The sequence below is a fragment of the Streptococcus parasanguinis genome, assembly GCF_000963275.1.
Taxonomy (GTDB): domain Bacteria; phylum Bacillota; class Bacilli; order Lactobacillales; family Streptococcaceae; genus Streptococcus; species Streptococcus parasanguinis_B.
In genome coordinates this window covers 979,582-1,094,924 of sequence record NZ_JYOW01000001.1, presented here as the reverse complement: position 1 = coordinate 1,094,924, position 115,343 = coordinate 979,582, and the positions used below count along the sequence as shown (strand labels likewise).

At 43.3% G+C, this 115,343-nt stretch carries 100 protein-coding genes, 5 pseudogenes and 1 other annotated feature; of the genes and pseudogenes, 89 read left to right on the top strand and 16 right to left on the bottom strand.

Going from position 1 to position 115,343, the window contains the following annotated elements; genetic code table 11:
- Positions 1 to 117 precede the first annotated feature (117 nt).
- Positions 118 to 1,422: a surface-displayed alpha-enolase gene (gene eno / locus TZ97_RS05405; RefSeq protein WP_021153554.1), complete on the top strand. Its 1,305-nt coding sequence runs from the start codon at positions 118 to 120 to the stop codon at positions 1,420 to 1,422.
- Positions 1,423 to 1,524: 102 nt separating this feature from the next.
- On the opposite strand, the gene TZ97_RS05400 is transcribed toward eno, so the two are convergent.
- Together TZ97_RS05400 and TZ97_RS05395 are read right to left on the bottom strand one after the other, a co-directional pair.
- A complete protein-coding gene (locus tag TZ97_RS05400; RefSeq protein WP_045759658.1) occupies positions 1,525 to 1,710 on the bottom strand; it encodes a hypothetical protein in 186 nt (61 codons plus the stop codon).
- Between the two features lie 95 nt (positions 1,711 to 1,805).
- A complete protein-coding gene (locus TZ97_RS05395) occupies positions 1,806 to 2,816 on the bottom strand; it encodes a lactonase family protein (RefSeq protein ID WP_045759657.1) in 1,011 nt (336 codons plus the stop codon).
- 168 nt (positions 2,817 to 2,984) lie between these two features.
- On the opposite strand from TZ97_RS05395, the gene TZ97_RS05390 reads away from it, so the two are divergent.
- The 3 genes from TZ97_RS05390 (at position 2,985) to budA (ending at position 6,168) form a co-directional block, all read left to right on the top strand.
- Positions 2,985 to 4,160 (top strand): AI-2E family transporter, encoded by a 1,176-nt coding sequence (locus tag TZ97_RS05390; protein ID WP_045759656.1) that lies wholly within the window; start codon positions 2,985 to 2,987, stop codon positions 4,158 to 4,160.
- Positions 4,150 to 5,379 carry a tetratricopeptide repeat protein gene (locus tag TZ97_RS05385; protein ID WP_045759655.1) on the top strand — a complete coding sequence of 410 codons (1,230 nt, stop codon included), beginning with the start codon at positions 4,150 to 4,152 and terminating at the stop codon, positions 5,377 to 5,379. The genes TZ97_RS05390 and TZ97_RS05385 overlap by 11 nt, the downstream gene beginning before the upstream one ends.
- A gap of 72 nt (positions 5,380 to 5,451) precedes the next feature.
- Positions 5,452 to 6,168, top strand: a complete 717-nt coding sequence (budA, locus tag TZ97_RS05380; RefSeq protein WP_003007973.1) for an acetolactate decarboxylase — start codon at positions 5,452 to 5,454, stop codon at positions 6,166 to 6,168.
- Between the two features lie 192 nt (positions 6,169 to 6,360).
- Here the strand turns inward: budA and TZ97_RS05375 are convergent, their stop codons facing one another.
- Positions 6,361 to 8,022 carry an Rqc2 family fibronectin-binding protein gene (locus TZ97_RS05375; RefSeq protein WP_045759654.1) on the bottom strand — a complete coding sequence of 554 codons (1,662 nt, stop codon included), beginning with the start codon at positions 8,020 to 8,022 and terminating at the stop codon, positions 6,361 to 6,363.
- A gap of 150 nt (positions 8,023 to 8,172) precedes the next feature.
- Positions 8,173 to 8,406 (top strand) — a binding site (T-box leader).
- A gap of 131 nt (positions 8,407 to 8,537) precedes the next feature.
- Here TZ97_RS05375 and trpX point away from each other — a divergent pair.
- From trpX to TZ97_RS05295, 16 genes are all read left to right on the top strand, one after another.
- Complete coding sequence (gene trpX / locus TZ97_RS05370; protein WP_031574527.1) at positions 8,538 to 9,539, top strand: tryptophan ABC transporter substrate-binding protein; 1,002 nt, start codon at positions 8,538 to 8,540, stop codon at positions 9,537 to 9,539.
- A gap of 78 nt (positions 9,540 to 9,617) precedes the next feature.
- Entirely contained in the window at positions 9,618 to 10,037 is a 420-nt protein-coding gene (locus tag TZ97_RS05365; RefSeq protein ID WP_045759653.1) for a ParB N-terminal domain-containing protein, read from the top strand.
- A 315-nt stretch (positions 10,038 to 10,352) separates the two neighbouring features.
- The gene (gene pheS / locus TZ97_RS05360) at positions 10,353 to 11,399 is read left to right on the top strand and encodes a phenylalanine--tRNA ligase subunit alpha (RefSeq protein WP_045759652.1); all 1,047 of its coding nucleotides are present in this window, start codon (positions 10,353 to 10,355) and stop codon (positions 11,397 to 11,399) included.
- A 2-nt stretch (positions 11,400 to 11,401) separates the two neighbouring features.
- A complete protein-coding gene (locus tag TZ97_RS05355; protein WP_024055668.1) occupies positions 11,402 to 11,932 on the top strand; it encodes a GNAT family N-acetyltransferase in 531 nt (176 codons plus the stop codon).
- A 67-nt stretch (positions 11,933 to 11,999) separates the two neighbouring features.
- A complete protein-coding gene (gene pheT, locus TZ97_RS05350) occupies positions 12,000 to 14,405 on the top strand; it encodes a phenylalanine--tRNA ligase subunit beta (protein WP_045759651.1) in 2,406 nt (801 codons plus the stop codon).
- A gap of 234 nt (positions 14,406 to 14,639) precedes the next feature.
- Positions 14,640 to 14,948, top strand: coding sequence for a PH domain-containing protein (locus tag TZ97_RS05345; RefSeq protein WP_024056335.1), 309 nt, complete (start codon positions 14,640 to 14,642; stop codon positions 14,946 to 14,948).
- Positions 14,949 to 14,961: 13 nt separating this feature from the next.
- A complete protein-coding gene (locus TZ97_RS05340; RefSeq protein ID WP_024056334.1) occupies positions 14,962 to 15,171 on the top strand; it encodes a helix-turn-helix transcriptional regulator in 210 nt (69 codons plus the stop codon).
- A 1-nt stretch (position 15,172) separates the two neighbouring features.
- Positions 15,173 to 15,970: a DUF3169 family protein gene (locus TZ97_RS05335; RefSeq protein ID WP_045759650.1), complete on the top strand. Its 798-nt coding sequence runs from the start codon at positions 15,173 to 15,175 to the stop codon at positions 15,968 to 15,970.
- An 11-nt stretch (positions 15,971 to 15,981) separates the two neighbouring features.
- Positions 15,982 to 16,875 (top strand): ABC transporter ATP-binding protein, encoded by an 894-nt coding sequence (locus tag TZ97_RS05330; RefSeq protein ID WP_045759649.1) that lies wholly within the window; start codon positions 15,982 to 15,984, stop codon positions 16,873 to 16,875.
- Entirely contained in the window at positions 16,872 to 18,086 is a 1,215-nt protein-coding gene (locus TZ97_RS05325; protein WP_045759648.1) for an ABC transporter permease, read from the top strand. The genes TZ97_RS05330 and TZ97_RS05325 overlap by 4 nt, the downstream gene beginning before the upstream one ends.
- A 103-nt stretch (positions 18,087 to 18,189) precedes the next feature.
- Positions 18,190 to 19,113, top strand: coding sequence for an aldo/keto reductase (locus TZ97_RS05320; protein ID WP_045759647.1), 924 nt, complete (start codon positions 18,190 to 18,192; stop codon positions 19,111 to 19,113).
- Positions 19,114 to 19,261: 148 nt separating this feature from the next.
- The gene (locus TZ97_RS05315; protein WP_045759646.1) at positions 19,262 to 19,837 is read left to right on the top strand and encodes a TetR/AcrR family transcriptional regulator; all 576 of its coding nucleotides are present in this window, start codon (positions 19,262 to 19,264) and stop codon (positions 19,835 to 19,837) included.
- Entirely contained in the window at positions 19,834 to 20,514 is a 681-nt protein-coding gene (locus TZ97_RS05310) for an ABC transporter ATP-binding protein (protein ID WP_045759645.1), read from the top strand. The genes TZ97_RS05315 and TZ97_RS05310 overlap by 4 nt, the downstream gene beginning before the upstream one ends.
- Before the next feature lie 3 nt (positions 20,515 to 20,517).
- The gene (locus tag TZ97_RS05305; protein WP_045759644.1) at positions 20,518 to 21,663 is read left to right on the top strand and encodes an FtsX-like permease family protein; all 1,146 of its coding nucleotides are present in this window, start codon (positions 20,518 to 20,520) and stop codon (positions 21,661 to 21,663) included.
- A 385-nt stretch (positions 21,664 to 22,048) separates the two neighbouring features.
- Complete coding sequence (locus TZ97_RS05300) at positions 22,049 to 23,794, top strand: ABC transporter ATP-binding protein (RefSeq protein WP_045759643.1); 1,746 nt, start codon at positions 22,049 to 22,051, stop codon at positions 23,792 to 23,794.
- Positions 23,784 to 25,652 (top strand): ABC transporter ATP-binding protein, encoded by a 1,869-nt coding sequence (locus TZ97_RS05295; RefSeq protein ID WP_045759642.1) that lies wholly within the window; start codon positions 23,784 to 23,786, stop codon positions 25,650 to 25,652. Before TZ97_RS05300 ends, TZ97_RS05295 begins: the two co-directional genes overlap by 11 nt.
- Before the next feature lie 325 nt (positions 25,653 to 25,977).
- Here TZ97_RS05295 and TZ97_RS05290 read toward each other — a convergent pair whose 3' ends face one another.
- A complete protein-coding gene (locus TZ97_RS05290; protein WP_045760200.1) occupies positions 25,978 to 26,460 on the bottom strand; it encodes a glutathione peroxidase in 483 nt (160 codons plus the stop codon).
- A gap of 159 nt (positions 26,461 to 26,619) precedes the next feature.
- Between TZ97_RS05290 and rexB the strand changes: the two genes are divergently transcribed.
- Genes rexB through TZ97_RS05275 form a run of 3 tightly spaced genes read left to right on the top strand, consistent with a single transcriptional unit; the run spans position 26,620 to position 33,869 of the window.
- Complete coding sequence (rexB, locus tag TZ97_RS05285; protein WP_045759641.1) at positions 26,620 to 29,886, top strand: ATP-dependent nuclease subunit B; 3,267 nt, start codon at positions 26,620 to 26,622, stop codon at positions 29,884 to 29,886.
- Entirely contained in the window at positions 29,883 to 33,548 is a 3,666-nt protein-coding gene (gene addA / locus TZ97_RS05280; RefSeq protein ID WP_045759640.1) for a helicase-exonuclease AddAB subunit AddA, read from the top strand. The genes rexB and addA overlap by 4 nt, the downstream gene beginning before the upstream one ends.
- 3 nt (positions 33,549 to 33,551) lie before the next feature.
- Complete coding sequence (locus tag TZ97_RS05275; RefSeq protein ID WP_045759639.1) at positions 33,552 to 33,869, top strand: DUF4298 domain-containing protein; 318 nt, start codon at positions 33,552 to 33,554, stop codon at positions 33,867 to 33,869.
- 287 nt (positions 33,870 to 34,156) lie between these two features.
- Here the strand turns inward: TZ97_RS05275 and TZ97_RS10215 are convergent, their stop codons facing one another.
- Positions 34,157 to 34,327, bottom strand: a complete 171-nt coding sequence (locus TZ97_RS10215) for a DUF3042 family protein (protein ID WP_003002781.1) — start codon at positions 34,325 to 34,327, stop codon at positions 34,157 to 34,159.
- Between the two features lie 83 nt (positions 34,328 to 34,410).
- On the opposite strand from TZ97_RS10215, the gene miaA reads away from it, so the two are divergent.
- From miaA to TZ97_RS10055, 11 genes are all read left to right on the top strand, one after another.
- On the top strand, positions 34,411 to 35,298 hold the full coding sequence (gene miaA / locus TZ97_RS05270) for a tRNA (adenosine(37)-N6)-dimethylallyltransferase MiaA (RefSeq protein ID WP_045759638.1): 888 nt from the start codon (positions 34,411 to 34,413) through the stop codon (positions 35,296 to 35,298).
- Positions 35,291 to 36,538, top strand: a complete 1,248-nt coding sequence (hflX, locus tag TZ97_RS05265; protein ID WP_045759637.1) for a GTPase HflX — start codon at positions 35,291 to 35,293, stop codon at positions 36,536 to 36,538. Before miaA ends, hflX begins: the two co-directional genes overlap by 8 nt.
- Complete coding sequence (locus TZ97_RS05260) at positions 36,522 to 37,151, top strand: cystathionine beta-lyase (RefSeq protein ID WP_045759636.1); 630 nt, start codon at positions 36,522 to 36,524, stop codon at positions 37,149 to 37,151. The genes hflX and TZ97_RS05260 overlap by 17 nt, the downstream gene beginning before the upstream one ends.
- A 3-nt stretch (positions 37,152 to 37,154) precedes the next feature.
- Entirely contained in the window at positions 37,155 to 38,084 is a 930-nt protein-coding gene (rnz, locus tag TZ97_RS05255) for a ribonuclease Z (protein ID WP_045759635.1), read from the top strand.
- A gap of 1 nt (position 38,085) precedes the next feature.
- Positions 38,086 to 38,841 (top strand): SDR family NAD(P)-dependent oxidoreductase, encoded by a 756-nt coding sequence (locus tag TZ97_RS05250; RefSeq protein ID WP_045759634.1) that lies wholly within the window; start codon positions 38,086 to 38,088, stop codon positions 38,839 to 38,841.
- A 10-nt stretch (positions 38,842 to 38,851) separates the two neighbouring features.
- On the top strand, positions 38,852 to 39,562 hold the full coding sequence (locus TZ97_RS05245; RefSeq protein WP_045759633.1) for a class I SAM-dependent methyltransferase: 711 nt from the start codon (positions 38,852 to 38,854) through the stop codon (positions 39,560 to 39,562).
- A 1-nt stretch (position 39,563) separates the two neighbouring features.
- Positions 39,564 to 39,968 carry a GNAT family N-acetyltransferase gene (locus TZ97_RS05240; protein WP_045759632.1) on the top strand — a complete coding sequence of 135 codons (405 nt, stop codon included), beginning with the start codon at positions 39,564 to 39,566 and terminating at the stop codon, positions 39,966 to 39,968.
- A 337-nt stretch (positions 39,969 to 40,305) separates the two neighbouring features.
- Complete coding sequence (locus tag TZ97_RS10910; RefSeq protein ID WP_235287899.1) at positions 40,306 to 41,082, top strand: hypothetical protein; 777 nt, start codon at positions 40,306 to 40,308, stop codon at positions 41,080 to 41,082.
- A 305-nt stretch (positions 41,083 to 41,387) separates the two neighbouring features.
- Entirely contained in the window at positions 41,388 to 42,866 is a 1,479-nt protein-coding gene (locus TZ97_RS05225; protein ID WP_235287897.1) for a hypothetical protein, read from the top strand.
- A 188-nt stretch (positions 42,867 to 43,054) separates the two neighbouring features.
- On the top strand, positions 43,055 to 44,446 hold the full coding sequence (locus TZ97_RS05220; protein ID WP_152620214.1) for a hypothetical protein: 1,392 nt from the start codon (positions 43,055 to 43,057) through the stop codon (positions 44,444 to 44,446).
- A gap of 34 nt (positions 44,447 to 44,480) precedes the next feature.
- Positions 44,481 to 45,245 (top strand): hypothetical protein, encoded by a 765-nt coding sequence (locus TZ97_RS10055; protein WP_052690144.1) that lies wholly within the window; start codon positions 44,481 to 44,483, stop codon positions 45,243 to 45,245.
- A gap of 191 nt (positions 45,246 to 45,436) precedes the next feature.
- Here TZ97_RS10055 and TZ97_RS05205 read toward each other — a convergent pair whose 3' ends face one another.
- Positions 45,437 to 47,578, bottom strand: a complete 2,142-nt coding sequence (locus TZ97_RS05205) for a Cna B-type domain-containing protein (protein WP_045759629.1) — start codon at positions 47,576 to 47,578, stop codon at positions 45,437 to 45,439.
- Between the two features lie 479 nt (positions 47,579 to 48,057).
- On the opposite strand from TZ97_RS05205, the gene recJ reads away from it, so the two are divergent.
- The 6 genes from recJ (at position 48,058) to TZ97_RS05180 (ending at position 53,283) form a co-directional block, all read left to right on the top strand.
- Positions 48,058 to 50,283 carry a single-stranded-DNA-specific exonuclease RecJ gene (gene recJ / locus TZ97_RS05200; RefSeq protein ID WP_045759628.1) on the top strand — a complete coding sequence of 742 codons (2,226 nt, stop codon included), beginning with the start codon at positions 48,058 to 48,060 and terminating at the stop codon, positions 50,281 to 50,283.
- Positions 50,280 to 50,645, top strand: a complete 366-nt coding sequence (locus TZ97_RS11025; protein WP_268747587.1) for a TipC family immunity protein — start codon at positions 50,280 to 50,282, stop codon at positions 50,643 to 50,645. The genes recJ and TZ97_RS11025 overlap by 4 nt, the downstream gene beginning before the upstream one ends.
- The gene (locus TZ97_RS11020; protein ID WP_268747586.1) at positions 50,642 to 50,872 is read left to right on the top strand and encodes a TipC family immunity protein; all 231 of its coding nucleotides are present in this window, start codon (positions 50,642 to 50,644) and stop codon (positions 50,870 to 50,872) included. Before TZ97_RS11025 ends, TZ97_RS11020 begins: the two co-directional genes overlap by 4 nt.
- Before the next feature lie 159 nt (positions 50,873 to 51,031).
- Positions 51,032 to 51,544: an adenine phosphoribosyltransferase gene (locus TZ97_RS05190; protein WP_045759627.1), complete on the top strand. Its 513-nt coding sequence runs from the start codon at positions 51,032 to 51,034 to the stop codon at positions 51,542 to 51,544.
- A 101-nt stretch (positions 51,545 to 51,645) separates the two neighbouring features.
- A complete protein-coding gene (gene metA, locus TZ97_RS05185) occupies positions 51,646 to 52,590 on the top strand; it encodes a homoserine O-acetyltransferase MetA (protein ID WP_024055870.1) in 945 nt (314 codons plus the stop codon).
- Between the two features lie 9 nt (positions 52,591 to 52,599).
- Positions 52,600 to 53,283, top strand: coding sequence for a DnaD domain-containing protein (locus TZ97_RS05180; RefSeq protein WP_045759626.1), 684 nt, complete (start codon positions 52,600 to 52,602; stop codon positions 53,281 to 53,283).
- A 317-nt stretch (positions 53,284 to 53,600) separates the two neighbouring features.
- On the opposite strand, the gene add is transcribed toward TZ97_RS05180, so the two are convergent.
- Complete coding sequence (add, locus tag TZ97_RS05175) at positions 53,601 to 54,620, bottom strand: adenosine deaminase (protein ID WP_045759625.1); 1,020 nt, start codon at positions 54,618 to 54,620, stop codon at positions 53,601 to 53,603.
- Positions 54,621 to 54,758: 138 nt separating this feature from the next.
- On the opposite strand from add, the gene yghU reads away from it, so the two are divergent.
- From yghU to TZ97_RS05105, 14 genes and pseudogenes are all read left to right on the top strand, one after another.
- On the top strand, positions 54,759 to 55,547 hold the full coding sequence (gene yghU / locus TZ97_RS05170; protein WP_045759624.1) for a glutathione-dependent disulfide-bond oxidoreductase: 789 nt from the start codon (positions 54,759 to 54,761) through the stop codon (positions 55,545 to 55,547).
- A gap of 270 nt (positions 55,548 to 55,817) precedes the next feature.
- A complete protein-coding gene (locus TZ97_RS05165; protein WP_045759623.1) occupies positions 55,818 to 56,507 on the top strand; it encodes a tRNA (adenine(22)-N(1))-methyltransferase in 690 nt (229 codons plus the stop codon).
- Complete coding sequence (locus TZ97_RS05160; RefSeq protein ID WP_045759622.1) at positions 56,494 to 57,291, top strand: Nif3-like dinuclear metal center hexameric protein; 798 nt, start codon at positions 56,494 to 56,496, stop codon at positions 57,289 to 57,291. Before TZ97_RS05165 ends, TZ97_RS05160 begins: the two co-directional genes overlap by 14 nt.
- A gap of 6 nt (positions 57,292 to 57,297) precedes the next feature.
- The gene (locus TZ97_RS05155) at positions 57,298 to 58,389 is read left to right on the top strand and encodes an NAD(P)/FAD-dependent oxidoreductase (RefSeq protein WP_045759621.1); all 1,092 of its coding nucleotides are present in this window, start codon (positions 57,298 to 57,300) and stop codon (positions 58,387 to 58,389) included.
- Positions 58,390 to 58,641: 252 nt separating this feature from the next.
- Positions 58,642 to 59,468, top strand: a pseudogene (locus TZ97_RS05150) (ZIP family metal transporter).
- A 92-nt stretch (positions 59,469 to 59,560) separates the two neighbouring features.
- Positions 59,561 to 60,430, top strand: coding sequence for a glucose-1-phosphate thymidylyltransferase RfbA (rfbA, locus tag TZ97_RS05145; RefSeq protein WP_003011246.1), 870 nt, complete (start codon positions 59,561 to 59,563; stop codon positions 60,428 to 60,430).
- Positions 60,430 to 61,023: a dTDP-4-dehydrorhamnose 3,5-epimerase family protein gene (locus TZ97_RS05140; protein WP_045759620.1), complete on the top strand. Its 594-nt coding sequence runs from the start codon at positions 60,430 to 60,432 to the stop codon at positions 61,021 to 61,023. The genes rfbA and TZ97_RS05140 overlap by 1 nt, the downstream gene beginning before the upstream one ends.
- A gap of 270 nt (positions 61,024 to 61,293) precedes the next feature.
- On the top strand, positions 61,294 to 62,340 hold the full coding sequence (gene rfbB, locus TZ97_RS05135; protein WP_045759619.1) for a dTDP-glucose 4,6-dehydratase: 1,047 nt from the start codon (positions 61,294 to 61,296) through the stop codon (positions 62,338 to 62,340).
- 124 nt (positions 62,341 to 62,464) lie between these two features.
- Positions 62,465 to 63,565 (top strand): hypothetical protein, encoded by a 1,101-nt coding sequence (locus TZ97_RS05130; protein WP_045759618.1) that lies wholly within the window; start codon positions 62,465 to 62,467, stop codon positions 63,563 to 63,565.
- A gap of 141 nt (positions 63,566 to 63,706) precedes the next feature.
- Positions 63,707 to 64,345 (top strand): uridine kinase, encoded by a 639-nt coding sequence (gene udk / locus TZ97_RS05125; protein WP_003002524.1) that lies wholly within the window; start codon positions 63,707 to 63,709, stop codon positions 64,343 to 64,345.
- A gap of 183 nt (positions 64,346 to 64,528) precedes the next feature.
- Positions 64,529 to 65,209, top strand: a complete 681-nt coding sequence (locus TZ97_RS05120; RefSeq protein ID WP_031576960.1) for a YoaK family protein — start codon at positions 64,529 to 64,531, stop codon at positions 65,207 to 65,209.
- 380 nt (positions 65,210 to 65,589) lie between these two features.
- The gene (locus TZ97_RS05115) at positions 65,590 to 66,087 is read left to right on the top strand and encodes a GAF domain-containing protein (protein WP_037608380.1); all 498 of its coding nucleotides are present in this window, start codon (positions 65,590 to 65,592) and stop codon (positions 66,085 to 66,087) included.
- Positions 66,087 to 67,763 (top strand): DNA polymerase III subunit gamma/tau, encoded by a 1,677-nt coding sequence (gene dnaX / locus TZ97_RS05110; protein WP_045759617.1) that lies wholly within the window; start codon positions 66,087 to 66,089, stop codon positions 67,761 to 67,763. Before TZ97_RS05115 ends, dnaX begins: the two co-directional genes overlap by 1 nt.
- A gap of 38 nt (positions 67,764 to 67,801) precedes the next feature.
- A complete protein-coding gene (locus tag TZ97_RS05105; protein ID WP_045759616.1) occupies positions 67,802 to 67,999 on the top strand; it encodes a DUF3272 family protein in 198 nt (65 codons plus the stop codon).
- Between the two features lie 43 nt (positions 68,000 to 68,042).
- Here the strand turns inward: TZ97_RS05105 and TZ97_RS05100 are convergent, their stop codons facing one another.
- Both TZ97_RS05100 and TZ97_RS05095 read right to left on the bottom strand, forming a co-directional pair.
- A complete protein-coding gene (locus TZ97_RS05100; protein ID WP_045759615.1) occupies positions 68,043 to 69,587 on the bottom strand; it encodes a helix-turn-helix domain-containing protein in 1,545 nt (514 codons plus the stop codon).
- Positions 69,568 to 71,235: a sensor histidine kinase gene (locus TZ97_RS05095; protein WP_045759614.1), complete on the bottom strand. Its 1,668-nt coding sequence runs from the start codon at positions 71,233 to 71,235 to the stop codon at positions 69,568 to 69,570. The genes TZ97_RS05100 and TZ97_RS05095 overlap by 20 nt, the downstream gene beginning before the upstream one ends.
- A gap of 195 nt (positions 71,236 to 71,430) precedes the next feature.
- Between TZ97_RS05095 and TZ97_RS05090 the strand changes: the two genes are divergently transcribed.
- The 9 genes from TZ97_RS05090 to TZ97_RS05050 all read left to right on the top strand — a co-directional run bounded on the left by TZ97_RS05090 (position 71,431) and on the right by TZ97_RS05050 (position 81,098).
- Positions 71,431 to 72,348 carry an ABC transporter permease gene (locus TZ97_RS05090; RefSeq protein ID WP_021153492.1) on the top strand — a complete coding sequence of 306 codons (918 nt, stop codon included), beginning with the start codon at positions 71,431 to 71,433 and terminating at the stop codon, positions 72,346 to 72,348.
- 15 nt (positions 72,349 to 72,363) lie between these two features.
- A complete protein-coding gene (locus TZ97_RS05085) occupies positions 72,364 to 73,260 on the top strand; it encodes a carbohydrate ABC transporter permease (RefSeq protein WP_023918477.1) in 897 nt (298 codons plus the stop codon).
- A 9-nt stretch (positions 73,261 to 73,269) separates the two neighbouring features.
- On the top strand, positions 73,270 to 74,832 hold the full coding sequence (locus tag TZ97_RS05080) for a type 2 periplasmic-binding domain-containing protein (RefSeq protein WP_023918475.1): 1,563 nt from the start codon (positions 73,270 to 73,272) through the stop codon (positions 74,830 to 74,832).
- A gap of 104 nt (positions 74,833 to 74,936) precedes the next feature.
- Complete coding sequence (locus TZ97_RS05075) at positions 74,937 to 75,575, top strand: YesL family protein (protein WP_045759613.1); 639 nt, start codon at positions 74,937 to 74,939, stop codon at positions 75,573 to 75,575.
- A gap of 181 nt (positions 75,576 to 75,756) precedes the next feature.
- Positions 75,757 to 77,019 carry an ABC transporter permease gene (locus tag TZ97_RS05070; protein WP_045759612.1) on the top strand — a complete coding sequence of 421 codons (1,263 nt, stop codon included), beginning with the start codon at positions 75,757 to 75,759 and terminating at the stop codon, positions 77,017 to 77,019.
- Between the two features lie 6 nt (positions 77,020 to 77,025).
- Positions 77,026 to 77,667: an ABC transporter ATP-binding protein gene (locus TZ97_RS05065; RefSeq protein ID WP_045759611.1), complete on the top strand. Its 642-nt coding sequence runs from the start codon at positions 77,026 to 77,028 to the stop codon at positions 77,665 to 77,667.
- A gap of 12 nt (positions 77,668 to 77,679) precedes the next feature.
- Positions 77,680 to 79,056 carry an ABC transporter permease gene (locus tag TZ97_RS05060; RefSeq protein ID WP_045759610.1) on the top strand — a complete coding sequence of 459 codons (1,377 nt, stop codon included), beginning with the start codon at positions 77,680 to 77,682 and terminating at the stop codon, positions 79,054 to 79,056.
- Positions 79,057 to 79,128: 72 nt separating this feature from the next.
- Positions 79,129 to 79,782, top strand: coding sequence for a response regulator transcription factor (locus tag TZ97_RS05055; protein ID WP_045759609.1), 654 nt, complete (start codon positions 79,129 to 79,131; stop codon positions 79,780 to 79,782).
- The gene (locus tag TZ97_RS05050) at positions 79,779 to 81,098 is read left to right on the top strand and encodes a sensor histidine kinase (protein ID WP_045759608.1); all 1,320 of its coding nucleotides are present in this window, start codon (positions 79,779 to 79,781) and stop codon (positions 81,096 to 81,098) included. The genes TZ97_RS05055 and TZ97_RS05050 overlap by 4 nt, the downstream gene beginning before the upstream one ends.
- Before the next feature lie 48 nt (positions 81,099 to 81,146).
- On the opposite strand, the gene TZ97_RS05045 is transcribed toward TZ97_RS05050, so the two are convergent.
- On the bottom strand, positions 81,147 to 81,836 hold the full coding sequence (locus TZ97_RS05045; protein ID WP_045759607.1) for an ABC transporter ATP-binding protein: 690 nt from the start codon (positions 81,834 to 81,836) through the stop codon (positions 81,147 to 81,149).
- Between the two features lies 1 nt (position 81,837).
- Complete coding sequence (locus tag TZ97_RS05040; RefSeq protein ID WP_045759606.1) at positions 81,838 to 82,941, bottom strand: ABC transporter permease; 1,104 nt, start codon at positions 82,939 to 82,941, stop codon at positions 81,838 to 81,840.
- A 514-nt stretch (positions 82,942 to 83,455) separates the two neighbouring features.
- Between TZ97_RS05040 and TZ97_RS05035 the strand changes: the two genes are divergently transcribed.
- The 3 genes from TZ97_RS05035 to TZ97_RS05025 all read left to right on the top strand — a co-directional run bounded on the left by TZ97_RS05035 (position 83,456) and on the right by TZ97_RS05025 (position 86,379).
- Positions 83,456 to 84,397, top strand: a complete 942-nt coding sequence (locus tag TZ97_RS05035; protein ID WP_045759605.1) for an N-acetylmuramoyl-L-alanine amidase family protein — start codon at positions 83,456 to 83,458, stop codon at positions 84,395 to 84,397.
- A 385-nt stretch (positions 84,398 to 84,782) separates the two neighbouring features.
- Positions 84,783 to 85,727, top strand: coding sequence for an N-acetylmuramoyl-L-alanine amidase family protein (locus tag TZ97_RS05030; RefSeq protein WP_045759604.1), 945 nt, complete (start codon positions 84,783 to 84,785; stop codon positions 85,725 to 85,727).
- A 181-nt stretch (positions 85,728 to 85,908) separates the two neighbouring features.
- Entirely contained in the window at positions 85,909 to 86,379 is a 471-nt protein-coding gene (locus TZ97_RS05025) for a hypothetical protein (RefSeq protein WP_045760195.1), read from the top strand.
- Between the two features lie 109 nt (positions 86,380 to 86,488).
- On the opposite strand, the gene birA is transcribed toward TZ97_RS05025, so the two are convergent.
- The 3 genes from birA to TZ97_RS05010 form a co-directional block, all read right to left on the bottom strand.
- The gene (gene birA / locus TZ97_RS05020; RefSeq protein WP_045759603.1) at positions 86,489 to 87,424 is read right to left on the bottom strand and encodes a bifunctional biotin--[acetyl-CoA-carboxylase] ligase/biotin operon repressor BirA; all 936 of its coding nucleotides are present in this window, start codon (positions 87,422 to 87,424) and stop codon (positions 86,489 to 86,491) included.
- Positions 87,425 to 87,432: 8 nt separating this feature from the next.
- Complete coding sequence (locus tag TZ97_RS05015) at positions 87,433 to 88,440, bottom strand: LacI family DNA-binding transcriptional regulator (RefSeq protein ID WP_045759602.1); 1,008 nt, start codon at positions 88,438 to 88,440, stop codon at positions 87,433 to 87,435.
- A gap of 67 nt (positions 88,441 to 88,507) precedes the next feature.
- Positions 88,508 to 89,341, bottom strand: coding sequence for an AraC family transcriptional regulator (locus TZ97_RS05010; protein WP_045759601.1), 834 nt, complete (start codon positions 89,339 to 89,341; stop codon positions 88,508 to 88,510).
- Between the two features lie 161 nt (positions 89,342 to 89,502).
- On the opposite strand from TZ97_RS05010, the gene TZ97_RS05005 reads away from it, so the two are divergent.
- The 13 genes and pseudogenes from TZ97_RS05005 to TZ97_RS04945 all read left to right on the top strand — a co-directional run bounded on the left by TZ97_RS05005 (position 89,503) and on the right by TZ97_RS04945 (position 105,210).
- The gene (locus tag TZ97_RS05005) at positions 89,503 to 91,665 is read left to right on the top strand and encodes an alpha-galactosidase (protein ID WP_045759600.1); all 2,163 of its coding nucleotides are present in this window, start codon (positions 89,503 to 89,505) and stop codon (positions 91,663 to 91,665) included.
- A gap of 14 nt (positions 91,666 to 91,679) precedes the next feature.
- Positions 91,680 to 92,939 (top strand): extracellular solute-binding protein, encoded by a 1,260-nt coding sequence (locus TZ97_RS05000; protein WP_003007827.1) that lies wholly within the window; start codon positions 91,680 to 91,682, stop codon positions 92,937 to 92,939.
- A gap of 13 nt (positions 92,940 to 92,952) precedes the next feature.
- Positions 92,953 to 93,819 (top strand): carbohydrate ABC transporter permease, encoded by an 867-nt coding sequence (locus tag TZ97_RS04995; RefSeq protein ID WP_045759599.1) that lies wholly within the window; start codon positions 92,953 to 92,955, stop codon positions 93,817 to 93,819.
- A gap of 13 nt (positions 93,820 to 93,832) precedes the next feature.
- Positions 93,833 to 94,666: a carbohydrate ABC transporter permease gene (locus tag TZ97_RS04990; RefSeq protein WP_021153463.1), complete on the top strand. Its 834-nt coding sequence runs from the start codon at positions 93,833 to 93,835 to the stop codon at positions 94,664 to 94,666.
- A 290-nt stretch (positions 94,667 to 94,956) separates the two neighbouring features.
- A pseudogene (gtfA, locus tag TZ97_RS04985) lies at positions 94,957 to 96,398 on the top strand (sucrose phosphorylase).
- A gap of 125 nt (positions 96,399 to 96,523) precedes the next feature.
- A complete protein-coding gene (locus TZ97_RS04980) occupies positions 96,524 to 98,956 on the top strand; it encodes a glycoside hydrolase family 3 N-terminal domain-containing protein (protein WP_045759598.1) in 2,433 nt (810 codons plus the stop codon).
- 240 nt (positions 98,957 to 99,196) lie between these two features.
- Positions 99,197 to 100,375 carry a galactokinase gene (locus TZ97_RS04975; RefSeq protein ID WP_412179243.1) on the top strand — a complete coding sequence of 393 codons (1,179 nt, stop codon included), beginning with the start codon at positions 99,197 to 99,199 and terminating at the stop codon, positions 100,373 to 100,375.
- Positions 100,376 to 100,387: 12 nt separating this feature from the next.
- A complete protein-coding gene (galT, locus tag TZ97_RS04970) occupies positions 100,388 to 101,860 on the top strand; it encodes a UDP-glucose--hexose-1-phosphate uridylyltransferase (RefSeq protein WP_045759597.1) in 1,473 nt (490 codons plus the stop codon).
- Positions 101,861 to 101,923: 63 nt separating this feature from the next.
- Positions 101,924 to 102,922 carry a UDP-glucose 4-epimerase GalE gene (gene galE / locus TZ97_RS04965; RefSeq protein ID WP_045759596.1) on the top strand — a complete coding sequence of 333 codons (999 nt, stop codon included), beginning with the start codon at positions 101,924 to 101,926 and terminating at the stop codon, positions 102,920 to 102,922.
- A 128-nt stretch (positions 102,923 to 103,050) separates the two neighbouring features.
- Positions 103,051 to 103,635 carry a DUF1307 domain-containing protein gene (locus tag TZ97_RS04960; protein WP_045759595.1) on the top strand — a complete coding sequence of 195 codons (585 nt, stop codon included), beginning with the start codon at positions 103,051 to 103,053 and terminating at the stop codon, positions 103,633 to 103,635.
- A gap of 389 nt (positions 103,636 to 104,024) precedes the next feature.
- Entirely contained in the window at positions 104,025 to 104,372 is a 348-nt protein-coding gene (locus TZ97_RS04955; RefSeq protein ID WP_045759594.1) for a TIGR04197 family type VII secretion effector, read from the top strand.
- A 2-nt stretch (positions 104,373 to 104,374) separates the two neighbouring features.
- A complete protein-coding gene (locus TZ97_RS04950) occupies positions 104,375 to 104,728 on the top strand; it encodes a DUF3958 family protein (RefSeq protein WP_045759593.1) in 354 nt (117 codons plus the stop codon).
- Positions 104,725 to 105,210, top strand: a complete 486-nt coding sequence (locus tag TZ97_RS04945) for a hypothetical protein (protein WP_045759592.1) — start codon at positions 104,725 to 104,727, stop codon at positions 105,208 to 105,210. Before TZ97_RS04950 ends, TZ97_RS04945 begins: the two co-directional genes overlap by 4 nt.
- Positions 105,211 to 105,233: 23 nt before the next feature.
- On the opposite strand, the gene TZ97_RS10195 is transcribed toward TZ97_RS04945, so the two are convergent.
- A protein-coding gene (locus TZ97_RS10195) for an IS3 family transposase (protein WP_152620226.1) occupies positions 105,234 to 106,582 on the bottom strand; the annotation gives its coding sequence in 2 pieces (ribosomal slippage) (positions 105,234 to 106,132 and positions 106,132 to 106,582; 1,350 coding nt in all).
- A 56-nt stretch (positions 106,583 to 106,638) separates the two neighbouring features.
- Here TZ97_RS10195 and TZ97_RS10050 point away from each other — a divergent pair.
- From TZ97_RS10050 to TZ97_RS04900, 8 genes and pseudogenes are all read left to right on the top strand, one after another.
- A pseudogene (locus tag TZ97_RS10050) lies at positions 106,639 to 107,973 on the top strand (hypothetical protein); the annotation flags it as partial.
- 2 nt (positions 107,974 to 107,975) lie between these two features.
- Positions 107,976 to 108,209, top strand: a complete 234-nt coding sequence (locus tag TZ97_RS04925) for an Imm74 family immunity protein (protein ID WP_003007814.1) — start codon at positions 107,976 to 107,978, stop codon at positions 108,207 to 108,209.
- Positions 108,210 to 108,511: 302 nt separating this feature from the next.
- Positions 108,512 to 108,859, top strand: a complete 348-nt coding sequence (locus tag TZ97_RS04920) for a barstar family protein (protein ID WP_003007812.1) — start codon at positions 108,512 to 108,514, stop codon at positions 108,857 to 108,859.
- Positions 108,860 to 109,243: 384 nt separating this feature from the next.
- Positions 109,244 to 109,681, top strand: coding sequence for a hypothetical protein (locus tag TZ97_RS04915; protein WP_070449111.1), 438 nt, complete (start codon positions 109,244 to 109,246; stop codon positions 109,679 to 109,681).
- Between the two features lie 11 nt (positions 109,682 to 109,692).
- A complete protein-coding gene (locus TZ97_RS04910; protein WP_003007809.1) occupies positions 109,693 to 109,998 on the top strand; it encodes a hypothetical protein in 306 nt (101 codons plus the stop codon).
- Positions 109,999 to 110,001: 3 nt separating this feature from the next.
- Positions 110,002 to 110,175, top strand: coding sequence for a hypothetical protein (locus TZ97_RS10780; RefSeq protein ID WP_158000719.1), 174 nt, complete (start codon positions 110,002 to 110,004; stop codon positions 110,173 to 110,175).
- Positions 110,172 to 110,381, top strand: a complete 210-nt coding sequence (locus TZ97_RS04905; protein WP_031573799.1) for a hypothetical protein — start codon at positions 110,172 to 110,174, stop codon at positions 110,379 to 110,381. The genes TZ97_RS10780 and TZ97_RS04905 overlap by 4 nt, the downstream gene beginning before the upstream one ends.
- 6 nt (positions 110,382 to 110,387) lie before the next feature.
- Positions 110,388 to 110,771 (top strand): annotated as a pseudogene (locus tag TZ97_RS04900) (ISL3 family transposase); the annotation flags it as partial.
- Positions 110,772 to 110,891: 120 nt separating this feature from the next.
- On the opposite strand, the gene gshAB reads toward TZ97_RS04900, so the two are convergent.
- On the bottom strand, positions 110,892 to 113,156 hold the full coding sequence (gene gshAB, locus TZ97_RS04895) for a bifunctional glutamate--cysteine ligase GshA/glutathione synthetase GshB (protein ID WP_045759590.1): 2,265 nt from the start codon (positions 113,154 to 113,156) through the stop codon (positions 110,892 to 110,894).
- 334 nt (positions 113,157 to 113,490) lie between these two features.
- Between gshAB and TZ97_RS10820 the strand changes: the two are divergent.
- Both TZ97_RS10820 and TZ97_RS04885 read left to right on the top strand, forming a co-directional pair.
- Positions 113,491 to 113,745 (top strand): annotated as a pseudogene (locus tag TZ97_RS10820) (hypothetical protein); the annotation flags it as partial.
- Positions 113,746 to 114,286: 541 nt separating this feature from the next.
- The gene (locus TZ97_RS04885; RefSeq protein ID WP_045759589.1) at positions 114,287 to 115,324 is read left to right on the top strand and encodes a M42 family metallopeptidase; all 1,038 of its coding nucleotides are present in this window, start codon (positions 114,287 to 114,289) and stop codon (positions 115,322 to 115,324) included.
- Positions 115,325 to 115,343: the final 19 nt, after the last annotated feature.

Below are 115,343 nucleotides of genomic sequence, written 5' to 3'. Positions count from 1 at the left end.
GTTTTCTTGTTAAAAACTTCTCAATTTTCGTATATTTCCTTGTTTTTTCTTGAAAAAATAGCCTAATTACGATATGATAGAGGAGTAAAAAATATAACTCAATAAGGAGAGTAAGAAATGTCAATTATTACTGATGTTTACGCTCGCGAAGTCCTAGACTCACGCGGTAACCCAACACTTGAAGTAGAAGTTTATACTGAATCAGGTGCTCATGGACGTGGTATGGTTCCATCAGGAGCTTCTACTGGTGAACACGAAGCAGTTGAACTTCGTGACGGTGACAAATCTCGTTACGGTGGTCTTGGTACTCAAAAAGCTGTTGACAATGTAAACAACATTATTGCTGAAGCTATCATCGGCTATGATGTACGTGATCAACAAGCTATCGACCGTGCTATGATCGCTCTTGACGGTACTCCTAACAAAGGTAAATTGGGAGCAAACGCAATCCTTGGTGTGTCTATCGCTGTAGCTCGTGCTGCTGCTGACTACCTTGAAATCCCACTTTACAGCTACCTTGGTGGTTTCAACACTAAAGTTCTTCCAACTCCAATGATGAACATCATCAACGGTGGTTCTCACTCAGATGCTCCAATCGCTTTCCAAGAATTCATGATCGTACCTGCTGGTGCACCAACATTCAAAGAAGCTCTTCGTTGGGGTGCTGAAATCTTCCACGCACTTAAGAAAATCCTTAAAGGTCGTGGTCTTGAAACAGCCGTTGGTGACGAAGGTGGATTCGCTCCTCGTTTCGACGGAACTGAAGATGGTGTAGAAACTATCATCGCTGCTATCGAAGCTGCTGGTTATGTTCCAGGTAAAGACGTATTTATCGGATTTGACTGTGCATCATCAGAATTCTACGATAAAGAACGCAAAGTTTACGATTACACTAAATTCGAAGGTGAAGGAGCTGCTGTCCGCACTGCTGCTGAACAAATCGACTACCTTGAAGAATTGGTAAACAAATACCCAATCATTACTATCGAAGATGGTATGGATGAAAACGACTGGGACGGTTGGAAAGCTCTTACTGAACGTCTTGGTGGTAAAGTTCAATTGGTTGGTGACGACTTCTTCGTAACAAACACTGACTACCTTTCACGTGGTATCGAAGAAAAATGTGCTAACTCTATCCTTATCAAAGTTAACCAAATCGGTACTCTTACTGAAACATTCGATGCTATCGAAATGGCGAAAGAAGCTGGTTACACTGCCGTTGTATCACACCGTTCAGGTGAAACTGAAGATTCAACAATCGCTGACATCGCAGTTGCAACAAACGCAGGACAAATCAAGACTGGTTCACTTTCACGTACAGACCGTATCGCTAAATACAACCAATTGCTTCGTATCGAAGATCAACTTGGTGAAGTAGCTGAATACCGTGGATTGAAATCATTCTACAACCTTAAAAAATAATCTAGTTTACTAGACTAAAAAGATCCTTGAGTTTTCTCAAGGATTTTTTTTTGCTTGTGGTAAACAAAAATTCCTCAACTAGATAGTTGAGGAATCGTCTTATTAGAACAAGCCTTTGATTTTGTCCAAGGCACCGCTGACCATTTCATTTCCAGATACAAGCCCTTTGGCTTGTTCAAGGTAGTCACCGAGGTTGTCTTTATTGTCATAAACAAATTTTTTGGCAGCGTCGAAATCTTTCTTTTCGATCATTTCTTTCACTTGGTTAAATAAGTCCATTGGATTCATGCTTGGATCTCCTAAAATATAAGTTATGAAATCAGGCTCGTGCCTTTTTCTCATTTATTTAATCATTTTTTTAGAGGTTTGACAACTAAAACGACTTAATGAAAAACGGTACAAACGGCTTCTGGAACATAGAAGTCGTCAGATAGAAGGGTCAATTTTCCACTAGCTAGATCTCGCTTGAAGACGCTTGCGTTAGGTGAATCTTGATGGGCTGCGATCAAATAGTTTTGATCAGGACTAAGCGTGAAATCACGTGGATTGAGCCCTTGACTTGGAACAATTTCAATGAGTTCTAGGCTACCATCAGCCACGACTTTGAAGACAGCGATGGAATTGTGAGCACGGTTAGATGCATAGAGGAATTTTCCATCAGCAGAGTGCTTGATCGCAGAAGCCCATTTTTGACCATCGTAGTCTGATGGAAGTGTGGAAACAGTTTGGAAGTGTTCGAATTCACCCATACCGTCATAAAAAAGCACATCGATCGTAGCATTTAATTCATTGATGAGATAAGCAGTCTTATAGTGAGGATGAAAGACCAGGTGACGAGGTCCTGCCCCTGGAGCTGTTTGATATTGATTGATCAGGGTTAGATTTCCTTCCTCACTGACATCATAAACATGCAAACTATCTGTTCCTAGGTCACACGTGATCAGGTACTGATCTGGTGTAAGGTCTGCATAGTGGGTATGTGGACTTGCTTGATTGGCATGAGGACCACTTCCTTGGTGGGTGTCTTGATCGACAAAGGACAAACGTCCATCTGCCTCTAGCTTATATACGAGAACTTGGCCTTTGTGATAGTTGGCTCCATAGACCAGTTGACGCTTGTCATCGACAGAGACATAGCAAAGTGGAGCCCCCTCTTCAACAACGTGATTGAGCGGCTGAAAATCAGCTGTAAAACTTGCGATTCCTCCTTTTCCCTCTTCAGCTCCGACGCTATAGAGGTTGCCTTTTTCAGAAAAGGCGATATAGGTTGGATTGGGCTCAGCTGCCACTAGTTCCAGATGGTTCAATGTCCCTGTTTCAGGGTCAAATTGTGCCTTGTAAATTCCTTTGGATTCTTTTTTGGTATAGGTACCGAAATAAATGGTTTGAGACATAGGTCACCTCGTATGATTTGTTAGGTTTATTATATCAAAGGTCCTATTGGAAGGCAATTGCTAGTTGAAAAGGGGAGGGTCTTTCTTTCTTATTTTGCTAGTTTTTTCGTAACTTCAAGCTCAAAAAATGCTAAAATAGAAACAGATTGAAATGAAAAGGAGTTCTCTGTGGATAATAAAGAAAAACAGTTTAGTTTGTCCTGGTTTTTTAGATGGTTTTTAGACAACAAGGCCATTACCGTATTTTTAGTTACCTTGCTGTTGGGCTTGAACCTTTTGGTTTTGAGTAAAATCACCTTTATTTTTATTCCTATTTTTGAGTTTGCAGGAGCCGTCATGCTGCCTGTCATTATTTCTGGTTTGCTCTATTACCTGCTTAACCCTATTGTTGACTTTCTTGAAAGAAAAGGACTCAAGCGGATTTTTGCGATTTCCTTAGTCTTTTTCTTGATTGCAGTGCTTTTAATTTGGGGTCTAGCTGTAGTGATTCCATCCGTCCAACGACAAGTGGTGAGTTTCTTTCATAACCTGCCAACTTATTTGGAAAAGGCCAATGCAACCATCGATGATTTTCTAGATAATCGCGTCTCCTCAGATATCAAACCCCAATTAGATGAGATCACTAAGGAATTGTCTGCAAACATTACTTCTTGGGCGAGTTCGATCTCTGGGCGGGCTGTCAATTGGGTCAGCAACTTGATCGGAGTGGCTTCGCAAGTCATTGTTGCCTTGATCATCATGCCTTTTATTGTCTTTTATCTTCTTCGAGATGGAAAAAATTTAAAGGGCCACATTGTTCGCTTCTTACCGACTAAGATTCGTAAATCGGCTGAACAAGTTCTCTCAGATGTCAATACCCAGCTCTCCAATTATGTTCGAGGGCAAATTACGGTAGCCATTGTCGTCGCCATTATGTTTATCCTCTTCTTTAAGATCATTGGCTTACGTTATGCGGTGACACTGGGGATCTCTGCGGGGATCTTGAATTTGATCCCTTACTTGGGTAGTTTCTTAGCCATGTTACCTGCTTTAGTCTTAGGCTTGGTAGCAGGACCAGAGATGTTTATCAAGGTCTTAATCGTATTTGCAGTGGAGCAAACCATTGAAGGACGTTTTGTATCACCGTTGGTTTTGGGAAGCCAGTTAAATATCCATCCGATTACCATTTTATTTGTGCTCTTGACGTCAGGATCTATGTTTGGAATCTGGGGAGTTTTCCTTGGAATTCCAGTCTATGCATCTGCTAAGGTGGTGATCGGAGCTATCTTTGAATGGTATAAGGTCGTCAGTGGCTTGTATGAAGAACACAATGAAATAGAAGAGGAAACACACAGTGAGTCATAGTCAACAAATGGTAGAGGCTCTCGATCGGCAAGAGCTAGAAGAGGCAGAAGTTCAATTTCAACAGGCTTTGTTAGAAGATAGTGAAGCGCAATTATTGGATTTGGGTCAATATCTTGAAAGTATTGGTTTTTACCCTCAGGCAAAAGAGGTTTATGAACAGATTGCAGAAACCTATCCAGAAGTATATCTGAGTTTGGCAACCATCCTTGCAGAGGAAGGGCAAACGGAAGAGGCCTTTGCATATTTAGAAGAAATTGGCCCTGAGTCTAACTGGCATGTAGCCAGTCTCTTGGTCAAGGCAGATCTCTATCAGCTGGAAGGTCTTGCAGATGTGGCGCGTGAAAAATTAGTTGAAGCAGCCAGTCTGTCTGATGATCCGATCATTCAATTAGGGTTAGCTGAAATTGATCTGGAATTAGAACGCTACCAAGAGGCTATCCAAGAGTATGCCCAGTTGGACAATCGGGAGATTTTGGAAGCGACTGGGATTTCTACCTATCAACGGATTGGTTTTGCCTATGCCAATCTTGGTAAGTTTGAAGCGGCTGTGCCCTTCTTAGAGAAAGCCCTGGAGATTGAGTTTGATGACCAGATTGCCTACGAATTGGCGACCTTATTGTCTGATCAAGAAGAATACCAAAAAGCCCTGATCTACTACAAACAACTTGACACCTTGTCGCCTGATTTTGAGGGCTATGAGTACGGTTATGCCTTGGCTTTACAGGCTGAAAATGACCGTGAAAAAGCGCTTGAGATTGCTAAACAAGGGATCCAGAAGAATCCATTTGATGCCCAATTGAAGCTCCTTGCTTCTCAGCTTTCCTATGAACTCCACCAGCCTGAGCAAGCAGAAGCTTATCTATTAGAGGCTAAAGAAGTGGCAGATGATCTCGAAGAGATTGCTCTTCGCCTGACCACTCTTTATTTGGAACAGGAACGCTTTGACCAAGTCTTGACTTGGCAAAATGAAGAAGTCGAAACAGTTGTCACTCGGTGGAACATTGCCCGTGCCTTGGCTGCCTTGGAGAAAACAGAAGAGGCCGTCTCAGCCTACCAAGAGCTCTATGAGGATTTAAAGGACAACCCAGAATTCCTCGAAGCCTATGTTTATTTGTTGCGTGAGGCTGGAGATGTGACGAAGGCGCGTGAAGTGGCTAACCAGTATTTGGCCATCGTACCAGACGATGTGCAGATGCAAACCCTCTATGATAGCCTCTAATCAAAACCATATCGTGAAGATTCGGAATAGTTTGTGGTATACTGGTAGAAGATAGAATGAGGAGAGAAAAACATGGAACCAGTGAAACTTTTTCAATACAATACCTTAGGTGCCCTAATGGCGGGTCTGTACGGGGGTTCATTTACGATTGGAGAACTCTTGGAACACGGAGATCTCGGAGTTGGGACGCTTGATTCTATTGATGGAGAGTTGATCGTTTTAGATGGTAAGGCATATCAGGCCAAGGGATCAGGGGACCATCCTGAAATAGTCGAAGTTTCTCCGGATGCAAAGGTTCCTTATGCAGCAGTCGTCCCTCACCAAGCAGAAGTGATTTTCCGCCAACGTTTTGAAATGACAGACGAGGAATTGGAAGCCCGTATTGAGTCTTATTATGATGGGGAAAATCTTTTCCGCTCCATTAAGATTCATGGTGACTTTGCCAAGATGCATGTCCGTATGATTCCAAAATCAACACCTGAGATGAAGTTTGCAGAGGTTGCCACCCATCAGCCAGAGTATACACGAGAAAATGTTACTGGAACCATCGTCGGTTTTTGGACACCAGAAATTTTCCATGGCGTGAGCGTGGCTGGTTATCATTTGCACTTTATTTCAGATGACCACACCTTTGGTGGCCATGTCATGGATTTTGTCATCACAGAAGGGATTGTAGAGGTGGGGGCCATCGATCAGCTGGATCAACGTTTCCCAGTTCAAGACCGTCAGTACCTCTTTGCCAAATTCAATGTTGATGAGGTCAAAGAAGACATTAATAAAGCAGAATAAAAAGAGGCTGGGACAAAAGTCCTAGCCTCTCAATTATTTTTGGATTGTCGAGCAAGACGCAGTGGTTGAGTGGGCTCTACTACGCTGATTTCATCAGCTTTTACAGCCCTACTCAACTGTGCGGAGGTGGGACGACGAAATCGAATTCTAACGAATTACCGATTTCTGTCCCACTCTCTTTTATTTTTGAAATCAGTCTGTTAGTTTCATGGCCTTGATTTTTTCTTCTTCTGGGGTAACCCGCAGGGTCTTTTGACCAGTATAGGTCACAAAGCCTGGTTTTCCGCCGGTTGGTTTATTGAGTTTCTTGGCTTCGATCATATCGACTTGGACCAGATTTGAGAGACGGGCCTTGGAATAGTAGGCGGCCAACTCTGCGGCATCGGTCTTCACTTCATCCGATGGATTTAGATTTCCGGTAATGACGACATGGCTGCCTGGGATATCTTTGGCATGGAACCAGAGTTCGTCTTTTTTAGCGATCTTAAAGGTCAGTTCATCGTTTTGCAGATTATTGCGACCCACTAAAATGATGGTTTTGCCATCACTAGCCAGGTATTTTTCTGGTTTTTTCCGTTTATGGATTTTTTCTCGGTTGCGCCGTTTGATAAAGCCGGTCTGGATTAACTCTTCACGAATCTCTGCCACCTCAGCCAGGCTCGCTTGAGAAAGGGCCGTTTCAACCGTTTCAAGATAAGAAATGGTTTCCTTGGTTTCTTGAATGAGGATGGTCAAATGTTTAACGGCTTCTTTTAACTTCTGGTAGCGTTTGAAGTAGCGTTGCGCATTTTGGTTGGGGGTCAGAGCCTTATTGAGTTGGATGGTGATGGGTTCGTTGGTATAGTAATTGTCCAGGACAACCTGGTCTTGGTCGTTTGGTACCTGATGGAGGAAGGTGGTCAGTAATTCTCCTTTTTGGCGGAATTCTTCCGCATTGTCGGTCGCCGCTAACTCCGCTTCTTGTTTGGCTAATTTTTTTCGGTTCTTTTCAAGATCGTTTTCGACCTTGCGGATCAATTCACTAGCCTGTTGTTGCACCCGATCGCGCTCAGCCTTGTCTCGGTAATAGTCATCTAGCAGATCGGAAAGTGTCTCAAAGGTTTGACTAGTGGCATCTTCAAAGGGAATAGCCGAGAAGGATTTGGTCGTTAGGCGTGGCTCAGTTGGAGCTTGGAAAAAGGCACGGAAGGTTTTTAATTTTTCATCCGTCTCAAGTCGCTTGGCCAATTCTTGAGACGTATCTCGCCCCAAACCTTGGAAACATTTTTGAAGGTTCTTTGGGCTTAACTCTTCTTTGTGAAGAAGGGCAAAAAGGGCTTCATCTCCAATTGTAAAAGGATTAACCGCGTCTGTTTTCGGAGGGGCTACATAGATTGATCCAGGAAGAATGGTCCGGTAGCTATTTTGTGAGAAGCCGACATGTTTGATGGCCTCGATGATTTTATTGCTGGTCCGGTCTAGGAGAATAATATTACTGTGCTTGCCCATGATTTCGATCATTAAGCTGACAGAAATGGCATCTCCAATTTCGTTTTTATTGGAGACACGGATTTCGAGAATCCGGTCGTTCTCCAATTGCTCAATCCCTTCGATGACAGCGCCTTGAAGATATTTACGCATGACCATAATAAAGGTATTAGGAAAGGCAGGATTTTCAAAGTTGGTTTGGGTCCGTTGGATCCGTCCGAAAACAGAATGGGCAGAGAGTAAGAGTTTTTGGTTTTTCCGATTGCCTCGGATTTGGAGTACCAATTCTTGCTCGAAAGGTTGATTAATTTTTTGAATGCGACCACTTAAGAGTTCGGCCTTCAATTCTTGCACCATATGGTGTAAAAAAAATCCATCAAAAGACATGGGATTCCTCATCATTCTAGCTGTTATTCTAGTAAATTATATCAAAAATAGAGCGGAAATCCCAGAAAGAAGCAAGGGGATGTAATATAGAAAATGCGAACGTTTCCAAAAAAATACTGAAAAAGTATTGACTTTTTTGAAAGAAAACTTTAAAATGTAAGAAATTAGAAAAGTAGTAAATGAAAGTTTCAAGAGAGCCCACGGTTGCTGAGAGTGGGTAGCGGCAGTTTATGAAATTGGACTAATGATGAGATGAATTTGAAACAATAAAAATTCGGTTGGCACACCTTATCGTGCAACTTGTTGCTAGACAAGACAGAGATATGGGGGGGAGACTATCCTTTTCCCATAAGTGAGGTGGCACCGCGATGACACGTCCTCACATAGCTTTTGCTATGTGTGGGCGTGTTTTTTGTTTTAGATGAGAAGGGAGAAAAGATATGAAGAAACGATGGCGTCGCATTCTTTAGAGGATGAAAAATAGAAGAAAATGAAAAAATAGAAGAGGTAGTAAAATGAAAAATAAACGGTTAATGGGAATTATTGGTTTGATTGCAGCAGCAGTCATTGGGACAGCGATCTATTCAGCTACAGCTGGTAAGGACAACAAGGCAGCAACTAGCAATGAAAAGGCAAAAGTTGGGGTCTTGCAGTTGGTCAGCCACCCTTCGCTTGATTTGATCTACAAGGGGATTCAAGATGGTCTAGCTGAAGAAGGCTATGACAAGGACAAAGTGGACATTGATTTCCTCAATGCAGAAGGGGACCAAAACAAGGTTGCAACTATGAGTAAGCAATTGGCAGAAAAAGATAATCAAGTCTTGATTGGGATTGCAACCCCATCTGCTCAAGGTTTGGCTAGTGCAACCAAAGACAAACCAATTGTCATGGGTGCTGTAACCGATCCAGTCGGTGCAAACTTGGTCAAAGATTTGAAAAAACCAGGTGGCAATATCACTGGGGTATCTGACCACAATCCTACTGAGCAACAGTTGAAATTGATCAAAGAGTTGACTCCAAACGTAAAAACAATCGGGGTTCTTTACTCAACCAGTGAAGACAATTCTAAATCTCAAGTAGAAGAATTTACAAAATTGGCTGAAAAAGCAGGCTACAAGGTGGTTCCGTATTCAGTTCCTTCTACAAACGAAATTGCTTCAACAGTATCGGTTATGTCAGGTAAAGTGGATGCTATCTGGGTTCCAATCGACAATACCATCGCATCAGCATTCTCAACTGTTGTTGAAGCCAATAAAGATGCTAAAAAACCAATCTTCCCAAGTGCGACAGCCATGGTAGAAGCTGGTGGCCTTGGTTCAGTCGTTGTCGACCAACATGATCTTGGGGTAGCAACTGGTAAAATGGCTGCGAAGATCTTGAAAGGTCAAAAACCTGCAGACACACCTGTTGAAATCTTTAGCCAAGGAAAATCTGTCATCAATAAAAAAGTCGCAGATGAATTGGGCATTACTATTCCAGAATCTGTCTTGAAAGATGCTGGACAAGTCATTAAATAAAAACGAAACGAATCACAAGAGTAGCAGGAGAATTTGGCTTTGATAGGTCTTTTAATCGGGACCTTTGAGGAGAAAGAAATGAAAGTCAAGCTAACGGACCTTCATCCGACCCAACTATACTTATCAGAAAAGAAGTTACATGATATCCAGATGCTTGATCAGTCGGCAGAAATCATCAATATGGATCCAATTAGTATTCTTACATTTGGAAATCGCTTCTTGATTACAGACGGGCATCACAGGGCTTATCAGGCTTTGTTGGCGGGTCAAGATACGATTTCTGCTGAGTTTGATAGAGATGGTGGCGATGACTTGTATGCTCTCTATGCGCAAGCTTGCGAGGAAAGAAAGATAGACTCTGTCTTGGATTTAAAAAATCGTATCTTACCTCAAGATGAGTATGAAGCAAAATGGTATAACTGGTGTGATGGTTTTAACCAAGCAGCAACTCTTCTATTGAAAAGGAATGCAGATGAAACCGACCAGGCAAATAGATAATGCATTACGTCCAGTTCCTTCTTCTATTGAAATTAGTCTCATCTAACTTGTTTTTTAACAAAAAATCTGCTAAACTAGATAGTAATCGAATAGAAATCTGCAAGACTAGTATCTCAAGGGAAGTGCGACAGGGAGAAGAGCCGTGACTGAAAGCTCTTTGCATGAAAGCTGAGTGAATTCACTTGCGTAAAGGATTTAGAAATTAAGGTCTGGTTTACGGATAAAAAACGGATGGTACCGCGTGTCAACGCTCCGAATGAGGGTGTTGGCGCGTGGTTTTTTCTATGTCTGTAGAGGGACCATGATGGAGGAAATATGTCAACGATTGAAGAACAATTAAAAGCGCTTCGTGAAGAAACGCTGGCAGCTTTGAAGCAGATTTCTGCTGAAAATGAAAAAGAGATGCAAGAACTACGGGTCTCTGTTCTTGGAAAAAAAGGATCTCTGACGGAAATTCTTAAAGGGATGAAGGATGTCTCTGCTGAGATGCGTCCGGTTATCGGGAAACACGTCAATGAAGCGCGTGATGTCTTGACGGCTGCCTTTGAAGAAACGGCCAAACTTTTGGAAGAAAAGAAAGTCCAAGCCAAATTGGCTAGTGAAAGTATCGACGTGACCCTACCAGGTCGTCCAGTTGCTAGTGGTTACCGTCATATTTTGACCCAAACCAGTGAAGAAATCGAAGATATCTTTATCGGGATGGGCTATCAAGTCGTAGACGGCTTTGAAGTGGAGCAAGACTATTATAACTTTGAACGGATGAATCTGCCTAAAGATCACCCAGCGCGGGATATGCAGGATACCTTCTATATCACAGAAGAAATCTTGCTTCGGACCCATACCTCACCAGTACAGGCACGGGCGATGGATGCGCATGACTTTAGCAAGGGACCATTGAAGATGATCTCTCCAGGGCGTGTTTTCCGTCGGGATACAGATGATGCGACCCACAGCCACCAATTCCATCAGATCGAAGGCTTGGTCGTTGGGAAGAACATCTCAATGGCAGACCTTCAAGGAACGCTTCAATTGATCGTGCAAAAGATGTTTGGGGCAGAACGTCAAATCCGTCTGCGTCCTTCTTACTTCCCATTTACCGAGCCATCGGTTGAGGTGGACGTTTCTTGCTTCAAATGTGGTGGAGCTGGATGTAACGTATGTAAGAAAACTGGTTGGATTGAAATCATGGGAGCTGGTATGGTTCACCCACGCGTCCTTGAGATGAGCGGTATTGACCCAACAGTTTATTCAGGATTTGCCTTTGGACTTGGTCAAGAGCGTGTGGCTATGCTTCGTTACGGAATCAATGATATCCGTGGCTTCTATCAAGGGGATATCCGTTTTTCAGAACAATTTAAATAATCATGTTAGTTAAAGTTAAGGCGAAAGATTTTCATATTTTAAGGGAATTAGAGGTGGAAACCTATGGGGATACCTTTGGTCCCTACAACTCTGATGCCGATATGGAAGATTACTACCAGATGGTTTTATCGCTAGAGCAAATCCAAAAGGACCTAGCAGACCCGGAATCAGAGACCTATTTTGTCCTTGATCACCATCAGGAAATTTGTGGTTTCCTCAAGTTTAACTGGGGCAAGGCACAAACGGAGCCAGTAGAGATGGACAATGCTTTTGAAATTCAGCGCATCTATGTCAAAAAAGAACATCATGGCAAGGGCTATGGCAAGGAAATGTTTACCTTTGCCTTAAAAGAGGCTCAAAAACGTGGATTTGACTGGGTCTGGCTGGGTGTCTGGGAACGGAATTTTAAGGCCCAAAACTTTTACAAACAATTCGGATTTGAACGATTTAGCGAGCACCACTTTATCACAGGGGAAGCTGTGGATATCGACTGGTTGCTGCGCAAGCATTTGAAGGAGAATCCGCAAGCTTAATTGTGGGTCCAAATTGAGAGAAAGGAATTGAGAAGATCTCACCAAGTGGGATCTTACGATCAGAATAATGTTAGTATCATATAAATGGTTAAAACAATTGGTGGACGTGGATGTGCCATCAGAAGAGTTGGCTGAAAAAATGTCAACTACAGGGATCGAAGTAGAAGGTGTGGAATCGCCTGCTACTGGTCTCTCAAAAATTGTCGTCGGAGAAGTCTTGTCTTGTGAAGATGTGCCAGAGACACACCTTCATGTCTGCCAAGTTAATGTGGGGGAAGAAGAAGCGCGTCAAATCGTCTGTGGAGCACCAAATGTGCGAGCAGGCATCAAGGTGATGGTGGCTCTTCCAGGTGCTCGCATCGCAGATAACTACAAGATTAAAAAAGGGAAAATCCGTGGTTTGGAATCCCTTGGGATGATCTGTTCACTTGGTGAGTTAGGCATTTCTGACTCAGTTGTACCGAAAGAATTTGCGGATGGCATCCAAATCTTGCCAGAGGATGCTGTTCCAGGAGAAGAAGTCTTCTCTTACCTAGACTTGGATGATGAAATCATCGAGCTTTCTATCACTCCAAACCGTGCAGATGCTCTTTCGATGCGTGGGGTAGCACATGAAGTAGCAGCCATCTATGACAAGGCAGTCAACTTCAAAGAATTTACTTTAACAGAAACAGACCAAGTTGCAGCGGATGCTCTTTCTGTCAGCATCGACACAGATAAGGCTCCTTATTATGCAGCTCGTATCTTGGACAATGTAACCATCGCACCAAGTCCACAATGGTTGCAAAACCTCCTCATGAATGAAGGCATCCGTCCCATAAATAATGTGGTTGACGTGACCAACTATATCTTGCTTTACTTTGGTCAGCCCATGCATGCCTTTGACTTGGATACCTTTGAAGGAAATGACATCCGTGTACGTGAAGCGCGTGCAGGTGAGAAATTAGTGACCTTGGATGGGGAAGAGCGTGAGTTGGAAACAAGTGACCTCGTGATTACGGTTGCTGACAAACCTGTTGCCCTTGCAGGTGTCATGGGGGGAGAGGCTACAGAAATCTCTGAAAAGTCTACTCGTGTAGTTCTTGAAGCGGCTGTTTTCAATGGCAAATCGATCCGTAAGACTAGTGGTCGCCTCAACCTACGCTCTGAATCATCTTCTCGCTTTGAAAAAGGCATCAATGTGGCAACTGTTAATGAAGCCCTTGATGCCGCAGCAAGTATGATTGCTGAATTGGCTGGTGCAACCGTACGTAAGGGCATCGTTTCAGCAGGCCAGTTAGACACTTCTGATGTAGAAGTTTCTTCTACTCTTGCAGACGTTAACCGTGTCCTTGGAACAGAACTTTCCTACGCGGATGTCGAAGATGTCTTCCGTCGTCTTGGTTTTGGCCTTTCTGGAAATGCAGAAAGCTTCACAGTCAGCGTTCCTCGTCGCCGTTGGGACATCACTATCGAAGCGGACCTCTTTGAAGAAATTGCTCGAATTTATGGTTATGACAAATTACCAGCAACCCTTCCAAAAGATGACGGGACAGCAGGTGAATTGACAGCGACTCAAAAATTGCGTCGCCAAGTTCGGACTATCGCTGAAGGGGCTGGATTGACTGAAATCATTACTTATGCACTGACAACTCCTGAAAAAGCAGTGGAGTTCACGACTGCACCAAGCAACTTAACGGAGCTCATGTGGCCAATGACTGTGGATCGTTCGGTCCTCCGTCAAAATATGATCTCAGGAATCTTGGATACTGTAGCTTATAATGTCGCTCGTAAGAACAAAGATTTGGCCCTCTATGAGATCGGAAAAGTCTTTGAACAGACAGGTAATCCAAAAGAAGACTTGCCAAACGAAATCAATAGCTTTGCCTTTGCTTTGACTGGCTTAGTTGCTGAAAAAGACTTCCAAACTCCAGCTGTTCCAGTTGACTTCTTCTATGCCAAGGGAATCTTGGAAGTCCTCTTTACTCGCTTGGGTCTTGAAGTGACTTATACAGCAACACAGGAAATCAAGAGTCTCCACCCAGGACGTACAGCCTTGCTCTCACTTGGTGACCAGGTGATTGGGGTCTTGGGACAAGTCCACCCTGTAACAGCTAAGGCTTATGACATTCCAGAAACCTATGTGGCAGAATTGAACTTATCTGCTATTGAAGCAGCTCTTCAACCAGCCGCAGCCTTTGTGGAAATCACCAAATTCCCAGCTGTGAGCCGTGATATCGCCCTTCTCCTCAAAGCAGAAGTGACCCACCAAGAAGTGGTTGATGCGATTCAAGCTGCTGGCGTGAAACGCTTAACAGATATCAAACTCTTTGACGTTTTCTCAGGTGAAAAACTAGGACTTGGCATGAAGTCTATGGCCTACAGCTTGACCTTCCAAAATCCAGAAGATAGCTTGACAGATGAAGAAGTCGCACGCTACATGGAAAAAATCCAAGCTTCACTTGAAGAAAAAGTCAATGCAGAAGTGCGTTAAGATGTAAAAAGATGAAACAGTTGAGAATTTCTCAACTGTTTTTTTCTTCCAGGATTTGCAAGTTATAGGCCTTAAAACCCTATAAAAATAAAGAAATTCCTTTAAGTACTCAAAATATCCATGTCAACCATCCTGCTATTATTGACAAATATTTTTATTTTTTTGACAAATATGCTTGTCAAAAAGAAAAAGAAGTGTTACAATGTTTTTAGTTGAAAGAAGGGGAGGTTTCTTATGGGAGCCATATGGATTCTATTTATCCCTTTTCTGGTTATCGTTTATGCAAGCTCAGAAAAGAAGATAAAAGGATTGAACAGACGCATCAGACGATTAGAAAAACAAGTGAAAGGAAATCAAGACATGTCTAGACTTTTAGAAGAATTGAAAGGCCAAACGGCCACTGTTACAGTAGATGGTGTTGGATTTGAGTATGAAATTATAGATATCGATGAAGATTGGGTCAAACTGACCCGTGTGATTCATAAACAACAGAGGGAAACCAAGTTAGTCCGTATCGAAGATATTCAAGGTATTCAACTATAAGGGGGCTGATGCCATGATTTTAAAAAATCGATTGAAAGAGCTGAGGGCGCGTGATGGACTCAACCAATCCGAGCTAGCCAAGCTAGCAGGGGTCTCGCGCCAGTCCATCAGTCTCTTGGAACGTGGTGAGTATACACCTTCTGTCATTATCGCCATGACCATTGCCCAGATCTTCAATGAACCAGTGGAGAATGTCTTTAGTCTAGTAGAGGGAGAAGAATAATATGAAAAAGCAACAACAAGAACGATCCGCTCGTTACCGGTTTTGGAGAAATGTCGGAATCATTACAGTTTCCGGCTTGATTGGAGGAGTCATTGGTTTTTTGACAGGCATGTTCGGATCCGAAAAACCCCTTGAAATCCAATCCTTCTTTAGTAAAGAAGGACTCCTTTGGGGTTCAATACTTTTGTTTCTTATCGTGTTTATGGTCACGATAGCCTTACTAATAAGCGCGAGAAAAGTCCATCAAAAAATGCTCCAGATAGAAGACGAAGAGGAAGCCTATCACTATGACATCCAGAAGGAAAAACTGTTTGGGTTAGCGACCATTTTTAAAGGAGTCATGATCTTGCCATACTTTTTAGTCATCATCTTTTATAGTCAATGGGTGTATATGGATAGACCTTCCACAGGGCACTTGGCTTTTATCTTTGGAGACTTTACCATGCTCTATCTCTTTCTTGTCTTGATTGCCCTATTTTTCCTATCGGATATCTTCTTTCGCAAGACCTTCCATCTGATTTATGGAAAACCGATTCCCCGCAATGCCAATGCCAAGGAAGTGCGTGAATTTATGATGAGTATGATGGATGAAGCAGAAAAGCAGATTAGCTACGAGGAAAACTATGAAATTATCATTAAGTTAAGCAATTATATCTTGCCGATTTCCTTAATTGCGATATTCTTAGTTGGCATTGCTTTCCATACAGATATCTTGTTAGCATTAGTAGTGGTATCACTGATTTATGTCTATATCTTGGTCTCTCAGTACAAGATTACCAAACGTTATTATAAAGAGTAGAGGAGTCATCCATGTTAGAAATTAGAAATTTAGAAAAAAGCTTTGGGAATAAGCAGGTTCTCTTCGGAGTAGATCTGACAGCTCAACAAGGGCATATCCTTGGTTTGGTTGGGAAAAATGGGGCTGGGAAAACCACCATTTTCCACAGCATCCTGCGCTTTTTGGACTACAGCGGTGAGATCCGCCTAGATGGCAAAGCGATTACGCAAGAAACTTACAAAGAAATTGGTTATTTGCCAGAAGAGCGAAGCCTTATGCCTAAGTTAACCATCTATGAGCAAGTCCGTTACCTTGCTAATCTCAAAGGAATGTCAACTGCTGAGGTCAAGGAGAAACTTCCAATCTGGATGGAAAAGCTCCAAGTAAAAGGAAAATTAACCGATAAGATCAAGAGCCTCTCAAAAGGGAATCAGCAAAAGGTTCAATTGATCATTACCATGATCCATGAGCCAAAATTGATCATCCTGGATGAGCCTTTTAGCGGACTGGATCCTGTCAATACAGAAGTGCTTAAGCAGGTCATTTTTGAAGAAAAAGAACGCGGTGCCACCATTATCTTCTCTGACCACGTCATGACCAATGTGGAAGAACTCTGTGATGAGTTGGTTATGATTCGTGATGGATCTGTGATTCTTTCAGGTCCCGTACAAGAAGTTCGCAATAGCTTCGGGAAGACTCGTCTCTTCGTATCCAATGACTTCAGTAAAGAGGAGTTGGAAGTGCTGCCTCACGTGACCAAGGTGACCATGACCAAGCAAGGCCTGTGGAAGTTGGTATTGGATGATGAAACAGCAGGTCCGGACCTCTTTGATCAGTTGACCAAGGGTCGCTATCTAGCAACCTTTGACCAACAAGCCCCAACCATTGATGAAATCTTTAAACTAGAATCAGGAGTAGAAGTATGAAACAGATGCTGATTGTTATCAAAGAAACTTATTTACGCCAAGTGAAATCATGGAGCTTTTTACTGATGGTGCTTACTCCCTTTCTCTTCTTCGGATTGACGATTGGAGTGAACTATTTCGTCGGATCTTCTACATCTGCGAAAAGCAACATCGCCTTGATTACAGATCAAGCTCCTGTCAAGGAAGTCTTGAAAGGGACCGATGGCTTGTCCTTTGACTATAAGGATGAAGCAGTAGCTAAGAAGGCCATGAAAGAGGAAGAAATCAAGGGAATCCTCACAGTTGAAGAAAAGGATGGCCAGCTAGAGGCTCGCTACCAGAGTGAGGATGCCATGAAGCCAGGTTTCAAAGCAATCCTTATGGCTAAATTGAGTCAGGTCCAACAAATGCTCAATGTTTCTAAAGCGGATTTAAGCCAAGAGCAGTTAGCAGCCCTTTCGCAACAGGTCTCATTGATTGAAAAAATTGATGAGAAGAAAGAAGGGCTGAAAATGGTGCAGACCGTGGTAGCTGGAGGAATCGGTTTTCTTATCTACATGATTCTGATGTTTTATTCAGGTATCACTGCTCAAGAGGTAGCCAGTGAAAAAGGGACCAAGATTATGGAAGTGGTCTTCTCAAGCATTCGCGCAACTCACTATTTCTATGCTCGCATGATTGGTCTTTTCGGAGTCATTTGTACTCATATTGGTATCTATGCAGTCGGATTGGGAGGCGTTTGGATTTTTAGAGACTCCATTCCTCTTGTGAAAGATATCTTATCTCCAGACTCTCCTATCACCCAACATATTGGACAATCCATTTCCTTGAATACCTTATTCTTGATCATTCTTGGAATCTTCATGTACGTGGTTCTTTCAGCTTTCCTAGGTTCAACAGTTGCTCGTCCAGAAGATACAGGAAAAGCGATTTCGCCACTGATGATGTTAGTGTTCTTTAGCTTCTTTGGAGTAACCACCTTGGGTAGTGCAGGAGATGTCCTTCTGTTGAAGATTGGATCATACATTCCATTCATTTCAACCTTCTTCATGCCATTCCGTACCATCAATGGCTATGCAAGTGGACTTGAATCATGGGGATCATTCGGAATTGCCTTGGCCTTCACGCTCCTCGGCACCATGATCATTGGAAAAATCTATTCAAGCCTTATCTTACAAACAGATGACCTAGGTTTAGTCAAGACTGTTAAAAAAGCTCTTAGCTATCGTTAAAAGAGACACCTTCAGTGAATGCTGGAGGTGTTTTGCTTTGTGAAATCATTGCTGTTTGGTCTTCTTTCCTTTATAATGAAGGAAGAATGAAAAGGAGGCGGACATGAACTATATTGAGTTTGCTGAAAATGAGCGTCTGTCCACGATTGTCCTTGGGATGATGCGGATTAGTGAGATGAGTGAAGATGAGGTGGAGGCCTTGGTGGAGGCGGCCTTGTCGATTGGGATCAACACCTTTGACCTGGCGGATATCTATGGCGATGGCCAGTGTGAGGTCCTGCTGGGGAAGGTTCTCAAGCGCCGTCCGGATCTTCGGGACCAGATGTGGATCCAGTCCAAGTGTGGGATTCGCAAAGATGGCTTTACCTATTTTGATTTTTCGAAGGACTATATTTTGGATTCCGTCGATGGCATCCTCGAGCGTCTGCAGATCGAGTGCTTAGATAGTCTCCTCCTTCACCGACCGGATGCCCTCATGGAGCCGGAAGAAGTGGCGGCAGCTTTTGATCACTTGGAGCAAGCTGGCAAGGTCCATCATTTTGGGGTGTCCAATCAAAATCCCATGATGATAGAATTGCTAAAAACGGCTGTCAAACAACCACTCAAGGTCAACCAGTTGCAGTTGAGTGCCGCCTTTACGCCTAGCTTTGAAGCCGGTTTTCATGTCAACATGGAAGGGCCAAAAGCAGCTGTGCGAGATGGCAGTATCTTTGAGTATTGTCGCTTAACCGATACGGTGATTCAAGCTTGGTCTGTCCTCCAGCATGGCTATTTCAAGGGGAATTTTGTGGGCAAAGAAGAGTTTGCGGCTCTCAATCACGTCCTCAATGACTTGGCGAAGAAATACCAGGTCACTCCGACAGCTATCGCCCTTGCTTGGGTCCTCCGCTATCCAGGTAAGATGCAGGCTGTCATCGGAACGACCAAACCCCAACATGTCCTTGAAGCAGGGAAAGCAGCAGCAGTGACCCTAACGCGCAAGGAATGGTACCAAATCTACTTGGCGGCGGGAAATGATTTGCCTTAGAATCTTGTTAGTAGACCAGACTTCACTTGTATCAGTGGGCTGGTCTTTTATTTTATACTTTACGAATTTTTCTTGACAAGTCTTACTTTGTTATGGTATTCTTTATGCAACATATGTTGCGCAACAATCGTTGCGCGAAAGGAGTCTTATGCCACCAAAGGTTAAATTTAGTAAAGAAGCTATGATTGGGACAGCTTTACAATTGGTGAGAGAAGAGGGAATGGCTAGTTTGACAGCTCGAGCATTAGCGGAGAAACTGGGAGCCACACCGAGAGTCATTTTTGGGCAATTTGCCAATATGGCTGAGTTACAGACAGAGGTTATTGGTGCTGCGGAGATGGTCGTGGTGGAGTATATTCGTAAGGCCTTAGAAGATGAGAAGCCTTTTCGATCCGTCGGGGTTGCTTATATCCTTTTCGCCTCAAAAGAGCCCCAACTCTTTCAATTGCTTTTCCAAAATCCTAGCAAAGATCCGATTCGTCGCTTTCAAGATTTTCTTCCCATGAAGGATCATAGTTACCAATTGGTTCTGGAATCGATTGTCGCAGACTATCCATTGACGTTAGGGGAGGCTAGTCGCTTGTACCAGCATCTATTCATCTACTCACACGGGATGGCCTCTATGGTTGCTTCTGGTATTTATCAGTTCAGCATGGAAGAAGTGATTGGTTTATTGACAGAAGTTTGTCAATCTCTCATCAAAGAAATGGTAGGAAAGAAATGATTCAACTAGAAAATGTTCACAAAAGTTATGGCCAAACAAAGGTTTTAAAAGGGATTGATTTGCAGATTCAAGACCAGGATGATGTGGTTGTCCTAGGTCCTTCTGGATCAGGAAAGTCCACTCTCTTAAACGTATTATCTGGATTAGAAAAGGTAGACGAGGGGCATATCCTCATTCAAGGGCAAGATTTGTCTCAACTCACGGATGCTCAATTGACAGCCTTTAGACGTGAGAAGATTGCCTTTATTTTTCAGCAGTATTATTTATTACCGAATCTCACGGTCAGACAGAATGTTAAGATGGGAGCTGATCTGGCAAGCAATCATGATTTTTTGCAGATCATCGAGGATTTGGGTCTTGGTGATAAGCTGGACAAGTATCCAAGTGAATTGTCTGGTGGGGAACAGCAGAGAGTCTCCATTGCCCGTGCCCTGGCCAAAAAGCCAGATATCCTCTTTTTAGATGAGCCGACGGGGGCCCTGGATGAAGAAACAGGGCGCAAGATTCTCGACTATATCTGGAAGTTGAAGGAAAAGCTGGGCTTTACCTTAATTATGGTGACGCACAACCAAAATATTGCGGATATGGCCAGAACCATCATTCTCGTCAATAGTGGCAAGATTACCCAAGTTGTGACCAACGATCAGCCTCAGACTGCCTATGAGATTGGATGGTAAGCCATGTTTTCAGTAAAAGATATTCGAAAATTAGTTGTCGTCAGTATCATTGGGGCTTGTGCGGTCTTTGTGGCCAATCTCTTCTTGAATTTTTACCTTGATATCGAGCAGTTGGAGATTTCTAAAACCAATCCGATGATTCAGACCTACTATGATGCCCAGGTTTCGCTATCTTGGATGGTGGCCATGGTCAGTGGGGTTGTCTTGTCCTTGACGTCGATCCTTCTCATGTGTTTTTATATCAAACAATTTGTCGATGACCACAAGGAACAATTAGGAATTTTAAAGGCTTTGGGTTATAGCAATGGCCAGTTGGCGAAACGATTTTGGGCTTTTGGACTCAGTTTTGGAGTTGGAGCACTTCTTGGCTATTTCGCTTCTTTTCTAATGATGGGACATTTTTATGACTTTCGCAATGAGAAGGGGATTCTGCCAGACATTACCATTCATTTTCATTGGCAACTCTTAGTTGCTTTTGTGATGCTGCCAACGACTTTCTTTATGGTCCTTGCGATTGGCTATGCTAGAAGACAACTACAAACGCCGGCACTTCGCTTATTGAAAAAATCTCCAGGTCCAATCAAGGTCAAAAGGAGAAAGAGGGCTCCTAAGAAAGGGAAATCCTTCCTAAAAGAGTTGTCTTCGTCGCTGATTTGGGGGAGAAAATCGATCTTGTTTTTTGTTGTCTTTGGCTCCATGTGTTTCGCGGCCATGGTTCAATTGTCTTTTGGCCTAAGGGACTACACTGATGACATCATCCAAACGATGATGATTATGATTGGTTTGATCCTTTCTTTCTCGATCCTCTTTTTGTCATTGGGAATTGTGGTCTCAGAAAGTCGCGAAACCTTGGCTCTTATGAAGGCATTTGGCTACACCGATCGTGAATGCCAAAGTCATATTCTCGCTCCCTATCGTTTCTGGGCCTATCTAGGATTTGCCCTTGGGACGGCTTATCAATATGGCATCATGGAAATTTTGATTGGCGTAATCAAAGATACAGTTCCTGGTAAAATTGAGCATCACTTTGATGGGAATGTGTGCTTTTGGACTTTGATCAGTTTTGCTGTGGTTTATGAAAGCCTCTTTTATCTATCTAACAGAAAACTCCAAAAACAAACCATCAAAGAAGTGCTTTTAGCAGAATAAATAGAAAAGAGAGTGGGACAGAAATCGGTCATTCGTTAGAATTCGATTTCGTCGTCCCACCTCCGCACAGTTGAGTAGGGCTGTAAAAGCTGATAAAATCAGCGTAGTATAGCCCACTCAGCCACTGCGTCTTGCTCGACAATCCAAAAACAATTGAGAGGCTAGGACTTTTGTCCCAGCCTCTTTTGTACTGGATAAACAGAAAAACGGATGCTGTCTAAAAATCTTGCATTTTTTTGCAATTTAGGTTACAATGAAGACTATAAAAAATGCGTAATCCCTAGGGTCTTTCCCTCAGGGAATTTTGTGTGTTTTGACCTATTTTCGATGGAAAGAAGCTTTGCTTCTACCGCAGGAAAAAGTATGAATAACATTGGAGGTAATAATGATTCGATCCTTAATTTCCGAGATCAAAGAATTTAAGAAGCCCTCGATTTTGGCTTCCTTGTTCATGGTCTTTGAAGTCATGTTTGAGATTTCGATTCCCTTTGTCATGGCGAGTCTTTTGGACCAGGGTGTTCAACAAAGAAACATGAACAATATTTTGTTTTACGGTGGGCTCATGCTGGTCTGTGCCTTTTGCTCCCTCTTTTGTGGGATGCAGTCTGCCCGTTATGGCGCCTATGCATCGGCTGGTTTTGCTAAAAACCTTCGTCGGGCCATTTTCAAAAAGGTTCAAACCTTCTCATTTGAGAATATTGATCAGTTCTCATCAGGTGGGTTAGTCACTCGGATGATGACGGACGTGACCAATGTGCAAAATGCCTATCAAATGGTGATCCGGATCTGTGTACGGGCACCGCTCAATTTGATCTTTGCCATTGTGGCTTGTTTCTTGATCAATCCGGAAATGGCCATGATCTTTGTCTATGTGACCATCTTTTTGGCAGCTGTCTTAAGCATCATCATGAAGATTGTGTATCCGCTCTTCACAGAAGTATTTGAAGCTTATGACAATCTCAACAACAGCATTCAAGAAAACATCACCAATATGCGAGTGGTGAAGTCCTACGTTAAGGAAGCAGATGAAACCGTTAAATTCAAAAAAGCTTCACGCCGGATTTATAACATGTTTATGAAGGCTATCCGTGTCGTTGTCTTGAGTAGCCCAGCTATGATGCTTTCCATGTATGCTTCTTTCCTTTTGATCTCTTGGATTGGGGCTCATCTGATCGTTGGTGGCCAACTCTCCACTGGGAATCTGACTTCTATGTTTAGCTACACCATGACCATTCTCATGTCGCTCATGATGTTTATGATGATCTTTGTCATGTTGTCGATTTCCATGGCCTCTGTCGAGCGGATCAATGAAGTCTTGACGACCAAAACGACGATTGACTCTCCAGAAAATGGGATCAAAGAAGTTGCTGATGGCTCCATCAACTTTGAGGATGTGACCTTTGCTTATACCGATGAAAATGGCGACAAGACCCATGTCTTACAAGGGATTAATCTTTCTATTCGTTCAGGGGAAGTGATTGGTATCTTGGGAGGAACAGGATCAGGAAAATCAAGCTTGGTGCAGTTGATTCCTCGTCTCTATGATGTCGAGTCTGGTCGGGTGACAGTAGCAGGCCACGATGTCAAAGAATACGATCTTGATTCCCTTCGTAAGCAAGTGGCCATGGTTCTTCAGACCAATGTCCTTTTCTCTGGTACGATTAAAGAAAATATGCGCTGGGGAAATAAGGATGCGACAGATGAAGAGATCATCGCAGCTTGTAAGATTGCCCAAGCCGATGAATTTATTCAAGATTTCAAAGAGGGTTATGACACCATGATTGAGCGTGGGGGATCCAATGTCTCTGGTGGTCAACGCCAGCGTCTTTGTATCGCGCGTGCCCTTCTTATGAATCCGAAGATCTTGATCTTGGATGATTCGACTTCAGCGGTCGATACCAAGACGGATAGTTTGATCCGTCAAGGATTGGCAACCAGCTTGAAAGAGACCACCAAAATCATCATTGGTCAACGGATTTCCTCTATTCAAGATGCAGATCGCATCATCGTGATGAATGATGGTCAAATCGATGCGATCGGTCGTCACGAGGAATTGCTTGCGACCAATGCCATCTACCAAGAAGTATATGAAATGCAAACACAAGGGAAAGGAGAAGCAGATGAAAACTAAGAAAAAAGCAAATCTAGGCTCTATCCTTCGCCTGCTCGACTTCCTTTGGAAAAACTACAAGGTATCCTTGATTGTTTCCTTTATCTTAATCATTCTATCATCTCTTGCGACGGTCAATGTAACAGCTTCGATTCAGTCCCTGGTCGATGTCTATGTAGAGCCTATGCTAACGTCAAACAGCCATGATTTCGGACCGCTCTTGTCCTTCTTAACACGGGTCGGTTTGATTTGTTTGATCGGGGTCCTTGCTAACTATGGCTTTACCTTGATTATGGCGACCGTTTCACAAGACTCACTTAGAAGTCTTCGAAATCAGTTGTTTGCCCGCATGCAAAAACTGCCCGTTCGTTACTTTGATACCCACCAACACGGGGACATCATGTCTATCTATACCAATGATATTGATGCTCTTCGCCAAGCGATTGAACAATCCATTCCTCAACTCTTATCCTCAGCGATTACCATCCTTGGGGTAACGTTTACCATGCTGACGGTTAGTCCACTCTTGTTCTTAATTGTTCTTTTCATGGTCATCGTCATGGTCTTTATCATCAAGGATGTCTCTGGCAAGTCAGGTCGTTACTTCGGGGCCCAACAAAAGAACTTGGGGATTGAGAACGGCTTTATTGAAGAAATGATGTCTGGTCAAAAAGTGGTCAAGGCCTTTGTACATGAAAGAGAAAGCATTGAGGATTTTGATCGGATCAATGACCAACTCTTTGAGTCTTCGTACCAGGCCAACCGCTATGCCAATGTCCTCATGCCAATTCTTGGGAACTTGGGAAATGTTTCCTTTGTTCTAACAGCCTTGATCGGTGGACTCTTTGCGCTAAACGGCGTCGGTGGTTTAACCATTGGTGGTCTCATGGCTTTCTTACAATTGAACCGTTCCTTCACAGGTCCGATTGCCCAGGTCTCTCAACAATTGAACTTTGTCCTTATGGCCTTGGCTGGTGGAGATCGTGTCTTTGATCTCTTGGATGAAGAAGAAGAAGTCGACCAAGGAAAAGTGACGTTGGTCAATTATGAACTGGTCGATGGAGAAATGGTCGAAACCGATCAGAAAACCAACAAATGGGCTTGGAAACACCCACGTCCAAATGGGGATTACGAGCTTGTCAAGATGGTCGGAAATGTGGTCTTTGATGATGTTGATTTCTCTTATGATGGGAAGAAACAAATCCTTCATGGCATCAACTTGTACGCGGATAAGGGGCAAAAAGTGGCCTTTGTCGGAGCGACTGGTGCAGGAAAGACAACCATCACCAACTTGATCAACCGCTTCTATGATATCCAATCCGGAATGATCACTTATGATGGGATCGATATTAAATTGATTGAGAAAGATTCTCTGCGTCGTTCCCTCGGAATCGTTCTTCAAGATACCCACTTATTCACTGGTACGATTGCGGAAAACATTGCTTATGGCCGTGCTGATGCAACACGGGAAGAAATCCTTGAAGCAGCTCGGATTGCCAATGTGGATTCCTTTGTTAAGCACTTGGATCAGGGCTATGAGACAGTCTTGACGGATGATGGGGCTGGCCTATCAAATGGTCAACGACAATTGATCGCCATTGCCCGTGCAGCCCTTGCCAATGCGCCTGTCTTGATTCTGGACGAAGCGACGTCTTCCATCGACTCGAGGACAGAGAAGATGGTGCAAGAAGGGATGGATCGCCTGATGGAAGGTCGGACAGTCTTTGTCATCGCCCACCGTCTATCGACGATTGTCAATTCCGATGTCATCATGGTCATGGACCACGGACGCATTATCGAACGAGGCAACCATGCTTCCTTGATGGCAGAACGTGGCACCTATTACCGCTTGTACACCGGTGGACTTGAAATTGATTAATAATAAAAAAAGCTTGAGCGTTAGCTCAGGCTTTTTTGGCTTATGGATAATGACTTCTTAGAAACTTTCCTTAGGTGAGTACGGACGTCAGGTGAAATTATCCAGTGGATGATTTCAGCAATCCAGGAAGTTCCATGACTAATTATTGAGCCCCTTCGCTCTTTAATTTCTGGGCTCAGGCTAAAACAGTTTCCCAAACTGTTTTACTCTCAAAATTCCTGAGTGCCTGAAACGTTATTGTTTCAGGCACTTTTCTCACAGCGGAAAGTCTCGAAAATAAATAGCCATTCATCAAAAATCCTGACTACACTTTCAGGCTTTTTGCTTATTTCTCAAGTAAGTCTTGGATCAAGTCTTCCATGGCAGCTGGCTCTGTCTTGGAGGAGAAGCGTTGGGCAACTTGGCCTTGTCGGTCGATGACAAATTTTGAGAAGTTCCATTCGATGCGTTTGCCCAGTGGTCCAGCTGCTTGACTTTTGAGCCAGTCATAGAGAGGAAGGGCTTCTTTACCATTGACCTTGGCTTTAGCGAATCGTGGGAAGGTGGTCTGGTAGTTGAGGCTGCAGAAACTATTGATTTCTTCTGCAGTTCCTGGTGCCTGCCCCATGAATTGGTTACAGGGAATGTCTAGGATTTCCAGCCCCTTTTCCTGGTAGCGCAGGTAGAGATCTTGCAGTCCTTGGTATTGCGGGGTCAAGCCACAGCCTGTTGCTGTATTGACCACGATGAGGACCTTACCTTGGTAGTGAGAAAGGGGAATCTCCTCCCCATTCTGGTTTTCTAAAGAAAAATCATAAATGCTGGTCATCGGGATCATCCTTTCTGTTTCTTTAACTTCTATTGTAGCACAAATGTCCTAAAATTGGGGCAAGAGGAGCATGACTTCTTGCTTTAGTCCCTCCTGTGAAAATGATATAATAAGAAGATAACAAGCTCTCAAGAAAATGCCAAAAGGAGAACGGATCGGATGAAATTACTCTATACGGATGTTCGGACCCCCTTGACCCAGGTCCTGACACAAGAAGCCGTAGGGTTAGTAGAACAGGGCAAGCGTGTGTTTTACATTGCGCCCAACTCTCTTTCCTTTGAAAAAGAAGCCAAGGTCTTGTCCTATTTAGAAGGTCAGGCTTCTTTTGCCATTACCGTCACGCGCTTTGCCCAAATGGCCCGTTATTTCATCCTGAATCAGGTTTTTGAGGAGCAACCCTTGGATGACATCGGTCTAGGTATGCTATTTTTTAAAGCTCTGTCCCAGATGAAGGAGCAGGATCTCAAAGCTTACGGGGCCCTGCGCAAGGATCCTCAGTTTATCCAGCAACTGGTCCAGCTCTATCATGAATTGCAGACAGCCCAGATGGATTTTACCGATTTGGAGTTGCTCGAGGAAGCTGAAAAAAGAGAGGACCTCTTGGCGATTTTTGAAGCGGTCTCTGAGATGCTGGTCAAGCATCAGTATGAATCCCAGTCCAAGATGGCCTTTTTCCTCAATCAGGTCGAAGAAGGGCAGCTGGAAGAGCAATTACAGGATGTGGCGATCGTCGTCGATGGCTTCACGCGTTTTTCTGCAGAAGAAGAGGCTTTGATTGGTCTCCTTCACCGAAAAGGAGTGGAGATTGTCATCGGAGTCTATGCCAGTGAAAAAGCCTACCGGGCAAGCTTTAGAGAGGGAAATCTTTACCAAGCCAGTGTTGACTTTCTCCTCCAGCTGGCAAAGACATTTGAGGTACAGCCCCAGTATTGTGGGCAAGCGATCGAAGACTCCTTTAGTCGCATTACCCGCATGTTAGAAGCGCGCTACGATTTTTCACAAGTGGAAAATGAGCTGGAGGACCAAGATCGAACAGCAGTCCAACTCTGGCAAACCAATACGCAAAAAGAAGAGTTGGAATTTGTTGCCAAATCCATCCGTCAGCGTCTTCATGATGGGGCCCGCTATCGGGATATTCGGGTCTTGTTAGGCGATGTGGAAGCTTATCAACTGCAACTCAAGACCATTTTTGACCAGTATCAGATTCCCTTTTACTTGGGACGAAGTGAGGCCATGGTCCACCATCCCTTGATTCAGGTCATTGAATCGCTAGGGCGGATCAAGCAGTTCAATTATCAGACAGAAGACGTCATCAATCTGTTGAAAACGGGTCTGTATAGTGATCTGACGCAAGCAGAAGTTGATGCTTTTGAGCAATACCTTCGCTTTGCGGAAGTAAAGGGTGCTACAAAATTTCACAAGCCTTTTACTAGCAATCGTCAGGGCAAGTTTAATTTGGAAGAGCTCAATACTCTCCGGGAACGCGTCGTAGAATCTCTAGCTCCCTTCTTTTCACAGCGCAAACAAAAGGTGACCCAACTCTTAACCGCCTTTACAGAGTTTCTGCAAGAGGCCCAGCTTTCTCAGAATCTACAAGCTTTGATCAAGGATCTAGCCTTGGAGGAGCAGGAGCGCTATGAGCAGGTCTGGAAGGCCTTCCTCCACGTCTTAGAAGAGTTGAACGTGGTCTTTGAGAACCAAGAGTTGACAGTGGATGACTTTCTAGCTCTCCTTTTATCGGGGATGCAATTGTCTCAATACCGGACAGTTCCTGCTACGGTCGATGTGGTGACGGTTCAGTCCTATGACTTGATTGAACCCTTGACAGCGCCTTATGTCTACGCGATCGGGCTGACCCAGGAGCGTTTTCCAAAGATTGCTCAGAACACCTCTCTACTCAGTGAAGAAGAGCGCCAGCAGTTGAATGAGGCTACCCAAGAAGGAGCAGAGCTCCAGGTGGTGACTAGTGAAAATCTCAAGAAAAATCGCTTTGTGGCAGTTTCGCTCCTCAATGCGGCGACCAACCAACTGGTCCTATCGGCTCCTAGCTTGGTCAATGAAATGGAAGACAGTGTCTCTCCTTACCTTGTCGAATTGACCAAGGAACCTATTGCCATCGAGTGGACGACCAAACAAGCCCAAGCTTCGAGTGATGATATCGGGACCTACCGAGCCCTTTTAGCGCGGGTGATTGAACTCCATCAAGAAGAGATTACGAGTGAGTTGTCTCCTGAAGAAGCCAGCTTTTGGGGTGTGGCGGTACGGGTCTTGCGCAAGAAATTAGCCGCTGAAGGCATTCAGATTCCTCAGATTTCAACGGAATTAAAGAGCCGTCAGCTTCAGTCGGATACGCTTCAAGCGCTCTATCCAGAGGGCAAAGCCTTGACATTATCTGCTTCTGCCTTGAATGAATACTACAAGCACCAGTATGCTTTTTATCTGCGCTATGTCTTGGGCTTACAAGAGGATGAAACCATCCGGCCAGACGCTCGTAGTCATGGGAATTTCTTGCACCGGATCTTTGAACGAGTCTTAAAAGATAGTTCCGATCAAGCGTTTGATCGGCGTTTAAATGAGGCGATTCGAGAAACCAGCCAAGAAGCAGAGTTTCAGCAATTGTATACAGAAAGTGGAGAGACCGAGTTTATTCGCAACTTGCTTCTTGATACTGCGAAAACAACGGGGCGTGTCCTCGCCCAGCAAAATGGCATCGAGACCATCGGTGAGGAGACCCTCTTTGGTGGAAGTACCCACACCTCTTATCCATTGTCCGATGGCCGTCTCCTGCAGCTACGAGGCAAGGTGGATCGCATTGATCAATTGAGGGATCACGGAGCCCTCGGAGTCGTGGACTATAAGTCCAGTCTGACGCAATTTCACTATGACAAGTTCTTTAATGGACTGAATTCTCAATTGCCGACCTATCTCTCTGCGATTCAGGATTTGAAGGAATACCAAGAGGAGCAGGGGATTTTCGGGGCCATGTATTTGGAAATGGGAGATCCCCTAGTGGATCTGAAAAAGACCAAGACAATAGAGGATGCCATCAACCAAACCATGAAAAGTCAACAGTACAAGGGGCTCTTTATGGCAGATCAGGCGCCTTATCTGGGCGAGGCCTATGACAAAAACAAGGCCATGATGCTGAGTAAGGAAGAGCTGGACTTGCTCCTCTTGTACAACGCTTATCTCTATAAAACGGCAGCAGAAGGGATCCTCAAGGGGCAATTTGCCATCAATCCCTATAGTGAAAATGGGCGCAATATCGCACCATTCGTGGAGCAGTTTAAATCCATCACAGGATTTGAAGCGGATCGTCACCTAGGTCAGGCACGGTTCTTGACCAAACTAGACCAAAAAGGAATACGCGGTGAAAAGGTGAAAGCCGCTTGGATCGAGAAGATGAAGGAGGTCTTGAACAAATGATCAAACAAGCATTTTTGACAAGAGAAGAAATCAAGGCCCTCCAGGTCCAAGAGGCAGCTTCTACCAAAGAGCAAAAGCGGACGCCAGAACAGATCGATGCCATCTATAGTTCGGGGACCAATATCCTGGTGTCAGCCTCTGCTGGATCAGGAAAGACCTTTGTCATGGTGCAGCGGATACTGGATCAGATCCAGCGTGGCATTTCGATTAAGGAACTCTTTATCTCGACCTTTACGGTCAAGGCGGCAGGAGAGCTCAAGGATCGTTTGGAAAGTGAACTTGGAAAAGCCCTGCAAGCGAGCGATGATCCAGAGCTCAAGCAACACCTGGCCCGTCAAATCGCAGATGTCGCCACCAGCGATATCGGAACCATGGACTCTTTTACCCAAAAGGTCCTAACGCGCTATGGCTATTTGCTTGGGTTGGCACCCCAGTTTCGCATTTTACAAAACGCTAGTGAGCAACGCCTCTTACAAAATGAAGTCTTTCAGGCTGTTTTTGACCGCTATTACCAGGGGGAAAACCAAGAAGCCTTTGTGCAGATGGTCAAGAATTTTACGGGACAGCGCAAAAATTTATCCTTGTTTAAAGAGCAGGTCTACCAGATCTATGACTTTCTTCAGTCGACCAGTGATCCGGAGAAATGGTTGGAGGAGCATTTCCTAAAAGGCTATGAAGAGACCGATTTTGAACAGGTGGAAGCTACCCTGATGGAGAGCATCCAGCAGGCCCTCTATGAGGTAGAGAGCTTTTTTGACTTCCATTTGTCCAATGAAGGCCAAGCATTTGGCAAAGCCAAGTATTTGGAAGCGGTGCAAGAGGTGCTCGATCAGATTGGAAGCCTGACAGGTAGTGTCAATAAAGAGCAACTGACCTCTGTCCTAAAGGCGGTCGTGGCGATTAGTCGGGCTTCAAATGGGGGAGCCTTGACCAACAGAGCCCGAAAAGAAGAGCTAAAAGACCTAGTCACAGCCTATAACCAAGACAAAACCATACATATCAATCGCCTCAGAGACTTGGAAAATCAGCTCTATCAGCTGGAATTTCAACAAACCTTCCACCAAGAAGAAGGCCCCATGCTCTCCTTGTTGCGGGACTTTATCAGAGACTTCGCTCGCGCTTATCTAGAGCGAAAAATCCAAGAAAAAGCTTATGAATTTGGGGATATCAGTCATTTTGCGATTCAAATTTTAGAGCAATTCCCAGAGGTGAGACAAGCCTTTCAAGAGCGTTATCATGAGGTCATGGTCGATGAGTATCAGGATACCAATCACACCCAAGAGCGGATGTTGGACTTGCTGTCAAATGGCCACAATCGCTTCATGGTGGGGGATATCAAGCAATCGATTTATCGCTTCCGTCAGGCAGATCCACAGATTTTCAATGATAAATTTAAAGCCTACCAAGAAGAAGGGGCGAAAGGGAGGTTGATCCTCCTCAAGGAAAATTTCCGGAGTCATGTGGAAGTATTGGACGCGACCAATGATGTCTTTCGCCATTTGATGGACGAAGAGGTGGGCGAGATTGACTACAATCAAACCCACTATCTGGTCGCAGGAAGCGACAAGCAGCGGATGGCCTTGCCACAACATCGGGCAGAATTTTTGCTTTATGATGGCTCCCAAGACCAGGAAGAAAAGACCGAAGACGAGGAAGCTCCTCTTGGAGTAGAGACGATTTCCAAGGGAGAAATTCTCCTGGTCATCAAAGAAATTTTACGTCTCCATCGGGTAGAAAAAGTGCCCTTTAAAGAGATCACGCTCTTGACTGCGACTCGAACGCGAAATGATGCGATTCTGGAAGCTTTTGACCAGTACCATATTCCGATTGTGGCAGATAGCGGACAGGCGCATTATCTTGAGTCACTGGAAGTGATGGTCATGTTGGATACCTTGCGGACCATTAACAATCCCTTGCATGATTATCCCTTGGTTGCTCTCATGAAATCACCCATGTTTGACTTTGATGAAGATGAATTGGCACGGATTTCCTTGCAGACCCTTCCAGAGCAAAAGCAAGTGGTCTTCTACCACAAGGTCCAGTTAGCCCTTGAAAAGACTGCAGAGCATGCAAATCTGATTGATGCCAAGCTCTCAGCTAAAATCGAGAACTTCCTCAAGGTTTTATCTACTTGGAGAGCTGCTGCCAAGACCCATTCGCTCTATGATTTGCTGTGGAAAATCTATGAGGATCGCTATTACTATGACTATGTCGGCGCCCTTCCAAATGGGGCCCAGCGCCAGGCCAATCTCTATGCCTTGACGCTTCGGGCCAATGATTATGAGAAGGCCAGCTTTAAGGGCTTGTCGCGCTTCATTGCCATGATCGACAAGGTGATCGAAAATGAACACGATTTGGCTAGCGTACCTCTTGCGGCTCCAAAAGATGCCGTCCAGCTCATGACCGTCCATAAGAGTAAGGGGCTGGAATTCAAGTATGTCTTTATTCTCAATATGGACAAGGCTTTTAACCGTAAGGATCAATCGGGGCCAATTATTCTCAGTCGTCAAAAAGGGATTGGCTTTAAATATGTTGCGAACCTGCCGGTTGAGACAGAGAATCCAGCTGCTCCTGAAACCATTCGCCTGCAGGTCGAAACGCCTTGCTACCAACGCAATGTGGAAGAAACAAAATTGGCCACGATTTCGGAGCAGATGCGTCTTCTTTATGTCGCGATGACACGAGCTGAGCTAAAGCTCTATCTGGTCGGAAAAGGTCGCGAGGACAAACAGCGCGATACTGATTGGGGGACCAGTCGCAATGGCAAGCTGGATCCGGAAAAACGAAAAGAATGGACCTCTTATCAGGACTGGCTCTTTGCCATTCAAGATGTGTTTGCCAAGAATACCCTGGCCTATGACACACGTTTTGTGACAGATGAAGACTTGACACCAGACCAGCTGGAACCCATAGAGAAGGAGAAAGATTCTCGGCTTGATCAGCTAAAGGACGTCCGTCAGTCAGAGGATATTCGTCGGGCCTTGGATATCTTGGAAAATGTTGATCGGCTCAATCAGCTCTATGCTCCGGCCATTCATTTGCCAAGTGTCCGGACCCCTAGTCAGATCAAGAAATTCTACGAGCCAGTCATGGATGCCAATGGCGTCCAGATCATGGATGCGAAGACTGTAACGCCTGACTTTGAGCTTCCTACTTTTGGGCAAGAAGAAGCCGTGACGGGAGCCCAAGTTGGTAGTGCTGTCCATGAACTCATGCAGCGCGTGCCTCTTGGAGAAGCAATCACCCTTGAGACGCTGCGTCAAGCCTTGGAGCAAGTCCAAGCAGCCCCAGCGGTCAAAGCCCACATCAAACTAGAAGCCATTCTCGCTTTCTTTGAGACACCTTTGGGGACCTTACTTCAAAGAGAAGCCACTCGTGTTCATCGCGAAGCTCCCTTTGCCATGCTGAAGAAAGATCCAGCCAGTGGAGAGGACTTCGTCGTGCGGGGGATCCTGGATGGTTACGTGGTGCTAGAAGACCGGATCCTGCTCTTTGATTACAAGACGGATCACTACAAGATTCCTAGCCAATTGGTCGAACGCTACCGGGATCAGCTCGATCTCTATGCAGAAGCTCTTCGTCGTTCTTATGGCAAAGAGCAAGTAGAAAAATACCTCGTGCTTTTAGGTGGCCCCCATCTAGAAGTGGTGAAAGTGGAGTAAATCATGGCAATTGCAAAGGAAAAAATTGAACGCATCCAAAGGATGGAAGGTTATTTGAACGACTACGCCAAGACTTTGGAAGATACAAAAAAAGCAGTGGATCGACTAAAAGAGCATCAAGAGAGCTATATCCAACTGCGCGATTATTATAGTAGTCAGGCCTATTTTGATGACTTGGACCTGTCCAATCAAGCTGATTTTCCAGCCGATCTTCCTTGTGGTGTCTTATCTGAAGATGCCGTCTATGATTTATTAGACGAGCATTTTCAGATGGGAGTCGAACTCTTGGAGATCGCAACGAAGATGATCAAAGAACGGTGAATTCATTCTTTATATTTTATCTTTCCTTAGGTGACGGCGGACGCTAGCGAACTTCTACGAAGTTCCATAGCTAATTATTGAGCCTAGGGTCTCAATAATTCCGAGTACCTGAAACAGCTCCTGTTTCAGGTACTTTTGTCACTGCGGAAAGAAAAATATGTAAATGATGACATAGAGAATTGTGGGATTACTTGACTAATTCATTGGATATTTCGACTGACTTATTAAAATGTAAAAGCAACTAACAGATACAAAAAAGCTCCGGTTTCCCGGAGCTTTTTGAATGATTAGTGTGAGACACGGCGACGTGCTGCTTTTTTGCGGTTTTCTTCGATGAAAGCTGCTTTTTGTTCTTCTGGTTCGATTACTTTTTTCTTGAATGTGTAAACTGCACCTGCGACAGCAGCAACTGTACCAGCAACACCAGTAACAAAACCTTTACCAAATCCTTTAGCCATGAGAATTTCTCCTTTTCTGAACTTTAAATATTTATGTTATAATATATGGTAACGAAAAAACGTGAATTTTGCAAGGAAAAACGATGAAAACCAAGATAATTGTGATTGTGGGACCGACCGCTGTTGGAAAGACAGCTCTTGCGATCGATTTAGCACAAGCTCTCAATGGTGAAATTATCAGTGGCGATAGCCAGCAAGTCTATCGAAAGCTGGATATTGGAACAGCCAAGGCGACACCAGAAGAGCAAGTTGCCGCTCCCCATCATTTGATCGATGTGCGGGAGGTGACCGAGTCTTACTCGGCTTTTGATTTTGTAAGAGAAGCCAAGACTGCCATTGAAGAGATCACAGCCCGAGGTAAGCTTCCTATCATTGCAGGTGGGACAGGCCTTTACATCCAAAGTCTGCTCGAAGGTTATCATCTGGGTGGTGAAGTTCCTCATGAAGAGATTCTAGCCTATCGCGCTCAATTGGACTTGTTATCGGACGAAGACTTGTACCAAAGAGTGGCGGAGCAAGGACTTGTGATTCCTCAGCTTAATCGCCGACGGGCCATGCGGGCTCTTGAAATTGCGCATTTTGGGCAGGACCTCGCAAACGAAGAGACCGATTATGACCCCTATCTCATCTGTCTAGATGATGACCGGTCCTTGATCTATGAGCGCATCAATCGTCGAGTAGATCGCATGCTAGAGGAGGGCTTGCTGGATGAAGCTAGGTGGCTCTATGATGACCATCCGGAGGCTCAGGCAGCTAAAGGGATTGGGTACAAGGAACTCTTTCCTTACTTTAAGGGAGAGCAGAGCCTTGATGAAGCCAGTGAGATCCTCAAGCGCAATACGCGGCGGTTTGCCAAACGGCAGCTGACCTGGTTTCGAAATCGGATGGAAGTAAAATTTTACGCCATTTCTGCCCCCCACTTCAAGGAGCAGGTTCTTGCAGATGTAAAGGAGTTTTTACAGCATGATTGAAACAGAAAAAAAACAAGAACGCATCCTTTTGGTCGGTGTGGAACTTCAAGGCATGAACAATTTTGATATGTCAATGGAGGAGTTGGCGAGCCTGGCTAAAACAGCTGGTGGAGATGTTAGGGGCTCCTACACACAAAAGCGGGAGAAATACGATACCAAGACCTTTGTCGGCTCAGGAAAACTAGAAGAAATCGCTCAAATGGTCGAAGCAGATGAGATTACGACCGTGGTGGTCAATAACCGCTTGACCCCGCGTCAAAATGTCAACTTAGAAGAAATCCTTGGGGTTAAGGTCATTGACCGGATGCAGTTGATTTTAGATATCTTTGCCATGCGGGCTAGGAGTCATGAAGGGAAGTTGCAGGTACACTTGGCCCAGCTCAAATACCTCTTGCCACGTCTTGTCGGTCAAGGGATTATGCTCAGCCGTCAAGCTGGGGGAATTGGTTCTCGTGGACCAGGGGAAAGTCAGTTGGAGTTGAATCGCCGGAGCGTTCGCAATCAAATCACCGACATCGAGCGCCAGCTCAAGGCAGTTGAAAAGAACCGAGAAACCCTTCGTGAAAAACGCTTGGAATCACCTGTTTTCAAGATTGGTTTGATCGGCTATACCAATGCAGGAAAGTCGACCATTATGAATCAGCTGACCAGTAAGAGCCAGTATGAAGCCGATGAACTCTTTGCGACCTTGGACGCCACAACCAAGAGTATCCATCTAACAGGCAATCTGCAAGTGACGCTGACTGATACGGTTGGCTTTATCCAAGATCTACCAACAGAGTTGGTATCAAGCTTTAAGTCGACCCTGGAAGAAAGTAAGAATGTAGACCTCCTGGTCCATGTCATCGATGCGTCTGATCCCAATCATGAAGAGCATGAAAAGACGGTGCTTTCGATCATGAAGGACCTGGATATGCTGGAGATCCCTCGCTTGACGCTTTACAACAAAGCAGATAAAGTGGCAGACTTTACACCAACCCAGACACCTTTTAGCCTGATTTCAGCGCGCTCTGAGACAGCCTGTGAAGATCTCCAGGCTTTGCTTCTAGAAAAATTGAGAGAACTCTTTGTTCCCTTTACCATTCGCGTTCCTTTTTCAAAATCCTATCGGACCCATGACCTAGAGACGGTTGCGATCATTGACCAGCGCGAAATTGAAGAAGACGTCGAGGTCATTCAAGGTTATATCGCAGAGAAAAATAAGTGGAAGTTGGAAGAATTTTATGACGGATTACGTTGATTTAGCAATAAAATATGGAGGTTATACCAGCCTCGATCGGGTCTATCTGACCAATCTTTTAAGCACGATCCCTGAGGAATTGCGTCTCCGTGTGATTACGCCTCCCCCAAGTGTGATCAACGCCTATTTCGCAGAGCTCTATCAAAAAAAGAGCCCCAAGGAGGCCATGGATTATTTCTTGGACCTGAGCCGGGCATTTGACTTATTCACAGTTCAGCAAAGCTTTGATGAACGAAAGCCATTTATCCGCCTCAATTTATCAGGTAAATCTTATGGCTTGGCCTACGCAAATGAAGAGCTAGCCTGTGTCTTTGCTGAAGATCCAGCAGAGGATATCAACCCTGCCATTTTATTCGAAATTGCAGAGATCTTTCCACATTGTTTGGTCTTTGAAAAAGATGATAAGATCTGCTTGCAAGAGGCTGAACCAGAAGTGGTCACTAAAACAGAAGCCCTCTCAGCCCTGACTGATTTGATGACCTTGGAAGATGGACGCTTGAAACTGTCAGGATATAACCAAGAAGAGCTTCTCGAGCTAGCGCAAGCCTACCCAGGCGACCTTTCTTTCCGTTCAGAGAACCGGACGGCCATGATTTATATAGATAGAAAGTAGACAATGGACATTCAATTTTTAGGAACGGGAGCTGGGCAACCCTCAAAAGCCCGTAATGTATCGAGCCTAGCGCTCAAATTGCTGGACGAGATCAATGAAGTCTGGCTCTTTGATTGTGGCGAAGCGACACAGAATCAAATTTTAGAAACGACTATTCGTCCGCGAAAGGTTAGCAAGATCTTTATCACTCACCTACACGGAGACCATATTTTTGGTTTGCCAGGTTTCCTCTCTAGTCGGGCCTTTCAGGCCAATGAAGAGCAGACGGATCTGGATATCTATGGACCAGCAGGGATCAAATCCTTTGTGATGACCAGTCTTCGCGTATCAGGCTCTCGCCTGCCTTACCGCATCCATTTTCATGAATTCGATGAACATTCTCTGGGTAAGATTTTAGAAACCGATAAATTCACGGTTTATGCAGAAGCTTTGGACCACACCATTTTCTGTGTGGGTTACCGGATCATGCAAAAAGACCTCGAAGGGACGCTGGACGCAGATAAGCTCAAGGCAGCAGGGGTTCCTTTTGGTCCACTCTTTGGTCAGGTCAAAAATGGCCAAGATGTCACCCTGGAAGATGGTACTAAGATCATTGCTGCGGATTATATTTCAGCTCCTCGACCTGGTAAGATTATCACGATCCTCGGAGATACCAGAAAGACTGATGCCAGCGTCCGCCTCGGGGTCAATGCGGATGTCCTCGTCCATGAGTCTACCTATGGCAAGGGTGATGAGAAGATTGCTCGTAAACACGGCCACTCGACCAATATGCAGGCGGCAGAAGTGGCGCGTGAAGCTGGAGCAAAACGCCTTCTTTTGAACCACATCAGTGCTCGCTTCTTATCAAAAGACATCAGCCAATTGCGCAAGGATGCGTCCAGCATTTTTGAAAATGTCTATGTCGTCAAAGATTTGGAAGAAGTGGAGATCTAAGATGCGAACCATTCTCATAACAGGAGCAAGTGGAGGCTTGGCCCAAGAAATGGTCAAGCTCCTCCCTGAAGATCGGCTGATTCTCCTAGGCAGAAATCAAGAAAAACTGGAACAACTCTATGCCAGTCATCCTCAAGCTGAATGCATCGGGATCGATATCACTGATTCCTCAGCCGTCCAAGATTTGGTAGAAGAGCTCTATCAGCGCTACGGGCAAATTGATGTCTTGGTCAACAATGCTGGCTATGGAATCTTTGAAGAGTTTGACCAGATTACCAATGAGCAGATTCATGCCATGTTTGAAGTCAATACCTTTGCCCTCATGCAGTTTTCACGTTTGATTGGTGCGCACATGAAGGAAGCAGGAAAGGGTCACATTGTCAATATCGTCAGTATGGCGGGGCTCGTTGCATCAGCCAAATCCAGCCTTTATTCAGCTACTAAGTTTGCAGCCATCGGCTTCTCCAATTCCTTGCGGTTAGAACTGATGCCCTTTGGTATTCATGTGACGACGGTCAATCCAGGCCCCATCCGGACCACTTTCTTTGATCAGGCAGACCCTGACGGAAGCTATGTCAAAGCTGTGGATCGCTATATTTTGGAACCGGACTTTGTGGCCAAGAAAATCGTGAAGAACTTTGGAAAAGCAAAACGCGAGCTCAATCTTCCTTGGCTCTTGAACCTGACCCACAAGCTCTATACCCTTTTCCCTCGCATCTCAGACAAGCTAGCCTGCAAGATGTTCAATTTCAAATAGGAGGAGATAGATGGCGGCGAATATTCAAGCCTATTTAGAAAACCTCCAGCAACCCTGGGGACAGATCTATTATGATATTCTTTTTGAGCAATTACAGGACATCAAAGACAAGCACGTGCTTGATTTTGGCAGTGGCTTTGGCCTGGTGGCTAACCACCTAGCAAAAGACAATCAAGTCCTTGCTGTGGAGCCCAATGAGGAAATGGTGGCCTTGCGGTCCCAGGACCATCCCTACCAACAATTCGTCGGAAGTCTAGATCAGTTGGCAGCCCTTGAAGATGCCAGTTTTGATGTCATCCTCTGCCACAATGTCTTGGAGTATGTAGAGGATCGCAAGGTGGTTCTCAAGGCATTCACCCGTCTCTTGAAACCAGGAGGCCTGCTCTCTATCGTCAAGCACAATGAGGTTGGCCGCGTCCTGCAGACCGTCGTCTTTGAAAATGATCCTCAGAAGGCGCTTGATCTCTTAGCCGGTCAAGACCTGGAAACCCACTCCATGGGCTTGGCACAGGCCTATGATCTAGATAGAGCAGTAGACGATCTAGCCCTCGAAGTTCAGGACTACCAAGGGATCCGTGTCTTTTATGCCTTGCAGGACAATCGCTTTAAAGGACAAGAAGGCTGGCGAGAGTCTATGCTCAAGATGGAGCTGGCCGTTTGCCAAGAGTCCCCTTACAGAGATGTCGCCTTCTTCCAGCACTATAGCATAAAAAGGAGTTAAGATGTTACATTATAAAAAAAAAATTCCAGCGATGACAGACCTACTCGCACTCTACAGCTCAGTCGGCTGGACTAATTATACTAACAAGCCAGCTATGCTAGAAGAAGCTGTCAAAGCCAGTCTCTGGCAGTTAGCAGTCTATGATGAAGAAGCGTTAGTCGCCTACATTCGCTTGGTAGGAGATGGCCACTCTGTCCTGTTGGTGCAAGACCTCTTGGTACGACCAGATCACCAGCGCCAAGGCATCGGAAGGAAACTCTTAGAAGAGGCTTTAGCGACCTTCCCAAATGTCTATCAACGGCTCCTCGTCACAGAACGTAGCGAGAAAAATCTAGCCTTTTACCAGTCCCTGGGCTTTGTCGAATTGTCAGAGCAAGCCTGTACAGGGATGATTTATATGAAATAAAGAGAGTGGGACAGAAATCGGTAATTCGTTAGAATTCGATTTCGTCGTCCCACCTCCGCACAGTTGAGTAGGGCTGTAAAAACTGATGAAATCAGCGTAGTAGAGCCCACTCAACCACTGCGTCTTGCTCGACAATCCAAAGACAATTGAGAGGCTAGGACTTTTGTCCCAGCCTCTTTTTTTGTTTTTCCTGACATTCTTTGTAAACAATGGTAGAATAGAGTTAGATTATTGAGTACCTTGATCAGCATTCCAAATTATGATAACCCTTCATCCTATAGTTCTTGCTCGTTCCCTAGCTCACTTTTGGAAATTTTCTGTTTTTGGAGGTAGATCTATGAAAAACAAACCTTATTCTTTTTTACTCCTAGTTCCCATCCTATTCTTAACGATGTTCCTAACCAGTTGTAAATTCATGACATCGAGCGATTATAAAAAGGCTAAAGAAGTTGTTAGCAGTGAGCTTGCTCAAGTTGGTTTGCATGGGAAAGTAAGCATCACTCAGTTATCCTGGACTGCCCTAGAATACCCACAGTATCATGTAAGGTACACATACTCTGAAAAAACCTACGATGATCAAATGGTACGATTGGAAGATGAAACTACTTTTAAAGATGACTGGTCGCTTAATAGTCTTATATTTCTAGAATATAAGGAAGCTTTCTTGGAGCAGAAATCGATTAAAGAACTGGAAGATAAAATTGAGGAACAATTAAAGAAGCAATCTCTCGGCCTCCCTATTAATTTCTTTAGCTTTTTAGGTAACTTTCATCCTGATGAAAAAGAAGCAATTCTGGATAGCATCGCTAAGCAAAATCTCAAAGAAGGGAAAAAAGACTTTGCCGGATACTATCAAATCCCTCTTCAAACTTTGATAGATCAAGAGCTTGTACGTATGACTATTTTTGTCGATGATAGTGCATCTGTCACTACGGATCAAGACTTGAAGAAGGCTGCGAAAAAGCTAGATGCGAGCAAACTACCGAATGGTGCCTATAGATTCTACTATTCAAAAGGTGGTGGCGAAAAATCCATCGGTTACTCCTTCAAAGTTAAAGATGGAAAAGTTGTTTTTTATGAAGATCAAAAGGATGAACTAGAAGAACAAAACTAAAAGAGTATTCTTGAGTAACCTAGTAAGGCTTAACAAATCTATTTTTATAATGCTACTTAAATGAGAGTGGGACAGAAATCGGTCATTCGTTAGAATTCGATTTCGTCGTCCCACCTCCGCATAGTTGAGAGTAGGGCTGTAAAAGCTGATGAAATCAGCCTAGTAGAGCCCACTCAACCACTGTGTCTTGCTCGACAATCTAAAGACAATTGAGAGGCTAGGACTTTTGTCCCAGCCTCTTATCTATTTGACTGACAAAAGGGGAGTTTGATGGTAAAATGAGGAAGAGATTAGGAGGAGATGAAATGAAGAAGAAAATAAAATGGGGCCTTGTCTTATGTTCGGTACTTATACCAGTATGTTTGAGTGCCTGCAAACAAGGAACTGTAGAAAAACAAGGTTCTTCGAATAAAGAAGTACAGAAGAAAATCGATCGAAAAAACATTCATTTTGACAAGACAGGACCTGCAGCAACATTTGATTGGGATGCAAAGAACAGTATCAGATACATAACGTTTGAAAAACTTCCACAATATATGAGGTCAGATGATAGCGATGGTATTTCAATATATGGACAGCAACCGAATGAAGTCTCTCTATCTGAGGAAGGAAGAGTTCAAAAAGCTTTGCAGGTCGTTGAAGGAATCTATGTAGATCCAAGGGGAATAGACACAGTAATCAAGGCCAATGGGGCAAAAAATCAAGAGGATATGTATACTCGACTCTGGAACGATTATATTATCCCTAAAATTGAAAAAAACAGTAGTACTTTTGATCCAAATACTTATGTGGAATATCTTGGTGAGAAGTACCCCCTCAAAATATATGGTCCCATGTATTTGAAGCTCATGACGAATGCATTGAGCTTTGGAAAAAAATATGAATTAAAGGGCTATGCAGTTAAGGGAAACAAAGTATTTATTCGCATTCAGGTACCAACTTACTTCCCAGAGCTTTTACCGAGAGGGAATAAATATTATAAAAATCCTAATGAGTCAGATTTCAATCAAGCCTTCTATGATTGGCTCGATGAATTCCATCAAAGGTATGCTGAAAAAGAAATAAATCGAGATGATCATATTTCCTATATCATGCTTTCAACAGTTTTACAACAGTTAGTTAACAAAAATTTCGAGGCAACCTCATTATCCGGTTATGCTTATAGTAAAACTTCGCCTACGGAATTCACGGTTGAAATGGAAGTGACAAATCAAGGTGATGTTCGAATTGATTTAAAAAACTTGGCTATTCTCTTACAAATCCCTCAACAAATGAAGGGGGATAATCAGTATGGTAAGCAAGATGAGAATAATATCTTTTGGACCATCCCATCTGGAAATAATAATGACGGACAAAAGATAAAAGAAAAATTAAAGAATTTTAATCCCAAAAATCCTGTTAAAAGTTATGCAATTGGAGAGCCAGTTGTATTTGCTAATGGCTTAGAAGTTACACTGAATAGTGTAACAGACGATCCAAATTTGGATGTTCAGGATGATCAAGACCGTATCGATACAAGGAAAAAACAACATCGATTGATCGTCGAATTCACCCTATCGAATACAACACCTCTCAGTATTGAAAATACTCCAGATTATACAAATGTAGATCTCTATGATGGCCAGGGGAAATCTGCTTATATGTTGAATAACACTTTAAATTATAAACAGCCAACAGTCCTTGAAGCAGGAGAATCTGGTATATATAAAATTAACTATTTAACAGATGGGGATGGACCATTTACGGTTGTTTATGGTGATGCCAAATGGGTCCTTCAAAAATAAAGAAGAATCCTAACCTTTAGTCAGCTTATTGTAAAAGTTAGTTAGTTTAAGAAATTATCAGAAGCTTCAGTTATCAATGAATTATTAAAAAATTTATTCATATGTGGTTGGAAAAATCGGAAAACCTTTAAAGAAAACTGACAAACAAATAAGGTAATAAAATGCGGACAGAAAGTAGAAATGAGAGAATGAAGAAGGTTTTTAAATCAATCAAGTTTTGGATATTTGTATTACTCGTTACCTTGGCAGGAGGCTGGTTCATCCGGTATGAAATTCATAAGCGTGATATATCACAATTTGTAACTTGGAAACCTCGTCCAAACATAGTTGACTCCCAATTTATTGCAGGTGGGAAAGCAGTAGCCATTCAATGGGATAATAAAGAGGAAGTGGATGAGGCGCTGGAAGCATATTCGTATAATTCAAAAGTTAAAGTAGAATGGTTTATAAATGGTGGAAATAGTGAACGGTACATTGCACAAGAAAGTTACAAATTAAAATCTGACCCACGTCTCTATTTTCAATATTATATTCGTGGTAATCAAGTTCCTTACCTAACTACAAATAAAGCACAAAAGGGAGAGTACTGGCTCATTGATGTCTATGATACCAAGGACAAGCGCTTAGTGAAGAAAACATATGATGTTTTTAAGATAGTACGAGATATGGATAAGAATTATATCCCCTTATCTGTTAAAGTTTCTTCTATGTTGTTGGATACAGATGATGGAGAAACATACATTTCGATTGATATTCTTGTCGATAAGAAAGACAAATATATTGTAGAACCTGGAAATATCTATGTACAAACAGAGTATCAATCTCGTATAGGGTTAATGAATGTTAAGGATGGAAAGTTCGCTTGGAAAACCTCATCAGGCAAAGGTTATGAACAAGTTCAAAAAGAAAATCGAGAAAGCGACAAAGACTTACATCCATTTGAATACAATTTTGAAAGAGGACAATTGCAGCTCCAACATTCACGTTTGTTATTTACAGATCGTAGTAATGAGACTAAGGATATCCCATTGAAAACACTCTATCCGAAAGTATATTCGATTTTAAGCAAAGGGAATAATCCAACTACTTTAAAATGGGATGAAAAACCGACAAAAGGGGAGAATGCCTACCTATACTTTCTCGGACCAGAAGATCTCAACTTTGATATTTCATTTTTGGAACTGCTTTATAAAGTTCCAGAGCAGCGTTCAGGTGGATGGGATGATGTCCTACGGTATCATAAGATACCAGCAGAATTTTCAAAAGATGGTCAAGAACATCTTGCGAATAATAAAAAAGAATTTTTCCAATATTTTAAAAAGGATTTAAATCAAAGTAAGGATACTACAGAGTTCTCATTGCTGAGACGCTTATATGAAGTACAGAACTACGTGGTCTCTAGAGATTTTGGTCAGTCCTTCGCTAATCTGACCATACCAGCTGAGTATACTAAAGATGGGAAGGTTCATGTCGTTCAAAATGATGAAGAATTCTTCAAATATATGGATTTAGAGAAAATTCCTAATAAAAAGATGAAAGAAGATATTAAAAAAATGTTCCCATATGATGTAAATAATTAATCGATTAGGTCGGATTTAACAAGGAGGTCAGGCTATGAAGCTCAACTATTTCAAACTATTCGCAGGAATTCCACTTATTCTATGTTGCCTGTTTCTTTCCAGTTGTAAGATCATGAAACCGAGTGATTATAAAAAGGCGAAGGAAGTAGTCAGCGGTGAGCTTGCTAAGGTTGGTCTGCATGGGAATGTTAAAATTAACCGTCTTTCCTGGCAGGCTTTAGAAATTCCAGGTTATAATGTCGATTTTACTTATTCGGAGAAAACCTATGACGGTCAAACCGTACCTCTTGAGGTGCATGCTTTCTTACAAAATGACTGGTCTGATCCCTATGGACAAACCACTCCAAGTTATAAAGAAGTTTTTACAGAGCAGAAGGCAGTACAGAAAAAAGAGGCCGAACTACTGGATAAGCTTAAAAAGCAGGATCTAGGCCTGACGCTCTCTTATTTTCATTTTCTCCCCAATGTTGATTCTTCTTATCAAAAGGAGGCTGCAGAAGAATTGGAAGAACTGGCGGCTCAAAATAGGCAAGAAGGAAAGAACGATTTCGCGGGTTATTACCAGATTCCGTACGCCACCCTTATTCAAAAGGGGATGGTTCGTATGATGATCTCAGTAGAAGATGACCAAGCCATCCAGGAAAAGGATTTAAAAGCTGCTGCTAAAAAGTTGGATGCCAGTGATCTTCCAGATGGTGATTATGATTTCTATTATCTGGATTTCAAGAATAAAGATCATGAATCCATCACTTATAAATTCAACGTTAAGGATGGACAGGTTGTGAAATTGGATCAGTAAAAAAGGTAAAATAGAAAAAACGACAGCTCAGGATGAAGGTCCCTGAGCTGTTTTTGTTATCTATTAAAGAAAAACGGGATAAAAAAGAGAACCTTTCGGTTCTCTCTTATTTGTTTCAACTTCTACGAATGAGAGTAGAAGTTTCTTCGTTAGGGGGTTGATAGAAGTAAGGACTGTTCCTAATGATACTATTAGTTATCAGTCAATTTCCGTTTGATTCCAACAGCACCTGCTAAGACAAGAATTCCTGAGAAGACAAGTCCAGATGCAACAACTTCACCTGTATTTGGAAGAAGCGTTTTGCGACCTCCCCCATTGTTTCCACCATTTGAACCTGGCGCACTTGGTGTCGTTGTGGTACCAGAATGATCAGGTTTATTTGGTTTTTCGGGTGTAGTCTTAGGCTCTGCAGTAGTAGTTGTTGTTGTTGACGTTGTGCCTTCCTCACTACTATTGTGGTTTCCTGGTTCTTCTGGTGTTGTATCAGGAGTCTCAGGTGTAGTAGGTACAGTAGTCTTAGGCTCTTCAGAAGTAGTTGAAGTAGTCGAAGGTTCATCGGTAGTCGTTACTGTAGTCTTAGGCTCTTCAGTTGTAGTTGAAGTAGTCTTAGGCTCTTCAGTTGTAGTTGAAGTAGTCTTAGGCTCTTCAGTCGTAGTAGTTGTAGTTGTAGGCTCTTGAGTCGTAGTAGTTGTGGTTGTAGGCTCTTGAGTCGTAGTAGTTGTAGTTGTAGGCTCTTGAGTCGTAGTAGTTGTGGTTGTAGGCTCTTGAGTCGTAGTAGTTGTGGTTGTAGGCTCTTGAGTCGTAGTAGTTGTAGTTGTAGGCTCTTGAGTCGTAGTAGTTGTAGTTGTAGGCTCTTGAGTCGTAGTAGTTGTAGTTGTAGGCTCTTGAGTCGTAGTTGTAGTGGTTGTAGGCTCTTGAGTCGTAGTAGTTGTGGTTGTAGGCTCTTGAGTCGTAGTTGTAGTAGTCGTAGTGGTTGTGGTTGTAGTTGTAGTTGTAGTTGGTTTATTTGATGTGTTGACCACTTTAATCACGTTGTTATCATCAATTTTCTCAACTTTAGAAGTGTAACCTTCTGGAGTGTTTGTTTCCACTACTGAGTACTCAATCTTCTTACCGTCTTTGATACCTGGCAATTTCGTAAATTCTGCTTTCCAGCCAGAAGCTTTTGTAAGGGTTTGTGTTAACCCATCCAAGGCTTTGCCGTCCGCATACAATTGAACCGTGATATCTTTACGGTCAGCTTCATCATCACCAACCCATTCTTTTTGAACAGTAACTGTTTGATCTCCAGTAACCCAGTATTTCAATTCTGTATTGTTCCAGAATGCTGGGTCAGTTTGAGGTGTTGTGATTTCATCAGCTGTCAATGTAGCATTGTTATCTACTCTGATGGTTGTCTTAGGAATTAATGTTTGGTATTCAACGATCAATTCATCGCTTGATGCTGTTTTAAAGACATCACTGACGTCTGATAAATTCACAGTAAATCCATTGCCGTCCGCATCGAATTTCACATGTTGCCAGAAGTCCCAACCAGAAGCCACCACTTGTCCACCTTTTCTTAATGTAAAGGATGGTTTCAAGTAAGTTCCCACAAAGAATTCATTTGCAGCGTGGTTAGCAGCAGGAGCAAAAGTGATTTTTGAGTAATCGACTGCTGGAGCTTGGATTTTATCTGATACAACAGGGTTTGTCAAAGCTTGTTTCTTACCATCTCCATTGATACGGATGAACCATTTTGTCAGATAGTAGTCATCTCCAACATTCAACCATGCATAGTTTTCAGATGCGTCTAATTTGAATTGCTTAGTTACATAGTCACCAGTAAGGTTGTACTTGTTCAACACAGATTCAAATACTCCAGGTCCGTCAGGACGAGTGATAACAACGGATTCAGATCCAACCTTAGAAGTGGCAGTTTTATTTCCAGGATTTCCTGGTGTGCTATCCCATTCTGCTTTGTATGAGAAACCACCCTTAACGTTTTGGTTCATGGATTCGATTGCTTTTTTAAAGGTGAAAGTAATCTTTTTGTTTGTCATTGAAATGGTTGCGACTTCAGCTCCATTTGCTTGGAGTGATTGAGTTGCAATTTCAGTGATATTAACACCTTCTGGAGCGTCAATAGTAAATGTATCACCGTCTTTAACTGATTTACCAGTTAAATCCCAGTCAAATGAAAAGGTAACCTTTTGTCCATTTGTTTGGGCCTTTAAGTTGGTGACGGTTGGTGAAACAGTGGCCGCGCTTACGGGTTTGATCACAGACAAGCCCAAGGCTACCACACCGATGATAGCTACAAATGCAACTATCTTTTTATAAAGAGATTTCAATTGGCCTCATTTCCTTTCTTCTGCCTGCCCTTTCCGAGGCTTTTCTATATAGTGATATATCCTAAAATAGAAAGGCTTCTAATTTCTACTCCATGAAACCAGCTGCCTCAGTTTAGGATAGATCGATGAATTATATGCTCCTCTTTATGCATTAAAAGAAAACAAACCCACCGACAAAATCAGCTCAAACCCTCTAACTACGTTTGTTTAGATAGAAAAACAAGGGAAATGACAAGCGTCATAATGTTAAAGTGATAATAAACGTTGCAAATTTTAACAGAATAATCATCCCATTGCATATTTAAAAGATTATTATCATCATTATTATATTCTTTTAGTAGGATAAGTCAAGTTAAATGCAACAAAAATAATGAAAAATGTTGATTTTGGTTTTTGTATAAGTCGACCTTTTATTTCCCGCCATTTTAGCCTTTCATGTTATAATATTCAGATAAGAAAAAGAGGAGACCAAAAGCTAGATGATCACTTCAAAATACGATTGGCAGTTAGCTTCGCCAAGTGCAGATGAGGCCTTTTTAGCCCTTGCCAAAAAAGCATGCCTGGAAGCATCCGTAGCAACCTTGCTGTATGAGCGTGGCATTCAAACCAAAGAGGATTTAGAAGACTTTTTAGAACCCAAGTTGGAGAAGCTACATGACCCTTATTTGCTCCATGATATGGACAAGGCAGTGGAGCGCATCCGACGGGCTATTGAAGATTATGAGCAGATCCTCATCTACGGAGACTATGATGCGGATGGGATGACCTCGGCCTCTATTATGAAGGAAATCTTGGAGCAGATGGGAGCAGAGGTGCAAGTCTACCTACCCAACCGCTTCACAGACGGCTATGGTCCCAATGAGAGTGTCTACAAATACTTTATCGAGCAACAAGGCATTTCCCTGATTGTCACGGTGGACAATGGGGTAGCGGGCAATCAAGCCATTGCCATGGCCCAAGCGATGGGGGTTGATGTCATCGTGACGGATCACCACTCGATGCCAGAGGTTTTACCGGATGCATATGCGATCATTCATCCAGAGCATCCAGATGCGGATTATCCCTTCCATTATCTAGCGGGATGTGGGGTGGCCTTTAAGTTGGCCTGTGCCCTCTTAGAGGAAGTACCAGTCGATCTCTTAGATCTGGTAGCAATTGGGACCATTGCTGACATGGTCAGTCTGACAGATGAGAATCGGATCCTGGTCAAATACGGTCTGGGTGTTCTCCAACATACCCAGCGCATGGGCTTGCAGGAGCTCTTGGAGATCGCAGGGATTCGTCCGGAGGATGTCAATGAAGAAACGGTTGGTTTTCAGATTGCTCCTCGTCTCAATGCTCTTGGCCGCCTTGATGACCCTAATCCGGCCATTGAACTCCTGACAGGTTTTGACGATGAAGAGGCGCACGAGATTGCCCTCATGATTCATCAGAAGAATGAAGAACGAAAAGAGATTGTCCAAAGCATCTATGACGAAGCTAAAACCATGGTCGATCCGAGCTTGTCCGCCCAGGTCTTGGCCAAGGAAGGCTGGAATCCTGGGGTTCTTGGTATTGTAGCTGGTCGTTTATTAGAAGAGCTTCATCAGCCGGTCGTTGTTTTAAGTATCGAAGATGGGCGGGCTAAAGGGAGCGCTCGGAGTCCTGAGTCGGTCAATATCTTTGACGCCCTCGATCCCCACCGGTCGCTCTTTGTCGCCTTTGGAGGACATGCTGGTGCAGCAGGGATGACGCTGGAGGTGGACCAACTTCCTGCCTTGTCTCAGGCTCTTACGGATTACATTAGAGAGCAAAAGATTGATCTCAGCAGTAAGTCTAGCTTAGCCATCGACGAGGAACTGTATCTAACTGACCTCACGCTTGAAACCTTGAAAAGCTTTGATCGCTTGAGTCCTTTTGGCATGGACAATAAAAAGCCAGTCTTTCTGGTCCGTAATTTCAAGGTAGAAGGGGCGCGCTCGATGGGAACCGGCAATACCCACTTGAAACTCAAAATTTCTCAAGAAGATGCGACCTTTGAGGTGGTTGCCTTTGGCTTGGGAAGCTTAGAGGCAGAGTTTGCACAGGCGCAAGACCTAGAGCTAGCTGTGCAGTTGTCGGTCAACCAATGGAATGGCCAAACAACCTTGCAGCTCATGCTGGTTGATGCACGTGTGGATGGTGTGCAACTCTTTAATATCCGCTCTAAAAATGCCAGTCTCCCCGCAGGTGTTCCCGTTCTTGATTTTACTAAAGAACTACCAGATCTGATAGGCGCACCCGCTGTTGTAGTTGGAAATATCCCTGAGGATTTAGAGCAACTACGGCAAATCTTCCAAGAGCATGATTTCCAGGCTGTCTATTTCAAAAATGAAATCGCCAAAGCCTACTATTTAACAGGATACGGTAGCAGGGACCAGTATGCCAAGCTTTATAAGACCATTTACCAGTACCCAGAGTTTGATGTCCGCTACAAACTCAAAGACCTAGCAGCTTATCTCAAGATTCAGCAGATCCTCTTGGTCAAAATGATTCAGATCTTCCAAGAACTGGGCTTTGTGACCATTGAAAATGGCATCATGAAGGTCAATAAAGAAGCAGAAAAACGCGAAATCGCAGAAAGTAGCATCTACCAAAACCTCAAACAAACGGTGAAAGAGCAGGAGTTGATGGCTCTTGGAACGGTTCGCGAAATCTACGACTATCTGACAGGACAGGCCTCATGAAAAAACATCTAAAAAAATTCCTCTGGCTCAGTCCCTTCCTGCTTTTAGCTCTTTATTGGTTGGGAATCTACCTGAGTCTCAAGAATCCCATAGAAGAAATCAACTATGCCGAAAATGGTGGATGGATGCGCTATGTGATGTACAAGCCATTTACAGAAACGATAGGAAGTGATCGCATCTGGAAAGAAGATGAAGGATTTCAAATGTATCCCTATTCAGATAAAATCGTTGGGGGACAAGAAGACCTGTCCGTCATGATGTTTCGAAACAGTTCGGAATGGGTTTATAGGTATAAATATCAGTTAAAAGAAAATGTATCGGTTCGTATGATGTTCAAATACAATTCTAAAAAAGAGCATTGATTCAAGAAGAAGTCTATCTTTATGCGGATGATCAAGAAGTAGAGGGTAGTGATTTTCTAAAAAAACTTGCCGCCTATGGCAAAGACCGGACTTGGTTGAAGAAGCAAAGTAAGAAAGTCGCTGAACAATACATCCTTGGCACCTGGTTCAAAAATGGAAGCTCCCGATATTCCCTGAAAAACTTGGGAGATATGAAAATCGAGTACAATAAATTGATAGAAGAATAGTAAGTTTTTTTCGGATCTAATCCCACATCATTTTTCGGATGTGGGATTTTTGCTTTTGACGCGGGAGCTTGGGAAAATGATTTGGCAAAAAATGATGCAAGTTAGTAGAATTCATGATATAATGGAATGTAAAAAATTTTTTATGAAAGAAAGTTAACCATGAATTTAAAAGATTACATTGCAAGCATTGAAAACTATCCACAAGAAGGAATTACCTTCCGTGATATCAGCCCTTTGATGGCAGATGGCAATGCTTATAGTTATGCGATTCGTGAAATCGTTCAATACGCAACGGATAAGAAAATCGACATGATCGTTGGTCCTGAAGCGCGTGGGTTCATCGTTGGATGTCCGGTCGCTTTTGAGTTGGGAATTGGATTTGCGCCTGTTCGTAAGCCTGGTAAATTGCCACGTGAAGTCATCTCTGCTGACTACGAAAAAGAATACGGTGTTGATACCCTTTGCATGCACGCAGATGCCATCAAACCAGGTCAACGCGTCCTTATCGTTGATGACCTCTTGGCGACTGGTGGTACGGTGAAAGCAACCATCGAAATGATCGAAAAACTCGGTGGGATCGTTGCAGGGTGTGCCTTCTTGATCGAGTTGGATGAATTGAAAGGTCGCGAAGCGATCGGCGATTACGACTACAAAGTCTTGATGCATTACTAATATAGTCTAATACTATAACTGGATACAGAAAAACCATAATTGAAAACTATAAGCTCCTATCATATAATGTTAGTTAAGAACTTGCACGATGGGAGCTTTTTATGCCAATTACACTAGATAAAAAATTACCTGCAGTAGATATTCTTCGTTCAGAAAATATTTTTGTTATGGATGATGTTCGAGCAACTCACCAGGATATTCGTCCTATAAATGTTCTGATTTTGAATCTCATGCCGACTAAGGAAGCAACTGAGACTCAACTGCTACGCCTCCTGGCCAATACGCCCTTGCAGATCAATGTAGATTTCCTCTATATGGCGAGCCATAAGTCTAAAAATACAGCGGCCGAGCATATGGAGAGTTTTTACAAGACTTTTGAGGATATCAAGGATAATTACTATGACGGCTTGATTGTGACGGGGGCGCCTGTCGAAAAGATGGACTTTGAGGAAGTGGACTACTGGGAAGAATTAACCCAGGTCTTTGAATGGGCCAAGCGTCATGTTTTTTCTACCTTACACCTTTGTTGGGGAGCCCAGGCTGGATTGTATCACCGCTACGGGATTCAAAAAGTAGAGCTCTGTGACAAGCTATCCGGTATCTATGACCAAGCAGTGGTGCGTCCTGATAGTCTGCTCATGAGAGGATTTGACGATCGCTTCCTTGCCCCTCATTCTCGCTATACAGATATTCCTTTGAAGGAAGTCCTTGAAAAGAGCAATCTTCAAGTGATCGCTCAGGGAAATGAAGTTGGACTTTCCATCATTGCTAGTCCAGACATGCGTGAGGTCTATAGCTTTGGCCATCTGGAATATGATCGCGATACACTGGCAAAAGAATACCACCGAGATGTCAAGGCGGGCTTGGATCCGGACGTTCCCAAGAATTACTTTGATGGGGATGACGCTAATACAGAGCCTCGCATTCGTTGGAATCTAGCTGCAACGACCTTCTTTAGTAATTGGATCAACTATGCGGTTTATCAAGAAACACCTTACCGCTTGGAAGAATTGGAAAAAGATATTTCATTTTATGGTTACCTATAAAGGGGAATTATGACATATTCACAAGCATTTAAGTATGGCAACTTGGTTCTTCCGAGTGCCTTGCTTTTTCATTATCATGAATTGTTCGACCAAGCAGATGATTACTTGGTTTGGCAGTTTTTCTTCCTTCAAAATACGACCGGTCAAGAGACCTTGACTCCCAATCAGATTGCCAGTCATCTAGGAAAAACCGTGACAGAGGTCAATCGTATCATGTCCAATTTGACCACCAAGGGACTCCTCCAATACCGGACTATTGAGCTCAATGGCGAGATTGAAGCCATCTTTGATGCGACCATTGCCCTGGAACGCTTGGATGAAATTTTAGAGGCTCAGACACAAGGGAAGACACAGAGTGCTCCTGCCAAGGGAAATGTCATCAAGGACTTGGTGGAAACCTTCCAACAAGAACTGGGACGACTCTTGACACCTTTTGAGATTGAAGACTTGACCAAGACTGTGCGCGAGGATCAGACAGATCCAGACGTGATCAAGGCAGCCCTACGAGAAGCTGTCTTTAACGGCAAGCCTCACTGGAAATATATCCAAGCTATTTTGCGAAACTGGCGCAGTGAAGGCATCAACAGCCTGGCCCAAGTAGAGGCGAAACTACAAGAACGCGAGCAAGCCAACCCACGCAATGTGACCGTTTCAGACGATTTCTTGAAGGCCATGGATTTGTGGAAGGATTAAAAAAACTAGTACTTAATTGAGTGCTAGCTGCAGAAGGAAGGTAAAGTTTTCCTAGAAACTTTCCTTATGTGATTAAGGACGTCAGAGAACTTCGAAGAAGTTCCATGACTTAGTTTTGAGCCTAAGGTCTCAAAACTCCCGAGTGCCTGAAACAATTACGTTTCAGGCACTTTTCTCACGGCGGAAAATTTTTAGTTTATACTTGAATAATATAAAAATAAGACATTACTTTTACTGAAACAAATAGGTTCTTAATTGAAAAAATATTTTTTAACCATTCAAAAAGCTAGCAGTCATATATTGCTAGCATTTTTTGTTTATAGATAGTCCGCGTAGGCTTTTTTTAGTTTGGTAAGGAGTTCTTGTTTTTCCTCTTCACTAGCAAAGGAAGCCTGGATGGCATCGACATTGTGCTGGTAAAAGTCAGTTTCCTTGGTTTGGAAGCGCTGATGGTAGAGGGCATATTCCTTGGTAAGATCGGTATCAGATACAGTCCGGTTATCGGTATTGATACTGATCCGAGCTCCGGCCGCCTTCATCTTCAAATAAGGAAAATCTTCTATATTCGGTGCTGCTTTTGTCTGTAAGTTGCTGGTCAAGCAGAGTTCACCAGTGACCCCATTTTCAATAAAGGATTGGAGTAAGTCCGGTTCATGAGATAGAGCTGTCACGTGGCCATTGCGTTTGATACCAAATGCAATCGATTGGGCAACAAAGTGTGGGCAATGACACTCACCTGCGTGAAGCGTCATGGGCCGATGGTAACTCTTGACTTGCTCAATTAGAGGTCGAATATCTTCTGGAGAGTAGTTGTGCTCATCCCCGGCAAAGTCAAAACCAACAAAATCCTGATCACTAACTTGGTTGGCTTCTGCAAGAATGCGAGATGTGACTTCTTGATCGGACTGGCGCATGCCACAGACCAAGGCTTTTGCAACAATGCCAAATTCATCCTGGGCTTGGCGCAGTCCTTCACAGACAGCATCGATTGTTTCTGGAACAGTGAGCCCTTGGTCCATGGACAATTCTGGGGCAAAACGAACCTCAATGTAGACGACATTTTCCAAAGCAGCTTGCTTGGCCACATCGTAAGCAGCAAGGGTCAAGGCTTCCTTGGTTTGAAGGAGAGGGCGAATGTAGTCAAAGGCCTCCAAATAGTCCAAAAGATTCTCACAGTGGGCAGGTGCAGTGACATGGTGCTTGAGCTCCTCATCGCTAGCAGGGAGGTCAATATTGGCCATGGCTGCCAATTGGCGAATGGTCGGAAGAGACAAGGAACCGTCTAAGTGGCAGTGTAGTTCTGTCTTTGCCAAACTATGAAAGTCGATCGTGGACATGTTTTTTCTCCTTCAAAATGTATTTTTTCTATACTATCATTTTGCCAAGAAAAGTCAAGTAAAGCCAGCGTAGCAGATTTTTGAAACTAGCGATTGGATTTGATATGCTAGTAGTAACATAGACAAAGGAGAAAAGAGATGTCAGATTATCAATTACCAGAAGTATGGGAAGCACCGAGCCAAATGGGAGGAGCCTGGGGTGGCTTGAACCAACCAACAGCAGGTGCCCGCTTTGAACAAACCCTTCCAAAAGGCGACCAGCCTTTCCAACTCTATACCCTTCCAACACCCAATGGGATCAAGGCCACCATTATGTTGGAGGAACTCAAAGAGCTGGGAGTGGATGCAGGCTATGACGCTTATCGGATCAAGATTGGCGAGGGAGATCAGTTTGGAAGTGACTTTGTAGCCATCAATCCTAACTCGAAAATTCCGGCCATGTTAGATCAATCAGGCGATCAAGACATTCGTGTCTTTGAATCAGCCAATATCCTCCTGTATCTAGCAGAGAAATTTGGAAAATTAATCCCGACTGATCGGGCTAAACGGACAGAAGTGCTCAACTGGCTCTTCTGGCAGACGGGTGCAGCATCTTTTCTAGGGGGAGGCTTTGGTCATTTCTTCCACTATGCGCCGGAGAAAATCGAGTATGCCATCAACCGCTTTGCCATGGAAGCCAAACGTCAATTGGACCTACTGGACAAGGAACTGGCCACTAAACCTTATATCGCAGGAGATGACTATACCATTGCAGATATCGCCATCTGGTCTTGGTATGGCCGTCTAGCCCAAGACAAGGTCTGGGACCGTGCAGGAATTTTCTTAGATGTGAAGGAATATAAGCATCTGCAAGCTTGGACAGAGAAAATTGCCAATCGCCCAGCAGTGCAACGAGGCTTGGAAGTAGACTATAAGGAAATTGACTAAAGTCTAATATCGGCTTGTTGAGGATGATAGCGAGAGTTTCCGCCGTGAGTATAGCACATGAAACGTATAAGTTTCATGTGCCCGGAAGTTTTGAGACATTAGACTCAAAACTTAGTCATGGAACTTTGAAGAAGTTCGCTGACGTCCGGACTCACCTAAGGAAAGTCTAAAGTAATACCTTTCCATAATAGACAAGGCGCCGTTGCGCCTTTTTTTAATGGTGCAAACATGGTATACTAAAGGGTGGAATAAAAGTATAGAAAGTAGCACATGGAATTTACAAAATTATCAAATCGATTGGACTTGGTGGCTAGCTTCGTCCCAGCTGGAGCTCGTCTGTTGGACGTGGGGAGTGACCATGCTTATCTGCCAATCGCCCTCTTACAAGAAGGCAAGATTGAGGCTGCTATTGCTGGTGAAGTGGTAGAGGGGCCTTATCAATCTGCCCTCCAAAATGTCGCCGATAATGGTTTAGAGGACAAGATTGAGGTCCGCCTGGCCAATGGTTTGGCTGCCTTTGAACCAGCAGACGGCATTTCCTGTATCACCATTGCTGGTATGGGAGGACGCTTGATTGCAGACATCCTAGCCGCAGGTCTTGAGAAATTAGCCAATGTCTCTCGCTTGGTCCTACAGCCCAATAATCGTGAAGATGAACTGCGGGCTTGGTTAGTCGACCATGATTTCCACATTGTTGATGAAGCGATCTTGGAAGAAAATGAGAAGTTCTATGAGATCCTCGTGGTGGAACAGGGTTCTCAAGAGTTGACAGCCAAGGAACTGCGTTTTGGTCCCTATTTGATGCGGGAACAAGCTCCAGCCTTTGTCCAAAAGTGGTCCAAGGAAGTAGAGAAATTAGCCTTTGCCTTGGAGCAGGTCCCAGCTGAAAATCAATCGGCCAGAGCATCGTTAGAAGAGCGCATCTCACAAATCAAGGAGGTTCTACATGTTAGCAAGTGAAGTCATCAAACGCTATGAAGCCTACTGTCCTCAGGAACTATCCATGGACGGAGATGTCCGTGGGCTACAGGTCGGCACTTTGCAAAAAGACATCCATAAGGTCATGGTGGCCTTAGATATCCGCGAGCAGACGGTGGCGGAAGCTATCGCTCATGGGGTGGACTTGATCATCGTCAAGCACGCGCCGATTTTCCGTCCCATCAAGGATTTGGTAGCTGATCGGGCTCAAAATCAGATCTATATCAATTTGATCAAGCATGATATCGCAGTCTACGTCAGCCATACCAATATTGACATTGTTCCAGATGGTCTCAACGATTGGTTCTGCCAGCTCTTGGACATTGAAGATACAGAACCCCTCAGTATGACGGGAGAAGGGCTCGGAATTGGTCGCATCGGTCGGGTAGCTACTCAAACCTTTGGACAGTTGACTAGCAAGGTTAAAGAAACCTTTGGCTTAGATGCTTTGCGCATAGTCAGTTATGATCAGGCGGATTTGGATCGGGTTATCAAGCATGTCGCAATCTGTGGAGGAAGTGGCCAGTCCTTTTACAAGGATGCTCTCGCCAAGGGAGCAGATGTTTATATCACAGGAGATATCTACTACCACACGGCTCAGGACATGCTGAGCGATGGGCTCTTGGCCTTGGACCCAGGTCACCATATCGAAGTTCTCTTTGTGTCAAAACTAGTAGAAAAGCTCAATCAGTGGAAGGCTGAGGAAGCCTGGGAGATTGAAGTGATTGGCAGTCAAGCCAGCACCAATCCTTTTTATCATATCTAAGGGGTCATGATGAAAGTTGCCATTATCGGTGCAGGGATCGTGGGATCCACTGCAGCCTATTATTTATCTAAAGAAGCACAGGTGGATGTGACCGTCTATGACCATGGAGTCGGCCAAGCAACCAAGGCAGCAGCAGGTATTATCAGTCCCTGGTTTTCTAAACGGCGGAATAAGGCTTGGTATCGTCTTGCTCGTCTGGGGGCTGATTTCTACCAAGAATTGGTAGAGGACCTGGCCAAGGACGGAATTAAAACAGATTTTTACCAGCAGACCGGCGTCTATCTCCTCAAGAAAAAGGAGGACAAATTAGACGAACTTTATCTGTTGGCACTGAGTCGTCGGGAAGAATCTCCCTTGATCGGAGACTTAGCGATTTTAAACAAAGAAGAAGTGTGCCAACAATTCCCAGGTCTACAAGGCTTTGAACAGCTCCTTTATGCCTCAGGTGGAGCCCATGTAGAAGGAGCTCTTCTGACAGAAACTCTTCTGAAGGCAAGTGGCGCACGAGTGATCCAGGAAGAGGTTGCTTTGGCTATTACAGAGGATGGTTTTCAGATAGCAGGAGAAAGCTATGACAAAGTCATCCTGGCAACAGGAGCCTGGTTGGGTCAAATGCTCGAGCCACTTGGCTACCAAGTTGATGTCCGTCCTCAAAAAGGACAGTTGAGGGATTATCAGCTAGACCGAGATATTGCTGATTATCCAGTGGTCATGCCGGAAGGAGAGCTGGATATCATTCCCTTTCAGAAGGGTAAGATCAGTATGGGAGCCACCCATGAAAATGAGATGGGCTTTGACCTGACAGTGAATCAGGCTTTGTTAAATCAGATGGAAACAGAAGCCTTGGCCTACTATCCAGAACTCGCTCAAGCGGAAGTTATCGGGGAGCGCGTGGGTACGCGGGCCTACACCAGTGACTTTTCACCGTTCTGGGGAGCTGTTCCCGATCAAGCAGGTCTCTATGTCGCTAGTGGACTTGGTTCGTCTGGCCTCACAACAGGTCCCCTCATTGGTTGGCACCTAGCCCAACTCGTGGTAGGAGGAAATCTGCGCTTAGATCCAGCAGATTATCCAGTTGAACAGTATGTGAAGAAGTAGGTTGGGACAAAAGTCCTAGCCTCTCAACTGTCTTTGGATTGTCGAGCAAGACGCAGTGGTTGAGTGGGCTCTACTACGCTGATTTCATCAGCTTTTACAGCCCTACTCAACTGTGCGGAGGTGGGACGACGAAATCGAATTCTAACGAATTACCGATTTCTGTCCCACTCTCTTTTTTTCGAAAGACCTTCCGTAATTTGGCTAAAAATAGTAGAATAGAAGAAGTGAATCATCGAGAAAATGGGAGTTGTTATGAATTGGTTTCAATCGCAATCCGTGGTCTTACAGGCCTTTCTCGCAGGATTGTTTACATGGGGCTGTACCATTGTCGGGTCAGCCATCGTCTTTTTCTTCAAGCATATCAGTCGTAAGTTACTGGACATCATGATGGGCTTTGCGGCAGGGGTCATGATTGCGGCGTCATTTTGGTCCCTCTTGCAACCGTCGATTGAGTATGTGGAAAACTCTCCTATGGGAGCTTGGCTTGGTTGCCAGCGGCTATCGGTTTTTTAGCTGGAGGTTTTTTCCTCCGTTTGATCGACGCCATCGTCCCTCTCCTTCATATGACGAAGGAGATTGATGAGGCTGAGAGTATCCATACGCCGCGGGAGAAGAAGTTGTCTAAAACAATCCTCCTTTTTCTCGCCATTACCATTCATAATTTTCCAGAAGGCTTAGCAGTCGGAGTAGCCTTTGGAGCTCTGGCTAGCAATCCAAGTCCAGAAGCCTTTATCGGGGCGGTTGGCCTGGCCATTGGGATTGGCTTGCAAAATATCCCAGAAGGGGCTGCTCTTTCAATCCCAATCCGGACGGATGGAAAATCCCGTCTCAATGCCTTTTATTGGGGATCTATGTCAGCCATCGTCGAGCCCATCGGAGCCCTCCTAGGAGCTGTGGCAGTCCTATCCATGACAGCCATCTTGCCTTATGCCCTTTCTTTTGCGGCAGGGGCGATGATCTTCGTAGTGGTTGAAGAGTTGATCCCAGATTCCCAGACAAATGGCAACACAGACGTTGCGACCCTTGGTCTCATGGTTGGCTTTGTCATTATGATGATCCTAGACGTCGGTTTGGGATAACCTGTCATCACCTTGTAACACAAATGCAAGGTGACTTTTTTATATAAACATGATAAAATAAGGGTAATGACTACGTAGAAAGGCCTAACATTATGAAAGGTATTATTTTAGCAGGGGGCTCAGGAACTCGCTTGTATCCATTGACACGTGCGGCTTCTAAGCAGTTGATGCCCATTTATGACAAACCAATGATCTACTATCCGCTGTCAACCCTTATGTTGGCTGGGATCAAAGATATCCTGATCATCTCGACGCCTCAAGACCTACCTCGTTTTGAAGAGCTTCTTGGAGATGGTTCTGAACTAGGAATTTCTCTCTCTTATGCAGAGCAACCAAGTCCAGATGGCTTGGCGCAAGCCTTCATCATCGGAGAAGACTTTATCGGTGACGATCATGTTGCCCTCATCCTTGGGGACAATATCTTCCACGGAAACGGCTTAACCAAGATGTTGCAACGGGCAGAAGCGAAGGAAAAAGGAGCGACTGTCTTTGGTTACCAAGTCAAAGATCCGGAACGCTTTGGTGTGGTAGAGTTTGACGCGGATATGAATGCCATCTCTATCGAAGAAAAACCAGAACATCCGAAATCAAACTTTGCGGTGACTGGTCTTTACTTCTATGACAATGATGTGGTAGAGATTGCCAAAAACATCAAACCAAGTCCTCGTGGAGAGCTTGAAATCACCGATGTCAACAAGGCATATTTGGAGCGTGGAGATCTCTCTGTTGAGCTCATGGGCCGTGGCTTTGCTTGGTTGGATACAGGAACTCATGAAAGTCTCTTGCAGGCTTCTCAATATATCGAGACTGTTCAACGTCTTCAGAATGTCCAAGTAGCTAACCTTGAGGAAATTGCCTATCGTATGGGCTATATTACTAAAGAGCAAGTCTATGAATTGGCTCAACCTCTGAAGAAAAACGAGTACGGACAATATTTGCTCCGTTTGATTGGAGAAGCTTAATGACAGAACAATTTTTCGAGAAAGAATTAGCAGCCCGCAAGATTGAAGCGATCCCAGGTTTGATGGAGTTTGATATTCCAGTTCGTGGGGACAACCGTGGTTGGTTCAAGGAAAACTTCCAAAAAGAGAAGATGCTTCCTCTTGGTTTTCCAGAAAGCTTCTTTGCGGAAGGCAAGTTGCAAAATAACATTTCATTCTCTCGTAAGAATGTCTTGCGTGGCTTGCATGCAGAACCTTGGGACAAGTACATCTCTGTAGCAGATGAAGGAAAGGTTCTCGGTACTTGGGTAGACCTTCGTGAAGGTGAGACCTTTGGGAACACCTACCAAACCGTGATCGATGCTTCAAAAGGCATCTTCGTCCCTCGCGGTGTAGCGAATGGGTTCCAAGTTTTGACAGACAAAGTTGCCTATACATACTTGGTTAATGACTACTGGGCACTGGAGCTCAAGCCAAAATATGCATTTGTTAATTACGCAGACCCAAGCCTAGACATCCAATGGGAAAACTTGGAAGAAGTAGAAGTTTCAGAAGCTGACAAGAATCACCCATTACTCAAAGACGTTAAACCCCTCAAACCAGAGGATTTGTAAAAATGAAGCTCTTAAAACAATCAAGAAAATTATTATATAGTTTTTAGCTTTGCTATAAACGAGCGAAGCGAGCTATATGCTTAGCTTTCCGCCGTGAGAAAAGCACCTGAACCATTGTGTTTCAGGTGCTCGGAAGTTTTGAGACACTAGGCTCAAAACTTAGTCATGGAACTTCTTCGAAGTTCGCTGACGTCCGTACTCACCTAAGGAAAGCTAAAAAAAAGATTGATTTAAGGAACTATTAAGAAAAAACAATTTTTTGGAGAAAAAATGACTGAATACAAAAACATCATCGTAACCGGTGGCGCTGGTTTCATCGGTTCAAACTTCGTACACTATGTCTACAACAATCATCCAGACGTGCATGTGACTGTCCTTGACAAGCTCACTTACGCTGGTAACCGTGCCAATATTGAAGAAATCCTTGGGGACCGTGTTGAATTGGTCGTGGGTGACATTGCTGACGCTGAATTGGTTGATAAATTGGCTGCTAAGGCTGATGCGATTGTTCACTACGCGGCTGAAAGTCACAATGATAATTCATTGAACGACCCATCACCATTTATCCACACAAACTTCATCGGTACATACACACTTTTGGAAGCGGCTCGCAAGTACGATATTCGTTTCCACCACGTGTCAACAGACGAAGTCTATGGGGACCTTCCATTGCGTGAAGATCTTCCTGGACATGGTGAAGGTCCTGGTGAAAAATTCACTGCTGAAACCAAATACAACCCATCATCCCCTTATTCATCAACCAAGGCTGCTTCAGACTTGATCGTGAAGGCTTGGGTCCGTTCCTTCGGTGTTAAGGCAACCATTTCTAACTGTTCAAACAACTACGGACCATACCAACACATCGAAAAATTCATCCCACGTCAAATTACCAATATCTTGTCTGGTATCAAACCAAAACTATATGGTGAAGGGAAGAACGTCCGTGACTGGATCCACACTAACGACCACTCAACGGGTGTATGGGCTATTCTCACTAAAGGCCGTATCGGTGAAACTTACTTGATCGGTGCTGATGGTGAAAAGAACAACAAGGAAGTGCTTGAACTCATCCTTGAAAAAATGGGTCAACCAAAAGATGCTTACGACCGTGTCACAGACCGTGCTGGTCATGATTTGCGTTACGCCATCGATTCAACCAAATTGCGTGAAGAATTAGGTTGGGAACCACAATTCACAAACTTCGAAGCAGGTTTGGAAGATACCATCAAGTGGTACACAGATCACCAAGACTGGTGGAAAGCTGAAAAAGAAGCTGTAGAAGCCAACTACGCGAAGACACAAGAAGTTTTGAAATAAGGAAGAAAGTCCAAGTAGAAAAACTACTTGGACTTTTCTTTTATTTTCTGAAAATCATAAAATTAACCATGGATTTGTGGTATAATATGGTTAGTTTTTATGATGAATCAATAAGGGGGATATGATGAATCAAAAAGATTGGGTTGAATACTTTGAAGCGATCAATGGTCGTAAGCCGAGTATGCAAGAATTTCAAGAAGCGCGTGAAAAAGGGGAGTTTGTCGTAGAGCGCAAAGAAGCGCCGACTCCAACAACTGAGGCACCAGCTCCAGCAACTGAAGCGCAGTCTCCTGCTCAAGAAGCACCTGTTGCACCTAGCGCACCTCTTTCACAAGAGCAGACAGCATTTGTCCAACCACAACCATCTGCGAAAACCTTGCAACCTGTTCCAAGACCGAAAAAATTCAATAAAAAAACACAGATTGGGGGCGCAGTTGGAGGACTTGTCGCAGTGATTGCTTTTGCTTGGTTCTTTTTCTTTTCAGGTGGACCAAGTCTAGATGGCGTTTGGTTGCGAGATACGGATTCAAGTCCGGTCACTTATGAACTAAGCGGAAAGAAACAAAGAGTCAATGGCGATGAGACCATCAAAAAGGTTCTCAAGGACAATGAAGCGAAAAAAGAATTTAATACAGCACTTTCTTTGTTGAATGCAACGGACTTGCATTCACTTGCGGATGTCGATAAGAAATTTAACCTGAAGACGACAGAAATAGTTGTTATTAAGTCTGGTGGAAACACACGCTATAACTTGCTCCAAAAAGACGGAAGCAATATTATTTTAAGAAATGATTTATTCGACTTGAAAACTTATAAGTCGTACAAAGGAAACTTTGAAGAAAATTTGGTCTATCACAAGGTTGAAACACCAAAGGCCATGGTTGGAAAATGGAAGAATGTGACAGAAGGGAATAATACAACTGTTCAGATTTCAGATCATGGAATTATTAGTGATAAGTATTACGATAGCAAGGCTTACGCATTCTATTCTCTAGCTGATTCAGAAAAGTATGATGGAGACACGACTTCTAAAGAAGAGATCGAACACACATTTGAAGTAATTCAAGAAGCGGTGAAATCAGAAGGCTATCAAGTGAAGAGCGCTAAGGAAGTCTATATACAAGCTAATTCAAATTATTGTTTCGTACCTGTCAACGGTGGAAAAAATATACTTGTCTTACGTGGTGGTAATGAATTTGCCGCAAAATTAGAAAAAGTGAAATAATGAAAGGACCGCAAGGTCCTTTTTGTTTCCAAATTTCTGACTGAAAAACTATTCATGTCTAGGCAAAAATATGGTAAAATGGATAAGATGTATCTGAGATGTCTATTTCTTCTCAGACGACTAGAGGTAATGGAGTAGAAAATGCAAAATAGACCTATTATTATTGGTGTTACTGGTGGTTCTGGTGGTGGAAAGACCAGTGTGTCTCGTGCCATTTTGGCCAATTTTCCGAATGAAAAGATTGCCATGATTGAGCATGATTCTTATTACAAGGACCAAAGTCATTTGACCTTTGAGGAGCGGATCAAGACTAACTATGACCATCCTTTTGCCTTTGATACGGACTTGATGATTGCGCAGATCAATGAACTCTTGGAGGGTCGTCCGGTAGATATTCCAACTTATGACTATGCTGAACATACGCGCAGCAGCAAGACCTATCGTCAGGAACCACAAGATGTTTTCATCGTGGAAGGAATCTTAGTTCTTGAAGACAAGCGTCTTCGGGACTTGATGGACATCAAGATTTTCGTTGATACGGATGATGATGTGCGGATCATTCGCCGGATCAAGCGCGATATGGAGGAGCGTGGACGGAGTCTCGATAGCGTTATTGAGCAGTACCTTGGAGTGGTGAAGCCCATGTACCATCAGTTCATTGAGCCAACTAAGCGCTATGCGGACGTGATCATTCCTGAAGGAGTGACCAACACGGTAGCGATTGATTTGATCACAACCAAGATTGAAAAAATCCTCAACGAAGCGCGTGAGGGAAAATAAAAAAAGAGAGAAGAAGGGCAACTGGTCACCAAGTGTCTACGGATAGGAGGAGTGACGGAATAACGCAGTGGCTGATTTTGCTATTTAAGCTTGGAAGACTTCTGGATCAGCCTTGCGGGGGTGGTACTCGTGACGTTTGGGAACGTTCTGTATCACTCCCTCTTTTTCTTAGGGAGAATGGAAATGAAAAGGGAGTTTCATTCGCGGACCAAGGCGTTCGCTTGTTTATTGACCATGTGTGCTGGTTTTTCAGATGCTTATACCTTTATTTGTCGGGGTGGGACCTTGGCGGCAGGCCAGACGGGAAATGTGGTCTTTCTATCGGTTGGTTTGATTGGCCAGCAGATCTCAGATGTAGAAGTGAAGTTAGCCACGATGCTGGCCTTTATGCTGGGAATCTTTTTGATGACGGTTTTACGTCGCTTGATTGACAATTCAGTCTGGCGCTTGAGTACCCTGGTGCCCTTTATCCTCACGACATTGGTGACGGGATTTTTACCAGCATCGGTAAAAAATGTCTTCATCGTGCCTTTTTTTAGCCTGAGTTTGGGAATCGTAGCGACCTCATTTGGAGAAGTAGATGGCTATGCCTACAACCACTCCTTTATGACCGGAAATCTCAAGAAAACCATGGTAGCTTATGGAGATTTTGTTAGAGACAGGGAGATGAAATTCCTCTGGGAAGCCATCTTTATGACCTGCCTGATCGGGAGTTTCGTCTGTGGGGCCATCTTTTCGACCTACTTGATCCAGTTTTATGGACTAAAGACGATTTGGCTGGTGGCCATCATCTTGACCATCTTTTTAATCTACCGGGCCATTCAATATTTTGAAGTCTTTCACTTCAATCGACGACATGAATAGATAAAATGATTTTAAAAAATAAGTTAAATGATTTTGCAAAGAAATAAAACTGAAATTTCATTTTTAAAATGAATCCAGAATATATTGAAACTTTCTGACGTCCGTCCTCACCTAAGGAAAGTTTTTAAGAGAACTTATCTATATTCCAGAGGCTGGGACAAAAGTCCTAGCCTCTCAATTATCTTTGGATTGTCGAGCAAGACGCAGTGGTTGAGTGGGCTCTACTACGCTGATTTCATCAGCTGTTACAGCCCTACTCAACTGTGCGGAGGCGGGACGACGAAATCGAATTCTAACGAATGACCGATTTCTGTCCCACTCTCTTTTCTTTCGCTGTTTGAAGCTTAATTTTTGGGCAAAGATTTGGTATAATGAAAGGTATGAAACATTCGGAAAAAGAATCACAATACCAACTTTTACTGGCACAGTTAGACGCTCTCTTAACAGGTGAAAGCAATGCCTTAGCCAATTTGTCTAACGCCAGTGCTCTCTTAAATCAAGCCCTACCTCGTTCTGTCTTTGCGGGTTTTTATTTGTATGACCAGTCAGAATTGATCTTGGGACCCTTTCAAGGTGGCGTCTCTTGTGTCCACATCGCACTTGGAAAGGGTGTTTGTGGAGAAGCGGCCCAGAAGCAAGAAACCATGATTGTCGATGATGTCCGCCAACATGCCAACTATATTTCCTGTGATAGTCGGGCTATGAGTGAAATTGTGGTGCCTATGGTCAAGGCCGGCCAGCTCCTTGGGGTTTTAGACCTGGACTCAGAATGCGTCTCTGACTACGATCAGCTGGATCAAGAGTATTTGGAAGAGTTTGTCGCTCTCTTGATCGAAAAGACAAACTGGGACTTTAAGATGTTTGGAGTTAAGAACTAATGTATCAAGCTTTATATCGGAAATACCGTAGCCAGACCTTTGGTCAATTGGTCGGCCAGCAAGTGGTGGCACGGACATTGAGGCAGGCCGTCGAGCAGGACAAAATCAGCCATGCCTATCTCTTTTCTGGACCTCGTGGAACTGGGAAAACGAGTGTGGCCAAGATCTTTGCTAAGGCTATGAACTGTCCTAATCAAGTCAATGGGGAGCCTTGTAACGACTGCTATATCTGTGAATCCATTACCAATGGGAGCCTAGAAGATGTCATTGAGATCGACGCGGCGTCCAACAATGGGGTCGATGAAATTCGCGATATTCGCGACAAATCGACCTATGCTCCGAGTCTAGCCAAGCACAAGGTCTACATTATCGATGAGGTCCATATGCTTTCAACAGGGGCCTTTAATGCCTTGTTGAAGACGCTGGAAGAGCCGACAGAGAATGTGGTCTTTATCCTTGCAACAACGGAGTTACACAAGATTCCAGCCACCATCCTGTCACGGGTGCAACGCTTTGAATTCAAATCCATCAAACTGCCGGATATCGTTCATCATTTGGAAAGCATCTTAGCTACAGAAGGCATTGCCTATGAAGTAGACGCTGTTCAGATCATCGCCCGGCGCGCTGAAGGTGGGATGCGGGATGCCTTGTCCATTTTGGACCAAGCTCTGAGTTTGACTGCGGGTAGTGAATTGACGACAGCAATCGCAGAAGAGATTACAGGCTCCATCAGTCTAGCTGCGCTCGATCAGTACGTGGCTGCCATCCTGGCTCATGATGCGACAGCGGCGCTGGATCAGATGGCGATTATCTTTGATAACGGAAAGAATATGGCGCGTTTCGTCACGGACTTACTTCAATATCTGAGAGATCTCTTGATTGTCCAGACAGGCGGAGAAAATACTCACGCTAGTGACTTGTTTGCGGCGAATCTTGAAGCCGATCAAGCCCGTCTTTTTGCTCTGATTGACCAGGCGACGACTAGTCTAGCGGATATCAAAAATAGTCTGCAACCGCGTATCTATACTGAAATGATGACCATTAAATTGGCTGAAAGCACAGGCCAAGTTTCTAACTCAGCTGCTCTGGAGGTTCCTTCCAATGTGCTAGCTCAGCTGCAAGACTTAAAAAAGGAAGTCGCACAGCTCAAGCAACAGTTAGCGCAATCAGGTAGCAGTCTTCCTGCTTCAAAACCAGCAGTAGCTCGCCCAACCAAGTCGAGCAAGGGCTACCGTGCAGATCGAAACAAGGTCAACGCGATCTTGCAAGAGGCGGTTGAAAACCCAGAGTTGGCACGGACCAACTTGATCCGTCTTCAGAACGCTTGGGGGGAAATTATCGAGAGCTTAGCAGGTGCGGATAAGGCCCTCTTAATCGGATCCCAGCCGGTCGCTGCCAATGAAAATCACGCTATTTTAGCCTTTGAGTCTGCCTTTAATGCTGAACAGACCATGAAGCGGGACAACCTCAATACCATGTTTGGAAATATCCTCAGCAATGCTGCTGGCTTCTCACCAGAGATTTTAGCGGTTTCGATGGAAGAATGGACCCAAATTCGGGCAGAGTTTTCGGCTAAGGCGCGTGGGCAAAAAGCCGAAGTGGTGGAAGAAGAGGAAAGTGTCATCCCTGAGGAATTTCACTTTTTATCCGATAAAATCACCCTGCAAGACGATTAATACATGAATTTTTTACTGAATCATGGTAAAATAATTTTATGAATAGAAAACAATTTGCAGTGATAGTAGTCTTTACTGCTATGGAGACTTATTTTTTCAATGAAGCGACCATGGCGGGTCAAATGCTCTTTGCATGTTTTTGGGCCCTCTTGATCTTACGCAATCTCCAGACGGCCTATATGGTGGAGAAGATTGCTAGTGCCATTGAAAAAGAAATCAGAAAGAAAAGAAAATAAAACCTTTGAAAAGGAATCCTTTTTCAAAGGTTTTTTTCTTATTTTAAAAGGCTTCTTGGCATTGCTTGCGGTAATCTCCTGGGGAGAGGCCGACCTTCTGTTTAAAAGCCCTTGTAAAGTAGGAGTAGTTGTCATAGCCTACTTGGAGGGCGACTTGGTAAATGGGGGTATCGCTTTGCGATAGCATCTCTTTTGCGGCAGCCATCCGTTTATCGGTGATGTATTTCACCAGGGTTTCGCCGGTGTCGCGCTTAAACATCCTTGCTAGATGATCTGGACTAAGAAATACCATCTCTGCCAGCTTGGTGCGACTGATATCTTCCTTGTAATGGTGGTCGATGTAGTCGGTGATCCGCTGGATGAGATTGGATTGGTGTTCTAGATCGATCACATAATGGCGAGCAGAGCTCCAGTAATCACCGATATAGGCTTCAAAAGCTTCGATGGCATGAAACCGCCGTTCGAAGAGAAATTGATGGTGTTTGTTTTGAAATAACTTGTGAGCGAGAATGCCGTTCTTGTCCAGATAAATCCCAATTTGCTGGGTCCAGTCTAGCTGGAGTTCACTCAGAGCTGAGAGCGGGATGCGATCTTGAGTCTCTAAGCTATGGATGATTTGGAGAAGCTGTTCCGTCTCTAGTTGATTTGTAAAAGTAAGCGATGTCCGATGAGCGGGCTTTTGAGGTTGTGGACCCAAAGAAGCATAGGAGTGGATACTGTTCCAATGGAAGACTTGTTCTTCACTGTATTGGCAGAGTTGCAGAGCCTTCATCAAGAGCGTCTCAAGGGAAATAGCATCTGAATAGAGAAGGATAGAGGATCGGTCTAAGTCTTGCTGGATCTTCTGCTGGATAGCCTCTAGGAAGTCTACACACTCTGTAGTCTGATTCTTTTTGAAGAGGCAGAGGTAGCGATCGGTCTGGCTTTCGATTTTACTGAGGGCGCAGTAGTGGACAGGGAAATCCAGGGAGAGATCCTTGATACAATGGCGGAGCTGCAAGCGCCAAGAAGGGACGCTGGGGTGAAAGTCTTCTTCAATTAAGTGGAGAGTGATGAGGACCAAGAAGTAGTCTTCATGTGGTTTGGGGCTATAGCCTCGTTTTGTCACTTCGTGAAGAAGCTGTTCTGCTTGAGATGGACGCGGTTTTCGCAAGTAGTCATGCCAAAATTCAGCTTCTTTTTGTCCTTGTTGTGCTAATTGGGCCGCACTCTTGTGGCGCTTGATCTTATTGAGGGCTTTTTGAATGATAAATTCTAAGCGGTCGGGGTCAATCGGTTTGAGGTAGTATTCAAAACTTTGGAGTTCAATGGCTTTTTGAGCATAATTGAAATCAGCATAATTGGTGAGGAAGATCGTTTGAATGTCATATTTTTCTGACCGGACCCAGGCTAGGAGATCTAGCCCACTGCCTTGTGGCATCTCGATATCACTGATCATGAGGGAAATCGGGTGGCTTTGAATGATGGCTTGGGCTTGGCTCAGACTGGAGGCGGTATATACCTGCTCAATGCCCAAGGCTTCCCAATGGATGGTTTCCTGTAGGGCTTTAATGATAAAACGATCATCGTCAACGAGTAGGATATTCATGTGTGTCTCCTTTGTAGGGTTCATAAGGAAGGCTCAGTTGGATGCGGGCACCTCCTTGGGATCCATTTGAAAATTGAAGCGTGTAGTGATCTGGATAGAGGAGATCTAGTCGCTCCCGTGCATTGGTCAAACCAATGTGGTGGCCATCTTCTGTGACTAAGGATTTTTTATCTGCTAGATCTTGTAAGATAGCGGAGCTAAAACCAGGGCCATTATCCTGAAGGGAAATAGCAAGGCGTTGCTTTGCTTCTTCATGAATGGATAGCTGAATGTGGAAGGAATCTTGGAAAGAAAAGCCGTGTTTGATGGCATTTTCAACAAAGGTTTGTAAAAGCAGAGGGGGAATAGCCGCATCTTTCAGACGTGGATCCCAGTCCAGGTCAAAGTGGATGCTGTCCCCATAGCGGATTTTCTGGATTTCTAGGTAATTTCGGATATGTTGGATTTCATCTGCTAAGCGATTGAAATCTTGATTGGCTTGAAAGAGGTGACGCAAGTAGTTGGAAGTCACCTTGGTCAATTCCTCGATTTCCTTATAGTCCTTGGTCTGGAGCATGCTGTGAATCATGGAGAGCATGTTGAGGTAAAAATGGGGTCGGACTTGATTTTTTAGGTAATTGAGTTCGACTTTTTTGAGATTGAGTTGCGCGTGGTAGGCTTGAATTTGAAGGTCCTTCATGTGGATCAGGACCTGATTAAGCTTGTGATTGGCCTGATCGATCTCTAAGATCCCTTGGTCTTCGATCACATCTAGCTTGGTAGAAGCAGCATCTAGCTGAGAAAGACGCTGGGTGAGTCGTTTCATCGGCTGGATCATCCGTTGACGAATATAAAGGATCAGAATGGTAGAGAGAACGGCGATGATCAAAGGGACCAAGGAGAGAAGGGTTTCAAGTACGATATTTGTACGGAAAACGTCCCCGTAATCAACTGTCACATACAGATCAAAAGGCAGGTGGGTTTGATTGCTATCGGCTTGAATGACGGAATCTGTAACATGGATCTGGTTGGGGCGATCGATGGATAAGCGCCCTTTTTTCCCAATATTGAGCTTTTGCAAGGGTTTTAAAATATCCTGGGTAGAAATGATGGCATAGATAGCCTTGCCCTTGTAATGGAGGGATTTCAAGAGATAATCATGCTGGTTCAGGCTGATTCGTTGCCATTTTTGATTGGTCTTGTCTGTTTCTTTGTCATAGGTCTTAAGATGATCTTTCAATTGTACATAGTCCAGGTAGGGCAGTTGAAGACTGGAAGCATTAAAAAAATGGGGGATATCTCTTGTCTCTATGAAAAAGGTAATGGGGCTATCCATCTGGTACTGAAACTCCGTAAAATCGATCTGCAATTTTTTTAGATTTTCATGAAAATCCGTGAAATCAAGCGGAGTATTGAGCTCTGTCAAATAGTCGTTGTGACTAATGGTACTGTACATAAAACGCTCAACGGAGTGAAGCTCTGTATTTAAGGAATCCGCATAGATATGAATCGAGTCCTCTAAATGGAGCATATTTTGGTGTTTAATAAAATTTCGGCTAATCCCACCAATCAAAAGGTTGATCAAGGTATTGACAACTAAGAGGAGAAAGAGTAGGCGCGAAAAAAATTGAATCGAGTGATCTCGTGTACTTCTGTGAATAGCTTTCATAATGAGCACCTCACATATATTATAGCACTATTTGAAAACGGATTCATGAACAAAACCGATAGTAAAGTAAAAAAAATCGGGAAAGTGCATGTTTTTGTGTGGAGAAAACGGAAAAGTGGATGAAGATTCACGAAAAAGTTCTATAAAGATGGAAAAGATTCCTATAAAATAGAGGAGAAAGAAAAGGAGGGCCTTATGAAAAGCGAAGTTAATGCGAAGCAGAGCAAATTTAAGAAAAATATTCCTTTATATGTGCTGCTCCTGCCATCGATTATTTTATTGATTTTATTTGCCTATATCCCTATGGCGGGTCTAGTCATCGCTTTTAAAGATTACTCTCCCGCTACTGGGATATTTGGAAGTCCTTGGGCTGGTCTCAAGTATTTTAACCAGTTCTTCTCATCCTTCCAATTTGCGACAACCATGAAGAATACCTTGAAAATTTCTATTTACAGTATTCTGGTTGGTTTTCCCTTGCCGATTGTTCTAGCCATTATTTGCAACCAGATTCGTGTGGGCAAGTTCAAAAAAATCTTTCAAGTAACGACTTATTTGCCTCATTTTATCTCGACCATGGTCATGTGTGGGATGATTATTCTCTTTCTCTCCCCAAGTAGTGGACTGTTAGCCAATGTCCTCAAATTGGTTGGCTTAAAGATGCCTGCCCTCTTATCTAAACCAGGTAGCTTTGCAGGTGTCTATGTCTGGAGTGATGTCTGGCAACATATCGGTTGGGATAGTATCATCTATCTAGCCGCTCTATCGGCCATTGATCCGACCTTTTATGAGGCAGCGACCATGGACGGGGCGAGTCGATTGCAAAAAATCCGTCATATTGACTTACCCTTACTGTTACCAACGGCGATGATTCTCTTGATTCTCAGAGCAGGAAGCCTACTCAGTGTTGGTTTTGAAAAGGTCTTGCTCTTGCAAAATCCACTCAATCTGGCAGGAAGTGAAATCATTTCGACCTATGTTTACAAAGTGGGGATGATTAATTTCCAATATAGTTATTCGACAGCGATCGGTCTCTTTAATACCTTGGTTAACTTGATCATCTTACTGTCGGTCAACTGGTTTGCGAAACGCTATACCAAGACAGGATTATTCTAGAAAGGAGGAGAAATTGTGAAATTGTTTCAACATGCAAGAAAGACCAAGTCAGAAATCCTCTTTGATATTTTTATCTATGGTCTAGCGATTTGCTTGATTCTCTTGATTGTCTACCCTTTGTGGTTTGTCATTATTGCCTCCTTCAGTAATCCGTCTGATGTGGCAACTGGTAAGGTTTGGTTTATCCCGAGGGAATGGCGACTAGATGGCTATCAACGCTTGATTGAGCAACCTTTGTTTCTAAAGAGCTATCTCAACACTATCCTCTACACAGTTGTAGGGACCATCGTTGCCCTGGTCATTAATATCCCGGCTGGTTACGCCTTGTCGCGAAAGGACCTCTTTGCTAAGAAATGGGTCAGTGTCTTCTTTATCGTTCCCATGTTTGTCTCTGGGGGCTTGATTCCCATTTATTTGACAGTTAAACAATTGGGCTTGGTCGACACCTTCTGGGTAATGGTCGTACCGTTTGCAGTATCTCCTTACAATATCGTTGTAGCTCGAACTTTCTTTAACAATAGTATTCCAGAAGGGATGTGGGAAGCCGCCCAGATCGATGGTTGCGGAACCATTTATTACTTCAGAAAGATCGTGCTCCCCTTGTCCAAGGCTATTATTGCCGTTATTGGACTTTGGACAGCAGTAGGGATCTGGAATTCTTGGTTCAATGCCCTGATTTATTTGACCAATGAAAATCTCCAACCCCTACAACTGATCCTGCGCCGTCTCTTAATTAGTAATCAAATGTTGCAATCGCAAGCAACAGGGGAGGTAGCTTCTGACCTCCGTATTAAGGCTGATATGATGAAATATGCAGCCATCGTTATCTCAACAGCACCGATTATGATGCTGTATCCATTCGTCCAAAAATACTTTAATCAAGGTGTCATGATAGGGGCCTTGAAAGAATAGGAGAAGATCATGAAAAACAGGAAATTTGCCTATCTGCTCCTGGGAGCAGCTGCATTAGCTGGCTTGACGGCTTGTGGAGCTTCCACAAATAAATCAAGCAATGACAAGAATGATGGAAATACCTTCAAGATCACGACCGTTCGTTGGTCGGATTGGGGGGAAGACTATCACAAAGGTTTTCTAGATGATTCAGCCAAGGAATCAGGTATCAAGATCAAATGGGATACCATGGTGGCTGCAGACTGGTCGGATAAGAAATCTGTCCTTGTTGCCAGTGGGGATTTACCAGACGCTTTCTTGGGATCCAATGCCTTCACGGATTCTGAAATCGCTCAGAACCAAAACATGTTCATTCCATTGGAAGACTTGATCAAGGATAATATGCCAAACTTGAACAAGGCCTTTGAAAAAGAACCAAAATTAAAAGCCATGGTGACCAACCCAGATGGTCATATTTACAGTCTGCCTAAGAAATTGCCAATGCGGCCAATCGTCGGCAACCAGCTCTTTATTAATAAGAAATGGTTGGATAACCTTGGCTTGAAGATGCCGGAAACCTATGATGAATTGGTGACTGTTTTACAAGCCTTCAAGGATAAGGATGCCAATGGCAATGGCGATGTCAATGATGAAATTCCATTTGGTTCTGGTAACTTTGATCCGACCTTCTCTTATATCTTGCCATTCAACAACCGTCTGGGTGGAGATAATACCTATGAAATGTCCGTCAAAGATGGCAAACCGGTCTACCTCCGGACGGAAGAAAGTTATAAACAAGGGATAGCGGCGATGCATGAAGCCTACAAGAAAGGCTTGATCGACCCTGAACTCTTTACAGAAGATACTTCTATGTCTGTTGCTAAACGGATGGACAAGGGCGTGGCGCGTGTCGGTGTGTCAAGTGGTTGGACAGCAGATGCAACCTTTGGCCAACATGCCAGCGAATATGCTCCTCTTCCAGCATTGAAAGGCCCTGATGGCAAACAATATGTCATTTCTGATCCAGATCATTTGAACTATGGACGCAATGAAATCTTGATCACGAATAAGTGCAAGGACCCTGCAAAATTGCTCAAATGGTTGGATAAATTCTACACGGATGATGCCAGCATCCAAAACTTCTATGGCTCCTTTGGCATTGCGACTGAAAAAGATGGTGACAAGTACAAGGTTTTGGCTCCAAAAGATGGTAAATCAGCCGATGAATGGGCTTGGATTAATTCCCTTCGTGACTTTGGACCAAAATATGTGTCAGATGATATCAATAGCCATGTCGACATCGACCAAACACAGGGTGATGGCCTCAAATTGAAGATGGACAAAGAATTAAAACAATACGCTTTGCCAGCATATCCAAATGTCATCTACTCTCAAGAAGAATTGAACAAATTGTCCTCTATTTATGTAGATATCAACTCTTATGTTACCCAACAAGCTTCTAAATGGGTAGTAGAAGGGGGCATTGAAAAAGAATGGGACGATTACAAAGCAACCTTGAAGAAGATGGGCATTGATGACTTTATGAAGATTCAACAGGATGCCTATGATCGTTACCAAAAAGAAGTGAAGTAACAGGGGGCTAAATGGATTCAAGTAAGTAACTCAGGGGCGTAGAGCCCCTGAGTGCTTCCTTAGAGGAAGTAGCAGAAATTGAGATGAAGAACAAGGAGAAGAAGATGCAAAAATTATTTTCATTGGATGGACGCTTGGTCAAGACCTTGACCCGGTTGACAGACATTATTATCTTGAATACCTTGTTTATCGTTTGCTGCCTTCCGATTCTCACGATCGGTGCATCACTTACGGCTTTAGCAACCATGTGGCACCGCTTGTTGAAAGGGGAAGATACGGATCTCGTCTTTCATTTTTTCCGTCTCTTTCGCGCTAATTTCAAGCAAGCGACGGTGATTTGGTTGACTTGCCTAGGACTATCAGTGCTACTTTATCTGGATTACTGTCTTTTTTCAAATACGGCCTTCTTAAGTGAGTATGGGATTTGGATCTTGCTTCCCTTTATCGTCCTTCTATGTGGAGGGATAACCTTAATCTTCCCTTATATCGGCCTCTTTGAAGATCCTACAAGAAAGGTCTGTCTAAATAGTTTCCTCATTGCTCTCTTAAATCCTATTCAAACTATCTTTCTTGTCTTCTTCAATTTGGCAGTAGTTTATATCAGTCTTAGTAGTCCTGAACGGTTGCTGACAGCTATTTATCTCTTTACCTTTGGTGGTTTTTCCTTGTGGAGCTTCTTGAATGTTCGACTGACTGATCAGATCTTTTCAAGGATCCAAGAAGGAGAAATCTTTGAAAAATAAAGTCAAGCAAGTGGGGCGTATGTTTTACTGATATTATTTAAATCGAATAAAGTTTCCTAGAAAATCTAGGAAACTTTTTTTATTTCATAAACATTTCATATTTCTTTTCTATAATAACTATAACAAATGATGAAAGCGTCCACATTGTATTGCCGTGGACCTTGAAATGGAGGGTAAGATCATGCTCTTACAACAGGCAATCGCCTATATTTCTCGAAAAAGAACGAGGAATCTGGTTCTCTTTCTGATTCTCCTTTTGATCCTCTCTTGCTTGTATTTTTGTTTTTCACTGATGCAAGTGGGAGAAAGGTTGGAGGACCACATCAAGCAGTCGGCTGGGACTAGCTTTGCCCTGACCAGTAAGCAAGGGGATACTCCCTTTCCTCTAAAGGAAGCTGAAAAGGTGCAGCAGCTAGCTGGGGTGGGAGCCATGGTTCCCCAATATGAAAGTCCCGTTCGCATTCTTGGTAAAGAAGCAGTGACGGGACAGCAGTCGGTAGAGCGGGATGATTTGGGGCAGGAAGCCAAGCAAGCGCTAGGCGCTGTCTTTACCCAGAAGACAGACCAACACCTGGATTTCCGCAGTGGCAGTTTCCAACTGGTGCAAGGCAAGCACTTATCCGACAAGGCTCGCGGGCAGATCTTGATCCACCAAGAGTTGGCTAAGAAGAACAATCTAAAGGTCGGAGATTCCTTGACCTTATCCCGCTTTCAGATGGGAGAGACTCCTGCCAAAGAGCAAACCTTTAAAATCGTAGGGATCTTTTCGGGTAAGAAACAGGAAAAATTCACAGGAATGACCTCTGATTTGAGTGAAAACCAAGTCTATCTCCCTTATGAGGATGCGACCAAGCTTCTTGGTCTCAGTCAGCAAGAAGTGACCCAGGTCACCTTTGGCGTCAAAGATCCTGAGAAAATCGATGCCCTCTTGAAGCAAGTCAAAAGCTTGGATCTGGATTGGCAATCGCTACGCGTGGTCGAAGATCGCAAGGCCTTTGACCAGATGAAAGAATCCTCTCAGACCCTAGAAGGCCTGGTACGGATCATGATGATCGTCCTCCTGGTGACGGGAGCCGGTGCTCTATCGCTCTTACTGAGTCTCTGGACACGGGAGCGGATTCATGAAATCGGCGTCCTCTTATCCATTGGGAAAAGCAAGGGACGGATCTTTAGACAGTTCCTCTTGGAAGTGGTGCTGGTATCCTTACTAGCGGTGATCCCAGCCTTTCTCATCGGGCGGATGGTCAGCCATCGTTTCTTAGAGCAGTTTGTCGGACAGACCGGTCAACAGCAGACCCTAGAATTGCTCAACCAAATCCCTCAAGGCCTTTCCTTAGGAATCGCCTATGCTAGCCTCTTGTGCTTGATCCTTCTGTCGCTCGGTGTAACGACCAGCATGATCTGGCGCAAGAGTCCAAAAGAAATATTAACAAAAATGAGTTAAGGAGAAATGACACCTATGTTAGAACTCAAACATGTATCCTATAGTTACCAAAGCTACCAAGAAGAGATCTTCTCAGATGTGAACTATCAGTTCAAAAATGGGACATTTTACAGTATTATTGGTCAGTCGGGCGCTGGAAAATCAACCCTCCTCTCCCTATTGGCTGGTCTAGATAATCCTAAGAAGGGGCAGGTTCTCTTTGATGGGGAGGACATCCAAACCAAAGGGGCTAGCTACCACCGCAAGCACCATGTTTCCCTGGTCTTTCAGAATTATAATTTGATTGATTATTTGACGCCACTTGAAAATGTCCGTCTGGTCAACAAACAAGCTGGAAAAGACATTCTCTTGGAATTGGGGCTGGACGAAACGCAAATCAAACGCAATGTCCTGCAACTATCCGGCGGGCAGCAACAACGGGTGGCTATTGCGCGTGCGCTCGTTTCAGAAGCACCTGTCATCTTGGCGGATGAGCCGACAGGAAACCTTGACGAACAGACAGCAGGTGATATCATTGCCATTTTGAAGAAGTTGGCCAAGGAACGCCAAAAATGTGTCATCGTCGTCACCCACAGTAAGGAAGTGGCAGAGGCCTCCGATGTGGTCTTAGAATTGAGTCGCCGCAGCCTCGTTGAGAAGAGCAAGTAAGGAGGGAATGCTATGTTGCGCAATGCTTTTGCTTATATTACACGTAAATGGCCCAAGTCTCTCTTACTCTTTGCCATTATTCTCCTCATGGGGACCTTGAGCTTGATCGGACTCTCTATGAAGGGAGCCACACAAAAAGCTTCATCGGAAAGCCTGGGATCCATCACCAATAGCTTCTCCATGCAGATCAACAGACGGACCAATCCGGGGACCCCTCGGGGAGCTGGGAATCTCAGAGGAGAAGATATCGAAAAAATCAGCCAGGTAGAGGGGATCACCTCCTCCATCAAGCGGATCAATGCCATCGCAGATATCCTAGACCACGAGATCATTGAGACTGAAGAAACCCTGCAAAACCAGTCTCCAGAGCGGGCAAAATACTTCAAGAATACCTTGATGGTGACGGGGGTCAATGACTCTTCAAAAGAAGATAAATTTGTCTCTGGAGCCTACAAGCTGGTCCAAGGGGAGCATCTGACAGACAAGGATAAAAACCAAATCCTCATGCATGAAGATTTGGCGAAAAAGAATGGTCTTAAGGTGGGCGATAAGGTGCGTCTCAAGTCCAATCTCTACGATGCTGACAATGAAAAAGGGGCCAATGAAACCGTCGAAGTGACCATTAAAGGTCTGTTCTCAGGGAAGAACCAAGCTCCTCTAACTTACGCCCAAGAGTTGTACGAAGATACCCTCATCTCTGACCTGGATACAGCTGCCAAACTCTATGGCAATACTGTCCAAACAGCTACCTATGAGGATGCGACCTTCTTTGCCAAGGGGGATCAGGACCTCGATGCCTTGATCGAAAAAATCAAAGCCTTGGATATCCCATGGAATTACTTTGACTTGGTTAAGAGTTCTTCCAACTACCCGGCCTTGCAAAAATCCATCAGCAGCATGTTCCAAGTGGCGGACTACTTGTTTATAGGTAGCCTCGTATTTGCTAGCTTGCTTCTCTCCCTTCTCCTCGTCTTGTGGCTCAATGCCCGTCGCAGAGAAGTTGGGATCTTGCTGGCTTTGGGACTCTCCAAGGTACAGATTGCGGGACAATTCGTGGCAGAATTGGTCATGATTTCCATCCCAGCCTTCCTCCTCTCCTATGGAGTTGCAGGACTTCTTGCCAAAACAGTCGGAGATACGGTACTCAAGAACGTAACCAGTGGCATTGCCAAACAAATGGCTCAAGAATCCTCTGCAGCCAACCTTGGTGGAGGAGCTGAGGCAGAAAGCTTCAGTAAGACCCTGACAGACCTCCATATGGACATCCAACCGAGTCAATTGTTGGTAATTGTTTTGGTTGGCGGCCTCCTCTTGATTCTGGTATCCATCCTTTCTTCTCAATGGCTCTTGCATAAGAAACCAAAAGATCTCTTGGTGGATGTCGAATAAGAGATTGTTTCCTAAAATAGAAATAGGGTATAATAGGAGGTAGAAGAAGTTTCTTAGATAAAAGGAAAGTGTATGAAGATACTAATCGTAGAAGATGAAGTCCTGATTCGCGAAGGGATGAGCGACTATCTCATGGAATGTGGTTATGAGGTCTTTGAAGCAGGTGATGGGCAGGAGGCCTTGGACCTCTTTCACAGAGAAGCGCCAGATCTGGTCTTGCTGGATATCCAGCTCCCTATCCTCAATGGCTTGGAAGTGCTCAAGAACATCCGGAAGACCAGCTCGGTGCCTGTCCTCATGCTGACGGCCTTCCATGACGAGGACTATAAGTTGACGGCCTTTGGAGAGTTGGCAGATGGCTACCTGGAAAAACCCTTCTCCTTGTCACTTTTAAAGGTCCGTATCGAAGCTATTTTTAAAAAGCTCCAGCCTTCCCGGGTCTTCACCTATGGAGAGGCACGGGTGGATTTTGAGAGCTACACAGCCAGCCTAGCTGGGCAAGCCATCTCCATGAATGCCAAGGAGTTGGAAATCTTGGAATACTTGCACCAGCATGAGGGCAAGGCCCGGACCCGCTCTCAGATCCTCGATGCCGTCTGGAAGGAGACAGAGGAGATTCCTTTTGACCGGGTGATTGATGTCTATATCAAGGAACTACGAAAAAAACTAGAGCTGGACTGTATCGTTACGGTACGCAATGTCGGCTATAAATTGGAGAGACCATGACCAAACGGAGTATCTTTGCAAAGATCTTTCTGATCACCTTTGCCCTTTTCAGTAGCTTAGTCATCCTTCTACACGCTTCGGTTTACTTTATTTTCCCGTCGACCTATATCGAGTCTCAGCGCCAGACGATTTTGAAGAAATCACAGGCCTTGGCCAAGAGTTTCCAAGGTCAGGAAGAAGGAACCATTGAGTCCGTCATCGATCTTTATTCCAAGACCAATGATATCAAGGTCTCGATTAAGGGCAAGGAAAAACAAAATGCCCTAGAGGTCAAGGATGACTTGCTCCTGAACCCTAACAGCCAGAACAATTCCTTGGTCATTGAAGAGCGAAAGATTGAGACCAAAGAGGGGAAGGACTTGACCTTGCAATTCTTAGCAACTGTCGATTCCCAAAAGGAAGCGCGGGACATCAGTCTGGGCTTTCTTCCCTATAGTCTTCTCGCTTCCTTTGTTCTGTCACTGATTGCCTCCTATCTCTATGCACGCATGATTTCTGCTCCGATCCTTGAAATCAAGCAGATGACCAAGCGGATGAAACGGCTGGATCGGACAGCCAGTCTCCCCATCCATTCGCAGGATGAGATCGGCGTTCTCAAGCAACAGATCAACGACCTCTATCACCATCTTTTAGAGGTGATCGACAATCTAGAGCAGCAGAAACAGGAAAATCTGAAGTTGGAGCAGATGAAGGTGGAATTCCTACGTGGGGCTTCGCATGAGCTCAAGACGCCTCTGGCCAGCTTGAAGATTATCCTAGAAAATATGCGGGATAAGATCGGCCGCTACAAGGACCGGGACCGCTACCTGGCGGTCTCCCTCGATATCGTCGATGAGATGAACCAGATCGTCCTGGAAATCCTTTCCCTGTCTTCTGTCCAAGAATTGGCCGGAGACAAGGAGTGGATCCAGCTGGATCAGGTCTTAGAGCAGATCCTCGACCAGTACAAGGTCTTGGCTCAATCCCGCGCGCTCACGATTGACAATCAAATCCCTGACAAAGCAGTTTATATGGACCCAGCCATTCTGAAATTGGTCCTCTCAAATGTCATCAGTAATGCCGTTAAGCATTCGGATGCCGGTGGAAAGATCCAGCTCCGTCTCGAAGAAGAAGTGACGCACTTGGCTGTTGAAAATACCAGTCAAGAAATGGTAGAGACCGCTGAGATGCCAATGACTGCTAGCCGCCAGAAGAAGGAAGGTGGCTTGGGGCTCTTTGTGGTCCAACACTTGCTGGACCATGAAGAACTGGCCTATCAATTTGATAAAACGGCTATGGGCTTACGCTTCCGTATGGAACTGCCTAAAGATCCGTAAGAATAAAAAACTAGCGAACAAGAAAAATGCTTGTTCGCTAGTTTGTATTTAATCAAGCTTTTCGACCTTTATCAATTGGCCATGTTTTAATTCATAAATAGTATCTACATAGGTCAGGATGGAGCGGTCATGGGTCACCATGATGGCGCTCTTGTTTTTGGATTTGACTTCTTTCCGGATCAATTGGGCGATTTCTTGCCCTCGATCTGGGTCTAGGCTAGCGGTTGGCTCATCAGCTAAAATGACCTGCGGATTTCCGATAAAGGCCCGAGCGATGGCTACCCGTTGTTTTTGCCCACCAGACATCTGATTCGGGTATTGGTGGTAACAAGCTTCGATGCCCAGATCTGCCAACAAGGCTTTGACTTCTTCTTGGCGTTTTTTCTTGTCCCTTTCCCCCTTCAATTTGGCCACCAGTTCTAACTGGTCACCGATTTTCATATAGGAGAGGAGCTGGTGATCTTGAAAGATAAAGCCGAGCAATTCCAGGCGTTTTTGCGTCCACTGGCCTTGGTTGAGGCCAGTCAAGTCTTGGCCAGCGATAGAAATCCGCCCCTCGTCCGCTGATAAGAGTAAGCCAGCGATAGCTAAGAGGGTGGATTTACCAGATCCTGAAGGGCCCAAGATCGCGACAAATTCGTTGGGTTCGACGCTTAATTCTAGCTGGTTGAGGACATGGTGCATCTGGCTGCCATCGGCGTAGGATTTTCTGATATTTTCTAATGCGATAATGGCCATCTTATTCTCCATTTCCACCAATGACTTCGATTGGATCTACTTTTTTGATTTTGACAAGGGACAAGGCACCACACAAAATAGAGGTCAGGATAAAGCTAACCGAGATGGTGAGGTTGTCTTTCAGGGTCATAAAGGAAGGGACGCTATTGGGTAAAAATGGCGCCATCATAGTTGCCAAACCAAGCCCCAGCAGTACTCCGATGAGGGAGATGATGGTGAGCTGGGATAGCTGGACATAGGTAATCTGGCTCATGGACATGCCAATGGCCTTCAAGACGCCGAACTGTTTCAACTTCTGCAGGGTCAGGATATAGAAGAAGACCCCAAGGATAGCAGAGGAAGCGAGTAGCAGCACCCACGTGATCATCCGTAGCGTCAGGTTTTGAGCCTTGTAGCCAGGGATTTTATCGATCACTTGCTTCTTATCCGCCACCATTAAGTTACTGGATAGATCGTTAGAAGTGATGCTCTTCTTGGTCACAAGGGTTTGGGCTTGCCATTGATAGCTTGGATCTGTTTTTTGTCGCATGCCTGTGTAGGTCTCCGAGCTGATAAAGCCAATCTCGCTATAGCCGTATTTGGCATTTTTTGCAAAGGCCACGACCTTGAGTTTTTGCTTAGAAGTTTTATCGATCACTTGATCGCCGACTTGGATCCCCTCATCCTCTTTGAAAGAATGGTCCAGAATGATCTCGTTTTTCTTTAAGTCGGAGATCTTGATGTCTATATCTTCCATGATTGGATTGAGGATTTCTTCTTCGTTGTGGTCGGTCGCGAAGTAGGTGATGTCCAAAGTGTTGGAATCCTCTGATTTTGAGACGGTTGCCCGCTGGATAGACAAGCCAGAATAGTCCATCCCTTCTATCTTTTGGACCTCATCTAAATCCTTAGCCGTAATGGTTGAAAAGGGGACAATCCCTTCTGAATCTGTCGAAAGGATGTAGTGCAAGGCCCCATAGTTATCGATTTGGGCGGATACCGAACGGGCCAGTCCATTTGTCAGACCGGACAAGAACACCACCATAAACATGAGGATGGTAATGAGGAGTTCAATCAGGATAAACTTCTTGGGCTGGTATTTAATTTCATTCCATGCAATTTTCATATTCGTTCTCCTTTTAGCACGGAGGTACTAAAGTAGCTTGGCACCTAAACATACTCTACCATCATACCACAAGTAGGGGGATAATAGGGGGATGATGTTTGGTAGAGTATGAAGGAATCAAAAATTATTGAATGATAAATAATGAAATTATATTTTTCTAAAAAAAGAAACGTTTTCCGGAAAGTTAAGAGTTTGCTCTGATGAATATTCAAGACTTAATTTAAGATTTTTAAAATTTTGTTATTTTTCAAATTACTGGTTTTAGGGGATTTCGCAATCGATAAATAAACAATTGATAGATGAGTCACATTGTATTTGACATTAAATGGACATTGGCAATGTTTTGGAAGAAAATAAGTAGAGGAGTAAGTGACTCTGTTGTTATAAGAAAAATGTGAGGATTCTTTTAGTTTGTCCTTAAATTTAGCTCTCCTTATAGCCACACATCATTTGATTTAGAGAAATAAACATGCTACAATGAAAGCGTATACAAAAATATAAGGAGGACATGAAAATGAAAAAAACAACTAAGTTTTTGCTAGGTGGAGTATTAGGAATATTGCTTTTAATTCCAGTATCTCAAGCTAAGGCTGATTGGCATCAAGATAATGTTGGTTGGTGGTATTCACTAAATAATGGTTCTTATTATAAAAACACAGAAGCTAAAATAAACGGGAAGTGGTATAAATTTGATGACAGAGGTTATATGATGACCGGCTGGCAGCTAATATGGGAGCGTAATGATAGTAGGTGGGGGATAATAAAAAACTGGTCTTATTTTGATCCAGTAAATGGTGATCAAAAGATTGGCTGGCAAAATATAGATGGAAAGTGGTATTACCTTACTAGAGATGGGGCACTTATGGGTAAACAATATATAGATGGAAAACATTATTATTTTGACCCAGTTAATGCTGATATGAAAACTGGTTGGATTTCCAAACAAGAGAATTCAGATACAAATTGGTATTATTATGACCCCGTAAGTGGAGCATTAGTAAAGGGTTGGCAAAATATAGACGGTAAATGGTATTACTTTCAACATAGTGCGTTAAAAGGTTCCCAGAATTTAGATGGAAAAAATTATTATTTCGACCCGGTTAACTGCGATATGCAAACGGGTTGGGTAACCAGAGAAAAGGCCTCTGCTACAAGAAAATATTATTACGACCTAGAAAGTGGGGAACAGCTATCAGGTTGGCAAGACATAGATGGGAAAAGGTATTACTTTGGTGAGTATGGGGCATCCAGTGGTCGTATATATATAGAAGGAAAACAATATTATTTTGATTCAGATACTTGTGAATTGAAAATAGGATGGTTAGAGTTAGGTAAATATAAATATTATGCAGATCCAAATGATGGTGGTGCATTTGCATCAAATAAAACTTTAATAATAGACGGTGTTTCATACACATTCGATTATGGAGGTACTCTTATTAACAATGTACCTTAATTGATCAGCACCTTGAAAGTTAGATTTTTTTCTAACTGTCAAGGTGTTTTTAACTATGATGATAAAGAATTTTATAATATAACCAGAGTGAGTTATTAGGTAGCTAATAAGCTTCATTTATAATCATTGATAAAGTCAGTTGCTAAAATTTTAATAATAGAGCAGGTTATTTCTTTAATTACTTTTTGGTCCACTTTTAGATAATATCTTATATGATTTTATCTAAAAGTAGATACTGATAGCCTTTTAAAGGACAAATAAAAAGAGAGTGACTTTATATTTGAATTCGTTGACAGTGACCTCTTTATATCCACACATTATTTGATTTAGAGAAATAAACATGCTACAATGAAAACGTATCCAAAAATATAAGGAGGAAATAAAAATGAAAAAAGCAACGAAGTTTTTGCTAAGTGCTGTATTAGGTATATTACTTTTAACCCCAATATCTCAAGTTAAGGCTGATTGGCATCGAGATAATGTTGGTTGGTGGTATCAAACATATTATGGTTCCTATTATAAAGATACCGAAGCTCAGATTAACGGGAAGTGGTATAAATTTGATGAAAGAGGTTATATGATGACCGGCTGGTATCTACGTGAGGGTAGGTATGTTAATGGGGATATATACAAAAACTGGTCTTATTTTGATCCAGTGAATGGGGATAAAAAACTTGGATGGCAAAACATAGATGGGAAATGGTATTACCTTACGACAGATGGGGCACGTATGGGTGAACAAAATTTAGATGGAAAACTTTATTATTTTGATCCAGTTAATTGTGATATGAAAACTGGTTGGATATCTAATCCAGGATATTCTGGTACGGAATGGAATTATTACGACCCTGTAAGCGGAGAAAAAGCTACCGGTTGGAGAAATATAGATGGGAAATGGTATTACTTTCTCCATCATGCGTTAAAAGGTTTCCAAAAGATAGGTGATAAAAGTTATTATTTCGATCCAGTTAATTCCGATATGAAAACGGGCTGGATATCTAAACAAGGACAGCGTGGTCTAGAGTGGTATTATTACGACCCAGAAAGTGGAGCACAAGTGTCAGGTTGGCAAACTATAGATGGGAAAACGTATTGCTTTGACGAATTTGGTAAGGCGCTTGCAGGTCATTGGATATTAGATGAGGGCAAACATTATTATTTTGACCCAGTTAATTGTGATTTAAAAACAGGCTGGCTTGAGTTAGACGGAACAAGATATTATGCAGATCCTAACGACGGTGGTGCATTTGCAATGAATAAAACTTTAATTATAGACGGTGTTTCTTATACATTCAGTAGTGGCGGCTCTGTTATCAATAATGAGCCTTAATTGATTAAAACCTCAAAAGTTGGATATTTCTAACTTTTGGGGTGTTTTTAATTATAATAGTAACGAACCACCCTCGAGGTGGTTTGTTCTATACTAGACATACATTGAAGCGGAGCTAGAAAAGAAGTGAGGAAAGGAGGATGTCTGTGCTAAAAAAGGATTGATCTTTCTATTATTAGGAATGACTGTGTTAGTAGCTTGGCTTCTCTTTGTTCCGGATGAACAACCAGCTCCAAATTTTTCATCTAAAAATAAAATTGAATTGCTGGCAAGAATACTTGATCATCGTAATGCCAATACCATTAGAGAAGCTGGCTATGGGATTTCTTCAGACGCAGAGATCAGACGTGTGGGTGGCATAGACCAACTGGAAATGGATGGGGATTTGAAATGGATGGTACGAGTTCCTAGTCCAGATGATAATAAAATCTTGATTACCTATTCAACGATCATTGAGGGTGAAAAAATAGATGCAGCCTTTTCATTAGATAAAGAGTGGGGATTACTACATGCTAGTTATTTTCATACGGAGAAAGATGGGACCACTAAACGAGTTGAGGTCAGTGATTCTCAGCAAACAGAGCTCCTAGAAAAAGTACAAACAGAATTAAATCGCTTTGAAGAAAAAATGGAGCAAGAGCTAAAGCCGTAACTAGTTTAGATATCTTAGAATAGATAAAGCTTCCCAAGTCTTTGAGCAGAAGGAGATTTCAAAATGGATCAAAAAAACCACCTTCGGGTGGCTTTTTCTATACTTCATTTCACCATTTCGTCAAGGAGATTTCGCCACTATTGAGCCAGATATCTTCTTGATTTTCTAATTGGACCAAGAGTTGGCCAGTATCAGAGATATCTTTGGCGATGCCCTGATAGGTCTGTTGGTTCTGCTCAAAAGTGACAGTTCGTCCTAGGACCAGAGAGCGCTCTTTGTAGAGGTAGACCAGTTCATCGACATCTGTTTGGAAGAATTCCTTCCAGATCTCACTGATGAGGTCATTGCGAGTGATGGGACAAGGCCCTTCAAATAAGGAACCAGCCTTGCTTTCTAGCTCTTCTGGAAAAGTAGGGATGGCTAAATTGAGACCGACTCCGATAATGACATCCGTGACGAGACCAGTCTCGATGGACGTGATAGCTTCGGTGAGGATTCCCCCAATTTTTTTATGGCGGTAGTAAATATCATTGACCCACTTGATATCAATATCGATCAGGGTCAGGTTTTTAGTAGCCTTGTAGATGGCTCCAGCGACCATGAGGGTATATGGGGGGAGCTCCTCAGGTGGCAGTTGAGGCTTGAGATGAAGGGACATGTAGATGCCCCCTTGATCGGGGCAGTAGTAGTCACGACCAAAGCGGCCCTTTCCAGCGGATTGCGAATTGGCTAGGTAGAGCGCCTTGCCTTCTTGATGGGTTTCTATGCCTAATTTTGCGTCCAATTGAGTAGAACTACATTGTTCGTTTAAGGACACGGTCAATTGGGTATTTTTTGCGATCACTTCAGGAAGTAGAATATCGCCTGAGACCAGTTTGTAGCCCTTCTTTTTGAGGGATTCGATGACGACCCCATCTTTTTCTAGACGTTGGATGGCCTTCCAGATGGAGGTGCGGGAAACACCTAGTTCTTTTGCCAGTTGCTCCCCGTTGACATAATCATCTGCCTGAGAAAGGGTTTGAAAGAGGATTTCGTGTGTTTTCATGGGACCTCCTAGCGACTGCTGTCTCGAATCGTCAGTTTGGTGGCTAATTTAACCATATAGGGAACACTTGGTTGAGCCCCTTGAAAGGTTTGCCGTAGCATTTGAATGGCTTGTTTACCCATTTCTTCTGTATAGACGGTTACTGTAGAGAGAGCAGGAAAGACGTACTTAGCAATCGATGTATCATTGAAGGAAATGATGCTGACACGATCGGGCACGGATATTTGGTGTTCCTGAAGGGCTCGAAGGGCCCCGACAGCCAAGGCATCACTGGCCATGAAAAAGGCAGTTGGCAAATCTTCCCCCAAGTCTTGAATCAGCTGCTCCATCATCTGATAGCCTGACTCAGTTGAGAAATGGCCAACAGAGACAAAGCGCTCCTCATAAAGTCCTTTCTCTGTGAGATACTGTTGAAAGGTTCGTTGACGGGGATCCATCTGAAGCGGTGTCGCATCTGCGGTTTCTTCCTGACCGACCAAGAGTCCGATCTCCTTATGGCCATGCTCAAGGAAATGCTCGAGAGCGGTGATGACAGAGTCTTCTAGATCGGTCGTCACACAAGAATGCCCCAGATAGAGGGTATTGCTATCGACAAAGATCAGGGGTTTGCTGTAGCTTTCTAGATCTAGAATGGTCTTAGGACTGAATTTCCCAAGAGCGATAATGCCGTCTGCCTCTTGAATCAAGGACCAATCGTCATTATTAAAGATACGAAAGATCTCATAGCCTAATTCCTGGGCTTGTTTTTCTAACCCCATCCGAATGGCATAGTAGTAGAGGTCATCTAATTCTTCTTCGCGCGTGTACCATTCAAAAATGACGATTTTATGAAAATCCTCAACTGGTTGAGGCGCTGTTTTGCGGCTCTTCTTTTGGTAATGCAGGTCCTCAGCGATGCGAAGAATCCGACTGCGCGTGTCTTCCCCAACTGATAAGGTTGCATCCTGGTTGAGGACGCGAGAGACCGTTGCCTGAGAAACGCCTGCTTTTTCCGCAATGTCTTTAATCGTTGCCATAGTTCATCCTTTATTGATTTCTACTTCCAGTATACTCTAAAAACTAGTAAAAAGAAATAAAATTTTACTAAATTTTATGTTTGCTGCGATATTGGCTAGGAGTCAGTTGGCTATAGGCCTTAAAAGCCTTTGAAAAATAAAGGGGGTCTGAAAAGCCAACCGAGTAAGCTACAATCTTAATGCTTTCGTCCGTATTGGTCAGTAACTGTTGGGCACGCTGCATGCGGACTGAGTGCAAGAATTCCTTGGGAGAGATCTGGTGAAACTCCTTAAAAACAGTTGTCAGATAGGAGCGATGGACATTGAGGTCATCAGCGATCTCTTGAATACTCAAGTGCTCTTTATTGTAATGCGTCTCAATCACATGCTTGCAGGTCAGATAGAGCTGATAGGTCGGAGATGGATCGCTCTGGTGGCTATCAGGAGCCACTTCACTGATAAGAAATAGCAGGTCATAGATCTGAGAGAGAAGGTGGAGTTGGTAGTGTGAAGTCATCTTTGAAGCCTCTGCCTTATGAACCAGTTGCTCCATAAACAGCCCGATCCGCTCTGTGTCCACCTCATTCTTCTTTAAAAAGCTTTTTTCATGTAAGGTTGAAAAGCGCATGAAATCACTTACCTTGGTGCCACTGATGCCAATCCAGTAATAGGACCAAGGTTCTTCTGCATCTGCCTGGTAGTAGGTCACCTTATTTTTTGAAAGAAGAAAGAGATCTCCAGCTTCTAAGTGGATTTCTTTTTTTTCAAAGTGAAAGACACCTTTTCCCTTTGTTATAAAATGCAGTACAAAATTGTCTCGAACGCTAGGACCAAATTCATAATTCTTTGGGCAATCTTCGTAACCATAAAAATCAAGGGCTAGATCAATGGTGTCGGTCTGGTATTCAGAAAAAACTAACATGGTTGAATCTCCTACCTAACATTTTACCATATATGTCCAACAAAATTCTATTTTCGGAAGCGTTTACATCACGTAAAATAAAGACATGTAAAAAAAGAAAGATATTGGAACTGAATTTAAAAATACATAGTGATATTTTATAGGATCCAATGGAGGAAGATATGGCAATTCGTATCGAACAAAATTTGTTCTATGTAGAAAGTAAGGGACTGAGCCTGATCCTTGAAAATCGAGATGGCTACCTGATGCTTAAGCATCTGGGGCGTCCGATCCCGTCTTATCATTTTTCCAATACCGTGCATGAGAAGGACCATGCTTTCTCAGGAAATCCAACACCTGACAATCGAACCTTCAGCTTGGATACCCAGCGTCAAATCCTAGGACAGCACGGGCTTGGAGATTTCCGAAAGCCGTCTATTCAAATCCAGCACAGTGCCACAGAGGTGACGGATTTCCTCTATGTCGGAGCCAATATCTACTCTGGTAGTGTCGAGGCGAATGGTCTTCCCAATCCCCATACAGTAGATAGCGCTGAAACCTTGGCCTTGGTCTTTGAAGATGATCAAGCGGCCCTGCGTTTGACCCTCTATTACACGGCTTACGAGGATCGAGCAACCATCACTAGCTTTTCAAAGATTGAAAACTGCAGTGATGAAACCGTCGTGATCCACAAGGCCTTCAGTGTGTTGGCCGATGTCCCAGCAGGTGACTACGATGTCATCACCCTTCAAGGGGCCTATGCGAGAGAAAAAACAGTCCGCCGCCATCAAGTAGAGCAAGGAATCTTCTCCATCAGCTCCAACCGTGGTGCTTCTGGACACGCCCAGACTCCAGCCCTCATTCTTGCTGAGCATGAAGTGACAGAAGATGCCGGTTTTGCCCTTGCCTTCCAACTGCTCTACAGTGGAAATTTTGAAGGATTTGTTCAAAAGAATCAACTCAATGAAGTTCGCGTTGGATTGGGAATCAATCCAGAAAACTTCTCCTGGGAGTTAGCGCCAAATCAGAGCTTTGATACGCCGGTGGCAATGATCAGCTACTCACATGAGGGATTGACCGGTCTTAGTCAAGAGAGCCAAGCATTTGTCCAAAACCATATCATTCCTAGCCAGTTTGCCCATAAAGAACGTCCAATTCTGATCAACAACTGGGAAGCAACCTACTTTGATTTCAAAAAAGACAAATTATTGGAGCTAGCAGACGAAGCTCAAAAAGTGGGAATCGAACTCTTTGTTCTTGATGATGGCTGGTTTGGCAATCGCTATGATGACAATCGGGCCCTTGGTGACTGGACTGTCAATGAAGAAAAATTAGGAGGAAGCCTTGCAGAACTGATCCAGGGCATCCACGGCAAGGGACTTCAATTTGGCCTTTGGGTGGAGCCAGAAATGATTTCTGTTGATAGCGACCTCTACCGGGCTCATCCGGACTGGGCTATTCAAGTCCCAGGCTATGAACACACCTATTCACGGAATCAACTGGTGCTCGATTTCTCCAATAAAGAAGTAGTGGCTTATATCAAGCAGGTCTTGGATGACTTACTTGGAAAGCATGAGATCGACTATATCAAATGGGATATGAACCGCAATATCACTAAACTTGGAAATGGTAAAACCTACCTTGAAACCAAGATGCAATCCCATGCTTATATCTTGGGCCTCTATGAAGTGGTTTCTTACTTAACAGAGAAGTACGAGAACATCCTCTTTGAGTCCTGCTCCGGAGGTGGTGGCCGCAATGACCTCGGTATGATGCGTTACTTCCCTCAGGTCTGGGCAAGTGACAATACGGATGCCATTGCCAGACTTCCGATCCAGTACGGTTCTAGCTACCTCTATCCTACCATTTCTATGGGGGCTCACGTTTCAGCGGTTCCAAATCACCAGATGGGACGGATGACACCACTTGAAACGCGTGGTCATGTAGCCATGATGGGAAATCTGGGCTATGAATTGGATCTAACCAGTCTTCCTCAAGAAGAGTTGGATCGGATCGCAGCTCAAGTCGCTCACTACAAAACGATTCGACCACTTGTTCAATTCGGAAAACACTACCGCTTGATCAATCCAAGCCAAGGTAGCAATCAAGCAGCCGTCCAGTTCACTTATCAAGACCGCACGGTTGTAACTTATGTACGGGTCTTATCAACGGTTGAGGAGATCGAGCCGACCCTGAAACTCAAAGGGTTGGAAGAAGATGCACTCTATCGCTTAGAAGGGACGGACCAAGACTATTCAGGAGCTGAGCTCATGTACGCCGGCTTAACCGTCGTTCTTCCTCAGGGAGATTTCCTCAGCAAACAATATGTTTTTGTCAAAAAATAAAAGGAGACAGCCAAATGAAATGGTATAAAAAAATCGGACTTCTTGCAACTACAGGCCTAGCCTTGTTTGGGCTCGGTGCTTGCTCCAACGATGGAAAATCTGCGGATGGCACAGTGACCATCGAGTATTTCAACCAGAAAAAAGAAATGACCAAAACCTTGGAAGAAATCGCGCGTGATTTTGAAAAGGAAAATCCAAAGGTCAAGGTCAAAGTTGTCAATGTACCAAACGCTGGTGAGGTGTTGAAGACACGTGTCCTCGCAGGAGATGTGCCAGATGTAGTCAATATTTACCCACAGTCCATCGAATTGCAAGAATGGGCGAAAGCGGGTGTCTTCGAAGATTTAAGCAATAAAGACTATCTCAAACGCGTGAAAAACGGCTACGCTGAAAAATATGCCGTAAATGGAAAAGTCTACAACGTTCCTTTCACAGCCAATGCTTACGGAATCTACTACAACAAAGATAAATTCGAAGAATTGGGCTTGAAGGTTCCTGAAACTTGGGACGAATTTGAACAGTTGGTAAAAGACATCGTTGCCAAAGGACAAACCCCATTTGGGATTGCAGGAGCAGAAGCTTGGACCCTCAATGGTTACAATCAATTGGCCTTTGCGACAGCAGCAGGTGGAGGAAAAGAAGCCAACCAATACCTTCGTTATTCACAGCCAAATTCCATTAAATTGTCTGATCCGATTATGAAAGATGACATCAAGGTCATGGATATCCTTCGCATTAAAGGTTCGAAGCAAAAGAACTGGGAAGGTGCAGGTTATACAGACGTTATCGGAGCCTTCGCGCGTGGGGATGTCCTCATGACACCAAATGGATCTTGGGCTATCACCGCGATCAATGAACAAAAACCGAAATTTAAGATTGGGACTTTCATGATTCCAGGGAAAGAAAAAGGACAAAGCTTAACCGTTGGTGCGGGAGACTTAGCATGGTCTATCTCAGCTACTACCAAACATCCAAAAGAAGCCAATGCCTTTGTGGAATACATGACCCGTCCAGAAGTCATGCAAAAGTACTATGATGTGGACGGATCTCCAACAGCGATCGAAGGGGTCAAACAAGCAGGAGAGGATTCACCGCTTGCTGGGATGACCAAATATGCCTTTACAGATCGTCACTTGGTGTGGTTGCAACAATACTGGACCAGTGAAGCAGACTTCCATACCTTGACGATGAACTATGTCTTGACAGGTGATAAACAAGGAATGGTCAATGATTTGAATGCCTTCTTTAACCCGATGAAAGCGGATGTGGATTAGGAGTAGAGAGACAATGAAAAAAGTATTACAAAAATATTGGGCATGGGCTTTTGTGGTCATTCCCCTCTTATTACAAGCAATTTTCTTCTATGTGCCAATGTTTCAAGGAGCCTTTTACAGTTTTACCAACTGGACAGGTTTGACCTATAACTACAAGTTTGTTGGCTTGAACAACTTTAAGCTCCTCTTTATGGATCCAAAATTCATGAATGCGATTGGCTTTACTGCGATCATCACGATTGCTATGGTAGTTGGTGAGATTGCCCTTGGGATCTTCATTGCGCGTGTCTTGAACTCTAAAATTAAAGGCCAAACCTTCTTCCGTGCTTGGTTCTTCTTCCCAGCTGTGTTGTCTGGTTTGACAGTGGCGTTGATCTTCAAACAAGTCTTCAACTACGGTCTACCAGCGATTGGGAATGCCCTTCATATTGAGTTTCTTCAAACTAGTCTTTTAGGGACTAAGTGGGGAGCTATCTTTGCGGCTGTCTTTGTCCTTCTTTGGCAAGGGGTGGCCATGCCCATCATCATCTTCCTAGCTGGTTTGCAATCCATTCCAACTGAGATTACAGAAGCAGCAAGGATCGATGGCGCGACTAGCAAGCAAGTCTTCTGGAACGTTGAATTGCCTTACTTGCTACCAAGTGTCTCTATGGTCTTTATCCTAGCCCTAAAAGGTGGGCTGACTGCCTTTGACCAAGTCTTTGCCATGACCGGTGGTGGTCCAAACAATGCCACAACCTCACTTGGGCTCTTGGTTTATAACTATGCCTTTAAAAACAACCAATTCGGTTATGCCAATGCCATTGCCGTAATCTTATTCTTCTTAATTGTAGTGATTTCGATCATCCAATTGAGAATATCTAAGAAATTTGAAATTTAAGAGGAGAAGCACGATGAAACAAGATGAAAGAAAAGCCCTTATTGGCAAATACATTCTATTGATTCTAGGATCGGTTCTGATTTTAGTGCCACTCCTTGCTACCCTCTTTAGTTCCTTCAAACCCACTAAGGATATTGTAGATAATTTCTTTGGCTTTCCAACCAACTTCACATGGGACAACTTTAGCCGTCTCTTAGCGGATGGGATCGGAGGCTATTATTGGAACTCTGTCGTCATTACTGTCTTGTCTTTACTTGCAGTAATGATCTTTATCCCCATGGCAGCCTACTCCATCGCACGTAATATGAGTAAGAGAAAAGCCTTTACCATCATGTACACCCTCTTGATCCTTGGAATTTTCGTACCTTTCCAAGTCATCATGATTCCGATTACAGTTATGATGAGTAAACTCGGTTTGGCTAACACCTTTGGTTTGATCTTGCTCTACTTGACTTATGCGATTCCACAGACCCTCTTCCTCTATGTGGGCTATATCAAAATCTCTATCCCAGAAAGTTTGGATGAAGCAGCAGAAATCGATGGGGCTAATAAGTTTACAACTTATTTCCGTATCATCTTCCCAATGATGAAACCGATGCATGCGACAACTATGATCATCAATGCTCTTTGGTTCTGGAATGACTTCATGTTGCCACTCCTTGTCTTGAACCGCGATTCAAAAATGTGGACCTTGCCTTTGTTCCAATACAACTACGCAGGACAATATTTCAACGACTACGGACCAAGCTTTGCCTCTTACGTGGTCGGCATTATCAGTATCACCATTGTTTATCTCTTCTTCCAACGCCATATCATCGCAGGAATGAGCAACGGCGCAGTGAAATAATAAGATACAAAGCCCGTCAAAAGCTCACAGTGCACCCTAGGGCATCCACATCCGTAAACGACTGAAGTAGTAACGGCTGTGGAAATATAGGGAATCTGAATAAGAAGCCTTGGCTTCTTGGAAGATTCATCTTTTTCACACAGAGCTTAGGGCGTGTTCAATTCCGTATACAAAGGGACGATTCAGCTTGCTGATTTAAATCGTATCCTATGAAGCAATTCTTAAATACATAAACTTATAAAAGCCAGGTCTCTTCAGACTTGGCTTTCAAAAAAGGAAAGGAAACCATTATGCCAATTCAAAATAAGACCATGTTAATTACTTACTCAGATAGCTTAGGAAATAACCTCAAGGATCTCTATGAAAATTTGGAGAAATACTTTGGGGATGCAGTAGGTGGAGTTCATCTCTTGCCATTTTTCCCATCTACAGGAGACCGAGGCTTTGCGCCTGTGGACTATGATCAAGTGGATCCAGCCTTTGGGGATTGGGAAGATGTAAACGCTTGGGCGACAAGTACTATCTCATGTTTGACTTTATGATCAATCACATTTCCCGTCAGTCTAAATACTACAAGGACTACCAAGAAAAACATGACCAAAGTGCTTACAAGGATCTCTTTCTCAACTGGGATAAGTTCTGGCCGGAGAATCGTCCAACTCAAGCAGATGTAGATTTGATATACAAGCGCAAAGACCGAGCTCCAAAGCAAGAAATTACCTTTGCGGATGGGACGACCGAGCATCTCTGGAATACCTTCGGGGAAGAGCAGATCGACCTGGACGTGACCAAGGAAGTGACCATGGACTTTATCCGCAAGACCATCGAACACCTGGCGAGCAATGGCTGTGACCTCATTCGTTTGGACGCCTTTGCCTATGCAGTCAAGAAATTGGACACCAATGATTTCTTCGTGGAGCCAGACATTTGGGATTTGTTGGATAAGGTGCGCGATATGGCGGCAGGCTACGGTGCTGAGCTTCTTCCAGAGATTCATGAGCACTATTCCATCCAATTTAAGATTGCCGATCACGACTATTATGTCTATGACTTCGCGCTACCCATGGTAACCCTCTATACCCTCTATAGTTCAAAAGTGGAGCGTCTTGCCAAGTGGTTGAAGATGAGTCCGATGAAGCAATTCACGACGCTCGATACCCATGATGGGATTGGGGTGGTCGATGTCAAGGATATCTTGACAGATGAAGAGATTGACTATGCTTCAAATGAGCTCTATAAGGTAGGGGCAAATGTTAAACGCAAATATTCCACAGCAGAATACAACAACTTGGACATCTACCAAATCAATTCGACCTACTATTCAGCACTTGGAGATGATGATCGTAAGTACTTCCTAGCCCGTTTAATTCAAGCCTTTGCACCAGGTATTCCACAGGTTTATTATGTTGGATTCCTAGCTGGGAAGAAAGATTTGGAACTCTTAGAAAACACCAAGGAAGGTCGCAATATCAACCGTCATTACTACAGCAATGAAGAAATTGCTCAAGAAGTGGAGCGGCCAGTCGTGCAATCCCTTCTCAAGCTCTTTAGTTTCCGGAACAACTCACAAGCTTTTGACCTAGAAGGAAGCATTGAGGTGGAAACACCAGATGAACATACCATTGTCATCACGCGCCAAAACAAAGACCAGACCGCCACAGCAGTAGCCCGAATCAATCTTGCTGAGGGCACTTACCAAGTGACAGAAAATGGTCAAGAAATGGTGTTTTAAAAAAATATGAACGAACTAAAGGATAAGTAAAAAATGCTTATCCTTTTTCTGTTTTAGATATTGCAACCGTTTACAAAACTATAAAACAATGGTACAATATCTATTGAAAGAAAGGAGGTCGCTTTATGAAAAAAATCATTTATCCATCTGCGGCCCTATTAACGGCTTTTGCTCTATTATCCGTTCAAACAGCAAAAGCAGACACAGCTCAAGTGTCGGATCAAGCCAATGAACCGGCAGCAACAGTAGAAGAGGTGGTGGCTTCTCCAACGCCAGAAAACACCACAGAAAATCAGGGGGAAGTGGCCGAAACACCGACTTCAACAGACCGTGCCGCTGTCCCTGCTGCTTCTCCAACGGTAACATCAACAGAGACGGCATCTCCTGAAGTGGAAAAACTGATTGAAAACATGCCACTCAAACAAAAAGTGACCCAAATGATCATGCCGGACTTCCGTAAGTGGCAGGAGGCTAATCAGGAGTCGCCACAGGATCTCACCAAGGTCAATGCTGAAGTAGCAGATGCGATTGATAAATATGATTTTGGAGGCGTCATTCTTTTTGCTGAAAACGTCAAAGAGACCAAGCAGACCCTGGCTCTGACGCAAGATATGCAAAAGGCAGCGATTGAAAACAAAGCCAATAACGGGAAGATTCCGCTATTATTAGCCATCGACCAAGAAGGGGGGATCGTCTACCGCTTGGGGACAGGTACAGCCCTTCCTGGCAATATGGCCATTGGGGCTACCAATGATCCCAAACTAGCGAAAGAAGCCGGTCAAATCATCGGACGTGAACTTTCTGCGCTAGGCTTGAATGTGGACTTCGCTCCGGTTCTAGATACCAATAACAATCCTCAAAATCCTGTGATTGGGCTTCGTTCCTTCTCATCTGACCCAAATCGGGTTGCCTATCTTGGTATTCCGATGATGAAAGGCATTCAGGACTACAATGTGGCTGTAGCAGCCAAGCATTTCCCAGGTCACGGAGATACAGCGGTCGATTCCCATACGGGTCTCCCATTGGTGGATAAATCTCTTGCTGAGCTTGAAAAATTAGAACTCCTTCCATTCAAAAAAGCTATGGATGAAGGGGTCGACCTCTTGATGACAGCTCATATCCAGTACCCGCAGATTGAAAAAGATCAGGTCGTGTCAAAAGAAACGGGTGAGAAAATCTATGTTCCAGCGACTCTCTCTGATGATATTTTAACGGGCTTGGTACGGAAGAAATACGGCTATAAGGGCGTGATTGCCTCTGATGCCATGGGAATGGATGCTATCGCTAAGAACTTCGGTGAGGTGGAAGCCGTGAAGATGGCTATCAAAGCCGGAGTTGACCTGGTTTTGATGCCAACGACCCTTCGCAGCAAAGCCGATTTGACCAAGATTGATACCATCGTCAATGCAGTGGTAGATGCGGTCCAAACCGGTGACATCTCAGAAGAACGCTTAAATGAGTCGGTTCGTCGGATCCTGACCCTCAAAGAAAAACGTGGGGTCCTGAATTTTGATCCAAGTGCTCGGACAGCTGAAAAAGCAGAGGAAGCAGTCGGATCTAGCCTCAACCGTGACTTGGAACGCAAGATTGCAGCAGCAGCGGTGACGGTTGTAAAAAATGAAGACAATACCTTGCCATTTAAGGTGCAAACAGGGGACCATGTCTTACTACTCGGAGCTTTTGAAAATGAAGTCCCAGGACTAAATTTGGGCATGCGTCGCTTAATCGCGGATGGAGTGCTTCCAAAAGATACCTCCTTTGTGGCCAAGAACTTCACTAAGGAATCCACCCTTGATAGTCTAAAAGAAGACCTTGAAAAAGCCACCCATATCGTAGTGATTTCAGAGATCGGTTATGAAGGGCAACTGGATAAAGATTTCTGGCGGACCAAGATTCCAACAGAAATCGTCAATTATGCCAATACCAACCATAAGAAGGCAGCTGTCCTTTCTATCTCTAAACCTTATGATGTAGCCAACTATCCCGCAGCCAAAGCCATTTTAGCAGTCTATGGAAATAAGGGAATGGATCCAACGGAATCCCTCAAACCAGACAATGCATTTGGTCCTAATATTCCTGCAGGAGTGGAAGTCATCTTCAATGGCAAGGAACATCTAGGTACCTTACCGGTTGATATTCCAAAAATTGTAGACGGAAAAATGTCGGAAACAGAGTATGCCTACCGCATTGGTCATGGTCTTTTCTATCCAGCACCTGCTCCATTGCCAACACCAGAAGTCCAAGATCCAACTTCACCAGGCCAAGATCCAACTTCACCAGTCCAAGAACCAACCCATCAGACACAACCAGTAGAGGTTGGTAACACAGGAACTCAGGTCCTTGTTAGCAAGCAAGAAAAAGCTAGCACTCTTGATGCTCCACAAGTTATTCCGATCGCTGTGAAACAAGCCACTGATCAGGCTCCTGCAAGTGTTTCAGCAAGTCCTGCATCATCGGTATTGCCAAAAACCGGTCAAACAGGGAACCTCCTCTCCCTCATGGGCATCAGCCTCTTAACTTTCCTTGGATCTTTTGTCTATCCAAGAAAGAAACACTAAAGGATTCAGAATCTCAATTGGGTGATTTCCCAATTGAGATTTTTTGGTAAAAGTTTACTAAAAATAACTCGAGATGGCAATGATGGAATAGAAGTTGTAATCGGAGGAAAACCCTTTGTTATCGCCTTTCTGGGCATAAAATAAAAAATTAATAAAATTTTACTAAAAACACTTGAAGTTTTACTTGTGATCAGATATAATACAAGTATAAAAACGTTTACAAAACTAAAGGAGTTTCTCATGACGACAACAATCACATCTCAAGATTTACAAGCAAAATTCCAGGCTGTCTTTGGGGAAAAGGCTGACCACACTTTCTTTTCACCAGGACGGATTAATCTGATCGGTGAACACACTGACTATAATGGAGGCCATGTTTTCCCAGCAGCCATCACACTTGGTACCTACGGGGCTGCAAGAAAGCGTGAGGATAAGGTCTTGCGTTTCTTCTCAGGAAACTTTGAAGACAAGGGGATCATTGAAGTTCCGCTTGAAAATCTCCACTTTGAAAAAGAGCACAACTGGACCAACTATCCAAAAGGCGTGCTCCACTTCTTGCAAGAAGCGGGTCATGTCATTGATAGCGGTATGGACGTCTATGTCTACGGCAATATTCCAAATGGATCTGGTCTTTCTTCTTCAGCTTCCCTTGAGCTCTTGATTGGCGTCATCGCTGAGAAACTATATGATCTTCAGTTAGACCGTCTAGATCTGGTCAAGATCGGGAAACAAACTGAAAATCACTTCATCGGAGTCAACTCTGGGATCATGGACCAATTTGCCATCGGTATGGGGGCTGACCAACGAGCTATTTATCTCGATACCAACACCCTAGAGTATGATTTGGTACCGCTGGACCTCAAAGACAATGTCGTAGTCATCATGAATACCAACAAACGCCGGGAATTAGCGGATTCAAAATACAATGAACGTCGTTCAGAATGCGAAACCGCCGTTTCTGAACTCCAAGAAAAATTGGATATCCAAACCTTAGGGGAATTGGATCTCTGGTCTTTTGATGCCTACAGCTACTTGATCAAGGATGAAAATCGCATCAAACGAGCTCGTCATGCTGTACTTGAAAACCAACGGACTCTCCAAGCTCGTAAGGCACTTGAAGCAGGTGATTTGGAAGGTTTTGGTCGTCTCATGAATGCTTCCCACGTATCCTTGGAGCATGACTACGAAGTGACAGGTCTAGAATTAGATACCTTGGTGCATACAGCCTGGGAACAAGAAGGCGTCTTGGGCGCTCGTATGACAGGAGCAGGCTTTGGTGGTTGCGCCATCGCTCTCGTAAACAAAGATAAGGTTGAAGCATTTAAAGAAGCTGTCGGCAACCGTTATGAAGAAGTCGTTGGCTATGCGCCAAGCTTCTATATTGCAGAAGTTGCGGCAGGAACACGGGTACTCGATTAAAAAGGAGATAGGATGACAGAACAGGTATTAGATGCATTTGTCACAGCCGTCATTGCGGCAAGTGACTACGAAGAGATGGATCGGATTTATCTAAAAAATCGCATCATGAGTCGCGTTGGAGAAGAAGGGCTAGATGGACCAGTCCAAAAAGAAGAGTTGATCGCACTTAAAGATCAGCTGCTAGAGATCGCTGTTGCAAATAGCAAGATCCAGGATAGTATGGCCGCAAAAGACAGTTTGGGTGCGGAGTTGATGGATTGGATCACCCCTAGCCCTAGTCAAGTCAACCATCGTTTCTGGGAGACTTACCGTCAGTCCAAGGAAGACGCGATTGCTGATTTCTATGCCCTCTCTAAGCGCAATGATTACATCAAGGTCAAAGCCATTGCACAAAACATTGCCTTTGAGGCAGAAACTCCCTACGGTTCTCTTGAAATCACCATCAATCTGTCAAAACCTGAAAAAGATCCTAAAGACATTGCAGCGGCCAAACTTGCCAAAGTCAGTCATTATCCAGCCTGCCAATTGTGCTTTGAAAATGAAGGCTATCAAGGTCGCCTAGACCATCCAGCCCGGGCCAATCATCGGATTATTCGCTTTGACATGGACGGTCATGATTGGGGTTTTCAGTATTCCCCTTATGCCTACTTCAATGAACACTGCATTTTCCTCGATAGCCAACATGTTCCCATGGCCATTAGCCGCAAGACCTTTGAGCGACTCTTGACCATTGTCGAGACTTTTCCAGGCTATTTTGCAGGGTCCAATGCAGACCTGCCCATTGTAGGGGGATCCATCCTGACTCATGACCATTACCAAGGCGGACGCCACACCTTCCCTATGGAGCTAGCTCCTGTGGAGGAAAGCTTTAGCGTTGAGGGCTTTGAGGCTGTATCGGTAGGTATTGTCAACTGGCCCATGTCGGTTCTCCGCTTGCAATCGGACGACAAGGTGCAATTGATTGCCCTGGCAGACCATATCCTAACAGCCTGGCGAGGCTACTCGGATCCAGCCGTTCAAGTTTTAGCGGTATCCGATGGTCAGCCCCACCATACCATTACCCCCATTGCACGGATTCGTGATGGGCATTATGAATTGGACTTAGTGCTCCGTGATAACCAAACCTCACCAGAGCATCCCGATGGCATTTATCACCCACATGCGGATGTGCAACACATCAAAAAAGAAAATATTGGCTTGATCGAAGTCATGGGCTTGGCCATATTGCCACCTCGACTCAAGGAAGAGCTCAAGCAGGTTCAAGACTATCTGCTTGGACGTGAAAGCACTGTGGCGACCTACCACCAGCCTTGGGCGGATGACTTGAAAGCCACTCACCCATCCATCACAGACGAAGCAGAGGCAGAAGCCCTTGTCTGTGAATCAGTCGGCCAGATCTTTGCGCGTGTGCTGGAAGATGCTGGAGTCTACAAGCGAACAGCAGAAGGACAAGCTGCCTTTAGATGCTTTGTTGCGACACTTTAAGTGTGGAGAAGAGGCAGAAATTTGGTACAATAAGAGAGAAGACAAGAAGCGAAAGGAAAACAAATGGCAATACTCGTACTCGGAGGAGCTGGCTATATCGGTTCCCACATGGTGGACCGCTTGGTCAATGAAGGACAGGAAAAAGTCGTCGTGGTCGATAGCCTGGTCACAGGCCACCGTGCAGCGGTGCATCCAGATGCCGTCTTTTACCAAGGAGACCTGGCGGACCAAGACTTTATGCGCACTGTGTTTAAAGAACACGCAGATATCGATGCGGTCATCCACTTTGCGGCCTACTCACTGGTCGCTGAATCTATGACAGATCCATTGAAATATTTTGATAACAATACAGCTGGCATGGTCAAACTCTTGGAAGTCATGCATGAATGTGGGGTGCACTACATCGTCTTTTCTTCAACTGCCGCTACCTACGGCATTCCAGAAGAAATTCCGATTCTTGAGACCACTCCACAAAAACCGATCAATCCTTATGGCGAAAGCAAGCTCATGATGGAAACCATCATGCGCTGGGCCGATCAAGCCTACGGGATCAAGTATGTTCCCCTTCGTTACTTTAATGTAGCGGGTGCCAAGCCAGATGGATCCATCGGAGAAGACCATGGACCAGAGACCCATCTCTTGCCGATCGTCTTGCAAGTGGCCCAAGGCAAACGCGAGAAGATCTCTATTTTTGGAGATGACTACAAGACACCAGATGGCACCAATGTTCGGGACTACGTCCATCCATTTGACTTGGCAGATGCCCATCTTTTAGCAGTGGAGTATCTCCGAAATGGCAACCCATCTACTGCCTTTAATCTGGGCTCATCGACTGGATTTTCCAATCTTCAAATCGTTGAAGCAGCCCGCAAGGTGACAGGACATCCGATCCCACTTGAGCTGGCCGATCGCAGACCAGGAGATCCAGATACCCTGATCGCATCCTCTGAGAAGGCGCGTGCCATCCTCGGTTGGCAACCAAAATTTGACAATATCGAAACCATTATCCAAACAGCCTGGGCTTGGCATTCCAGCCACCCAGATGGCTACAATGATCGATAAGGAGGGACTGCGAACATCATTTTTGAGACTTTTTTAATAACATCTAAAACGACAGTTGATCTTGACAAATGACTCGTTTCAGACGTCAGTCATTTCCTTAACCATCATAAAAAAGTGAGGTATTCAAAATGAATAAAACCACAAAAATGTTAGCCGTCTTCTTGACAGCGGGTCTTCTTTTAGCTGGTTGCGCACAAAAAGAGACTACAAAATCTACTAGTCCATCGTCTACTAAAGCAACTAGTAAAGCAACAAGCAAATCATCCGCTAAAGAGAAGACAAAAGAGTCATCAACTGATGAAAGCAAAAAAGAAGATGCACTAGCAGGTGCACAAAAAACCGTTCTCGAAACGAGTGATGAAGCAGGTAAGTCAACTATTACATTGTATTACAAGGGAGATACCTTGTTATTACAAGAAAAAGTTGATGATTACGACGTCTCAAAAGTGCCTGGTGAGAACCCTCTTGAAACCATGAAAGAAGCCGTTGCTAAGAGCCAAGAAAAATTCAAAGATCTGATGGGCCATGGATTTGAACTAACATCAGAATACAAAGACGGAATCTTTTATATCCGCAATACCATTGATTACACAAAAATCGATTTTAATAAATTAAAAGAAATCGTCCCAGGCTTTAATCCCCTAGATGACAAAACAGTCAGTTATTCAGTAACGAAAGACAGTCTTATCAAAGGCGGAATGGTCGAAAAATAAACAAAATGGAGAGCAGCTCAGTTTGCTGCTCTTTTTTGTTTTAGATGTTGCGGAGAAATTAATGATTAATGTGGAAAAAAGAATGGATAGATGAAGATGTCAAAGAAGTAGAGATTACTTTATCGTATAACCAATACGATCTTGTATGTTTTTCAGACGAGTACTATAGAAGATTTGTGGGGCAGATAACTTCTCTTCTCGAGCTATTTCACTTAACCCCCTAGGCTTGGTAGGGCCACCAACCAGATGATTACAATGATCCATAAGAAGAAACTCAAGTGAATCAGCTTGAGTTTTTTTGTGTGTGAATGAGCTGGGAATACCACTAACTAGGCTTTTTTATAGCTGTGAAAGATGTTATAATATGAAAAAATTTAAAGAAGAAATGAATGGGAGATAAATACACAGTAAAAAGTGATCTTTCGGTGGCTGCTAAGCATGCTACTGCAATAGGATCTGCCAATAATCATTCAGCTATTACAGTTCAAAGAGATGAACAAACGACAGTTGCTGGTAATAATAGTGCTAAAAATGGTATTAGTCAATTTGAGAATCTTCAGACTCAGCTATCGAATCATATTGTGACTATGATTCAAAATATCCATAGCTTAGCCGACCAATTTGAAGATAAGGATGCCATGATTCGTCAAAACTTAAATATTTTGAATACTATTCAGTCTAAGCCGTCATTCTCAAATGAAGCGAAATCAAAATACTTAGATGTATTAGAGGATTAGATATGAGTGCAGAAGCGACATGGAATAAGCTCCATGAGAAAGAACGACAACTTTCAGATAAGGAGTGGGACCTATATCAGCGGATAGAAAAATTAGATTCGAAAAAAATGGAAGTAATGGATCAGCTTTTGAATGATTCTCATTGGTTAAATGATCTAGATTTTCTTTTCGAAGGTAGCAGATATCAAAGTCAAATGATGGATGACCAGTTAGATTTCCAGCATCAAGTGAGAATAATGGAATACAGTCTGGATGAAGAATTAGAAAAACTTCGGAAAGAACATAAATCTATTGAAATGAAGTTAGATTCGATTCACCAAGAAAAAAGACGATTAGTGACGGAGGAAATCACATGAGTATAGATATGTATCTAGAATCTGCCAGAAGTCAGGCAACTAGTTTATCTAGTATATCCGCCCAGTGTGTGCAACAGAATATTGAATTGATTAAAGTTCTTGAAAATTTTGTAGCTGAAGAAGAGTTAAAAGGGCATGCTTACGACTCAGCAAAGGCGCATATTACAAGTACTGTAATTCCATTAATTCAAGGGATTGTCTTATACCAAGAATCACTGGCGGAGGACTGTCAAAAATTTGTCAGTCAATATACCTCTGATGTAGATAGTAAAAGTTGGCGTCAAGTGGATTTAGAGGAAAAAATTAGGGAAGCAGATCAAAAGATTTCCAGTCTACGACAGTTGATGGAAACAAAATCGGATAATAAGATTTCAGCTTTTCTAAATCTTTCGGTCTCCATAGCTGTATTTGAGGGAGTAAAACAAAAGTTACAGAAAATATTAATTAGCCTGCTTACTTATAATGCAGTATCTCTGTACTGACCCCAAAAAGTTAGACAATTAATTTAAGCAAAGGATTTAGTTCTGTATTGTACAGGACTAAGTCCTTTTAGTTTTACCTTAATTCGTTTGTTGTTGTAGTAATCAATATAGTCGACAATAGCTTGTTCCAAGTGCTCAAGTGACTGAAACGTATTCTCATAACCATAAAACATTTCAGACTTAAGAATGCCAAAGAAAGATTCCATCATACCGTTATCTGGGCTATTTCCCTTACGTGACATAGATGGTTGGATTCCCTTATTCTTTAAAAAATGATGATAGAAATCGTGTTGGTATTGCCATCCTTGGTCACTATGGAGAATTGTATTTTCGTAATGGTTCGCTGTAAAGGCTTGTTCTAGCATAGCTTTCATTTGTACTAAGTTCGGCGAAGTAGAAAGATTGTAGGAGATAACTTCGCTGTTAAAGCCATCTAAAACTGGTGATAAATAAAGCTTTTGGCTGCTTGCTGGAATGGCAAATTCTGTCACATCTGTGTAGCACTTTTGCATTGGTTTGGTTGCTTCAAATTGACGTTGAATAAGGTTATCTGCTTTCTTGCCAACCTCTCCTTGGTATGAAGAATACTTCCGTTTACGGCGAATTCGAGCCGTTAAACCAAGTACTTTCATAAGACGCTGCACCTTCTTATGGTTCACTACGAAGCCACGATTTCGTAATTCTAGAGTCATGCGACGATAGCCGTAATTTCCTTTATGCTCAGTATAAATTGACTGAATTTCAGCTTTAACTTGATCATCCTTATCGCTTTGATCCAGCTGTTTTAAGTGATAATAATAAGTTGAACGGGCAAGCTTAATAATCTTTAGAAGGATATCTAAAGAAAACTCTGCTACCAATCCTTGAACAATTTTCGTTTTTCTTCTTGCTCTTTTTCCTCCTTCAATCGGAGTTCTCTCAACTTTTTTAGAACAGCATTCTCCGCTCTCAGGTATTCATTTTCTGCTTGAAGACGTTCTAACTCTGTCATTTCTTCAGGTTTCTTCTTTGGCTTGCGTCCCATTTTAGGTGCTCTCCCTCTTGTTTTCTCAACAATAGTATACCCATTTTTCTTGTATTGTGCCAGCCAATTTGGAAGCATTCCTTGGTTTGGGAGAGCATAATCTAGAGACACCCTTATTTGTGAACGACCTTCAAGCAGAACTTTATCAATAATTTCTCGTTTTAATTTAGGAGAATAATAACGATTCTTCCCCTTTTTGACGAACTCTATACCGTAACGATCAATCAATTTAATCATGTACCTAAGATTAGGAATATTTATCCCGAATATATTTGAAAGCTCTTTGAAGCTTCGCCCTTGTTTTCTAAGTTCATATATTTGAACCTTATCCTTATATGTCAATTTCATAATAAAAACACCCCAAAAGTTAGATTTTTTCTGTCTAACTTTTGGGGTGCGGTTCATCTCCAACTATCTTTTTAAATTCAGAGCGGTATTTATTGGCCGTTCAAAATGGGTTTGCCCAAGCTGCACAATCATGGGATGCTGCTAGTGGAACCTACTTGCCACCAAGTAGTGGATCTGATCTATCGTGGAAGCAAACAATCTCTTTAGGATGGCAAAAACGACAAGCCATTCTGAACAAAGTGAAGAATCCGAAGGTTGAAACGTTAGAGGAAAAACTTTCAAAAATGTCACGTGCAGATCTGGAGGAAGAGTATGGAGATGTGATTCAAGCCTATAAAAGGTTTACGAATATGGGGCAAGGTGATACGATTCTCGCAAAATGGGATATGAATGATCTCAAATTGTTATGGAAGCGGTATAATGAAGTGAAGGATGATCACTTAGGGTTATTACCTTCAGAATTAGCCAAGGTGGACCCGAAATTTAAGAAACGTATCGATGCAATGGATCAAGAAGCGATAGAAGAGGCCTACCCAGAACTTAAAACATTGATCTCCATGGCTCATGTGAATCCCTATGCACAACTATTTAAATCTGAAACAGAACGGGCCAATTATGATTACCTACTAGATCGCTATTTCCTTTTAGATAGTCAAAAAATGCTTAGTTGGCGAGATCCTGCTTTTCAAACTAAATATGATTATTATATAATTGAAGAAGGTATTGATCCTTTTACAGGTAAACCTGCTACACAGGAAGAAATCAATCGTGCAAAAAATATCAAGAAGGTGAGAGCTTTTACTGATAGCCTCCAACTAGCAAGTACCTTGTATACCTCTTATGTTGGATATAATCAGTACTACAATAAACCCTATACAACGTTCTTGGATGTATATAGTAAGGTAAAAGGGAAGATTCCTGTCTTCAATAGGAAACCAGTAATTCCTGTTTTTTCAAATAGATATTCAAAAATAGATTTTACTCAAACTGACTTTGATGTTGAGTTAATACGAGGTAGATTGAAAACTGATCCAGATACGGCTTTTTTCTGGTCAGGACGAACAGATGGCATTGGAGGAATGGATGTTGCGAAAAAAATAGCAAAAAATAAAGGAGGAGTTACATTAGAATCTACGATTGATGATACGAACATTGTAATGCCTGAATGGGATTTTAATACTCCTTCAAGTGTAACAGCTTGGGAGGAAGCTTCGAATGTTTACGCAGAGCAAGTATCTGGTGAAATAAGAGCTGTAGTTGGTAGCGAACTACGACCAGGAAATATTTGGGAAAACATCGAACTACCAAGATTGAAGGCCAATCCAAATGTTACTAAGGTTACAACAATAGATCCTAAAACAGGGGTAGAAAAAATTATATTCGAGAGGTAGAAATGAAAATTACAGGAACAAGATCAACAATTACTTTTGATTTAGAGAATGGTTTCCTCTTAAAAGCACAAGGAGAATTGCTGATCAATAAAAAATTTGTTGTTTATAAAGATAGTATGACACAATGGGAGCCTCCTCATGAGAATCTTCCGATAACTCAAAGAGAAATAGAAAATATTATTAATACAGCTAAAAAAATGGAGAGCAATCAAACTATTCAATTAGACTTTGTATAATTATATTGTATTCTAAGAGAAATAAATCTCTATACAGGTGGTCAGGTTGTCTATCATGGGACCAAACTCCTAGGTGGAAGCGAAGAAGATGTTCAAACCGCAAACTTTATCGGGAACATCGTAGGAGGTTATGTGGCCTCCTCAGCAACCAGCAAGTTTAGTTTGAATCAACCTATTTTTTCAAATCGATATTCAAAAATAGATTTTACTCAAAACAGAAGACCATTATAAAACATTTTAAAAAAATAGAATAGAGGTTTGAAATCCTGAAAAATAGAATTCATTACATTACGAAACTTGAAATGCAAGATCGATTGCCTTTCAGTGGCTTTGTAGCAAATTTTGATGGGAAGCAGATCCAAAACAAAGAAGAACTATTTCGTTTTCTTGAAAAAAATGTCGGACTTCCTGATGCCAATAATTGGTCATCTATTACAGATTGGCTGACAGACTTATCATGGATAAAAGCTGAAGAATACAACTTTATTCTTGAAAATTATGATAGCTTCTTAAAAGATGACTTATCATCTAAAGACTTATTTTTAGAAATTTTGGAAGAAGATATTCTTCCTTGGTGGGAATGCGATGTTGAAAAGCATGTTGTTGGCAGTAAGGTCAAGAGTTTTCAAGTTTACATAGTAGAAAATTAAAAATAGGACAAAGTTTTAAGGAGCTACCTTAAGGTAACCACTTATGTTGGATATAATCAGTACTACAATAAACCCTACACAACTTTCTCGGATGGATATAGTAAGGTAAAAGGGAAGATTCCTGTCTTCAATAGGAATCCAGTAATTCCTGAGGTTAACCTTAAGGTAGATATCAATGGTAAAACTATAACAGAAACCACAAAACCTTATGATCGCGAACATATTTTACGAAATATAGAAGAAAGCAGGCTTTCGAGGGAGAATTCAGGGTTTAAAGACTTTTCAACCACGAGGCTTCAGCCGGTAGTCAAGCCTCAGCCTGCACCTAAGAATTTAGATGTTGAGGGACCAGTAGTAAATAATATTCAATCTAAATATCCCGATTTGCAAACTTATGAATATAATTCATATACAAATCCTGGTCCACTAAATGATTTAAGAGGTCAGCCTAATGTTAATTTTTATGGGGGACGGTATGATGTTGAAGTTTTGAAGTCTCCTAAAATATTATATCGAGCTGGCGACCAAAGCAATCCGCTAGGGCAATGGTTTACAGAATCAGCCCCACATTCTGAGATAGAAGTTAGAATAAATACGGCAGTAAAACCAATTTGGACAGATCGTTCAGGAAACTACACTGGCAGCTCTCCTTTAAATACAGTTTACGAAATAAAAATACCAGCTGGCACAACAATATACAGAGGACCTGTTGCGAGTCAAGGAGGCATCTATCAAGGTGGTTTGGAATATGAACAAATTTTTATTGAAACTCCGTGGAAAATAGAAGGTGTAGAGGTTATTAGCTCAAAACCATTAAATTAGTGAGGAAAGAAATGAAACGAAAAGAATTATTAGATAATATCAAATTAATATTACCACTATTAAATCAATACAATGATGGGACAATTCATGTACAAATTTCATTTTTACAAGGATTAGAATGTGCATTGGAAAATGGTGACTCACTCCCTACAATAAGAGAAATTAAAGATATCCTTTATCCTCCAAGAGGAGGTCTATCAGACTTTTTTGTTTGGAAGAATGATTATTTGGAACGACTAAAAATTAATGAAGAAATTGAAGCCTACAATAATAGATTATGGGAGCTTTTAAATCAAATAGAAAACTTGGAATCATAGTAAATGCATCAAATTTTAAAATTAGAAGCATTTCATCAATCTCATACAAGAATTCCAAGCGAAAATGAAGCATCTGCTTTTGAAGATTTTTGGAAACCAGGAGGACAAACCTTCCCAGGAAATATGCCAGAAGGCATCATGAAAGATATTAGTACCCAAAGAGGAGAACATACATGAAATATAGTAAACTAGGCTGGGAAGAAGTTAGTAAGTTTGAGGAAATAAAAGGTTATGGACAACATATTTGGCGACATCATGAGAAATATTTTTTTGTTACTGATGAAGGAGGAATAGCTGAACAGAGGGTAGTCTATGAATTACCATTAGAACTATTTCAATCACCCTACCAAGTTTTTCTGAGTTACTTGAAAAGTCTAACTTAATTTGACAATTTAGGCAATAAAGAAATCCTAGACAAGCTTTTGAGCTATTCAGAAGACTTGAAATACCACTATAATCTCTATCAGCTCTTGCTTTTTCACCTTCAGAATAAGGAACCAGAGAAATTTTTTGGACTCATTGAAGACAATATAAAGAAGGTTCATTCTCTTTTTCAGACTGTCTTTAAAACATTTCTAAAGGACAAAGGGAAAATCATCAATGACCTTCAGTTATCCTATTCCAACGCAAAATTGGAAGCGACTAATAATCTCATCAAACTTATCAAACGCAATGCCTTTGGTTTTCGGAACTTTGAAAACTTCAAGAAGCGAATTTTCATCGCTCTGAATATCAAAAAAGAAAGGACGAAATTTGTCCTTTCTCGAGCTTAGCTTTTCTTCAACCCACTAAAGTTGACAAAAAGCCGTAGATTTTAGGTATTTACCTTGTCTACTTAAGAGGTATCATATCATCGAGATAAAGGTGATTTGTTTGTTCCTAAGAATTAGGTTTTAGGTTTGACTTGTGGCAACTTCTGGAAAAAGCTTGTCTAGAATTTTTGGAGTGATAGCTTGTCCAGGACCTTCAGCACAATAGGTGTGAATATACATAGCGGGATTGAAGTTGAGCTCGATACAAGTGAAATGAGGTTTTTCCTTGCTAGCAGGCTGAGTTTTATCTGGAATGATGAGGTCAACCCCGCAAGCCCAGGCCCCCATGCTAGTTGCCATAGCTGCTGCCAATTCTTGGTAAGAGGAATCTATTGTCTCAGTGACATCAATAGAGTCACCACCTGTAGAAATGTTGGAGTTACGGCGGAGATTGACCTTTTTCCCTTCTGGGAGAATATCATCAGGTGCATAACCTTGCTGAGTCAACATCAATTGTTCGATGTCTCCTAGCTTAATGATTTCCAGAGGTGAGCGGTGGTCACGGCCTCGCAATGGATTGGCATTTTTCTGAGCGACTAATTCACGAATGGTGTGTTTGCCATCACCGACAACATTAGCAGCGACACGAAGGAGGACAGACTCACAACGCCCGTCCAGAATGAAGAAACGGTATTCGGTTCCTGGGATAAATTCTTCAACAAGAACAGCTGTATCTTCTGCAAAGGCAATCTCGAGAGCTTTCTTATAGTTATCAAGGCTGGCAGGCTCTTGGAAAATGGAAATGCCCAGACCGAAGTTGGTTGATTTTGGTTTAACCACAATTTGCTTGCCCTTGATAAGAGGATAGTAGGCTAGACCTTGTTCTAGACTGGTAAATTCGTCGCCGGCAGGGACAGGGAAGCCAGCATCAGCCAGGATTTTTTTGGTCACGGTTTTATTAGCCATGGCAAGAGGAACTACATAGTTGTCTTTTGAGGTCATGTTACCATTTTTGACGTACTCAACATGATCTTTATGCCAGAGTTTAAGGAATTGATCCTGCTCATCTAGGATTTCAAAATGAAGCCCTTTTTGAATGGCATCAAAGAGCAGCATCTGGGTAGAAAGTTCCATCTCCTCATAACCCTTAAGGGCATAGTGGGCAGTCCAGTCGTAATCATGATAGGCAAGCGCCTTGTCAAGGGCAAAGTCAGAAAGGGATTTGTCTTTGATATGAGGAAGAAGTTGAGCAGCTAGTGTCTGACTGGAATCTGCAAAGGCATCTTTAACTTGTTTGACCAGCCCTTGATGATAGTCACCAAGCCCAAAATGTTGCACCAGTTGGTCTAGAGCTGTCGTAATGTTCTGAGTTTCAGCTTCAGAAGGTAGAGGTTCTAAAGGATGAGAGAGGGCAATTTTTTCATTCAGCGCGTGACCTTGAGCCAGAGCCTGATCAACATTTTCAGGGGCATCCAGCCAGAGGAAGGCTAGAAGGAGTAGGTGTACGGTATCCATGGTAGTTTGGCTAATACCGATACGCTCAAAGGGGTTGAGGTCGAAGTTACGGAATTCTAGGTAGGTGATTCCCTTGTCAAGGAAGGAGCGATTAACCTTTTGTCCACGGAAACGAACAGCCGAGTAAAATTCCTTTTCCGCAATCAAATCACCTTGTTCGATATAGTTTTCGATGGCAGAGACATAGTCTTCTAGGCTTGCAAAAGATACTTGTATTTCTTCCTTATTGACATAGCCGTGGTCACTGTTACGGAAGGAACGCACAGGTTCTGGAACTTCTTGGTCGAAGAATCCTTGCTCAGCAATAGGTGCAGCCCCAAAAAGATAGGTAATCACCCAACGGTAGCGCAAGTAGTTTTGAGCCAGCTTCAGATAGAGGGCGTTTTTGAAAGCAATTATATCAATCTGGTCACTTTCTTGGAATAGGGCTTCAACCAAATCTTTCCCTAGTTCCATATTATAGTGGATACCTGAGATAGCTTGTAGTTTAGTTCCGTATTTTTCGGCCAGGTAGTTACGATAATGGCGTTCAAATTCATTTTCCAGTTGGGCAACTTGGATTTCTTGGGCGTTGATACGAGGAGGCATGGACAAGGGCCAGAGAAGTTCATCTTTACTGATGGAACGTCCAGCTACATCGGTAATGGCTCCAAGAAATCGACAAGCCTCAGTGGTAGATTTAGCAACTGGTGTGATGAGTTCCATCTGAAACTCACAAAAATCTGTTTGAATATAAGGGTGGAAACTTCGAGCTCCTAGGCAGGAAGGGTGAGGCGTATGTGCTAATTTTCCCTGTCTATCGACACGAAGACTTTCGCGTTCAATTCCAAAGTTAGCTTGAAGGATAGGGCTAGTAGGCTCCAGCTTTTGAAGCAGTTGATTTATAGTCATAGAGTCACCTTTTCATCTAATGTTAGTGATAGTCTATTATAAATAGGAGAAGAAAACAACTTTCCGCTACGGTTAAGGGGAATTTCCGAATGTTTCAGATAAGAATTCTTAAAACCAGTTGTTTTTTAGCTATATTATATGGAAAAATTGTAAAATACCCACTGATTTTTATGTAAAATGTTATTTCTCTTGGAATTTAAATCAAATTAGCCTATACTAATGACGTATATATGAGAACGAAAGAATCCCTAGGGTCGGCACTGCACCCATAAAATGAGACACAAGAAAACACTCCTGTTGAAATCTGGTAAACTAGAAACAGGAGTGTTTTGTTATGGTCAAAAAAGCATATTCGGTAGAAACTAAGTTAGCCTGTATCGAAATGAAGAAGGCAGGCAAATCAAATAAAGTTATCATGGATACCCTCAGTATCAAAAATGCTAGTCAGGCCAAGAACTGGTTGCGATGGTATCAGAATGATGAATTGTACCGTTTCCACCAACCCGTGGGGAAACAATATACTTATGGTAATGGGATGAAACAGTTATCTGAAGTGGAACAGTTACGTTTGCAGGTAGAATTACTAAAAAAGTATCAGAGCTTGATAAGAGAATCGACAAAGTAAGTCTTATCAAGCTAGTAGAAGAGTATAAGAAAACGTGCGCTGTATCTATTATTTTAGAATGTTTCGGCGTCAAACGCTCCACCTTTATCGCTGGAAACAGGAGTGTAAGAATTCTCAGAAAAGAGGCGAAATAGCAGATAATGGCTGTATCGAATGGTTTCACTCTGTTCTCAAGTCTGAAACCTTCTATCTCCATAAGTGGAGAAACATAACTGAAGATAGTCTAACAGATATTGTCAAAAATTACATCATATTTTATCCTGATAATTATGTTTCACCATTGAAATAGCCTGCGTGGAACTTGTTTAGACACCGTTAGTTGTGGACAAGTTTCTTTAGGTGCACTAGATGAATCTCTCCCAAAATGTGTTGAAAATATAAATAGAACTCTGGCTTTCTCCTAATGCAAGTACGGGAAGAGTTGAAAAACGCTAACCTGTAATCTCTCCTCTAGCTATTCCACCTATTTCATGCTAGAATAAAGAAAAACACATTTGGAGGCATTATGAATCAGACAGTGACTTATTTGCAGGAATTGACAGCCATTCCTTCACCGACCGGTTTTACACGTGAGATCGCAGACTATTTGGTCAAAACCATTGAAGGCTTTGGGTATGAGGTAACTCGGACTGCTAAGGGAGGCGTGAATGTGACCGTTCCTGGTGTGATCACAGACAAGCAACGCTACGTCACAGCCCATGTGGACACCTTGGGGGCTATTGTCCGCGCTGTGAAAGCAGATGGTCGGCTCAAGCTAGACCGTATCGGTGGTTTCCCTTGGAATATGATTGAAGGGGAAAATTGTACAGTCCATGTAGCCAATACAGGAAAGACCCATTCGGGGACAATTTTGGTCCATCAGACTTCTTGCCACGTCTACAAGGATGCGGGAACTGTCGAGCGGACTCAGGACAATATGGAAGTCCGTCTGGATGAAAAAGTGACCAATGAGAAAGAAACCCGTGCCCTTGGCATTGAAGTGGGTGATTTTGTCAGCTTTGATCCCCGGACCATTGTGACAGATACCGGCTTTATCAAATCTCGTCACTTGGATGACAAGGTGAGTGCAGCGATTCTCTTGAATCTTCTGCGCGTGTACAAGGAAGAACAGATCCAATTGCCAGTAACGACCACCTTTGCCTTTTCAGTCTTTGAAGAAGTGGGGCATGGTGCTAATTCTAGTATTCCGGCTGAAGTAGTAGAGTACTTGGCAGTGGACATGGGAGCTATGGGAGATGACCAAGCGACGGATGAATACACGGTATCCATCTGTGTCAAAGACGCTTCAGGACCGTATCACTACGAATTCCGTCAGCATTTGGTAGCCTTGGCAAAAGCCCAAGAAATCCCTTATAAGTTGGATATCTATCCTTTCTATGGATCAGATGCCTCTGCAGCCATGAGCGCAGGAGCAGAAGTGAAACACGCTCTTCTCGGGGCAGGGATCGAATCTAGCCACTCATATGAGCGGACTCACTTGGATTCTGTAGTCGCAACAGAGCGCATGGTCGATGCCTACCTCAAGAGCGAATTAGTAGATTAAAGATTGGATCTACTTTTGT

Coding starts and splice junctions, on each gene's coding strand:
- eno (WP_021153554.1), top strand. CDS start 118: ATGTCAATTATTACTGATGTTTACGCTCGCGAAGTCCTAGACTCACGC.
- TZ97_RS05400 (WP_045759658.1), bottom strand. CDS start 1,710: ATGAATCCAATGGACTTATTTAACCAAGTGAAAGAAATGATCGAAAAG.
- TZ97_RS05395 (WP_045759657.1), bottom strand. CDS start 2,816: ATGTCTCAAACCATTTATTTCGGTACCTATACCAAAAAAGAATCCAAA.
- budA (WP_003007973.1), top strand. CDS start 5,452: ATGGAACCAGTGAAACTTTTTCAATACAATACCTTAGGTGCCCTAATG.
- TZ97_RS05375 (WP_045759654.1), bottom strand. CDS start 8,022: ATGTCTTTTGATGGATTTTTTTTACACCATATGGTGCAAGAATTGAAG.
- trpX (WP_031574527.1), top strand. CDS start 8,538: ATGAAAAATAAACGGTTAATGGGAATTATTGGTTTGATTGCAGCAGCA.
- TZ97_RS05365 (WP_045759653.1), top strand. CDS start 9,618: ATGAAAGTCAAGCTAACGGACCTTCATCCGACCCAACTATACTTATCA.
- pheS (WP_045759652.1), top strand. CDS start 10,353: ATGTCAACGATTGAAGAACAATTAAAAGCGCTTCGTGAAGAAACGCTG.
- TZ97_RS05355 (WP_024055668.1), top strand. CDS start 11,402: ATGTTAGTTAAAGTTAAGGCGAAAGATTTTCATATTTTAAGGGAATTA.
- pheT (WP_045759651.1), top strand. CDS start 12,000: ATGTTAGTATCATATAAATGGTTAAAACAATTGGTGGACGTGGATGTG.
- TZ97_RS05345 (WP_024056335.1), top strand. CDS start 14,640: ATGGGAGCCATATGGATTCTATTTATCCCTTTTCTGGTTATCGTTTAT.
- TZ97_RS05340 (WP_024056334.1), top strand. CDS start 14,962: ATGATTTTAAAAAATCGATTGAAAGAGCTGAGGGCGCGTGATGGACTC.
- TZ97_RS05335 (WP_045759650.1), top strand. CDS start 15,173: ATGAAAAAGCAACAACAAGAACGATCCGCTCGTTACCGGTTTTGGAGA.
- TZ97_RS05330 (WP_045759649.1), top strand. CDS start 15,982: ATGTTAGAAATTAGAAATTTAGAAAAAAGCTTTGGGAATAAGCAGGTT.
- TZ97_RS05325 (WP_045759648.1), top strand. CDS start 16,872: ATGAAACAGATGCTGATTGTTATCAAAGAAACTTATTTACGCCAAGTG.
- TZ97_RS05320 (WP_045759647.1), top strand. CDS start 18,190: ATGAACTATATTGAGTTTGCTGAAAATGAGCGTCTGTCCACGATTGTC.
- TZ97_RS05315 (WP_045759646.1), top strand. CDS start 19,262: ATGCCACCAAAGGTTAAATTTAGTAAAGAAGCTATGATTGGGACAGCT.
- TZ97_RS05310 (WP_045759645.1), top strand. CDS start 19,834: ATGATTCAACTAGAAAATGTTCACAAAAGTTATGGCCAAACAAAGGTT.
- TZ97_RS05305 (WP_045759644.1), top strand. CDS start 20,518: ATGTTTTCAGTAAAAGATATTCGAAAATTAGTTGTCGTCAGTATCATT.
- TZ97_RS05300 (WP_045759643.1), top strand. CDS start 22,049: ATGATTCGATCCTTAATTTCCGAGATCAAAGAATTTAAGAAGCCCTCG.
- TZ97_RS05295 (WP_045759642.1), top strand. CDS start 23,784: ATGAAAACTAAGAAAAAAGCAAATCTAGGCTCTATCCTTCGCCTGCTC.
- TZ97_RS05290 (WP_045760200.1), bottom strand. CDS start 26,460: ATGACCAGCATTTATGATTTTTCTTTAGAAAACCAGAATGGGGAGGAG.
- rexB (WP_045759641.1), top strand. CDS start 26,620: ATGAAATTACTCTATACGGATGTTCGGACCCCCTTGACCCAGGTCCTG.
- addA (WP_045759640.1), top strand. CDS start 29,883: ATGATCAAACAAGCATTTTTGACAAGAGAAGAAATCAAGGCCCTCCAG.
- TZ97_RS05275 (WP_045759639.1), top strand. CDS start 33,552: ATGGCAATTGCAAAGGAAAAAATTGAACGCATCCAAAGGATGGAAGGT.
- TZ97_RS10215 (WP_003002781.1), bottom strand. CDS start 34,327: ATGGCTAAAGGATTTGGTAAAGGTTTTGTTACTGGTGTTGCTGGTACA.
- miaA (WP_045759638.1), top strand. CDS start 34,411: ATGAAAACCAAGATAATTGTGATTGTGGGACCGACCGCTGTTGGAAAG.
- hflX (WP_045759637.1), top strand. CDS start 35,291: ATGATTGAAACAGAAAAAAAACAAGAACGCATCCTTTTGGTCGGTGTG.
- TZ97_RS05260 (WP_045759636.1), top strand. CDS start 36,522: ATGACGGATTACGTTGATTTAGCAATAAAATATGGAGGTTATACCAGC.
- rnz (WP_045759635.1), top strand. CDS start 37,155: ATGGACATTCAATTTTTAGGAACGGGAGCTGGGCAACCCTCAAAAGCC.
- TZ97_RS05250 (WP_045759634.1), top strand. CDS start 38,086: ATGCGAACCATTCTCATAACAGGAGCAAGTGGAGGCTTGGCCCAAGAA.
- TZ97_RS05245 (WP_045759633.1), top strand. CDS start 38,852: ATGGCGGCGAATATTCAAGCCTATTTAGAAAACCTCCAGCAACCCTGG.
- TZ97_RS05240 (WP_045759632.1), top strand. CDS start 39,564: ATGTTACATTATAAAAAAAAAATTCCAGCGATGACAGACCTACTCGCA.
- TZ97_RS10910 (WP_235287899.1), top strand. CDS start 40,306: ATGAAAAACAAACCTTATTCTTTTTTACTCCTAGTTCCCATCCTATTC.
- TZ97_RS05225 (WP_235287897.1), top strand. CDS start 41,388: ATGAAGAAGAAAATAAAATGGGGCCTTGTCTTATGTTCGGTACTTATA.
- TZ97_RS05220 (WP_152620214.1), top strand. CDS start 43,055: ATGAAGAAGGTTTTTAAATCAATCAAGTTTTGGATATTTGTATTACTC.
- TZ97_RS10055 (WP_052690144.1), top strand. CDS start 44,481: ATGAAGCTCAACTATTTCAAACTATTCGCAGGAATTCCACTTATTCTA.
- recJ (WP_045759628.1), top strand. CDS start 48,058: ATGATCACTTCAAAATACGATTGGCAGTTAGCTTCGCCAAGTGCAGAT.
- TZ97_RS11025 (WP_268747587.1), top strand. CDS start 50,280: ATGAAAAAACATCTAAAAAAATTCCTCTGGCTCAGTCCCTTCCTGCTT.
- TZ97_RS05190 (WP_045759627.1), top strand. CDS start 51,032: ATGAATTTAAAAGATTACATTGCAAGCATTGAAAACTATCCACAAGAA.
- metA (WP_024055870.1), top strand. CDS start 51,646: ATGCCAATTACACTAGATAAAAAATTACCTGCAGTAGATATTCTTCGT.
- TZ97_RS05180 (WP_045759626.1), top strand. CDS start 52,600: ATGACATATTCACAAGCATTTAAGTATGGCAACTTGGTTCTTCCGAGT.
- add (WP_045759625.1), bottom strand. CDS start 54,620: ATGTCCACGATCGACTTTCATAGTTTGGCAAAGACAGAACTACACTGC.
- yghU (WP_045759624.1), top strand. CDS start 54,759: ATGTCAGATTATCAATTACCAGAAGTATGGGAAGCACCGAGCCAAATG.
- TZ97_RS05165 (WP_045759623.1), top strand. CDS start 55,818: ATGGAATTTACAAAATTATCAAATCGATTGGACTTGGTGGCTAGCTTC.
- TZ97_RS05160 (WP_045759622.1), top strand. CDS start 56,494: ATGTTAGCAAGTGAAGTCATCAAACGCTATGAAGCCTACTGTCCTCAG.
- TZ97_RS05155 (WP_045759621.1), top strand. CDS start 57,298: ATGATGAAAGTTGCCATTATCGGTGCAGGGATCGTGGGATCCACTGCA.
- rfbA (WP_003011246.1), top strand. CDS start 59,561: ATGAAAGGTATTATTTTAGCAGGGGGCTCAGGAACTCGCTTGTATCCA.
- TZ97_RS05140 (WP_045759620.1), top strand. CDS start 60,430: ATGACAGAACAATTTTTCGAGAAAGAATTAGCAGCCCGCAAGATTGAA.
- rfbB (WP_045759619.1), top strand. CDS start 61,294: ATGACTGAATACAAAAACATCATCGTAACCGGTGGCGCTGGTTTCATC.
- TZ97_RS05130 (WP_045759618.1), top strand. CDS start 62,465: ATGAATCAAAAAGATTGGGTTGAATACTTTGAAGCGATCAATGGTCGT.
- udk (WP_003002524.1), top strand. CDS start 63,707: ATGCAAAATAGACCTATTATTATTGGTGTTACTGGTGGTTCTGGTGGT.
- TZ97_RS05120 (WP_031576960.1), top strand. CDS start 64,529: ATGAAAAGGGAGTTTCATTCGCGGACCAAGGCGTTCGCTTGTTTATTG.
- TZ97_RS05115 (WP_037608380.1), top strand. CDS start 65,590: ATGAAACATTCGGAAAAAGAATCACAATACCAACTTTTACTGGCACAG.
- dnaX (WP_045759617.1), top strand. CDS start 66,087: ATGTATCAAGCTTTATATCGGAAATACCGTAGCCAGACCTTTGGTCAA.
- TZ97_RS05105 (WP_045759616.1), top strand. CDS start 67,802: ATGAATAGAAAACAATTTGCAGTGATAGTAGTCTTTACTGCTATGGAG.
- TZ97_RS05100 (WP_045759615.1), bottom strand. CDS start 69,587: ATGAATATCCTACTCGTTGACGATGATCGTTTTATCATTAAAGCCCTA.
- TZ97_RS05095 (WP_045759614.1), bottom strand. CDS start 71,235: ATGAAAGCTATTCACAGAAGTACACGAGATCACTCGATTCAATTTTTT.
- TZ97_RS05090 (WP_021153492.1), top strand. CDS start 71,431: ATGAAAAGCGAAGTTAATGCGAAGCAGAGCAAATTTAAGAAAAATATT.
- TZ97_RS05080 (WP_023918475.1), top strand. CDS start 73,270: ATGAAAAACAGGAAATTTGCCTATCTGCTCCTGGGAGCAGCTGCATTA.
- TZ97_RS05075 (WP_045759613.1), top strand. CDS start 74,937: ATGCAAAAATTATTTTCATTGGATGGACGCTTGGTCAAGACCTTGACC.
- TZ97_RS05070 (WP_045759612.1), top strand. CDS start 75,757: ATGCTCTTACAACAGGCAATCGCCTATATTTCTCGAAAAAGAACGAGG.
- TZ97_RS05065 (WP_045759611.1), top strand. CDS start 77,026: ATGACACCTATGTTAGAACTCAAACATGTATCCTATAGTTACCAAAGC.
- TZ97_RS05060 (WP_045759610.1), top strand. CDS start 77,680: ATGTTGCGCAATGCTTTTGCTTATATTACACGTAAATGGCCCAAGTCT.
- TZ97_RS05055 (WP_045759609.1), top strand. CDS start 79,129: ATGAAGATACTAATCGTAGAAGATGAAGTCCTGATTCGCGAAGGGATG.
- TZ97_RS05050 (WP_045759608.1), top strand. CDS start 79,779: ATGACCAAACGGAGTATCTTTGCAAAGATCTTTCTGATCACCTTTGCC.
- TZ97_RS05045 (WP_045759607.1), bottom strand. CDS start 81,836: ATGGCCATTATCGCATTAGAAAATATCAGAAAATCCTACGCCGATGGC.
- TZ97_RS05040 (WP_045759606.1), bottom strand. CDS start 82,941: ATGAAAATTGCATGGAATGAAATTAAATACCAGCCCAAGAAGTTTATC.
- TZ97_RS05035 (WP_045759605.1), top strand. CDS start 83,456: ATGAAAAAAACAACTAAGTTTTTGCTAGGTGGAGTATTAGGAATATTG.
- TZ97_RS05030 (WP_045759604.1), top strand. CDS start 84,783: ATGAAAAAAGCAACGAAGTTTTTGCTAAGTGCTGTATTAGGTATATTA.
- TZ97_RS05025 (WP_045760195.1), top strand. CDS start 85,909: ATGACTGTGTTAGTAGCTTGGCTTCTCTTTGTTCCGGATGAACAACCA.
- birA (WP_045759603.1), bottom strand. CDS start 87,424: ATGAAAACACACGAAATCCTCTTTCAAACCCTTTCTCAGGCAGATGAT.
- TZ97_RS05015 (WP_045759602.1), bottom strand. CDS start 88,440: ATGGCAACGATTAAAGACATTGCGGAAAAAGCAGGCGTTTCTCAGGCA.
- TZ97_RS05010 (WP_045759601.1), bottom strand. CDS start 89,341: ATGTTAGTTTTTTCTGAATACCAGACCGACACCATTGATCTAGCCCTT.
- TZ97_RS05005 (WP_045759600.1), top strand. CDS start 89,503: ATGGCAATTCGTATCGAACAAAATTTGTTCTATGTAGAAAGTAAGGGA.
- TZ97_RS05000 (WP_003007827.1), top strand. CDS start 91,680: ATGAAATGGTATAAAAAAATCGGACTTCTTGCAACTACAGGCCTAGCC.
- TZ97_RS04995 (WP_045759599.1), top strand. CDS start 92,953: ATGAAAAAAGTATTACAAAAATATTGGGCATGGGCTTTTGTGGTCATT.
- TZ97_RS04990 (WP_021153463.1), top strand. CDS start 93,833: ATGAAACAAGATGAAAGAAAAGCCCTTATTGGCAAATACATTCTATTG.
- TZ97_RS04980 (WP_045759598.1), top strand. CDS start 96,524: ATGAAAAAAATCATTTATCCATCTGCGGCCCTATTAACGGCTTTTGCT.
- TZ97_RS04975 (WP_412179243.1), top strand. CDS start 99,197: ATGACGACAACAATCACATCTCAAGATTTACAAGCAAAATTCCAGGCT.
- galT (WP_045759597.1), top strand. CDS start 100,388: ATGACAGAACAGGTATTAGATGCATTTGTCACAGCCGTCATTGCGGCA.
- galE (WP_045759596.1), top strand. CDS start 101,924: ATGGCAATACTCGTACTCGGAGGAGCTGGCTATATCGGTTCCCACATG.
- TZ97_RS04960 (WP_045759595.1), top strand. CDS start 103,051: ATGAATAAAACCACAAAAATGTTAGCCGTCTTCTTGACAGCGGGTCTT.
- TZ97_RS04955 (WP_045759594.1), top strand. CDS start 104,025: ATGGGAGATAAATACACAGTAAAAAGTGATCTTTCGGTGGCTGCTAAG.
- TZ97_RS04950 (WP_045759593.1), top strand. CDS start 104,375: ATGAGTGCAGAAGCGACATGGAATAAGCTCCATGAGAAAGAACGACAA.
- TZ97_RS04945 (WP_045759592.1), top strand. CDS start 104,725: ATGAGTATAGATATGTATCTAGAATCTGCCAGAAGTCAGGCAACTAGT.
- TZ97_RS04925 (WP_003007814.1), top strand. CDS start 107,976: ATGAAAATTACAGGAACAAGATCAACAATTACTTTTGATTTAGAGAAT.
- TZ97_RS04920 (WP_003007812.1), top strand. CDS start 108,512: ATGCAAGATCGATTGCCTTTCAGTGGCTTTGTAGCAAATTTTGATGGG.
- TZ97_RS04910 (WP_003007809.1), top strand. CDS start 109,693: ATGAAACGAAAAGAATTATTAGATAATATCAAATTAATATTACCACTA.
- TZ97_RS10780 (WP_158000719.1), top strand. CDS start 110,002: ATGCATCAAATTTTAAAATTAGAAGCATTTCATCAATCTCATACAAGA.
- TZ97_RS04905 (WP_031573799.1), top strand. CDS start 110,172: ATGAAATATAGTAAACTAGGCTGGGAAGAAGTTAGTAAGTTTGAGGAA.
- gshAB (WP_045759590.1), bottom strand. CDS start 113,156: ATGACTATAAATCAACTGCTTCAAAAGCTGGAGCCTACTAGCCCTATC.
- TZ97_RS04885 (WP_045759589.1), top strand. CDS start 114,287: ATGAATCAGACAGTGACTTATTTGCAGGAATTGACAGCCATTCCTTCA.